Source organism: Microbispora catharanthi (assembly GCF_006334915.2).
GTDB lineage: Bacteria > Actinomycetota > Actinomycetes > Streptosporangiales > Streptosporangiaceae > Microbispora > Microbispora catharanthi.
In genome coordinates this window covers 56,377-168,203 of sequence record NZ_VDMA02000017.1, presented here as the reverse complement: position 1 = coordinate 168,203, position 111,827 = coordinate 56,377, and the positions used below count along the sequence as shown (strand labels likewise).

Annotated in this window: 111 protein-coding genes (2 of these 111 only partly in view); 49 read left to right on the top strand and 62 right to left on the bottom strand. The window is 71.9% G+C overall.

What is annotated here, in order from left to right:
- Window positions 1-1,564: the 5' portion of an aa3-type cytochrome oxidase subunit I gene (gene ctaD / locus FH610_RS29035; RefSeq protein WP_240809256.1), read on the bottom strand. Its footprint begins 101 nt before the window's first position; only the first 1,564 of its 1,665 coding nucleotides appear in the window; the start codon lies at window positions 1,562-1,564; its stop codon lies off the left edge, out of view.
- Complete coding sequence (ctaC, locus tag FH610_RS29030) at window positions 1,561-2,391, bottom strand: aa3-type cytochrome oxidase subunit II (RefSeq protein WP_139578197.1); 831 nt, start codon at window positions 2,389-2,391, stop codon at window positions 1,561-1,563. The genes ctaD and ctaC overlap by 4 nt, the downstream gene beginning before the upstream one ends.
- A gap of 187 nt (window positions 2,392-2,578) precedes the next feature.
- On the opposite strand from ctaC, the gene FH610_RS29025 reads away from it, so the two are divergent.
- Window positions 2,579-3,712, top strand: a complete 1,134-nt coding sequence (locus tag FH610_RS29025; RefSeq protein ID WP_139578196.1) for a cysteine desulfurase family protein — start codon at window positions 2,579-2,581, stop codon at window positions 3,710-3,712.
- A 92-nt stretch (window positions 3,713-3,804) separates the two neighbouring features.
- Window positions 3,805-4,026 (top strand): sulfurtransferase TusA family protein, encoded by a 222-nt coding sequence (locus FH610_RS45330; protein ID WP_225898452.1) that lies wholly within the window; start codon window positions 3,805-3,807, stop codon window positions 4,024-4,026.
- A 10-nt stretch (window positions 4,027-4,036) separates the two neighbouring features.
- Here FH610_RS45330 and FH610_RS29015 read toward each other — a convergent pair whose 3' ends face one another.
- Together FH610_RS29015 and erpA are read right to left on the bottom strand one after the other, a co-directional pair.
- Window positions 4,037-5,023: a carbohydrate kinase family protein gene (locus FH610_RS29015; protein WP_139578194.1), complete on the bottom strand. Its 987-nt coding sequence runs from the start codon at window positions 5,021-5,023 to the stop codon at window positions 4,037-4,039.
- Window positions 5,024-5,222: 199 nt separating this feature from the next.
- Window positions 5,223-5,576 carry an iron-sulfur cluster insertion protein ErpA gene (erpA, locus tag FH610_RS29010; RefSeq protein ID WP_036321717.1) on the bottom strand — a complete coding sequence of 118 codons (354 nt, stop codon included), beginning with the start codon at window positions 5,574-5,576 and terminating at the stop codon, window positions 5,223-5,225.
- A gap of 195 nt (window positions 5,577-5,771) precedes the next feature.
- On the opposite strand from erpA, the gene nadA reads away from it, so the two are divergent.
- Window positions 5,772-6,926 (top strand): quinolinate synthase NadA, encoded by a 1,155-nt coding sequence (gene nadA, locus FH610_RS29005; RefSeq protein WP_205826147.1) that lies wholly within the window; start codon window positions 5,772-5,774, stop codon window positions 6,924-6,926.
- Window positions 6,927-7,003: 77 nt separating this feature from the next.
- Here nadA and FH610_RS29000 read toward each other — a convergent pair whose 3' ends face one another.
- Genes FH610_RS29000 through FH610_RS28980 form a run of 5 tightly spaced genes read right to left on the bottom strand, consistent with a single transcriptional unit; the run spans window position 7,004 to window position 10,294 of the window.
- Entirely contained in the window at window positions 7,004-7,750 is a 747-nt protein-coding gene (locus tag FH610_RS29000) for a maleylpyruvate isomerase N-terminal domain-containing protein (protein WP_139578192.1), read from the bottom strand.
- A 16-nt stretch (window positions 7,751-7,766) separates the two neighbouring features.
- Window positions 7,767-8,315 (bottom strand): PspA-associated protein PspAB, encoded by a 549-nt coding sequence (gene pspAB / locus FH610_RS28995; protein WP_139578191.1) that lies wholly within the window; start codon window positions 8,313-8,315, stop codon window positions 7,767-7,769.
- Between the two features lie 13 nt (window positions 8,316-8,328).
- Window positions 8,329-9,219 (bottom strand): zinc metalloprotease HtpX, encoded by an 891-nt coding sequence (gene htpX, locus FH610_RS28990; RefSeq protein ID WP_139578190.1) that lies wholly within the window; start codon window positions 9,217-9,219, stop codon window positions 8,329-8,331.
- The gene (pspAA, locus tag FH610_RS28985) at window positions 9,219-9,497 is read right to left on the bottom strand and encodes a PspA-associated protein PspAA (protein WP_030508884.1); all 279 of its coding nucleotides are present in this window, start codon (window positions 9,495-9,497) and stop codon (window positions 9,219-9,221) included. Before pspAA ends, htpX begins: the two co-directional genes overlap by 1 nt.
- Window positions 9,494-10,294, bottom strand: coding sequence for a PspA/IM30 family protein (locus FH610_RS28980; RefSeq protein ID WP_139578189.1), 801 nt, complete (start codon window positions 10,292-10,294; stop codon window positions 9,494-9,496). Before FH610_RS28980 ends, pspAA begins: the two co-directional genes overlap by 4 nt.
- Window positions 10,295-10,441: 147 nt before the next feature.
- Between FH610_RS28980 and FH610_RS28975 the strand changes: the two genes are divergently transcribed.
- Complete coding sequence (locus tag FH610_RS28975; RefSeq protein ID WP_139578188.1) at window positions 10,442-11,077, top strand: DUF3043 domain-containing protein; 636 nt, start codon at window positions 10,442-10,444, stop codon at window positions 11,075-11,077.
- A gap of 56 nt (window positions 11,078-11,133) precedes the next feature.
- Here the strand turns inward: FH610_RS28975 and FH610_RS28970 are convergent, their stop codons facing one another.
- Window positions 11,134-12,282 (bottom strand): hypothetical protein, encoded by a 1,149-nt coding sequence (locus FH610_RS28970; protein WP_139578187.1) that lies wholly within the window; start codon window positions 12,280-12,282, stop codon window positions 11,134-11,136.
- Window positions 12,283-12,346: 64 nt separating this feature from the next.
- On the opposite strand from FH610_RS28970, the gene FH610_RS28965 reads away from it, so the two are divergent.
- Complete coding sequence (locus FH610_RS28965; protein ID WP_139578186.1) at window positions 12,347-13,345, top strand: aldo/keto reductase family protein; 999 nt, start codon at window positions 12,347-12,349, stop codon at window positions 13,343-13,345.
- Window positions 13,346-13,423: 78 nt separating this feature from the next.
- Here FH610_RS28965 and FH610_RS28960 read toward each other — a convergent pair whose 3' ends face one another.
- The gene (locus FH610_RS28960) at window positions 13,424-13,630 is read right to left on the bottom strand and encodes a hypothetical protein (protein ID WP_139578251.1); all 207 of its coding nucleotides are present in this window, start codon (window positions 13,628-13,630) and stop codon (window positions 13,424-13,426) included.
- Window positions 13,631-13,797: 167 nt separating this feature from the next.
- Between FH610_RS28960 and FH610_RS28955 the strand changes: the two genes are divergently transcribed.
- Both FH610_RS28955 and FH610_RS28950 read left to right on the top strand, forming a co-directional pair.
- Window positions 13,798-14,844 carry a bifunctional adenosylcobinamide kinase/adenosylcobinamide-phosphate guanylyltransferase gene (locus FH610_RS28955; protein WP_139578185.1) on the top strand — a complete coding sequence of 349 codons (1,047 nt, stop codon included), beginning with the start codon at window positions 13,798-13,800 and terminating at the stop codon, window positions 14,842-14,844.
- Between the two features lie 110 nt (window positions 14,845-14,954).
- Window positions 14,955-15,887: an adenosylcobinamide-GDP ribazoletransferase gene (locus FH610_RS28950; protein ID WP_139578184.1), complete on the top strand. Its 933-nt coding sequence runs from the start codon at window positions 14,955-14,957 to the stop codon at window positions 15,885-15,887.
- An 18-nt stretch (window positions 15,888-15,905) separates the two neighbouring features.
- On the opposite strand, the gene FH610_RS28945 is transcribed toward FH610_RS28950, so the two are convergent.
- From FH610_RS28945 to FH610_RS28935, 3 genes are read right to left on the bottom strand one after another with little or no spacing between them, the layout of a single operon-like run.
- A complete protein-coding gene (locus FH610_RS28945; RefSeq protein WP_205826146.1) occupies window positions 15,906-16,829 on the bottom strand; it encodes a CPBP family intramembrane glutamic endopeptidase in 924 nt (307 codons plus the stop codon).
- A 5-nt stretch (window positions 16,830-16,834) separates the two neighbouring features.
- Window positions 16,835-17,848: a DUF1648 domain-containing protein gene (locus tag FH610_RS28940; RefSeq protein WP_139578183.1), complete on the bottom strand. Its 1,014-nt coding sequence runs from the start codon at window positions 17,846-17,848 to the stop codon at window positions 16,835-16,837.
- Entirely contained in the window at window positions 17,845-18,204 is a 360-nt protein-coding gene (locus FH610_RS28935; protein WP_139578182.1) for a GntR family transcriptional regulator, read from the bottom strand. Before FH610_RS28935 ends, FH610_RS28940 begins: the two co-directional genes overlap by 4 nt.
- 136 nt (window positions 18,205-18,340) lie before the next feature.
- Between FH610_RS28935 and FH610_RS28930 the strand changes: the two genes are divergently transcribed.
- From FH610_RS28930 to FH610_RS28910, 5 genes are all read left to right on the top strand, one after another.
- Window positions 18,341-19,873, top strand: a complete 1,533-nt coding sequence (locus FH610_RS28930) for a leucyl aminopeptidase (protein ID WP_139578181.1) — start codon at window positions 18,341-18,343, stop codon at window positions 19,871-19,873.
- A 154-nt stretch (window positions 19,874-20,027) separates the two neighbouring features.
- The gene (lpdA, locus tag FH610_RS28925) at window positions 20,028-21,407 is read left to right on the top strand and encodes a dihydrolipoyl dehydrogenase (protein WP_139578180.1); all 1,380 of its coding nucleotides are present in this window, start codon (window positions 20,028-20,030) and stop codon (window positions 21,405-21,407) included.
- 33 nt (window positions 21,408-21,440) lie between these two features.
- Window positions 21,441-22,937: a 2-oxoglutarate dehydrogenase, E2 component, dihydrolipoamide succinyltransferase gene (gene sucB / locus FH610_RS28920; RefSeq protein WP_139578179.1), complete on the top strand. Its 1,497-nt coding sequence runs from the start codon at window positions 21,441-21,443 to the stop codon at window positions 22,935-22,937.
- A gap of 111 nt (window positions 22,938-23,048) precedes the next feature.
- Complete coding sequence (locus tag FH610_RS28915; RefSeq protein WP_139578178.1) at window positions 23,049-23,939, top strand: TIGR01777 family oxidoreductase; 891 nt, start codon at window positions 23,049-23,051, stop codon at window positions 23,937-23,939.
- A 34-nt stretch (window positions 23,940-23,973) separates the two neighbouring features.
- Window positions 23,974-24,729 carry a Type 1 glutamine amidotransferase-like domain-containing protein gene (locus FH610_RS28910; RefSeq protein ID WP_139578177.1) on the top strand — a complete coding sequence of 252 codons (756 nt, stop codon included), beginning with the start codon at window positions 23,974-23,976 and terminating at the stop codon, window positions 24,727-24,729.
- Between the two features lie 43 nt (window positions 24,730-24,772).
- Here FH610_RS28910 and FH610_RS28905 read toward each other — a convergent pair whose 3' ends face one another.
- Window positions 24,773-25,831: an RNA-guided endonuclease InsQ/TnpB family protein gene (locus FH610_RS28905; protein WP_240809264.1), complete on the bottom strand. Its 1,059-nt coding sequence runs from the start codon at window positions 25,829-25,831 to the stop codon at window positions 24,773-24,775.
- Window positions 25,832-25,986: 155 nt separating this feature from the next.
- Here FH610_RS28905 and lipB point away from each other — a divergent pair, with 155 nt between their 5' ends.
- The gene (gene lipB, locus FH610_RS28900; RefSeq protein WP_139578248.1) at window positions 25,987-26,640 is read left to right on the top strand and encodes a lipoyl(octanoyl) transferase LipB; all 654 of its coding nucleotides are present in this window, start codon (window positions 25,987-25,989) and stop codon (window positions 26,638-26,640) included.
- A 3-nt stretch (window positions 26,641-26,643) separates the two neighbouring features.
- On the opposite strand, the gene FH610_RS28895 is transcribed toward lipB, so the two are convergent.
- Window positions 26,644-26,931 (bottom strand): DUF6204 family protein, encoded by a 288-nt coding sequence (locus FH610_RS28895; protein ID WP_240809253.1) that lies wholly within the window; start codon window positions 26,929-26,931, stop codon window positions 26,644-26,646.
- Complete coding sequence (locus FH610_RS28890) at window positions 26,928-27,581, bottom strand: TetR/AcrR family transcriptional regulator (RefSeq protein WP_139578175.1); 654 nt, start codon at window positions 27,579-27,581, stop codon at window positions 26,928-26,930. The genes FH610_RS28895 and FH610_RS28890 overlap by 4 nt, the downstream gene beginning before the upstream one ends.
- A gap of 82 nt (window positions 27,582-27,663) precedes the next feature.
- Between FH610_RS28890 and FH610_RS28885 the strand changes: the two genes are divergently transcribed.
- From FH610_RS28885 to FH610_RS28870, 4 genes are all read left to right on the top strand, one after another.
- Window positions 27,664-28,839, top strand: coding sequence for a M48 family metalloprotease (locus tag FH610_RS28885; RefSeq protein WP_139578174.1), 1,176 nt, complete (start codon window positions 27,664-27,666; stop codon window positions 28,837-28,839).
- Window positions 28,840-28,974: 135 nt separating this feature from the next.
- A complete protein-coding gene (lipA, locus tag FH610_RS28880; RefSeq protein WP_139578173.1) occupies window positions 28,975-29,916 on the top strand; it encodes a lipoyl synthase in 942 nt (313 codons plus the stop codon).
- Window positions 29,917-29,945: 29 nt separating this feature from the next.
- Window positions 29,946-30,617, top strand: a complete 672-nt coding sequence (locus FH610_RS28875; RefSeq protein ID WP_139578172.1) for a DUF4191 domain-containing protein — start codon at window positions 29,946-29,948, stop codon at window positions 30,615-30,617.
- A gap of 5 nt (window positions 30,618-30,622) precedes the next feature.
- Entirely contained in the window at window positions 30,623-31,411 is a 789-nt protein-coding gene (locus tag FH610_RS28870; protein WP_139578171.1) for a class I SAM-dependent methyltransferase, read from the top strand.
- Between the two features lie 6 nt (window positions 31,412-31,417).
- Here FH610_RS28870 and FH610_RS28865 read toward each other — a convergent pair whose 3' ends face one another.
- Window positions 31,418-31,879, bottom strand: coding sequence for an RDD family protein (locus tag FH610_RS28865; RefSeq protein ID WP_139578170.1), 462 nt, complete (start codon window positions 31,877-31,879; stop codon window positions 31,418-31,420).
- A 130-nt stretch (window positions 31,880-32,009) separates the two neighbouring features.
- Between FH610_RS28865 and FH610_RS28860 the strand changes: the two genes are divergently transcribed.
- Window positions 32,010-33,044: a hypothetical protein gene (locus FH610_RS28860; protein WP_139578169.1), complete on the top strand. Its 1,035-nt coding sequence runs from the start codon at window positions 32,010-32,012 to the stop codon at window positions 33,042-33,044.
- Window positions 33,045-33,212: 168 nt separating this feature from the next.
- Window positions 33,213-34,637, top strand: a complete 1,425-nt coding sequence (gene glnA / locus FH610_RS28855; protein WP_139578168.1) for a type I glutamate--ammonia ligase — start codon at window positions 33,213-33,215, stop codon at window positions 34,635-34,637.
- Window positions 34,638-34,824: 187 nt separating this feature from the next.
- On the opposite strand, the gene FH610_RS28850 is transcribed toward glnA (FH610_RS28855), so the two are convergent.
- Window positions 34,825-35,196, bottom strand: coding sequence for a nuclear transport factor 2 family protein (locus FH610_RS28850; protein WP_205826145.1), 372 nt, complete (start codon window positions 35,194-35,196; stop codon window positions 34,825-34,827).
- A gap of 119 nt (window positions 35,197-35,315) precedes the next feature.
- Window positions 35,316-36,080, bottom strand: coding sequence for an SDR family NAD(P)-dependent oxidoreductase (locus FH610_RS28845; RefSeq protein WP_139578167.1), 765 nt, complete (start codon window positions 36,078-36,080; stop codon window positions 35,316-35,318).
- A gap of 265 nt (window positions 36,081-36,345) precedes the next feature.
- Here FH610_RS28845 and FH610_RS28840 point away from each other — a divergent pair, with 265 nt between their 5' ends.
- The 3 genes from FH610_RS28840 (at window position 36,346) to FH610_RS28830 (ending at window position 37,582) form a co-directional block, all read left to right on the top strand.
- Complete coding sequence (locus FH610_RS28840; protein WP_161628102.1) at window positions 36,346-36,708, top strand: MmcQ/YjbR family DNA-binding protein; 363 nt, start codon at window positions 36,346-36,348, stop codon at window positions 36,706-36,708.
- Between the two features lie 110 nt (window positions 36,709-36,818).
- Complete coding sequence (locus tag FH610_RS28835) at window positions 36,819-37,148, top strand: hypothetical protein (protein ID WP_139578165.1); 330 nt, start codon at window positions 36,819-36,821, stop codon at window positions 37,146-37,148.
- 32 nt (window positions 37,149-37,180) lie between these two features.
- Window positions 37,181-37,582 (top strand): hypothetical protein, encoded by a 402-nt coding sequence (locus tag FH610_RS28830; RefSeq protein ID WP_139578164.1) that lies wholly within the window; start codon window positions 37,181-37,183, stop codon window positions 37,580-37,582.
- Window positions 37,583-37,672: 90 nt separating this feature from the next.
- Here FH610_RS28830 and FH610_RS28825 read toward each other — a convergent pair whose 3' ends face one another.
- Together FH610_RS28825 and FH610_RS28820 are read right to left on the bottom strand one after the other, a co-directional pair.
- Window positions 37,673-38,242 (bottom strand): DUF3885 domain-containing protein, encoded by a 570-nt coding sequence (locus tag FH610_RS28825; RefSeq protein ID WP_139578163.1) that lies wholly within the window; start codon window positions 38,240-38,242, stop codon window positions 37,673-37,675.
- A gap of 29 nt (window positions 38,243-38,271) precedes the next feature.
- Window positions 38,272-39,513 (bottom strand): MFS transporter, encoded by a 1,242-nt coding sequence (locus tag FH610_RS28820; RefSeq protein ID WP_205826144.1) that lies wholly within the window; start codon window positions 39,511-39,513, stop codon window positions 38,272-38,274.
- 83 nt (window positions 39,514-39,596) lie between these two features.
- Between FH610_RS28820 and FH610_RS28815 the strand changes: the two genes are divergently transcribed.
- Both FH610_RS28815 and FH610_RS28810 read left to right on the top strand, forming a co-directional pair.
- Window positions 39,597-40,469, top strand: coding sequence for a LysR family transcriptional regulator (locus FH610_RS28815; protein ID WP_139578162.1), 873 nt, complete (start codon window positions 39,597-39,599; stop codon window positions 40,467-40,469).
- A gap of 4 nt (window positions 40,470-40,473) precedes the next feature.
- Complete coding sequence (locus tag FH610_RS28810) at window positions 40,474-41,088, top strand: class I SAM-dependent methyltransferase (protein WP_139578161.1); 615 nt, start codon at window positions 40,474-40,476, stop codon at window positions 41,086-41,088.
- Here FH610_RS28810 and FH610_RS28805 read toward each other — a convergent pair.
- Both FH610_RS28805 and FH610_RS28800 read right to left on the bottom strand, forming a co-directional pair.
- Window positions 41,085-41,306, bottom strand: a complete 222-nt coding sequence (locus FH610_RS28805; protein WP_205826143.1) for a hypothetical protein — start codon at window positions 41,304-41,306, stop codon at window positions 41,085-41,087. The genes FH610_RS28810 and FH610_RS28805 overlap by 4 nt on opposite strands.
- Window positions 41,307-41,404: 98 nt before the next feature.
- A complete protein-coding gene (locus tag FH610_RS28800) occupies window positions 41,405-41,926 on the bottom strand; it encodes a GNAT family N-acetyltransferase (RefSeq protein WP_205826142.1) in 522 nt (173 codons plus the stop codon).
- A 128-nt stretch (window positions 41,927-42,054) separates the two neighbouring features.
- On the opposite strand from FH610_RS28800, the gene FH610_RS28795 reads away from it, so the two are divergent.
- Complete coding sequence (locus tag FH610_RS28795; protein WP_161628101.1) at window positions 42,055-42,819, top strand: neutral zinc metallopeptidase; 765 nt, start codon at window positions 42,055-42,057, stop codon at window positions 42,817-42,819.
- 23 nt (window positions 42,820-42,842) lie between these two features.
- Here FH610_RS28795 and FH610_RS28790 read toward each other — a convergent pair whose 3' ends face one another.
- Together FH610_RS28790 and FH610_RS28785 are read right to left on the bottom strand one after the other, a co-directional pair.
- On the bottom strand, window positions 42,843-44,480 hold the full coding sequence (locus FH610_RS28790; protein ID WP_139578158.1) for a multicopper oxidase family protein: 1,638 nt from the start codon (window positions 44,478-44,480) through the stop codon (window positions 42,843-42,845).
- Window positions 44,473-44,880, bottom strand: coding sequence for a hypothetical protein (locus tag FH610_RS28785; protein ID WP_139578157.1), 408 nt, complete (start codon window positions 44,878-44,880; stop codon window positions 44,473-44,475). Before FH610_RS28785 ends, FH610_RS28790 begins: the two co-directional genes overlap by 8 nt.
- Window positions 44,881-44,988: 108 nt before the next feature.
- Here FH610_RS28785 and FH610_RS28780 point away from each other — a divergent pair, with 108 nt between their 5' ends.
- Both FH610_RS28780 and FH610_RS28775 read left to right on the top strand, forming a co-directional pair.
- Complete coding sequence (locus FH610_RS28780; protein WP_240809252.1) at window positions 44,989-45,942, top strand: LysR family transcriptional regulator; 954 nt, start codon at window positions 44,989-44,991, stop codon at window positions 45,940-45,942.
- A gap of 14 nt (window positions 45,943-45,956) precedes the next feature.
- Complete coding sequence (locus FH610_RS28775; protein WP_139578156.1) at window positions 45,957-46,397, top strand: YybH family protein; 441 nt, start codon at window positions 45,957-45,959, stop codon at window positions 46,395-46,397.
- 147 nt (window positions 46,398-46,544) lie between these two features.
- Here FH610_RS28775 and FH610_RS28770 read toward each other — a convergent pair whose 3' ends face one another.
- The 5 genes from FH610_RS28770 to FH610_RS28745 all read right to left on the bottom strand — a co-directional run bounded on the left by FH610_RS28770 (window position 46,545) and on the right by FH610_RS28745 (window position 53,722).
- On the bottom strand, window positions 46,545-46,907 hold the full coding sequence (locus FH610_RS28770) for an ester cyclase (protein ID WP_139578155.1): 363 nt from the start codon (window positions 46,905-46,907) through the stop codon (window positions 46,545-46,547).
- The gene (locus FH610_RS28765) at window positions 46,904-48,142 is read right to left on the bottom strand and encodes an MFS transporter (protein WP_139578154.1); all 1,239 of its coding nucleotides are present in this window, start codon (window positions 48,140-48,142) and stop codon (window positions 46,904-46,906) included. Before FH610_RS28765 ends, FH610_RS28770 begins: the two co-directional genes overlap by 4 nt.
- 78 nt (window positions 48,143-48,220) lie before the next feature.
- Window positions 48,221-49,609 carry a hypothetical protein gene (locus FH610_RS43925; RefSeq protein WP_205826141.1) on the bottom strand — a complete coding sequence of 463 codons (1,389 nt, stop codon included), beginning with the start codon at window positions 49,607-49,609 and terminating at the stop codon, window positions 48,221-48,223.
- Between the two features lie 122 nt (window positions 49,610-49,731).
- Window positions 49,732-52,740, bottom strand: coding sequence for a bifunctional [glutamine synthetase] adenylyltransferase/[glutamine synthetase]-adenylyl-L-tyrosine phosphorylase (locus FH610_RS28750; protein WP_240809251.1), 3,009 nt, complete (start codon window positions 52,738-52,740; stop codon window positions 49,732-49,734).
- Window positions 52,741-53,020: 280 nt separating this feature from the next.
- Complete coding sequence (locus FH610_RS28745; protein ID WP_139578152.1) at window positions 53,021-53,722, bottom strand: type 1 glutamine amidotransferase; 702 nt, start codon at window positions 53,720-53,722, stop codon at window positions 53,021-53,023.
- Between the two features lie 69 nt (window positions 53,723-53,791).
- On the opposite strand from FH610_RS28745, the gene FH610_RS28740 reads away from it, so the two are divergent.
- Entirely contained in the window at window positions 53,792-54,649 is an 858-nt protein-coding gene (locus FH610_RS28740) for an alpha/beta hydrolase (RefSeq protein ID WP_139578151.1), read from the top strand.
- Between the two features lie 4 nt (window positions 54,650-54,653).
- Here the strand turns inward: FH610_RS28740 and FH610_RS28735 are convergent, their stop codons facing one another.
- The gene (locus FH610_RS28735) at window positions 54,654-55,214 is read right to left on the bottom strand and encodes a CGNR zinc finger domain-containing protein (protein ID WP_139578150.1); all 561 of its coding nucleotides are present in this window, start codon (window positions 55,212-55,214) and stop codon (window positions 54,654-54,656) included.
- Between the two features lie 81 nt (window positions 55,215-55,295).
- Between FH610_RS28735 and FH610_RS28730 the strand changes: the two genes are divergently transcribed.
- Window positions 55,296-55,784, top strand: coding sequence for a DinB family protein (locus FH610_RS28730; protein WP_139578149.1), 489 nt, complete (start codon window positions 55,296-55,298; stop codon window positions 55,782-55,784).
- Window positions 55,781-56,971, top strand: coding sequence for a MalY/PatB family protein (locus tag FH610_RS28725; protein WP_139578148.1), 1,191 nt, complete (start codon window positions 55,781-55,783; stop codon window positions 56,969-56,971). Before FH610_RS28730 ends, FH610_RS28725 begins: the two co-directional genes overlap by 4 nt.
- Before the next feature lie 121 nt (window positions 56,972-57,092).
- Here the strand turns inward: FH610_RS28725 and FH610_RS28720 are convergent, their stop codons facing one another.
- Together FH610_RS28720 and glnA (FH610_RS28715) are read right to left on the bottom strand one after the other, a co-directional pair.
- Window positions 57,093-57,851 carry a hypothetical protein gene (locus FH610_RS28720; RefSeq protein ID WP_139578147.1) on the bottom strand — a complete coding sequence of 253 codons (759 nt, stop codon included), beginning with the start codon at window positions 57,849-57,851 and terminating at the stop codon, window positions 57,093-57,095.
- A 160-nt stretch (window positions 57,852-58,011) separates the two neighbouring features.
- The gene (gene glnA / locus FH610_RS28715) at window positions 58,012-59,373 is read right to left on the bottom strand and encodes a type I glutamate--ammonia ligase (protein WP_139578245.1); all 1,362 of its coding nucleotides are present in this window, start codon (window positions 59,371-59,373) and stop codon (window positions 58,012-58,014) included.
- A gap of 246 nt (window positions 59,374-59,619) precedes the next feature.
- Between glnA (FH610_RS28715) and FH610_RS28710 the strand changes: the two genes are divergently transcribed.
- Complete coding sequence (locus FH610_RS28710; protein ID WP_139578146.1) at window positions 59,620-61,707, top strand: sensor histidine kinase; 2,088 nt, start codon at window positions 59,620-59,622, stop codon at window positions 61,705-61,707.
- Here FH610_RS28710 and FH610_RS28705 read toward each other — a convergent pair whose 3' ends face one another.
- Window positions 61,708-62,670, bottom strand: coding sequence for an ArsR/SmtB family transcription factor (locus tag FH610_RS28705; protein WP_139578145.1), 963 nt, complete (start codon window positions 62,668-62,670; stop codon window positions 61,708-61,710). It lies immediately after the preceding gene.
- A 73-nt stretch (window positions 62,671-62,743) separates the two neighbouring features.
- On the opposite strand from FH610_RS28705, the gene FH610_RS28700 reads away from it, so the two are divergent.
- From FH610_RS28700 to FH610_RS28675, 5 genes are all read left to right on the top strand, one after another.
- On the top strand, window positions 62,744-63,922 hold the full coding sequence (locus FH610_RS28700; protein ID WP_240809250.1) for an MDR family MFS transporter: 1,179 nt from the start codon (window positions 62,744-62,746) through the stop codon (window positions 63,920-63,922).
- A gap of 71 nt (window positions 63,923-63,993) precedes the next feature.
- Window positions 63,994-66,018, top strand: a complete 2,025-nt coding sequence (locus FH610_RS28695; RefSeq protein ID WP_139578144.1) for a sensor histidine kinase — start codon at window positions 63,994-63,996, stop codon at window positions 66,016-66,018.
- Between the two features lie 81 nt (window positions 66,019-66,099).
- The gene (locus FH610_RS45505; RefSeq protein ID WP_139578143.1) at window positions 66,100-67,590 is read left to right on the top strand and encodes a BTAD domain-containing putative transcriptional regulator; all 1,491 of its coding nucleotides are present in this window, start codon (window positions 66,100-66,102) and stop codon (window positions 67,588-67,590) included.
- Window positions 67,591-67,640: 50 nt separating this feature from the next.
- Window positions 67,641-69,389 carry an NAD+ synthase gene (locus FH610_RS28685; protein WP_139578142.1) on the top strand — a complete coding sequence of 583 codons (1,749 nt, stop codon included), beginning with the start codon at window positions 67,641-67,643 and terminating at the stop codon, window positions 69,387-69,389.
- Between the two features lie 154 nt (window positions 69,390-69,543).
- Window positions 69,544-69,771 (top strand): hypothetical protein, encoded by a 228-nt coding sequence (locus FH610_RS28675; RefSeq protein ID WP_139578141.1) that lies wholly within the window; start codon window positions 69,544-69,546, stop codon window positions 69,769-69,771.
- A 286-nt stretch (window positions 69,772-70,057) separates the two neighbouring features.
- On the opposite strand, the gene FH610_RS28670 is transcribed toward FH610_RS28675, so the two are convergent.
- From FH610_RS28670 to FH610_RS28660, 3 genes are all read right to left on the bottom strand, one after another.
- Window positions 70,058-70,681, bottom strand: a complete 624-nt coding sequence (locus tag FH610_RS28670) for a TetR/AcrR family transcriptional regulator (RefSeq protein ID WP_139578140.1) — start codon at window positions 70,679-70,681, stop codon at window positions 70,058-70,060.
- A gap of 7 nt (window positions 70,682-70,688) precedes the next feature.
- Window positions 70,689-72,203 (bottom strand): MFS transporter, encoded by a 1,515-nt coding sequence (locus tag FH610_RS28665; protein WP_139578243.1) that lies wholly within the window; start codon window positions 72,201-72,203, stop codon window positions 70,689-70,691.
- Between the two features lie 414 nt (window positions 72,204-72,617).
- Complete coding sequence (locus tag FH610_RS28660) at window positions 72,618-73,952, bottom strand: MFS transporter (RefSeq protein WP_139578139.1); 1,335 nt, start codon at window positions 73,950-73,952, stop codon at window positions 72,618-72,620.
- Window positions 73,953-74,153: 201 nt separating this feature from the next.
- Between FH610_RS28660 and panB the strand changes: the two genes are divergently transcribed.
- Window positions 74,154-74,999: a 3-methyl-2-oxobutanoate hydroxymethyltransferase gene (gene panB / locus FH610_RS28655; RefSeq protein ID WP_139578138.1), complete on the top strand. Its 846-nt coding sequence runs from the start codon at window positions 74,154-74,156 to the stop codon at window positions 74,997-74,999.
- Window positions 75,000-75,054: 55 nt separating this feature from the next.
- On the opposite strand, the gene FH610_RS28650 is transcribed toward panB, so the two are convergent.
- Window positions 75,055-76,233 carry a trans-sulfuration enzyme family protein gene (locus FH610_RS28650; protein WP_139578137.1) on the bottom strand — a complete coding sequence of 393 codons (1,179 nt, stop codon included), beginning with the start codon at window positions 76,231-76,233 and terminating at the stop codon, window positions 75,055-75,057.
- A gap of 113 nt (window positions 76,234-76,346) precedes the next feature.
- On the opposite strand from FH610_RS28650, the gene FH610_RS28645 reads away from it, so the two are divergent.
- Window positions 76,347-77,027, top strand: coding sequence for an alpha/beta hydrolase (locus tag FH610_RS28645; protein ID WP_139578136.1), 681 nt, complete (start codon window positions 76,347-76,349; stop codon window positions 77,025-77,027).
- A 33-nt stretch (window positions 77,028-77,060) separates the two neighbouring features.
- Here the strand turns inward: FH610_RS28645 and FH610_RS28640 are convergent, their stop codons facing one another.
- The 5 genes from FH610_RS28640 to FH610_RS28620 form a co-directional block, all read right to left on the bottom strand.
- Window positions 77,061-78,356: an esterase-like activity of phytase family protein gene (locus FH610_RS28640; protein WP_240809249.1), complete on the bottom strand. Its 1,296-nt coding sequence runs from the start codon at window positions 78,354-78,356 to the stop codon at window positions 77,061-77,063.
- 86 nt (window positions 78,357-78,442) lie between these two features.
- On the bottom strand, window positions 78,443-79,114 hold the full coding sequence (gene npdG, locus FH610_RS28635; protein ID WP_139578135.1) for an NADPH-dependent F420 reductase: 672 nt from the start codon (window positions 79,112-79,114) through the stop codon (window positions 78,443-78,445).
- Window positions 79,115-79,189: 75 nt separating this feature from the next.
- Window positions 79,190-79,957 carry an ABC transporter permease gene (locus FH610_RS28630; RefSeq protein WP_139578134.1) on the bottom strand — a complete coding sequence of 256 codons (768 nt, stop codon included), beginning with the start codon at window positions 79,955-79,957 and terminating at the stop codon, window positions 79,190-79,192.
- Window positions 79,954-80,718, bottom strand: coding sequence for an ABC transporter permease (locus tag FH610_RS28625; RefSeq protein ID WP_139578133.1), 765 nt, complete (start codon window positions 80,716-80,718; stop codon window positions 79,954-79,956). Before FH610_RS28625 ends, FH610_RS28630 begins: the two co-directional genes overlap by 4 nt.
- On the bottom strand, window positions 80,715-81,419 hold the full coding sequence (locus FH610_RS28620; RefSeq protein ID WP_139578132.1) for an ABC transporter ATP-binding protein: 705 nt from the start codon (window positions 81,417-81,419) through the stop codon (window positions 80,715-80,717). Before FH610_RS28620 ends, FH610_RS28625 begins: the two co-directional genes overlap by 4 nt.
- 132 nt (window positions 81,420-81,551) lie before the next feature.
- Here FH610_RS28620 and FH610_RS28615 point away from each other — a divergent pair, with 132 nt between their 5' ends.
- Window positions 81,552-82,406, top strand: coding sequence for a sensor histidine kinase (locus FH610_RS28615; RefSeq protein ID WP_139578131.1), 855 nt, complete (start codon window positions 81,552-81,554; stop codon window positions 82,404-82,406).
- Window positions 82,403-83,077, top strand: a complete 675-nt coding sequence (locus FH610_RS28610) for a response regulator (RefSeq protein ID WP_139578130.1) — start codon at window positions 82,403-82,405, stop codon at window positions 83,075-83,077. The genes FH610_RS28615 and FH610_RS28610 overlap by 4 nt, the downstream gene beginning before the upstream one ends.
- A gap of 81 nt (window positions 83,078-83,158) precedes the next feature.
- On the opposite strand, the gene FH610_RS28605 is transcribed toward FH610_RS28610, so the two are convergent.
- The gene (locus tag FH610_RS28605; protein WP_205826138.1) at window positions 83,159-84,307 is read right to left on the bottom strand and encodes a lipase family protein; all 1,149 of its coding nucleotides are present in this window, start codon (window positions 84,305-84,307) and stop codon (window positions 83,159-83,161) included.
- Between the two features lie 131 nt (window positions 84,308-84,438).
- Here FH610_RS28605 and FH610_RS28600 point away from each other — a divergent pair, with 131 nt between their 5' ends.
- Window positions 84,439-85,017, top strand: a complete 579-nt coding sequence (locus FH610_RS28600) for a hypothetical protein (protein ID WP_182897376.1) — start codon at window positions 84,439-84,441, stop codon at window positions 85,015-85,017.
- A gap of 33 nt (window positions 85,018-85,050) precedes the next feature.
- Here FH610_RS28600 and FH610_RS28595 read toward each other — a convergent pair whose 3' ends face one another.
- On the bottom strand, window positions 85,051-86,433 hold the full coding sequence (locus tag FH610_RS28595) for an FAD-binding oxidoreductase (RefSeq protein ID WP_161628100.1): 1,383 nt from the start codon (window positions 86,431-86,433) through the stop codon (window positions 85,051-85,053).
- Between the two features lie 115 nt (window positions 86,434-86,548).
- Between FH610_RS28595 and FH610_RS28590 the strand changes: the two genes are divergently transcribed.
- A complete protein-coding gene (locus FH610_RS28590; RefSeq protein ID WP_161628099.1) occupies window positions 86,549-87,613 on the top strand; it encodes a helix-turn-helix transcriptional regulator in 1,065 nt (354 codons plus the stop codon).
- 39 nt (window positions 87,614-87,652) lie between these two features.
- Here the strand turns inward: FH610_RS28590 and FH610_RS28585 are convergent, their stop codons facing one another.
- A complete protein-coding gene (locus FH610_RS28585) occupies window positions 87,653-88,612 on the bottom strand; it encodes a LysR family transcriptional regulator (RefSeq protein ID WP_139578128.1) in 960 nt (319 codons plus the stop codon).
- A gap of 103 nt (window positions 88,613-88,715) precedes the next feature.
- On the opposite strand from FH610_RS28585, the gene FH610_RS28580 reads away from it, so the two are divergent.
- Window positions 88,716-89,006 carry a CBU_0592 family membrane protein gene (locus FH610_RS28580; protein ID WP_139578127.1) on the top strand — a complete coding sequence of 97 codons (291 nt, stop codon included), beginning with the start codon at window positions 88,716-88,718 and terminating at the stop codon, window positions 89,004-89,006.
- Window positions 89,007-89,074: 68 nt separating this feature from the next.
- On the opposite strand, the gene FH610_RS28575 is transcribed toward FH610_RS28580, so the two are convergent.
- The gene (locus FH610_RS28575; protein WP_225898484.1) at window positions 89,075-89,251 is read right to left on the bottom strand and encodes a hypothetical protein; all 177 of its coding nucleotides are present in this window, start codon (window positions 89,249-89,251) and stop codon (window positions 89,075-89,077) included.
- Between the two features lie 43 nt (window positions 89,252-89,294).
- On the opposite strand from FH610_RS28575, the gene map reads away from it, so the two are divergent.
- On the top strand, window positions 89,295-90,143 hold the full coding sequence (gene map / locus FH610_RS28570; RefSeq protein ID WP_139578126.1) for a type I methionyl aminopeptidase: 849 nt from the start codon (window positions 89,295-89,297) through the stop codon (window positions 90,141-90,143).
- 108 nt (window positions 90,144-90,251) lie between these two features.
- On the opposite strand, the gene FH610_RS28565 is transcribed toward map, so the two are convergent.
- The 4 genes from FH610_RS28565 to FH610_RS28550 form a co-directional block, all read right to left on the bottom strand.
- Window positions 90,252-92,246, bottom strand: a complete 1,995-nt coding sequence (locus FH610_RS28565; protein ID WP_240809248.1) for a bifunctional copper resistance protein CopD/cytochrome c oxidase assembly protein — start codon at window positions 92,244-92,246, stop codon at window positions 90,252-90,254.
- Window positions 92,243-92,812, bottom strand: a complete 570-nt coding sequence (locus tag FH610_RS28560; protein WP_161628098.1) for a copper resistance CopC family protein — start codon at window positions 92,810-92,812, stop codon at window positions 92,243-92,245. The genes FH610_RS28565 and FH610_RS28560 overlap by 4 nt, the downstream gene beginning before the upstream one ends.
- Before the next feature lie 120 nt (window positions 92,813-92,932).
- Entirely contained in the window at window positions 92,933-94,231 is a 1,299-nt protein-coding gene (locus tag FH610_RS28555; protein WP_139578124.1) for a helix-turn-helix domain-containing protein, read from the bottom strand.
- Between the two features lie 573 nt (window positions 94,232-94,804).
- Window positions 94,805-96,328, bottom strand: coding sequence for a PucR family transcriptional regulator (locus tag FH610_RS28550; protein WP_139578123.1), 1,524 nt, complete (start codon window positions 96,326-96,328; stop codon window positions 94,805-94,807).
- A gap of 119 nt (window positions 96,329-96,447) precedes the next feature.
- Here FH610_RS28550 and FH610_RS28545 point away from each other — a divergent pair, with 119 nt between their 5' ends.
- A complete protein-coding gene (locus FH610_RS28545) occupies window positions 96,448-98,733 on the top strand; it encodes a molybdopterin cofactor-binding domain-containing protein (RefSeq protein ID WP_139578122.1) in 2,286 nt (761 codons plus the stop codon).
- Between the two features lie 83 nt (window positions 98,734-98,816).
- On the opposite strand, the gene FH610_RS28540 is transcribed toward FH610_RS28545, so the two are convergent.
- The 3 genes from FH610_RS28540 to FH610_RS28530 all read right to left on the bottom strand — a co-directional run bounded on the left by FH610_RS28540 (window position 98,817) and on the right by FH610_RS28530 (window position 101,277).
- Window positions 98,817-99,812, bottom strand: a complete 996-nt coding sequence (locus tag FH610_RS28540) for a hypothetical protein (protein ID WP_139578121.1) — start codon at window positions 99,810-99,812, stop codon at window positions 98,817-98,819.
- A gap of 98 nt (window positions 99,813-99,910) precedes the next feature.
- Window positions 99,911-100,849: a SecDF P1 head subdomain-containing protein gene (locus FH610_RS28535; protein ID WP_139578120.1), complete on the bottom strand. Its 939-nt coding sequence runs from the start codon at window positions 100,847-100,849 to the stop codon at window positions 99,911-99,913.
- Window positions 100,850-101,055: 206 nt separating this feature from the next.
- Window positions 101,056-101,277: a hypothetical protein gene (locus tag FH610_RS28530; RefSeq protein ID WP_139578119.1), complete on the bottom strand. Its 222-nt coding sequence runs from the start codon at window positions 101,275-101,277 to the stop codon at window positions 101,056-101,058.
- A 436-nt stretch (window positions 101,278-101,713) separates the two neighbouring features.
- Between FH610_RS28530 and ald the strand changes: the two genes are divergently transcribed.
- Window positions 101,714-102,832 (top strand): alanine dehydrogenase, encoded by a 1,119-nt coding sequence (gene ald / locus FH610_RS28525; RefSeq protein ID WP_139578118.1) that lies wholly within the window; start codon window positions 101,714-101,716, stop codon window positions 102,830-102,832.
- Window positions 102,833-102,854: 22 nt separating this feature from the next.
- Here the strand turns inward: ald and FH610_RS28520 are convergent, their stop codons facing one another.
- Complete coding sequence (locus tag FH610_RS28520) at window positions 102,855-103,532, bottom strand: DUF3105 domain-containing protein (protein WP_139578117.1); 678 nt, start codon at window positions 103,530-103,532, stop codon at window positions 102,855-102,857.
- Between the two features lie 106 nt (window positions 103,533-103,638).
- Between FH610_RS28520 and FH610_RS28515 the strand changes: the two genes are divergently transcribed.
- Window positions 103,639-104,316, top strand: coding sequence for a DUF305 domain-containing protein (locus FH610_RS28515; RefSeq protein ID WP_139578116.1), 678 nt, complete (start codon window positions 103,639-103,641; stop codon window positions 104,314-104,316).
- A 49-nt stretch (window positions 104,317-104,365) separates the two neighbouring features.
- Here the strand turns inward: FH610_RS28515 and FH610_RS28510 are convergent, their stop codons facing one another.
- Complete coding sequence (locus FH610_RS28510) at window positions 104,366-105,214, bottom strand: alpha/beta fold hydrolase (RefSeq protein WP_139578115.1); 849 nt, start codon at window positions 105,212-105,214, stop codon at window positions 104,366-104,368.
- Between the two features lie 89 nt (window positions 105,215-105,303).
- Here FH610_RS28510 and FH610_RS28505 point away from each other — a divergent pair, with 89 nt between their 5' ends.
- Entirely contained in the window at window positions 105,304-106,182 is an 879-nt protein-coding gene (locus tag FH610_RS28505; protein WP_139578114.1) for an AraC family transcriptional regulator, read from the top strand.
- Between the two features lie 116 nt (window positions 106,183-106,298).
- Here the strand turns inward: FH610_RS28505 and FH610_RS28500 are convergent, their stop codons facing one another.
- From FH610_RS28500 to FH610_RS28490, 3 genes are all read right to left on the bottom strand, one after another.
- A complete protein-coding gene (locus FH610_RS28500; protein WP_139578113.1) occupies window positions 106,299-107,387 on the bottom strand; it encodes a threonine aldolase family protein in 1,089 nt (362 codons plus the stop codon).
- A 64-nt stretch (window positions 107,388-107,451) separates the two neighbouring features.
- Window positions 107,452-108,105, bottom strand: a complete 654-nt coding sequence (locus tag FH610_RS28495; RefSeq protein ID WP_139578112.1) for an SDR family NAD(P)-dependent oxidoreductase — start codon at window positions 108,103-108,105, stop codon at window positions 107,452-107,454.
- Window positions 108,106-108,128: 23 nt separating this feature from the next.
- Window positions 108,129-110,219, bottom strand: a complete 2,091-nt coding sequence (locus FH610_RS28490) for a DUF6421 family protein (RefSeq protein WP_139578111.1) — start codon at window positions 110,217-110,219, stop codon at window positions 108,129-108,131.
- 173 nt (window positions 110,220-110,392) lie between these two features.
- On the opposite strand from FH610_RS28490, the gene FH610_RS28485 reads away from it, so the two are divergent.
- Complete coding sequence (locus tag FH610_RS28485) at window positions 110,393-111,103, top strand: hypothetical protein (RefSeq protein WP_139578110.1); 711 nt, start codon at window positions 110,393-110,395, stop codon at window positions 111,101-111,103.
- Here FH610_RS28485 and FH610_RS28480 read toward each other — a convergent pair.
- Together FH610_RS28480 and FH610_RS28475 are read right to left on the bottom strand one after the other, a co-directional pair.
- Window positions 111,043-111,705 carry a response regulator gene (locus FH610_RS28480; RefSeq protein WP_079314277.1) on the bottom strand — a complete coding sequence of 221 codons (663 nt, stop codon included), beginning with the start codon at window positions 111,703-111,705 and terminating at the stop codon, window positions 111,043-111,045. The genes FH610_RS28485 and FH610_RS28480 overlap by 61 nt on opposite strands.
- Window positions 111,702-111,827, bottom strand: partial view of a sensor histidine kinase gene (locus tag FH610_RS28475; RefSeq protein ID WP_161628097.1) — the final stretch only. 1,056 nt of this gene lie beyond the right edge of the window; only the last 126 of its 1,182 coding nucleotides appear in the window; its start codon lies beyond the right edge, outside the window — the gene reads right to left on this strand; the stop codon is at window positions 111,702-111,704. Before FH610_RS28475 ends, FH610_RS28480 begins: the two co-directional genes overlap by 4 nt.

Genomic DNA, 111,827 nt, shown 5'->3' with positions numbered 1-111,827 from the left:
TGTGCCGCGGCGGCGGGCAGGAGGTCGCCCACTCGAGCGAGCCGCCGAAGCCCCACGGGTCGTCCACGGTGACCTTGGGAGCCTTACGCCACGTCACCCAGACGTTGTAGAAGAACGGCAGGGTGGACAGGCCCAGCAGGAGCGCGCCGGCCGAGGAGACCATGTTCAGGTCGGTGAAGCCGTCGGACGCCGAGTAGTCGGCGTAGCGGCGGGGGAAGCCGATGACGCCCAGCCAGTGCTGCACCAGGAAGGTCAGGTGGAAGCCGAAGAACAGCAGCCAGAAGTGGAGCTTGCCGATCTTGTCGTTCAGCATCTTGCCGGTGAACTTGGGCCACCAGAAGTAGAACCCGGCGAACATCGCGAACACCACGGTGCCGAAGACCACGTAGTGGAAGTGGGCCACGACGAAGTAGGTGTCGCTGATGTGGAAGTCGAGCGGGGGCGACGCCAGGATGACACCGGTCAGACCACCGAACAGGAAGGTCACCAGGAAGCCGACCGCGAACAGCATCGGCGCCTCGAACGACAGGTGTCCCCGCCACATTGTGCCGATCCAGTTGAAGAACTTCACACCGGTCGGTACGGCGATGAGGAACGTCATGAACGAGAAGAACGGCAGCAGCACCTGTCCGGTGACGAACATGTGGTGCGCCCACACGGTGACCGACAGGCCCGCGATGGCGATGGTCGCGCCGACCAGGCCGATGTACCCGAAGATCGGCTTACGGCTGAAGACCGGAAGGATCTCGGTGATGATGCCGAAGAACGGCAGCGCGATGATGTAGACCTCGGGGTGCCCGAAGAACCAGAACAGGTGCTGCCACAGCATCGCCCCGCCGGTGGGCGAGTCGAAGATGTGCGCGCCCAGCTTGCGGTCGGCCTCCAGGGCGAGCAGCGCGGCGGCCAGCACCGGGAAGGCCAGCAGTACCAGGATGCTGGTCAGCAGGATGTTCCAGGTGAAGATCGGCATCCGGAACATCGTCATGCCGGGGGCGCGCATGGTGAGGATCGTGGTGATGAAGTTCACCGCGCCGAGGATGGTGCCGAGACCGGACATCGCCAGGCCCAGGACCCAGAAGTCGCTGCCGAGGCCGGGCGAGGTGACCGCGTTCGACAGCGGCGCGTACGCGGTCCAGCCGAACGACGCGGACCCGTTCGGGGTGAAGAAGCCCAGCACGGCGATCGTGCTGCCGAACAGGTAGAGCCAGTAGCTCACCATGTTCAGCCGGGGGAAGGCCACGTCAGGGGCGCCGATCTGCAGCGGCATCAGCTCGTTGGCGAAGCCGGCGAACAGCGGCGTCGCGAACATGAGCAGCATGATCGTGCCGTGCATCGTGAACAGCTGGTTGAACTGCTCGTTCGACACGACCTGCAGCCCCGGCTGCGCGAGCTCGGCCCGCATCACCAGCGCCATGAGGCCGCCGATGAGGAAGAACACGAACGACGTGATCAGGTAGAGGTGCCCGATCACCTTGTGGTCGGTCGAGGACAGCCACTTGGCGATGACCGTGCCCTTGGTGTACGGCCGGGCGACGATGCCGGCCGGTTCCTGGATGGCGGTCACTGCGCACTCCCCGCCTGGCTCTTGATGTACTGGTCGAATTCGGCCTGCGGCACGAGCTTCACGGAGAACAGCATCTTGCTGTGGTCGGTGCCGCAGAGCTCGGCGCATCGGCCGACGAAGACGCCCGTCTTGTTGAGCGTCGTGATCTGGAAGTGGTTGTGCACGTTGCCCGGGAAGACGTCCTGCTTGAACAGGAACGCCGGCACCCAGAACGAGTGGATGACGTCGGGCGAGTGCAGGTCGAACTGCACCTGGGTGTTGACCGGCAGCACGAGCTGCGGACCCTGCGGGTTCTCCGCGCTCTGCTTGCTGAGGTCCACCGGCACGCCCGCGACCACGGCCTTCTGGCCCTGGTACTCGGTCGTGAAGCGCCAGCTCCACTGGTAGCCCTCGACCGCGACCTTGACCGGGGCGGCCTTGGTGATCCGCGTGATCTCGGTCTCGTCACGGGCCGTGAAGTAGAAGAAGACCGCGACCATGATGACCGGGACCACCGTGTAGAGGATCTCGATCGGCAGGTTGTAGCGCACCTGCGGAGGCAGCTGATCGGGGCTGTTCTTCTTCTTCCGATGGAAGATGCACGCCCACAGGATCAGTCCCCAGACGACCACGCCGGTGGCGAGAGCCGCGATCCAGCTCCCGTTCCAGAGCGTCTGGACGATGTCGGCCTGCTTGGTGACACCTTCCGGCATGCCCCCACGGGACCACTGATCGATCGCCTGGTTGCTACACGCCGTCCCGGACGCCACCAGCAGCGCCAGGGCGGCGGCTCCGGGCAACCGGCGGCGTGCCCACGGTCGCCGTGTCGTACGGCGGGTCGGACTCACGGATCGCCTACCCCACAGATGAAGCCCAAGAGTTCCTCTCCTGGGCGGTTTTTCCAATTGACCCTTGGGTGAGACCGGCACCAGCCTTGTGGCCGGTCTGCCCTTTACTTGGTTGAGTTCACGCTGGGGGACACATTAGCGCGGACCGGCGCCGCCCCTCTGAGCAGCCCCCGTTAATGTCCTAACTGTGGCCTACCTGGACGCGGCTTCGACCGAACCTCTCCATCCCGCGGCCCGTGACGCCTTGCTGGCGGCGATCGACGCCGGCTGGGCCGATCCCGCCCGCCTGTACGGCACGGCGCGCCGCGCCCAGATGTTACTGGAGCGCGCGAGGGCAGAGGTAGCCGAACTGATCGGCGCCCGGCCCGACGAGGTGTCGTTCACCTCGTCGGGGACGCAGGCCGTCCACCTGGGAGTGCTCGGCACGCTGGCCGGCCGCCGCCGGGCCGGCACCCGCCTGGTGGCGGGCGCCGTCGAGCACTCGAGCGTCCTGCACGCGGGCGAGGTCCACGAGCGCGCCGGCGGCGAGGTGGAGATCGTGGGCGTGAGCCGTACGGGCCGGGTGGACGCGGGCGCGTTCGCCGAGGCTGTCGCGCGGCCCGGTACGGCCCTGGCGTGCCTGCAGACGGCCAACCACGAGGTGGGGACCCTTCAGCCGGTGGAGGAGGCGGCGCGGGCGTGCCGGGAGGCGGGCGTGCCGCTGCTGGTCGACGCCGCGCAGTCGGCGGGCCGCCTGCCGGTCCCCGAGGGCTGGTCGGTCCTCACCGCGAGCGCGCACAAGTGGGGCGGCCCGGCCGGGGTGGGTGTGCTGGCGGTGCGCAAGGGCGTGCGCTGGCGCTCGCCGCTGCCCGAGGACGAGCGGGAGCGGCGGCGCGTGCCGGGGTTCGAGAACGTGCCCGCGATCGTGGCCGCCGCCGCGGCGCTGCGCGCCCGGGCCGAGGAGGCGGAGGCCGAGGGGCGGCGGCTGTCCGCCCTGGTCGACCGGATCCGCGCCGAGGTGCCCCGCCTGGTGCCCGATGTGGAGGTCGTCGGAGACCCGGTCCTGCGGCTGCCGCACGTCGTGACGTTCTCCTGTCTGTACGTCGAGGGCGAGGCGCTGCTGACCGAGCTCGACAAGGCCGGTTTCGCCGTCTCGTCCGGCAGCTCCTGCACGGCGAGTACGCTTCGTCCATCGCATGTTCTGGAGGCAATGGGCGTGCTTACGCATGGGAATGTGCGGGTATCGCTGCCCCGTGGCGCGTCCGAGGACGACATCGATCGTTTCCTCGCGGTGCTCCCGGACATCGTGCGGCGGATCCGGTCGAGCTTGGGGGTGCACTGATGTGGCGCAGACGGACGGGCGGCGCCCGGCGGTCTCCCGAGGCGGCTCAGGCCGAGCCCGCCGAGCCGGTCCAGCCGGCGGAGCCGCCCGCGCTGACGATCGACGCGCTGGGCCGCAAGTGCCCGATCCCGATCATCATGCTGGCCGAGCGGATCAACCAGGTGGCGACGGGCGGCGTGGTCGCCGTGCTGGCCGACGACCCCGCCGCGTTCACCGACGTCCCGGCCTGGTGCCGGTTGAAGTCACACGAGCACGTGGGAAGCTACGAGCTGCCGCAGGGCGGCTGGTCCATCCACGTGCGCCGCAACTACTGAGAGCCTGTTTTCAGGCGTAGTGGCAGCGGGCGTGCGCGCCCACCTCGTCGGCCGCCTCGGAGCCGTACGCCGCGGCGAAGCGCTCCAGGAAGACGCGCTGGCCCAGCTTGTACTCCTGGCAGCCGACCTGCTCGAGCACGTGGGTGGCGGTGAGGTTGCCGATCTGGCCGCAGCGCTCCAGCGGCAGTCCCCAGGCGACGCCCGCGAGGAAACCGGCGCGGAAGGCGTCGCCGACGCCGGTCGGGTCGGCCTTGCCCAGCTCCGGAGCCGGCGAGATGTGCAGTGACGGCTCGCCCTTCCGGTCGATCCTGGCGCCCTTGGGCCCGAGGGTGGTCACCCGGACGCCGACCCGGTCGAGGATCTCCTCGCCGGACCAGCCGGTCTTCTGCTCGATCAGCCCGAGCTCGTAGTCGTTGCTGAACAGGTACGCCGCGCCCTCCACGAGCTGGCGGATCTCCTCCCCCGGCATGCGGGCGAGCTGCTGCGACGGGTCGGCGGCGAACGGGATGCCCCGACGGCGCGCCTCGTCGGTGTGCCGCAGCATCGCCGCCGGGTCGTTGGGGCTGATCAGCACGAGGTCGAGCCCGCCGAGACGCTCGGCGATCGGGCCCAGCTCGATCTCCCTCGCCTCGGCCATCGCACCGGTGTAGAACGACGCGATCTGGTTGTGGTCCTCGTCCGTGGTGCACAGGAAGCGCGCCGTGTGGTGCAGCTCGGAGATGTGCACCGAGGCGCAGTCGACGCCGTGGCGCTCCAGCCAGGAGCGGTAGTCGGCGAAGTCGGTGCCGACGGCGCCGACGAGGACCGGGGTGAGCCCCAGGCAGCCCATGCCGAACGTGATGTTGGCCGCGCATCCGCCACGGCGGATCTGCAGATCGTCGACGAGGAACGACAACGACACCCGGTCGAGCTGCTCGGCGATGAGCTGGTCGCCGAAGCGGCCGGGGAACGTCATCAAGTGGTCGGTGGCGATGGAGCCGGTGACGGCGATGCGCACGGGGTCATTCTCCTCGTTGTCAGCATCAGAGAGACAGGGCGGGGACGTTGATCCCGCCGAACCTACTGAGCGTACCGTCTCGTGACATGACGACGCCCCGCACGGAACGATCCGTACGGGGCGCTCGACCCACGCTCCACCGCGGCACGAGCCCGGCGCCGCCGGGCGCGCGCTCGCCGTCAGTCGAACGACGCGCTCGTCAGTTGAACGAGTCGCCGCACGCGCACGACCCCGTCGCGTTGGGGTTGTCGATGGTGAAGCCCTGCTTCTCGATGGTGTCCACGAAGTCGACCGTGGCCCCGACGAGGTACGGCGCGCTCATCCGGTCGGTGACGACGTTCACGCCGCCGAAGGTGGAGACCACGTCGCCGTCCATCGAGCGGTCGTCGAAGAAGAGCTGGTAACGCAGGCCGGAACAGCCACCCGGCTGGACGGCCACCCGAAGCTGAAGCCCTTCCTCGCCCTGCTGCTCGAGCAGGCTCTTGACCTTGGCGGCGGCCGCGTCAGTCAGGATCAGGCCCTGCTGAGTGGTCTCGCTGCTCTCAACCGTCATGTGCTGACTCCCGCGTCTGCGCCAACCGCCCTTCGGGGCGGTCGATTGGTTCCGACGTCCTACCTAGACGCTACCAACACCCGTGAAGCCCTACACATTCCACGTGCATCACGGGCAACCGTGCGACGAACCAGGCGAGGTGATGTGTAATGATTAGTCGTCAGTTAGACGATAAGTCCCCGAGGGGGTGTGGTCGTGACGATCACCGAGACCGGCCTTCCGCTCTTCATCCTCGGCCAGGGCACCGACCCGCACAGCGAACGCGGCGTCGACTGCCCGGGCGAGCTGCCTCCCGCGTCCGATCCGACCCTCGTGGAGCGCGCCCGCGTGGCCAAGGAGCGGCTTGGCGACCGGTTGTTCGTGCTCGGTCACCACTACCAGCGTGACGAGGTCATCCAGTTCGCCGACGTGACCGGCGACTCGTTCAAGCTCGCCCGCGAGGCCGCCGCCCGGCCCGAGGCGGAGTACATCGTGTTCTGCGGTGTCCACTTCATGGCCGAGTCGGCCGACATCCTGACCGGTGACACGCAGAAGGTCGTGCTCCCCGACCTGGCCGCCGGCTGCTCGATGGCCGACATGGCGACCTTCACCCAGGTCGAGGACTGCTGGGACGCCCTGGAGGACGCCGGCATCGCCGACCGGGTGGTGCCGATCACCTACATGAACTCCAGCGCGGACATCAAGGCGTTCTGCGGACGGCACGGCGGCGCCGTGTGCACCTCCTCGAACGCGAAGCGCGCCCTCGACTGGGCCTTCGAGCAGGGCGAGAAGGTGCTGTTCCTGCCCGACCAGCACCTGGGCCGCAACACGGCCGTGCTGGAGATGGGGCTGTCGCTGGACGACTGCGTGGTCTACAACCCGCACCGCCCGAACGGCGGCCTCACCCGGGAGCAGCTGGAGAACGCGAAGATGATCCTGTGGAAGGGCCACTGCTCGGTCCACGGGCGCTTCTCCGCCGCGTGCGTGGACGAGGTGCGGGCCCGCATTCCCGGGGTGAACGTGCTCGTGCACCCCGAGTGCCGCCACGAGGTCGTGACCAAGGCCGACTTCGTCGGCTCGACCGAGTACATCATCCGCAAGCTGGAGGAGGCCCCGGCCGGGTCCTCCTGGGCCGTCGGAACGGAGCTGAACCTGGTGCGCCGCCTGGCCGACCGGTTCTCCGACAAGACCATCACGTTCCTCGACAGGACCGTGTGCTACTGCTCCACCATGAACCGCATCGACCTGCCGCACCTGGTCTGGGCGCTGGAGTCGCTGGCCGACGGCGAGGTCGTCAACCAGATCACCGTCGACGCGGACACCACCCACTGGGCCAAGGTCGCCCTCGACCGCATGCTGGCCCTGCCGTAGTCGTGGCCCTGCGACGCGGGCGCCCCGGATCTCCCGGGGGCGCCCGCGTCTTCAGACCCTGTCCTCAGGTCCCGGCTTCAGATCTTGGCGCGCTCGCGCCAGAATCGCAGCAGCTCGTCGTCGCCGTGGACCGCGTCGGGCTCGCGCCGGTTCCACAGCGTCAGCATCAGGTCCCCGGTCGTCGGCGCGTGTACGACGACGTCGGCCGGGGCGTCGGACCTCTCGTAGGTGAACCCCTCGGGGGTGAGCCGGACGAGCCAGGCCCAGCCCGTGTCGGTCCGCCAGGAGATCGCCTTCCCGTCGCTCCTGAGCTCGGCGACGAGCGGCCGCCACCGGGCGTGCGGAAGCAGGTCGAAGAACTCCTCGACACCGTCGAGCGCGACGTCCTCGTCCACGCCGGGGGTCAGGCCGAGGGCGATCTCGGCGTCGGCGCGGTGGACGACCGTCTCGTGGAGCTGACGGCGCGACCAGAACCGGGCGCTGCGGTCCCCCGTCCAGTCCCACACCTCGGTGTCCGGGTCGCAGCCCTTCAGCGCCTCGGTGAGCTCTACGGCTCCCGCCGCCAGCCAGTCGGCGTAGCCGGAGAAGTCCTCGGGCAGCCCGTGGTCCATGGCGTCGCGGTCGTACCGGCGCGGGGTGGCGTCCCGGACCATGGCCGCCGCCCACCGGTGGATGGCGCCGGTGTGCTCGACCAACTCCCTGAGGTCCCATCCCGGGCAGGTCGGCACGGGCGTGGCGCCGTCCCGTCCCCGTACGGCCTCGGCCATCCGGCCGATCTCCGCGGCCGCGGCCTCGGTGTGCCGCAGGTGGGTCCACTCGGTCATGAGGACTCCCGAAGGGTCAGAGGCCGGGGGCGCCCCAGACGGGAAACCAGCTCGCGAGCTCGGGCTCGATCGTGAGCTCGCGGTCCAGGACGCCGCGCACCTGCAGTTCCAGCGCGTTGTCGCGGCGCGGTTCGCCGATGGGGGCGAAGGGGTAGAACGTGCCGCGCTTGTAGAGATACACGATCGCCAGCCTCCTGTGCGAGGGGTCGGCGAAGGTGACGAGCGAGCACAGCAGCGACGGGCCGAACCCGGCCGACTCCAGAGACGAGTTGGCGGCGTGCAGATCGGTCACGAGCCCGGCCACGTCGGGGTTGCGCACCTGCAGCCAGGTGTAGCCGTAGGAGTCCCGGGAGACGTCGACCCTGCCCATCAGGGCCTCGATGTCCTGTTCGAGCCGGGCGAAGGCGCCGCCCTCCGCGGCGCGGAAGCACACCGAGCCGGTGCCCGCCGGGGCGAATCCGGTGGCGGCCTGCAGCGTGACGGCGGCCGACGGCAGGGCGAACAGCGCGTCCAGGTCGGGCCTGGCGGGCTTGGAGCGGCCGAGCAGGGCGTCGAACCAGCCCATCAGCGCCTCCTCATCAGCGGCCCAGTGCCGTGGAGATCCTGGCGAGCTGGTCCAGCCGGCGCTCCAGGGACGGGTGGGTCGACAGCAGCGAGGCGACGCTCTGGCCCGACAGGGCGGGCACGAAGAAGAAGGCGTTGAACGGCTGCGCCTCGCGCAAATCCCTGGTCGGGATCCTGCCGATGTCGCCGTTGATCTTGACCAGTGCGCTGGCCAGGGCGCTCGGCTGCTGCGTCAGCAGCGCGCCCGCGCGGTCGGCGGCCAGTTCGCGGTAGCGCGACAGCGCCCGCGTCAGCAGGAAGCTGACGGCGTAGACCAGGCCGGAGACCGCGAAGATGATCAGGCCGATCGGGGGTCCGTTGTCGTTCCTCCGGCCGCCCAGACCGGTGTAGAGCGCGAAGCGCGTCATCAGGCCGGCCACGACCCCCAGGAACGAGGCGATCGTCATCACCGCCACGTCCCGGTGGGCCACGTGGGACATCTCGTGGGCCAGCACCCCTTCGAGCTCCCGCGCGTCGAGCCTGCGCAGGATGCCGGTGGTCACGCAGACCACCGAGTTCTTCTGGTTGCGTCCGGTGGCGAACGCGTTCGGGATGTCCGAGTCGGCGATCGCCACCCGCGGCTTCGGCATCCCCGCCATCGCGCTCAGCCGGTCGATGATCCCGTGCAGCTCGGGGGCCTCCTGCGGGGAGACCTCCCGCCCGTGCATCGCGAACAGCGCGATCTTGTCGGACAGGAAGTACTGCGCCAGCAGGAGACCCCCGGCGATCACGAGCACGGTGACCGCACGTACGCCCACCGCGACCAGGACGGCCACGAACGCGACGTAGAGCAGCCCGAGCAGGAACATCGTCACGGTCATCCGGACGGTGAGGCCGCGATCAGGGGCGAACCGCGTGGAGGCCATCAGCCAGGGATGAGCCCGGTGTCCCCGAGCATCTCCCGCACTTCCTCGATCGAGGCGTCGGCCGGCGGCAGGATCAGCTCGGACGGCTCCAGCGAGTCGTCCGGCAGGGCCTTGCCGACGTGACGCACCTTGTCGAGGAGCGCGTGCAGCTTGGTGCGGAACTCGGTCTCGTCGTCCGACTCGATCGCGGCTTCCAGCTCGCTGTCGAGCTCGTTGAGGACGTCGATGTCGGCGGCGCCGATCTCGACCTGTCCCTCACCCATGATTCTGACGATCACAGTCCCTCCCCTGGCTGACGCAGCTGCTGAGTGTGCTGCGGGCTGGACGGGGCGGCCTGGCCCTGCTGGCCGGGCTCGATCGCGCTCCTGGGCGCCGGGCCCTGGCCGAGCTCGGCCTTCATCTTGGCGAGCTCCAGCTCGATGTCCGAGCCGGCGCCCATGCGGTCGAGCTCCGCCTGGATGTCGTCGCGCTGACCGGTGAAGTCGTCCAGCGCGCCGCTGGCCAGCAGCTCGTCGATGGCGCCCGCGCGCGCCTGCATCTGCGCGGTCTTGTCCTCGGCCCGCTGGATGGCCAGGCCGACGTCGCCCATCTCCTCGGAGATGCCGGAGAACGCCTCGTTGATCCGCGTCTGGGCCTCGGCCGCCGTGTAGGTGGCCTTGATGGTCTCCTTCTTCGTACGGAAGGAGTCGACCTTGGCCTGGAGCCGCTGGCTGGCGAGGGTGAGCTTCTCCTCCTCGCCCTGCAGGTTGCTGTACTGGATGCGCAGGTCGGCGATCTGGGCGTTGAGACCGTTGCGGCGGGTCAGCGCCTCGCGGGCCAGATCCTCGCGCCCGGCCGACAGGGCCTGCCTGCTCTGGTTCTCCAGCTTCGTGGCCTGCCCTTCGAGCTGGTTGATCTGCAACTCCACCCGCTTGCGGCTGGTGGCCACGTCGGCCACGCCCCGGCGGACCTTCTGCAGCAGCTCAAGCTGGCGCTGATAGGAATAGTCCAGCGTCTCCCGCGGATCCTCCATCTTGTCCAGGGCCTTGTTGGCCTTGGACTTGAAGATCATGGAAAGTCTCTTCATCACGCTCATGCGCGTCGGCCGTCCCCTTCTCCAAGGTTGTGCGTGGGTGACCCCAGCCGTCTCAAGCCCCTTGTCAGGCGGCGTAGCCGCCTGGGTTCACCCTACGCATAACGCGCGAGGGCGTCACTAAGTTGCACTCCCGGTAGGCTGGGCGACGTGTTCCGACGTCGCAGCCAGACCTCAGCGGAGGACTCCCCCGTCCCTGTAGAGGATCCTAAGCCCCACGGCACCCCGGGTAAGGGCCGTCCCACCCCGAAGAGGAGCGAGGCGCAGGGCCGCCGCCGCTCCCCGGTGACCGCTCCGGCCAACCGCAAGGAGGCCTACCGCCTGGCGCGCGAGCGCGACAAGGCGCTACGCGGCAAGCAGCGCGAAGCCCTGCTACGCGGCGACGAACGGGCGCTGCCGGCACGCGACCGCGGCCCGGTGCGCAAGTTCGCCCGCGACTGGGTGGACGCGCGGCGGCTGCCGGGGCAGTACTTCCTGCCCGTCGTGTTCGTCATCATGCTGCTGTCGATGGTGCCGTTCCCGATCCCGGTCCGCTCGGCCGTCATGCTGGTCTACACGCTGTCGCTGCCGGTCGTGATGGTGCTCGTGCTGGCGAGCTCGTTCTACGTGGCCACGAAGGTGAAGAAGGAGGCGGCGGCGAAGTTCCCGGGCGAGGACCTCAAGGGCGTGGGCTTCTACGCGGCGATGCGCTCGTCCCAGATGCGCCGCCTGCGCTTCCCCAAGCCGGCCGTCCTGCCCGGAGGCCTCCCGGTCGCCCTCAAGAACACGGCCGGCGCGAAGAAGTGACCCGCACGGCCGCCTGACCCCGGCCGCCTAGCCTCGGCCGCCTGACCTCGGCGGCCTCACCTCCACTCCAGGACGCCCTCGCGTACCACGGGGACCGACCCACCCACCGGGCCGCCCTCGGCGAGGGCGTCCGCTGTGGCCTTGAGCAGCGCGTAGTACGACGACCACTCGTCCTCGAAGTACGGCAGCTCCGAGTCCGCCGAGCCCACGCCGCCGGTGGCGGAGCTCGTCACGAGGTAGCCGCCGAAGTCGGAGTCGTAGGCGAAGGGGATGCCTCCGCCCATCTCGCAGGCGTCGGGCCAGGAGGAGACCAGCCCGCGCGCGCCCATGATCGCGTAATTCGACGAGAACCGGAACGCCGCCAGGCCGCGGGCGCCGTTGTGGCGCAGCAGCGAGGCCCTCAGCGAGTCGGGGATGCGCGTCCCCAGCCGCGCCTCGGCCGTCGCCACCAGCCGGCGGCCGGCCGGGCCGTTCAGCGAGGCGTACGTCCTTGGCGCGTGCGCCTTCAGCCATCTCTCTATCCGCCGCCACTGCCGGTTCACCGCGGCCGTCACGCGCCGGGAGACCGGCCGTACGACAGGAGCCGCGGCCTCCTTCCGGACCGCGCACGTGGGAGAGGGGGACGGCGCCGGCCCCTGTGGCGTGGCCTCCGCGCCCGCGGGCCCGGCGGACGGCGCGGAGTCCGGCACGGCGGCGCAACCGGGCGCTGGACAGGACTGGTCGGAAGGCGCTGAGCTCCCCGCCACCTGACAACCGGCCGCGAGACAGGGCTCGACGTCGTTTCCCGCGTACGCCGCCCGGCCGGACGGCGTCCCCGCCTCCGGGCGGAACACGGCGTTGTCCAGCATCTGCGCGCCGAGGGCCAGCAGGCCGAGCGCGACGAGCGCGGCCGTCCAGCGGCGCGCCTTCCTCCCGCGCGGCCGCTCGATCCGGGGGAGCCCGTCGAGGAGACGGGCGATCGGCGCGCCGGCCTCCGGCCGGTCGTACCTCTCGAGGTCCTCGCTCGTGGGCCATCCGAGCACCGGCTCGGGGCCGCGCCCGGCCGGGTCTCCCGCGTCCCGCGGCGGGGCAGGGCGCGGAGCGGCCGGTGCCGGCACTGCGGCACGGCGCCGGCGGGCGACGACGACCAGCCCGGCGGCGACACCGGCGACCAGCGCGACGGCCAGAGCCAGTCGTACGGGGCGAGAAGTGATCAACCGGCGCACGCCGGGCACCCTACCGCGAACCACGCGGAGGAGTGACGCGATGTCATGACCTAAGGTCGGACCCATGGAATACCGTCATCTTGGCCGCAGTGGCCTCATGGTCAGCGAGATCAGCTACGGCAACTGGATCACCCATGGGTCGCAGGTGGAGGAGGACGCCGCCGTCGAGTGCGTCCGCGCGGCTCTCGACGAGGGTGTCACGACCTTCGACACCGCCGACGTCTACGCCGGGACCAGGGCCGAGGAGGTCCTCGGCCGGGCGCTCAAGGGCGTGCGCCGCGAGTCGCTGGAGATCTTCACCAAGGTCTACTGGCCCACCGGGGAGGGCAAGAACGACCGGGGACTGTCCCGCAAGCACATCACCGAGTCGATCAACGGGTCGCTCCGCCGGCTGCAGACCGACTACGTCGACCTCTACCAGGCGCACCGCTACGACGTCGAGACGCCGCTGGAGGAGACCCTGCGGGCCTTCGACGACCTCGTACGGCAGGGCAAGGTGCTGTACGTCGGCGTCAGCGAGTGGTCGGCCGACCAGATCGCCCGGGCCTTGAAGATCGCCGACGACATGGGGTTCGACCGGCTGGTGTCCAACCAGCCGCAGTACTCGATGCTCTGGCGGGTCATCGAGGCCGAGGTCGTGCCGCTGTGCGAGAAGGAGGGCCTGGGCCAGATCGTCTGGTCGCCGATCGCGCAGGGCGTGCTCACCGGCAAGTACCTGCCCGGCCAGCCGCCGCCGGCCGGGTCCCGCGCCACCGACCCGTCCGGCTCGGGCTTCATCGGCCGATTGATGGACGACGACCTGCTGCGCCGGGTGCAGGACCTCAAGCCGATCGCGGCCGACCTCGGGCTCTCGATGGCCCAGCTCGCCGTGGCGTGGGTGCTGCAGAACCCGAACGTGTCGTCGGCCATCATCGGGGCCACCAAGCCCGAGCAGGTGCGCGACAACGTCAAGGCCTCGGGCGTGAAGCTCGACGCCGAGGTGCTCAAGAAGATCGACGACGTGCTCGGCCCGGTCGTCGAGCGTGACCCGGCCAAGACCGTCAGCCCGTCCGCTCGTCCCTGACGCCGTCTCCGGTCCTGCGGACCGGTGTCGTCGCGGGGGTCGCGACCGCGCCCGTCACGGTCCCGGCCCCCGCCCGGCTCACTCGGCGCGCAGGGACATCCCCGAATATTCGATCCGCTCGTCCTCCATGAGCGTCACCTGCTCGACGCCGGCCTCCAGCAGCTCGCGCCAGCTCTCCCCCAGCCACGACTCCGCGTCCGACTGGCTGGAGAAGATCTCCCGGGGCAGCGGCCGGTCCGTGACCTCGCCCCCGTTCGCGTCCTCGTAACGCCACCGCCAAATCATCCGCACCCGCTCCTTCGGTTCCTCGCCGCCCCCGCACCGGGACTTCACGCCGGGGCCGGTGCGGCACAAAGACCGTGCAGCCGGACCCTATCCTCTCTTCCCGGCGTCCACTCCCCCCGCCGACGACGCGGGGCCGCCCGGCGACACGGACGCGGAAAGGCAGCGGCATGAAGATCCGCCTGGAGGGAACCGGCGGCCCGGAGGGCTGGCCCGTTCCCGGCTGTCCCTGCGCGTCCTGCGGCCGGCTCGCCCCCGGCCACCGGCGTCCGGCCTCCATCGTGCTCGACGGCCGCGTACGGCTCACGGACGCCCGCCCGCCCGCGGGGTACGTGATCCGCAGGACGGCCGACGGGTGCGAGGTCACCGGGCCCGGCGGCGGTCGCCTGCTGTACGCCGTGGGGCCCGCCACCGGCTCCCCCGGGCGGGACGCGGACGCGCCCTTCGACGTGGTGCTCATGGACCTGCCCGACCGGCCGGAGCGGCTGGGCGACCTGCGCCGCCGCGGACGGGTCACGCCCGCGACGCGGATCGTCGCGGTGCACCTCGACCACCGCGTCCCCGCGGAGAGCGAACTGGCCCGCCGCCTCGCCCTGTGGGGCGCGACGGCCGTCCTCGACGGGACGGTCATGGACACGGCGAGCGCGGAGGCGGAGCCGTGGGCACGGCCACGCCGGACGCTGCTGCTGGGCGGGTCTCGGTCGGGCAAGTCCGAGGAGGCCGAACTCCGCCTGGCCGCCGAACCCGAGGTGACCTACGTCGCCACCGGGCCCTCGGGTGGTGACGACCCGGCCTGGCTCGCCCGTGTGCGCGCCCACCGTGAACGGCGCCCGGCGCACTGGCGGACCGTGGAGACGACCGACCTCGTGTCCGTCCTGTCCGGCGGTCCGGGGACGTTGCTCATCGACGGGATCGGCACCTGGCTCGCCGCCGCGTTCGACGAGTGCGCCGCCTGGCCGGACGGCACGCCCACGGCCGGCCACCGCGCCGCCCTCGACCGGGTGGCGGAGCGGTGCGACGCGCTGACGGCCGCCTGGCGCGGCACCCGCGCCCGGGTGGTGGCGGTGAGCGACGAGGTGGGCCTCGGGGTGATCCCGGCCACGCCCGCCGGACGGCTGTTCCGCGACGCGCTCGGCCGCCTCAACCAGGCCCTCGCCCGCGAGTCCGAGGACGTCGCCCTGGTGGTCTCCGGCCGGGTCGTCCCGCTGCCCCTGTGACAACTACGATCTGCCCTCGTGCCCGATGAACCCTCCCCCATGAGCGAGCGAACCGGCAAGCACAGTGTGGTTCGCTCATGCGACTCCGAGCCGCCAGGCGAGGCGGGGGCATGAGCGGCCCCGGCGCGGCCTGGCGGCTCGCGGTCGGGACCCTCACGGTCTTCCCCGTACGGCCGGTGGAGGTCGACCGCCGAGTGGCGGGACGCGCGATGTCGCTGGCGCCGTTCGTCGGCCTGCTGCTCGGCCTGGTCGCCGCCGTGGTGCTCGCGGTCGCCGGTGCGGCGTCGGGCTCGCAGCCGCTCGGCGCCGTCCTCGCGGTGGCGGCCCTGGCCTGGCTGACGCGGGCCCTGCATCTGGACGGCCTCGCGGACCTGGCCGACGGGCTCGGCAGCGGCAAGCCGGCCGACGGCGCGCTCGACGTGATGAAGCGCTCCGACATCGGCCCGTTCGGGGTCGTCACCGTCGTGATCGCCCTGCTCGTGCAGGTGGCCGTGCTGTCGCGGGACGGCACGGCCGCCTGGGTCGCGCTGGTGGCGGCCGCGGCGACCGGCAGGCTGGCCGTCACGTGGGCCTGCCGCGAGGGCGTGCCCGCCGCCCGGCCCACCGGCCTCGGCGCGCTCGTCGCCGGCACCGTGCGACGGGGCGCCGCTGTCGGGGCCACCCTCGCGACGGCCGCCGTGATCGCGGTGCTCGCCCTCATGGCGGCCGCCGGCCCGTCGCTGCTGGGCTACTGCTGGCCGTTCGATCTGTCGAACCCCTTCGGCCACGCCCATCCCGAGCTGATCCCCTATTCCGGGGTGACCTACGGGCACACCGTCTACACGGGCCTGCGGCCCGCCGGGTTGCTGCATAGCCTGTCGGACGATCCGTATCTGATCACGACGGCCGGGCTGCTGCCGGCGATGGCCGCCGGGCTGGGGGCCGCCGCGCTGCTGCGCCGCCGGGCCGTACGGCGGCTGGGCGGCGTCACGGGCGACGTGCTCGGCGCCCTGGTGGAGACGGCCACGACGGTCACGCTGCTGGCCGCCGCCCTGCTGGTGTGACGTTCGTGAGCGCGCACGTCAGCGCGGCGCGGTGACGGGACGCAGCCGGTAGACGACGAGGACGACGGCCGCGAGCGGCACCCAGCCGACGATCCCGCTGATCCCGGCGAGCGCCGGGTTCGGCGGAGCCGCCGCGTCGCCGAGGAGCAGCGCCAGGCCCGCCGTGGCGTTCACCGAGGCGTGCGCGATGACCGCGGGCCACACGCTGCGCGAGCGCAGCCGCATCCAGCCGAGCAGCGCCCCGAAGATGACGCAGAAGCCGATGAACAGCGCCGCCGCCCAGGCGCCGAGCTGCGGGTAGTTGTAGCCCTTCAGCGTGAGGGGTGCGTGCCAGAGACCCCAGATCACGCCGGACAGCACCAGCGCGGGCCACACGCGGCGCGCGCCCGGCGCGGACGAGACGGCCGGGTCGCCGAGCAGGCGCGGCAGCAGCCAGCCCCGCCAGCCCCACTCCTCCCCCAGCGCGGGGATCGCGTTGATGAACGGGGCGATCAGCACGGCCTGCACGGCCTGCACGGCGTACAGGATCCGCGGGTCCAGCGGCACCTTGTCGAGGGTCGCGCCCAGTTGCGCGCGATACAGGCTCAGGCCGGCGACGTCGAGGCTCACGACGCCGGCGGCGGCGCTGGCCAGGAGGGCGACGGCCACGAGAAGCGGCACGCCGAGCAGGGCCGTCACCAGGAGAGCGGCCGTCCTGCCCCGGTCCGGTCCGAGCGTGAGCCCGGTCGCCCGCGCCCATTCCTTCAGCGGCGTGCCGCGCCGCCGGGTGAGCCACACGGCCAGTACGCCCAGGGAGGGGGTGAACATGATCAGAACGCCGAGGAGCTGGAAGGCCGGCGGCCCCAGCGGTACGGCCCGCGTCCAGAGGGGCAGCGCGATCAGCCACGAGGCTCCGAACGCGACGAGAAGGAAGAGCCAGACATCGGCGTTGCGCCGGATCACGGTCGTCACCTTTCGACGGAGGGCTGCTGCCGGGCGATGAGGGCGTTGAGCAGGGCGGCGCCGGTCTCGGCGTCGTCCACGGTGATGGCGAGCCGCCCGCCGGAGGTGTACCGCACGACCAGGCACTCGCCGCCGCGGATCATGATCGTGGCCCGTCCCGGGAGGCCGCGGTAGCCCCATCCGCCCACCTGGGCCGGATACCGCTCCTCCACCCACGCCTGCTCGACGTGGTCCAGTCGCACCCTGCGAGAGGGCCACCGCAGCGGGCCGACCGACACGGTCAGCGCTTCGGGGACGACCCGCACCGAGACCGACGACACCGCCAGACCGACCACGCCCACCAGGGCGAGCGGCACCACGGCGCCCCAGCCTCCGCCGAACAGGCCGGACAGGGCCGCCCCCGCCAGCGCCACAGCGGTGGCGAGCGCCACGAGCGCGAGCCGGGTCGCCCACGGCGCGGTGGCGGTGGAGACCCACACCGGCCGCTTTCCGGGATCGAGGTCGATGAGCGGTCCCCTCTGCGGTGGCCCCGAGGGAACGTCCGGGCCGCGACGGCCGGCGAGCCAGCCCAGTGCCCCGAGCGCGATCGGCGCGGCGACGACCACCGCGACCTGCCAGCTCAGGCCCGCCGCGCGGGTCCAGTGGCCGCGGTCGAGGTTGGCGGCGATCGTGAAGGCCTGCGTGACGACCGTGAACGCGCCCGCCCAGGCCAGCCCGGCGCAGAACCAGGCGCGCGACGCCCGGCGGACCGGCGTGCGGCCCCGCGCCGCGACGCCCGCGCCGATCCCCGCGACGACGGCCCACAGCGCGACCGTGAAGAGCACGAAGGCCGCGAACGCCATGGAGCCGTCGGGCCGCCCGGACGGCCCCCAATGAGTGGCCAGCGGGTCGGGCAGGCGGCCGGCGAACGCCAGCGGCACCGCCACGAGCACGGCGGCGACCAGGACGGCCCAGGCCGCGGCGGCCAGCAGGAATCGGATACGGAAGCCGGTTACGGAGGTGTCCTGCGGGTCGGTCATGCCATTTCCTCGCTGAGGTCCTTGATGAGAGCGACGACGTCGTCGGCGGTGAGGCCATACCGGGCGGCCTCCTCGAGCAGGTCGCGCGCACGCGTCCTGAGCGCCGCGCGGCCGTCCGGCCGCCGCAGCACCGACACGCCGCGCCCGCGGCGGAACTCCAGCAGGCCCTCGTCCCGCAGGTCGCGCAGCGAGCGCAGCACCGTGTTCGCGTTGACGCCCAGCGCGTGGGCCAGGTCGCGGGCCGGCGGCAGCCGATCGCCGGGGGCGATGTCCCCGGCCCCGATCGCGCGCCTTATGGCGGCGGCCACCTGTTCGTGCAGCGGCCGCGGATCGTTGAGATCGAGCGTGAGCAACATAGTGCTATTTACATTAGCACCATACGTCCGAAAGATCGCGATGGTGCTAGTTTCACTGGCACCATCAAGATTACCGATAGGTAGGATGAACCCTCGTTTATGCGTAGCCGAGTAAGCCCAGCTAGCATCGGCTCACGTGACCACAGTGCGCATAAACGCATCTGACGCGGTCTCCATCGAGACCAGTGCTCTCATAATCGGCGTCCACACGACCCCGGAGGGTCCACGCCCGGCTCCCGGAGGCGAAGGCCTCGACCAGGCCCTGGACGGACGACTCGCCGAGATCCTCACCACCATGGGGTTCACCGGCAAGGCCGAAGAGGTCGTCAAGATCCCGACCCTCGGGGCGCTGCCCGCGCCCGTCGCCGTCGCCGTGGGCCTCGGCGACGCGCCGCAGGCCGCCCCCCAGGACGGCCCAGAGGACGGCTACGACCTGGAAACCCTGCGCCGCGCGGCCGGAGCGGCCGTCCGCTCACTCGCCGGCACGGCGTCCGCCGCGCTCGCTCTGCCCGCCCGTACGGCCGCCGAGGCGGAGGCCGTGGCGCTGGGCGGCCTGCTGGGCGCCTACGACTTCACGCGCTACCGCACCGGCGGTGACCGCAAGCCGCCGGTCGGCGAGCTGACCGTCCTGTCCGGCGCGGCCGGGGCCGAGGAGGCCGTCGCGCACGCGGCGACGCTCGCCGACGCCGTCACCCTCGTCCGCGACCTGGTGAACACGCCGCCGTCGGACCTGTGGCCCGCGCGCTTCGCCGAGATCGCCCAGGAGACCGGCGGCGAGGCCGGCCTGTCGGTCGAGGTTCTGGACGAGGTCAGGCTCAAGGAGGACGGCTACGGCGGCATCGTCGGCGTCGGCCAGGGCTCGGTCAACCCGCCGCGCCTGGTCCGCGTCGCCTACAGCCACCCCGAGGCCAGCCGGAAGGTCGCGTTCGTCGGCAAGGGCATCACCTTCGACTCCGGCGGCCTTTCGCTCAAGCCCTCCGCCTCCATGGACTGGATGAAGTCGGACATGGGCGGGGCGGGAGCCGTGTTCGGCGCGCTCCTCGCGATCGCCAGGCTGGGCCTGCGCGTCAACGCGGTCGGCTACCTCTGCCTCGCCGAGAACATGCCCTCGGGCAGCGCCCAGCGCCCCTCCGACGTCCTGCACACCTACAGCGGCAAGACCGTGGAGGTGCTCGACACCGACGCCGAGGGCCGCCTGGTGCTGATCGACGGCATCGCCCGTGCCACCGAGGACGAGCCCGACGTGATCATCGACGTCGCCACCCTGACCGGCGCCCAGATCGTGGCGCTCGGGTGGCGTACGGCCGGCGTGATGGCCAACGACGACGCCCTGCGCGAGGAGATCGTCCGCATCGCCGGCGAGCAGGGTGAGGGCGCCTGGGGCATGCCGCTGCCCGCCGAGCTGCGCAAGGGGCTCGACTCCGCGGTCGCCGACATCGCCAACCTCCAGCCCGAGCGGTGGGGCAGCATGCTCGCCGCGGGCATCTTCCTGCGGGAGTTCGTCCCCGCGGGCGTCCGCTGGGCGCACGTGGACATGGCCGGGCCGGCGTTCAACAAGGGCGAGCCGCACGGCTACACGCCCAAGGGCGGCACCGGCGCGCTGACCCGCACGCTCGTCGCCGTCGCCGAGCACTACGCGGGGAACGGCACGTCCCCGCAGGCTGTTTAAACAGAAAGAGCCTTCGCGGGCTGTTCGAAAACGGAAGACGGCTCCGTCGCGGCATGCCCGCGCGGGCCCGGGCCGGGGCCACGATCTTCCGGGACAAGTGAAAAGATGCTGCCGGGTCCACCCGGCGGTGTGAATACGACCAAGGAGCATTCCAGTGGCTGATGGCAGCGGCCCCTACGACATCGTCGTCCTAGGTGGCGGTAGCGGTGGTTACGCCTGTGCCCTGCGGGCGGCCGAGCTCGGCATGAACGTCGTCCTCATCGAGAAGGACAAGGTCGGGGGCACCTGCCTGCACCGCGGCTGCATCCCCACCAAGGCGCTGCTGCACGCGGCCGAGCTCGCCGACCAGGCCCGCGAGGGTGAGTCGTTCGGCGTCCGCACCCGGCTGGAGGGCATCGACGTCCCCGGCGTCCACGCGTACAAGGACAAGGTGATCGGGGGCCTCTACAAGGGCCTGGCCGGACTCATCAAGAGCAAGAAGATCACCGTGGTCGAGGGCGAGGGCCGCCTGGCGGGTCCCAACCGCGTCGTGGTCGGCGACCAGGTCTACGAGGGCCGCAACGTCGTGCTGGCGACCGGCTCTGTGCCGAAGTCGCTGCCCGGCCTCGACATCGACGGCGAGAAGGTGATCAGCAGCGACCACGCGCTGGTCCTCGACCGGATCCCGTCCTCGGTCGTCATCCTGGGCGGCGGCGTCATCGGCGTCGAGTTCGCCAGCGTGTGGCGCTCGTTCGGCGCCGAGGTCACGATCGTCGAGGCGCTGCCGCACCTGCTGCCGCTGGAGGACGAGTCCAGCTCCAAGCTGCTGGAGCGCGCGTTCCGCCGCCGGGGCATCAAGTACGAGCTGGGCGCCCGGTTCGAGAGCGTCAAGACCACCGACACCGGGGTCGTCGTCTCCCTGGAGAACGGCAAGACCCTCGACGCCGAGATCATGCTCGTCGCCGTCGGCCGCGGCCCGGTCTCGGCCGGCCTCGGCTTCGAGGAGAACGGCGTCGCGACGGAGCGCGGCTACGTGCTCGTCAACGAGTTCTGCCAGACCAGCGTGCCGGGCGTGTACGCCGTGGGCGACCTGATCCCCACGCTGCAGCTCGCCCACGTCGGCTTCGCCGAGGGCATCCTGGTCGCCGAGCACATCGCGGGGCTGAACCCGGTGCCGATCGACTACGACGGCGTGCCGCGCATCACCTACTCCGAGCCCGAGGTCGCGTCGGTGGGCGTCGCCACGTCGGTCGCCCGCGAGCGCGGTCACGACGTCGTCGAGCTGAACTACAACCTCGCCGGCAACGGCAGGAGCAAGATCCTGCAGACCCAGGGCGAGGTCAAGGTCGTCGCCGAGCGCGACGGCCGGGTGCTCGGCGTCCACATGGTCGGCAGCCGGGTGGGCGAGCTGATCGCGGAGGCTCAGCTGATCTTCAACTGGGAGGCCACGGCCACCGACGTCGCCCAGCTCATCCACCCGCACCCGACCCAGTCCGAGGCCCTCGGCGAGGCCATGCTGGCCCTGGCCGGCAAGCCGCTGCACGTCCACAACTGAAGCCCTCCTAGCGAACGCGAGAGAAGACACACCATGCCGGTCTCCGTAACCATGCCCCAGCTCGGCGAGAGCGTTACCGAGGGCACCGTCACCCGCTGGCTGAAGAAGGAAGGCGACCGCGTCGAGGCCGACGAGCCGCTCCTCGAGGTGTCGACCGACAAGGTCGACACCGAGATCCCTTCGCCGTCCGCCGGCTACCTGACCAAGATCATCGTTGCCGAGGACGAGACGGTCGAGGTCGGCGCCGAGCTCGCCCTGATCGACTCCGAGGCGGGCGCCGCTCCGGCCGCCGCCGAGCCCGCGGCGCCGGCTCCCGCCCCGCAGCCCGAGCCCGAGCCGGAGCCCGCTCCGGCCCCGCAGCAGGCGGCGGCGCCCGAGCCCGCACCCGCCGCGCCGATCTCGTCGATCCCGCAGCCCGCGCCCTCCGTGGTGACTCCGCAGCCGGCGCCCCCGGCGCCCGCTCCGGCTCCGCAGGCTCCGGCTCCGCAGCCGCAGGCGCCCGCCCCGGCCGCGCAGCCGAGCGAGCCGACCCCGCTGCCCACGTCCGGCGAGAGCCCGTACGTCACGCCGCTGGTCCGCAAGCTCGCCGCCGAGCACGGCGTCGACCTCGACGCGCTGAACGGCACCGGCGTCGGCGGCCGGATCCGCAAGCAGGACGTGATCGAGGCCGCCCGCGTCCAGCGTGAGCAGGCCGCCGCCGCTGCCGCCGCTCCCGCGGCCCCGCAGGCGGCGCCCGCCCCGGCCCAGGCTCCCGCCGCCCCGGCCGCCGCCGCGCCCGCCGCGTCGGAGGTGCGGGTGGACACCACGCTGCGCGGCCGTACGGAGAAGATGTCGCGCCTGCGGCAGACCATCGCCAAGCGCATGGTGGAGTCGCTGCAGGTCTCGGCCCAGCTCACCACCGTGGTCGAGGTCGACGTCACCCGCATCGCCCGCCTGCGCGACCGGGCCAAGGGCGAGTTCCTGCGGCGCGAGGGCGTGAAGCTGTCGTTCATGCCGTTCTTCGCGCTGGCCGCGGTCGAGGCGCTCAAGCAGCACCCGAAGCTGAACGCCACGATCAACAGCGAGACCAACGAGGTCACCTACTTCGACGTCGAGCACCTCGGCTTCGCGACCGACACCGAGCGCGGCCTGCTCGTCCCGGTGATCAAGAACGCGGGCGACCTCAACATCGCCGGGCTCGCCCGTAAGATCGCCGACCTCGCCGAGCGCACCCGCACCAACAAGGTGAGCCCGGACGAGATCACCGGCGGCACGTTCACGCTGACCAACACCGGCAGCCGGGGCGCGCTGTTCGACACGCCGATCCTCAACCAGCCGCAGGTCGGCATGCTGGGCACCGGCGCGGTCGTCAAGCGCCCGGTCGTCGTGGACACCCCGGAGGGCGAGGTCATCGCGGTCCGCTCGATGGTGTACCTCGCGCTCAGCTACGACCACCGACTGGTCGACGGCGCCGACGCGGCCCGCTTCCTCACGACGGTCAAGCACCGTCTCGAGGAGGGCCGCTTCGAGGCCCAGCTCGGCCTGGCGTAGCCGTACGCCCGGGGCCGGCGCGAGCCGTACAGCCCGGACGCGACTGGGGCCGTCCCGCGTTTCGCGGGGCGGCCCCCTTCGTTTCCGGGTAGTGATCGATGCGTGGAGACGATGACGACAGTGGTGACGGGCTCCTCGGGGCTGCTCGGGACGGCTCTGGTGCGCGCGCTGCGCGCCGACGGGCACGAGGTGCGCCGTCTCGTACGGCGCGCGCCCGCCGGGCCCGACGAGTGCTTCTGGGACCCTGCGGGCGGCGTGCTCGACCCCGGGGCGCTGGAGGGCGCGGACGCCGTCGTCCACCTGGCCGGCGCCGGGATCGGCGACCGCCGGTGGTCCGAGGCGTACAAGCGGGAGCTGGTGGAGAGCCGGGTCAGCGGCACGCGCACCCTCGCCGAGGCGCTGGCCCGCGCCGACGGCGGACCGCGGGTGCTGCTGTCCTCCTCCGCGATCGGCTTCTACGGCGACACCGGCGATCGCGCGGTGGACGAGTCCGCGCCGGCGGGCACGGGCTTCCTGGCCGATCTGGTGCGCCGCTGGGAGGCCGCCGCCGCACCTGCGGGGGAGGCGGGCGTGCGGGTGACGCCGCTGCGTACGGGTGTCGTGCTCAGCGGCCGCGGCGGCGCGCTCGCCCGGATGCTGCCGATCTTCAAGATGGGCGCGGGCGCCGTGCTCGGCAGCGGCAGGCAGTACGTCTCGTGGATCTCACTCCCCGACTGGGTGGACGCGGTCCGCTTCCTGCTCGCGCACGAGCTGGCCGGGCCGGTGAACCTCACGGCTCCGGAGCCGGTGACCAACGCCGAGTACACCGCCGCTCTCGCGAAGGCGCTGCGGCGCCCGACGATGCCGCTGCCTGCCCCGCGTCTCGCGCTGCGCCTGGCGCTCGGGGAGTTCGCGGAGGAGGCCCTGCTCGCCGGACAGCGGGTGCTCCCCCGGCGGCTGCTCGACGCGGGTCACCGGTTCGCCCATCCCACCGTCGGCGAGGCGCTGGCCGCCGTACTCTAAAGAGTCATTCGATCCGGGAACGGGAGTGGTGGGCATGAGCCGCATCGGGCAGTCGCACATCGTCGCCATCGGAGGCGGGTCGTTCCGGCAGACGGAGCGATACGGGTTCATCGAGCCGACCGCTCTGCTGCGTTACGTCCTCGACCTGACCGGTCAGGACCGGCCCAAGCTCGGCCTGCTCGCCACGGCCACGGGGGACGACGCCGACTGGCTGCTCAAGATGTACGGCGCGTTCGCCCGCTGGGACGTCGAGGTGAGCCACCTGACGGTCTTCCCGATGCCGAACGTCGAGGACCCCCGCGAGTGGATCCTGGAGCAGGACGCGATCTACGTGAGCGGCGGCAGCGTCGCCAACCTCGCCGCGCTGTGGCGGCTGCACGGCCTGGACGAGGCGTTCGCCGAGGCGTGGCGGGCGGGGATCGTGCTGTCCGGGCAGAGCGCCGGCGCGCTGTGCTGGCACGTCGGCGGCAACACCGACTCGTTCGGGCCGAGACTGCGGCCCTGGGCCGAGGGCCTGGGCCTGCTCCCCTACTCCTGCGGCGTCCACTACAACTCCGACCCTCAGCGGCGGGCGCTGCTGCACGAGTCGGTCGCGTCGGGCGAGCTGCCCGAGGGATACGCCGCCGACGAGGGCGTGGCGCTGCACTACGTGGGCACGGAGTTCATCCAGGCCGTGACCACCGACCCCGAGGGGTACGCCTACCGGATCGAGCGGGACGGGCCCGCCGTCAAGGAGCTGCGTATCGAGCCCCGGCTGCTGACCTCTACTCTGTCAGCTGCTCGTCCCTGAAGGGTCGAGCTTGCAGCTCCTCACCGTACATGGGGTGCACGGGTCAGGCCGCGTACGGCTGGCTGACGGCAGCCCGACGACCGATGTTGATCGCCGCGTTGTGGTCGGCCGGGCCAGCGAACCCGCACCTGACACACGAGAAGTCGTCCCGGGTGGGACGGTTGCGTTTGTCGCAGTGCCCGCATCGGTGACAGGTCCGCGAGGTGTTGCGCGGGTCCACCAGCCGGAGGGGGACTCCGGCGAGGGCGGCCTTGTAGGTGATGAACGTGCGGAGCTGACGGAAGCTCCACGAGTGGAGGTCGGCACGCTGAGCCTTGGTAACCGTGACCCGGTCGCGAATGCCTTCGAGGTCTTCGAGGGCGATCCCGGAACGGGTGTCTTGGGCTTTGCCGACCAGATGCTTGCTGATGCGGTGGTTGACGTCCCGGGCGAACCGGGTTTCCTTGCGGCGGCGCTTCCTCAGCAGCCGCTTGGCGCTCTTGGTCCTCTTCGTCTGAAGACGGGCACGAAGGCGGGCGTTGCGCCGCCGTACGGCTCGCACACCCTTGCCGCAATGGACTTCCCCGCTCGAGTCGGTGGCCAGGTTGACGATGCCGAGGTCCACACCCAGCCACTCGCTGGGTGCGCCCTCTCGTGGAGGTTCCGGGACCTCGATCACTACGGCAAGGTAGAACGCTCCATCGCGGTAGATGAGATCAGCCTGCCCCCGCATAGTCGCTCCCGCGGTCGCCGACCAGCGGCCTTGGTAGACCACAGGGATGATGATGCGCCCGCCCGTTGTAAGCAGGCTGACCTGGTCGCGGCCCTTCCACGACAGGATCCGTTGGTCATAAGCGACCGCGCCCAACTCCCTGACCATGGGCTTGATGGTCTTGTTCCGCTTGTAGGCCTCACACGCCTTTGCGATGGCACGGATGGCCATCTGTGCCGACAGGCCGAACTGGTGCCTCAGGTCGGTGTAAATGAGCTTTTGAACCGTCATCTTGTTGGCCGTGCGAAGGGCGAACGCGACCTCGGCAGCCCGGTTGGCAGCGGCGTTGCATGCCCGCATCGTCGCCAGCAGGCTCTCAGCCTGCTGCGCGCTGGGGGCAAGCTTCAGCATTTCCGTCACCAACACATCACTCAACGTAACAGTCTTTGATCGCGAAAGGATCACATGTGCAGGACCGCTCCGTGCCTCCTCCCAACTTCGAAGGACTGGCTTTCCACGCTGTAGGTTCCTCCGTGAACGAGAAGGGCGTGAAGGGGGCTGGGAACGTGAAGGGCGTGGCCATCGTCCGCCTGGGCGTCGACGTGCCGTACGAGCAGGCGTGGACCCTGCAGCGGCGGCTGCACGCGCGGCGGGCGGCCGACGAGATCTCCGACCTGTGCCTCATGCTGGAGCACGCCCCCGTCTACACGGCGGGCAAGCGGACGCTGCCGCACGAGCGGCCGGTCGACGGCACGCCGGTCATCGACGTCGACCGGGGCGGGAAGATCACCTGGCATGGCCCGGGGCAGCTCGTCTGCTACCCCATCATCCGCATCGGCGACGTGGTCTCCTACATCCGGTTGCTGGAAGAGGTGCTGATCCAGGTCTGCGCCGACTTCGGGCTGACGGCCCGGCGGGTCGAGGGCCGCGGCGGGGTCTGGGTGCCCGGCGACCCCGCGCACGGGCTGCCCGACCGCAGGCTCGGCACGATCGGCATCCGGGTCTCCGGCGGGGTCACCATGCACGGCTTCGCGCTCAACTGCGTCAACGACCTGAGCTGGTACACCCGCATCGCCGGTGACGACTCCGGGGTCACGTCGCTGGCGGCCGAGACCGGCCGGCGGATCATGGTCGACGAGGTCATCCCGTTCGCCGGCAAGCGCCTCGCCGAGGCTCTCGGCGAGGAGCCGTACGACCTGTACGAGGAGGATCTCGCCTGACGGCTACGCGCCGCGGCCCTTCCGGCGGATCTTGATCTGGCGCATGTCGGTCACCGCGACGTGCAGGATCTCGTACGGGTGCCCGTGCGCGTCCAGCGCGGCCATCGCTCCCAGCGCGGCCTCGTCCTCGCCGTCGTCCGGCCCCGCGGGCACCTGGCAGCGGAAGGTGAAGGCGGACACGCTCGCGTCGTGGGTGAACGTGCCGCCTTCGGTGTAGGCCGCGCCGCCCACCGCCGTCACGGCGGCCCGGCCGGCGTCGTCGAGGCCCTTGAACTTTCCTCTGATCGTCACTCTGAACACGGTCGTCCCTCTCGTACGGCATAGGCGCGGACCCGCTCGCCCAGGAGGCTCTCGGCGACGTCGAGCAACTCCAGCACGGCGGCCGCGATGGCGTCCGGGCTCTCCCCCGCCGTCGTACGCCGCCCGATCTCGGCGTACACCAGCGAGTGGAGGCAGCCGATGTGCCAGGCGACCACGCGCGGCAGCGGATCGCCGGCGTCCGCGCCGGTCTCCTCGGCCAGCGCGACCGCCAGGGCGTCGGTCATCCGGCGGCCGAGGTCCTCCAGCCGGGCGGTCAGCGTGGGGGCGGCCCGCATCATCTCCAGCACACGTCCGAATCCCGCGCTCAGCCCGACCGTGCGTTCGCGCCCGTGTATCTCCCGGCGCAGGCGCTCCAGCACCGCGACGGCCGCCGACTGGCCCGGCGGCCGCTCCCGCACGATGTCGGCCAGCCTCCGGGGCGAGGCCTCCTCGGGCGGGAGCACGAGGTCCTCCTTGGCCTGGAAGTAGTTGTAGACGGTGTTCACCGACACCTCGGCGGCCTGCGCGACCTCGGCCATCGTGACGTTGTCGAATCCGCGCTCCACGAACAGCCCGACCGCCACCTCGGCGATGCGCTGCCGGGTCTGCCGCTTCTTGCGCTCCCGCAGTCCCTCGGCCATTTCTGCACTCTACTGCAAAGTTCCAATCGATTTCACTTTTGTGGACCTCGCCCGGCGGGACGGCCTCGGACATACTCGCGGCATGAACCTCTCCTCACCCCCCGGCGAGGTCCGTGCCGATCTGCTCCCCAGTGACACCAGGAGGCGGTTCCTCCGGCTCCGGGGCCGGCGGCTGGACAGACCCGGCCGACCGGCCGCCAGGCTGGTCTCCTTCGCCCTGTCCGCCGTCGTCCACGCGGTGACCGCGGCCATCCTGGCCGGCGGCGTCCTCATCGTCGTCAACTGGCACGGCAACGTGCTCGGCTGGCTGTTCGGCGGCGTGCTCGCCGCCATCGCGATCTTGACCAGGCCCAGGACGGCCCGGCTCCCGGGCGGCGCCGAGGAGGTCACCAGGGCGGAGGCGCCGACCCTGTTCGAGGCCGCCGACCGGATCGCCGGGGCCGTCGGCGCCGCGCCCCCGGCCGCGATCCACCTGCACGACCGGCTCTTCCGGTGCGCCCACCTGCGCGTCGGGGTGCGGCGGCGGCCCGTGCTGCTCGTCGGCCTTCCGCTGCTGCTCACGCTGACGCCGCGCGAGCGGGCGGGCATGCTCGGAGCGGAGCTCGCGCGCGACGTCAGCGGCGACCCCGGCCGCGGCCTGCTCGTGCCGTCCGCGCTCGCCACCACAGGAGAGTGGCGGCACGCCCTGACGGGCATGCGGGTGGACCGCTATCACGACTTCGGCGACCCCGTGCTGGACGGGCACAGCACCGTTCCCGGGGGCAGGATGGCGTCGCAGGCGATCGGCAAGGTCACCGGCTGGGTGCTGGTGTGGCCGTTGTTCCTCGCCGAGTTCGCGCTGCGGCGGCTCGTCTCCGCCCAGTCGCAGCACGCCGTCTACTACGCCGACCAGGTCGCGGCCCGCGCCGTCTCGTCGAGGGCCGTCGTCGAGTACGTCGACGCGCTCACCATGGCGGAAGGCCGCCTCACCCCCGTGATGGCCGCGGCCAGGCGCGGGGAGACGGCCGAGGAGATCCGCCGGGCCGTGCTCTCCAGGGATACCGACCCCGGCCTGGTGGCCGCGCGCCGGGAGGACTCCCTCGCCGGACAGACCGCCTGGCAGGCGGAGCCGCCGACGGCGCTGCGGGCCGTCCTCCTCGAATCGGCCGGCGTCGACGAGGGCTCGGTGGGCCTCGGCTCCGGCGAGTCCGACCGGATCGACGCCGAGCTGTCGCGCCACCTCGCGCGGACGGTCCGGGAGCTGTCCCGGATCACCTGAAGGCAGGTAATAAGCTGGGCTCGTGAACGAGCGTTCCGACAGGCACGCAGGCCCGCGTACGGCGCAGGGCCGCGTGCTCCCGCTCGGACCCCGGGCCCGCGGACCGCTGCCGCGGAGTGCTGCGAAGGAAGTCGCATGACCGTCGCTCCTGAAGGCCGAAAGCTCCTCCGCCTGGAGGTGCGCAACAGCCAGACCCCCATCGAGAAGAAGCCGCCGTGGATCAAGACGCGGCTGCGCAACGGCCCCAACTTCAACGAGATCAAGTCGTTGGTGAAGGGCGCGGGGCTGCACACGGTGTGCCAGGAAGCGGGCTGTCCCAACATCTCCGAATGCTGGGAGGACCGCGAGGCCACCTTCCTCATCGGCGGCGACCAGTGCACCCGGCGCTGCGACTTCTGCCAGATCGACACCGGCAAGCCGGCCGAGTACGACAGGGACGAGCCGCGCCGCGTCGCCGAGTCGGTGCACCAGATGGGCCTGCGCTACGCCACGGTGACCGGCGTCGCCCGTGACGACCTGCCCGACGGCGGCTCCTGGCTGTACGCGGAGACCGCCCGGCAGATCCACGAGATGGTGCCCGGCTGCGGCGTCGAACTGCTGGTGCCGGACTTCAACGGCGACCGCGGCCAGCTCGAGGAGGTCTTCTCCAGCAGGCCCGAGGTCTTCGCGCACAACATCGAGACCGTGCCCCGGATCTTCAAGCGGATCCGGCCCGCGTTCCGCTACGAGCGCTCGCTGGCGGTCATCGGCATGGCCCGCGAGGCGGGGCTGGTCACCAAGTCGAACCTCATCCTCGGCATGGGCGAGGAGCGCGAGGAGATCACCCAGGCGCTGCGCGACCTCCACGAGGCCGGGTGCGACCTGGTGACCATCACGCAGTACCTGCGCCCCACCCCGCGCCACCACCCGGTGGACCGCTGGGTCAAGCCCGAGGAGTTCGTGGAGCTCCAGCGGGAGGCCGAGGAGATCGGCTTCGCCGGCGTCATGTCCGGACCGCTCGTGCGCTCGTCCTACCGGGCCGGCCGCCTGTACCAGCAGGCGATCGCCGCCCGTGTGGGCGAGTCTCGTTTTCATTAAGTCAGCTCGGCGTTTGTATCCTTCAGACCATGGCGAAAGACGCAGCGGCTCCGGGTCGCCTCAAGCAACTCCGGATGGTCGCACAGATCATTCAGCAGGCGAACCCCAAGGGAATGCCGATCGTCTACGCGTCGGCTCTGGGCACGCTCGTCCTGTTCGTCGTCATCGGCGTGATCTTCAGCTGGACGTGGATCGTGTTCGGCGTCTTCGCCGCCGTACTGGTGGGGATGGTCATCTTCAGCCGGTTGGCGCAGAAGGCGCAGTATTCGATGCTCTACGGCCAGCCGGGGGCGACGTACGCGATCCTGCAGAGCCTGCGCGGCACCTGGTACGTCGAGGAGAAGCCGGTCGCGGTCAACCGCGACCAGGACCTCGTCTTCCGGGTCGTCGGATTTCCGGGGGTCATCCTGGTCTCCGAGGGCCCGCCGAACCGGGTGCAGCGCATGCTCGTCGCGGAGAAGAAGCGCGTGCAGCGCGTCGCGGTCGACGTACCCGTGTACGACATCCAGTGCGGTGACGCGGAGGGCCAGGTCCCGTTGGCCAAGCTCCAGCGGCACATGATGAAGCTGCCCCGCAACCTGAAGAAGGGCGCGGTGTCCGAGGTCAACAACCGGATGCGCGCCCTCACCCCGGCCATCCCGATGCCGAAGGGCCCCATCCCCAAGGGCGCCCGGATGCCGCGCGGCCCCAAGATGCGCTGATCGCGTTGGGTGTCGGAAGGCGGCCGGTCTCCCGGTCGCAGACCTCACGGGCCAACCGGGGCTGGTGGGACGGCGCGGCCGACGACTACCAGGCCGAGCACGGCGGCTTCCTGCGCGACGACGGCTTCGTGTGGTGCCCCGAGGGCCTGGACGAGGCCGACGCCCGGCTGCTCGGCGACGTGGCGGGGCGCCGGATATTGGAGATCGGGTGCGGCGCGGGCCAGTGCGGCCGGTGGCTGCTGGGACAAGGGGCGACGGTTGTCGGCGTCGACCTGTCCTACCGGCAGTTGCAGCACTCCCGGCGAATCGACATGTCCGCCGGGATGCGACTGCCCGTCGTCCAGGCCGACGCCGAGACGCTGCCGTTCGCGGACGAGTCGTTCGACCTGGCGTGCTCGGCCTATGGGGCGCTGCCGTTCGTCGCGGACGCCGGGGCGGTGCTGGCCGAGCTGCGCCGGGTGCTGCGGCCGGGCGGCCGGTTCGTGTTCTCCGTCAGCCACCCCGTGCGGTGGGCCTTCCCCGACGATCCGGGCCCGCGCGGCCTGACCGCCGACCGGCCCTACTTCGACCGGTCGCCGTACGTCGAGTTCGGCGAGGACGGCGAGCCGTCGTACGTGGAGCACCACCGGACGATGGGCGACTGGGTGGGCCTGATCGCCGCCTCCGGCCTCGTCCTGACCGGCCTGACCGAGCCGGAGTGGCCGCCGGGCCACGACCGCACGTGGGGCGGCTGGAGCCCGCTGCGCGGCCGCCTGCTCCCCGGTACGGCGATCTTCCAGTGCGTCAGGAACTGAACCCGGCTAGAGGTTGACGACGACCGTGCCGCCCGCGCGGTCGTGCAGGCCGCGCCGGTCGCGGTCCCAGATGAGCGCGGGCACGGCGAGGCACAGCAGCAGCGTGCGCACCAGCACGCCGAGGAAGGGCGGCCGCCCGCCGTCGAGCCCGGCCACGCGGATGCCGAACAGGCGCATCCCCAGCGTCATGCCGATCGTGCCGACCAGCAGGACGTACTCCGCGGCGAAGACCCCGAGGCCGACGGCCCCGACGTCGTTGCCCTGGAGGCGCAGCAGGCCGCCGGCGACGGCCCAGGTGCACAGCAGCCAGTCGACGGCGACGGCGCCGATCCTGCGCCCCCACCCCGCGACCGCCCCGGGGCCCTGCTCGGGCAGGCCGAGGCGCTGCCCCGGATAGCCCAGGTCCACCCCGGCTGCCCGCGGGCCCCCGAGCCAGGTCTGCGTCCAACGCGGCTGCCGGTCACTCATGGTTTCCCAGCGTATCGGGGAGGGTCACCGGTCTGGCGTCCGGCCGCGAAGCCGTACATCATGGGCAGGCTTATCGCATTAAATCCCGGTATCGTGAATCGTTTCCGACCTGAGCGCTTTGGAGGGAACCGTGCGGCCGGCGGACCCCGATGACATCGACGCGCGCTTCGAGGCGCTGGTCGCGCAGTTCGACGAGGACGAGATCCGGCGGATGACCTCGGCGGCCGGGTCGGCCGAGTCGCCGCCGGGACGGCGGCGCCGTCCGGCCGTGCTGGTGGTGATCGCCGGCCTGGTCGTGCTCGTGGGGCTCGTCGTCGTCCTGCGGCCCGACGTCCTGGAGAGGCTCGGCATCGTCCGCCCGGCCACGGGCGGCGAGGACCTGATGATCTCCGGCCCCGTGGTCGCCCGGCCCGGGCCCGTGCTGACGCCGATCCCCGACGGCGAGGAGGGCCTGTTCGACCACGGCCCCGTCCCGGCGCCGTCCACCGGTCCGTTCGCCGGCACTCCCGCCGTTGATTACGCCGACGGGGAGCAGGGGCTGGCCATGCCCGCGGCACGCGCGCTCGGCGGGCTCACGGAGAAGGAGGTCGGCCAGGCCCTGCAGCGCGTACGGCGACTGCTGTCGGCCGCGCACCTCGACCCGGCCACCGTGCGGGGCGGCCGCCCGGAGGAGTTCGTCCGCCTGCTGCACCCCCGGCAGCGCGAGACGTTCCTGCGCCGCCTGGACGACAGCGGCCCCTCAGGCACCCGGTCGTGGCTGTTCAGCCTCGCCCCGGACGCGGCCGAGCCGGTCGGCGACGTCGTGAAGGTCTCCGGCGAGACGACGATCTCCGAAAGGGCCGGCGGAGGCGTCACGATCGAGACGGACTATCTGTTCGTCCACCCGGTCAGCCGCCCCGGCACGCCCCTGATCGTGACGAGGGTCGTCGAGCACCACAGGAGCGAGTTCTCCGCCTACCATGAGGACGGGAAGCTCATCGTCTGGCTGAACACGGACAGATCAACCCTCTTCGGTGCGAATTGCGCCCCGGATAACGGATTCGTTCACCCGCGATTCCCTGGCGACCCGCAGGGAGCGCGGCCCTCCGGCGAGCCCGTCGACCCCTACGACCGCGTCTCAGGCATTTCCGGCGGGCCCCGCTGCCCGGCCGCGTTGGGCACCTGACCTGCGAGAAGGCCGTACGATGGAGCTGGGGAACGGCGGGCCGACGTTATCGCCGCGACCGCCCGGGTAGCGCTTTCCCTTAACACGCGCGAAACAATCGAGACATGGGGCGGAAACGGCATCGGCCTATTTTCGGGTTGCTAGCCCATGCCCCTGGGAGGTTCGAGAGTGTTCAACTCCGCCGATGACGTCCTCAAGTTCATCCGGGACGAGGGTGTGCAGTTCGTTGACGTCAGGTTCACGGACCTGCCGGGGACGACGCACCACTTCACCTTCCCGTCTGAGAACTTCGGCCCGAACGTCTTCACCGACGGCCTCATGTTCGACGGCTCGTCGATCCGCGGGTTCCAGGCCATCCACGAGTCGGACATGCTCCTGCTGCCCGACCCGTCCACGGCCGTGCTCGACCCGTTCCGTCAGCACAAGACGCTGAACATCAACTTCTTCGTGCACGACCCGCTGACCGGCGAGGCCTACAGCCGCGACCCGCGCAACGTCGCGCGCAAGGCCGAGGAGTACCTCAAGGGCACCGGCATCGCGGACACCGTGTTCTTCGGCCCCGAGGCCGAGTTCTACATCTTCGACGACGTCCGCTTCGAGACGAGGCAGAACGCCGGCTACTACTACATCGACTCCATCGAGGGCGCCTGGAACACCGGCAAGGCCTCCGAGGGCGGCAACCTGGGTTACAAGCCCCGCTACAAGGGCGGCTACTTCCCGGTCCCGCCGATGGACCACTTCACCGACCTGCGCTCGGAGATGGTGCGCAACCTCATCGAGGCCGGCATCGAGACCGAGATGCAGCACCACGAGGTGGGCACCGCCGGCCAGGCGGAGATCGACTTCAGGTTCGGCACGCTCCTCGAGACGGCCGACAAGCTGATGCTGTACAAGTACATCATCAAGAGCACGGCCATCCAGGCGGGCCGTACGGTCACGTTCATGCCCAAGCCGATCTTCGGTGACAACGGCTCCGGCATGCACTGCCACCAGTCCCTCTGGAAGGACGGCGAGCCGCTGTTCTACGACGAGGTCGGCTACGCCGGTCTGTCGGACATGGCGCGCTACTACATCGGCGGCCTGCTCAAGCACGCCCCGTCGCTGCTGGCCTTCACCAACCCGACGGTGAACTCCTACCACCGCCTGGTGCCCGGCTACGAGGCCCCGGTCAACCTGGTCTACTCGCAGCGCAACCGCTCGGCCTGCGTCCGCATCCCGATCACGGGCTCGAACCCGAAGGCCAAGCGCATCGAGTTCCGCGTGCCGGACCCGTCCTGCAACCCGTACTTCGCCTTCGCCGCCATGCTCATGGCCGGCATCGACGGCATCCGCAACAAGATCGAGCCGCCGGAGCCGGTCGACAAGGACCTGTACGAACTGCCGCCGGAGGAGGCCCGCAACATCCCGCAGGTGCCGGGCTCGCTGGAGAAGGTGCTCGACGCGCTCGAGGCCGACCACGACTACCTGCTGGAGGGCGGCGTGTTCACGCCGGACCTCATCGAGACCTGGATCTCCTACAAGCGCGAGAACGAGGTCGACCCGATCCGTCTCCGCCCGCACCCGCACGAGTTCGAGCTGTACTACGACGTGTGACCGGCGACCGCGCGGTGACGTGCATGTTCATCGCGCGGTGTCCGGCTGGTTCATGGGAAGCCCGTGGGAAGGTCCTGCACCTTGCCGCGGGCTTTCCGCATCGCGCGCTCAAGCGTGCGGGGATCGGCCTGCGCGCCGTTGTCGCCGGTCGGAAGAGCCGGGAGTGCACCTCCGTCACCGGCCGTTCTCATCTCCCGGTCGCGAGCATAGCGGCGTACCCGCTCCCGGTTCGCCAGGTATTGCGCAGTGACAGTTCACCGAAGCGCCATCCCCGACCGGTGCTCACCACGACAGCGTGGAGTACCCCGCCGGCTAGGAAGTGCGTGTGCAGCGTATTGGGATCTCGTTCCTGGTCGGCCCACAGGTGCATGGCGATCAGGTTGGCTCGGAGCCGGGCGCTGTCTCCGTCGAGGTCGATGACGTGGTCGGAGCTGACGTGATGGGTTGCCCGGAAGCGGGCGAAGCTCTCGCTCTGCCCGGCGGCGATGGCCTCGGGCCCGACAAGTGACGCACCGTTGGGCCGCGTCAGGCGGCCGCTGACGGTGAACACCGCCTCCATGGACGCGCGAGGAAACGTGAGGGCCGCGACGTGATGTACCGCTCAAGGTGGCCCTGACGGCACCGCATGCGCGGCCGTCACGGCGCACACCGTGACGGCGGGCGTAGCGATGCGCTGCGTCATCCGGCGATGACGGCCGTGGTCGTACGGCCGCCGTCCACGTCCAGCACGATGCCGTGGACGAACGCGGCCTCCTCGCTGGCGAGGTAGACCGCGGCATGCGCGATGGCCTGCGGCTTGCCCATGCCCCCCGCCGGAGTGCCGTTCATCATGACCTCACCCGCGCGCGCCGCCCCCGACGCGGGCTCCAGAATCACGCCCGGAGAGATCGCGTTCACGCGTACGCCGCGAGGGCCGAATTCGGCGGCCCAGGATCGCGTGAGGGTCTCCACCGCGCCCTTGGTGGAGCTGTAGAGCGCGCCCTGGGGAACGCCCAAGCGTGCGATCCACGAGCCCAGGTTGATGATCGCCCCGCCCCCGGCCTCGACCATAGCGGGAGCGATCGCGGCGGTCAGGAAGAACGGCGCCTTCACGTTGACGGCGTAGACCTGGTCGAAGGTCTTCTCGTCGGTGTCCACCGTGCTGTCGCCGGGGTAGATCCCGGCGTTGTTGACCAGGATCTCGATGCCCCCGCCGAGAACGGACGTCGCCTCACGCGCCAGGGCGTACGAGGCCTCGGCGCTTCCGTCCAGATCCGCCTTCACGAAGTCGGCCCGGCCACCGCGTGCCCGGATGCCGTCGACGACTCTCCCGCCCCGCTCGGCGCTGCGGCCGGACACGATCACGTGCGCGCCCTCCGCCGAGAACGCCTCCGCGATCGCCCGCCCGATGTTGCTCGTCGATCCGGTCACCAGCGCCCGCTTGCCTTGCAGCCGTCCGCTCATCACGCGCTCCTTTCATGCTCGTCTGCCTGTGCCCGCACCGGAACCTGCTCCGGTCACCCGCGCGGCACTGCCACTGTGCGAGGTAAGAATTGGACCCGCAAGTCCAATCCCGCGGCGGCCGTAGGCACCCGGCTGATCGCAGACGGACGACCGGCGTGGAGGTGCCAGAGGGGTGGATCTTTCCGCTGGGAAGGCCGGCGTCCGGTCGCGGTCACCGAGGCCCTGTGGGACGGCTGCCGCGGGGGCACGCGGATATAGTCCCTTCGTGACCACTACTGACGACATCCGGCGCTGGGCCACGGCACTGCCCGAGGTCGAAGAGGTCAGTCACTTCCGGTTCAAGGTTCCCGTCTTCAAGGTGCGGGGCCGGACCTTCCTCGGCATGGGCAGGGACGAGACGACGGCAGTGTTCTGCGTCGCCGAGCAGCAGGCCGCCGATGCAGCGCAGGCCGACCCGTCCGCCTACGAGTCCGTACGCCGCCCCGATGCGCGGAAGAGCTTCCTCGGGCTGCAGGTCGAGCTCGGCAGAGTCCCGGCGGAACGCGTCAGGAATCTCGTGGAAGAGGCATGGCGTCAGCAGGCGCCGAAGCGGCTGGCAGCCGAGTATGACCGGCACAAGCCGGTGTGAGATCGCGAGAAGACGGGCGAGACGGCGAGATTGTTCCGCGTTCGCCACTGCGGGTCCCCGCTCGCTGCCGCTGCGGAGACGCACGAGCCGCAGCATGTCTAGAAGTCGGCTTGTCGCGCGGAGAGGTCGCCGGTGGAGTGCGGTACTTCCGGCGAGGGTGGGACGAAGATCGCGGGGATGAGTACGCGCACTGGGGCACCTGCACGTTCTATTTGGCGCTCGACCCCGAGGGGTACGCCCACGTGCAGGTCGAGGCCTACGCCGGCGGCACCGTGATCGCCTACGACGCGGATCACGACGAGGACGAGTACGGGGGCTTGACCTACGACCAGCTGGATCTCGACGAGTTCGCTCCGTACGAGATCGGCGAGCGGGAGTTCCACGAGGCACTGAGCCGGTTGCGACCGATGAACAGGCGGGTTCATGAGGCGCCAGACTGATCACAGACGGACGACCCGTGCGGAGGTGGTGAGTGACGGATCTTTCCGATCTGGAGGGCCGCCGCCTGGTCGCGGTCACCGCGGCCCTGTTCGCCCACGAGTCCGACGCCCCCGAACTCCTGCACGTGTGGCTCCATCTGGAGACGACAACCGTCGTGGTCCGCGACACCGCCGACTGGGCTCTGCGCATCACGCTGGACGAACCAGGAGAGAGCTACGTGATGGATGAGCTCGGCAGCCGTGTGGATATCGTGCCCGCCCCCGCCGAGGTGCCCTTCGTACGACATGTCGGCGAGCGGCTTGTCCGCGTGACCAAGGGATTCGACGCCGAGGACCCCGCCCATTGGGTGGAGGCGGAGTTCGTCTTCGAGACGGGACGCGTGATCGCGGAGGCCTTCGGAGGCGACCTCCGCCTGCGCCGCGGGCTGTGGTGACGACGAGATCCGGCTGGCACGAGCCGACCTGAGAGCGAGCGTCCCTGCCGGCGTGGTCGCCGGGCAGAGAGCCCGTGGCAGCCGTGACAGCTACAGGCCCAAGGGGTGCGCGGACAACCAGTCCCGATGCCGCTCCTTGAGCGCATCGCGTTCCGCGCGGGTGGGCGCGATCACGTCGGCGCCCCCGTCGTAGGGGTGATAGAGCCAGCGCAGGTCCGGGGGGCCGAGGATCACGCCGGCGATCTCGTCGTCCGCCACGGCCCGGAGCAGTTCGTCGACGACCCCGGGCCGCCAGGGTCGCGTCTCGGCGTAGAGCTGGGTGTGGCTGCGGTAGCGGGGATCATCGTCGGGATCCTCGAGGAGGGTCCGCCAGTGCCAGGCCGCCGGTGCGACCTCTGATCGCCGCGGCCACCGCTGAGGCGTTGTCGCGGGCGTGTCCGTCCACTCGGCCGTGACGACCAGAAGGCGTGGTCCGGGATCGAGTTCGGAGAGCACGGTGTGGTGACGGCCGAGCACGATGGCGTACTCCGCCTCGTCGTCCGGATAGCGCTTGGACTCCGGCAGGCTGTGAAATCTGACCCAGCGGTCCGGATAGTGGTCGCGAAGCCAGTGGGCGAACGGCGGGCACTCGGGCCACCGCCGGTCCCAGAGGTCGGTCATCGTCGCAGGGTCGAGCGCACTGCCGGGGGTCACCCTGATGTTCTATCCGGCGCAAGGGCGGGGGTCCTGCGCAGCAAGAGGGCGAGAGCGCCGGTGGCGGCAAGCAGGAGCACGGCGAGGGCGACCACGCCCGGCCATCCGGCGTCCGTCCAGGCGCGGCCCGCGAGGCTGCCGAAGACGGAGGACCCGAGGTAGTAGGTGAACAGGTAGAGCGAAGCGGCCTGGCCTGTGGACACTCCCCCCGCGTACGCCCGGGCCGGAACCCACCCGCTGGCCACGCCGTGGACGGCGAAGAACCCCGCGGTGAGGAGCGCGAGTCCGATGACCACGACCGGCAGCGAGGACGTCAGCGTGATCAGCGCGCCGACGACGGCCAGCAGACAGCCCAGCGGCGTCACGGTCCGGCGCCCGTACCCGTCCGCCAGCCGGCCGAACACCGCGGAGCTGACGGAGCCGATGGGATAGACGAGGAACATCAGGCCGGCGGCTCCGACACCGAGGTGGAACGGCGCGCCCGCGAGCCGGAAGCCCAGGGTGTTGAACACCGCGACCAGGGCTCCCATCGAGCAGCCGCCGATGCCGTACAGCGCGAGCAGTCCGCGGTCCGACACCGCGCGCAGGCTCCCGCGGAGCAGGGCACGGACGCTCGCCGGGGCGGCGGTGAAGCGCCGGGAGGCCGGAAGCAGCACGCGTACGGTCAGGGCGCACAGCAGGCCGAGTACGGCGGCCGCGGCCAGGGCCCAGCGCCAGCCGCCGGCCTGGGCGACCGCGCCGGTCAGGAGGCGACCGGCCATCCCGCCCAGCGCCGTGCCGCCCACGTACAGACCAGCGGCGCGGGCGTGCGTGGACGGGTGCAGTTCCTCGCGGAGGTAGGCGGTGGCCACCGCGGGGAGCCCGGCCAGCGTGATGCCCTGGAGCGACCGCAGGACCATGAGCGCCGGCCAACCGGGCGCCAGCGCGCACGCCGCCGCGACGACGGCGGACGCCGTCAGCGACAGGTGGATCAGCCGGGTGCGCCCGACGACGTCGGACAGGGGTCCGGCCACCAGCAGCGCGACGCCGAGTCCGAGCGTGGTGAGCGAGACGCTCAGCGTGCTCTCCGCGGTGGAGACCCCGAACTGCGCGGCGAGCTCGGGCAGGATCGCCTGGGTGCTGTACAGCAGCGCGAAGGTCGCCACCCCGGCGGCGAACAGGGCGACGACGACCCTCCGATATCCGGTGGTCCCCGGCAGGTGTCCTTCCACGGCAGAGGTCTCAAGAACAGCGGTCACCCCAACGACTGTGCGCTTCCTGCCGCTATGCGTCCAATGCGAGGACAAGCGGATTTCGATACGCGATGCGTATGATGGCGGGCATGCTGCTCCGGGACCTGTCCTGGCTGGTCGCCCTCGCCGACCACCAGCACGTGACCGACACCGCCGCCATCCTCCGCACCAGCCAGCCGACGCTCTCGCGCGCCCTCGCCCGCGTGGAGAACGAGCTCGGGACCCGGGTGTTCGAGCGCGCCCCGGACGGGGTCCACCTGACGCCCAACGGCAGACTCGTGGTGGCGGCCGCGCGCGACCTCACGGCACGTCACGAGCAGTTGCTGACCGATCTCCGCAGCCTGCTCGACCCGGACACCGGCGTGGTGCGCCTGGCCTTCCTCGACTCCATCGCCACCTCCCTCGTCCCGCGGCTGTTGCGCTCCTTCCACGAGCACGCCCCCCGGATGCGGATCCTGCTGCGCCAGGAACCGGCGCACGAGATCGTCCAGGACCTGCGCACCGGGGCCGCCGACCTCGCGATCACCTCCCCACGCCCACCCGGAGACTTCGGCTGGCACCCCCTGCAGGAGGAGCGGCTGGTGCTCGTCGTGCCGCCGAGCCACCGGCTGCGCGAGCGCGAGGAGGTGGAACTGCGGGAGCTGGCGGACGAGGAGCTCGTCACCACTCCGGTCGGCTTCGGCTACCGGGCCCTGGTCGACGCGCTGCTGCGCGACGCCGGGGTGTCCCCCGCCGTCTCCTTCGAGAGCCAGGACCTCGCGACCATCGAGGGCCTGGTCGCGGCCGGGCTCGGCGTGGCCATCGTGCCGGAGCCCTTCGCCGGCCAGTCCGGCACCGTCGGCGTCAGGATCGCGGCGGAGGCCGCCCGCCGCACCATCGGCCTCACCTGGCGTACGGACCATGCCCCGGCCGCCCCCGCCACCCGGTTCCGGGACTTCGTCATGACTCCCGCCCTAGGATGATCCGATGCGCCAGGCCGACTCGGATCCGTACTGGAACACCAACGTCGCCCGGCACCCGGGCATCCTCCGCGCCGTCCCCGAAGGGTGCGGCGACGCGCTGGACGTCGGCTGCGGGGACGGACTGCTCGCGCGGAAGCTGACCGGCCGGGCCAAGCGCGTCACCGGCGTCGACAGATCGCCCGAGATGATCGCGTGTGCCCGCGAGCTGTCTCCCGGCCGGCCGGAGCTCACCTTCGTCGAGGGCGACTTCCTCACCGCCGTCCTGCCCGTCGAGGAGTACGACTTCGTCTGCTCGGTGTCCACGATCCACCACATGGACTTCGACGCGGCCCTCACCCGGATGCGCGAACTGCTGCGCCCCGGCGGCACGCTGGTGGTGGTCGGCCTGGCCCGCGAGGCGTCCCCCGCGGAATGGGCGGCGATGATCGCGGCCGCTCCCGTCGTTCGCGTCACGAAGGTGCTGCGCCGCGCGCGGGGGCCCGAGGGGATGCCGGTGGCCGAACCGCGGATGAGCTACGGGCAGGTGCGGGCCGCGGCACGCCGCCTGCTGCCCGGCGTGCGCTACCGCCGGCACGTGCTCCGCCGATACTCCCTGACCTGGACGAAGCCCGGCCGCTAGCGCTCCTCGTCCGTACGCAGGAACTCGGGACGGGAGCGGTGCCAGCCCGGCGCGTCCAGCGCGTTGAGTGCCGAGACGATCCGCTTCTCCTCGTAGACGAAGTGCGTCTCCATCAGCGCGGCCAGGCTGTCCAGCTCACGGCGCACGTCGGCGGGGTCCGCCGCCCGGTCCAGGCGGCCGGAAAGATCCTGGAGCCGGCGGAGGGAGTCCTCCGTCAAGGTCATCCCTTGTACCGGCGCCTCCATGCCCTCGGCGGTCTCTTTGCCCGGTGCACCGCGACGCTGCCGAAGGATCTATCACCAGGCCGGCCGATGGGTCAACGGCGCAGGGCCCGGCGGTAGCGGACCTCGGTCAGCGGGAAGCCGTCCGACTCGTCCCGCTGTGCGGCGCCGTCGGGGCGCCAGCCGCCACGCTCGTAGAACCGCCGCGCGCGAGCGTTCCCGTCGACGACCCAGAGGGTGGCCTGCTCATACCCGGCGGTGGCGAGGCCGTCCAGCGCGGCCGCCATGAGACGCCCCCCGACCCCGGTGCCCCACACCTCGGGCATCAGGTAGATCGCCGAGATCTCCGCCACCGAGGCCGGATCGACGTCGTCGTCCCGGCCGGGGCCGAGCGCGGCGAACCCGGCGACGGAGCCGTCCGCCTCCGCAACGAGGACCTCCGTACGCGGCGGGGAGGACTCCCCCAGCAGCCGCTCCCAGACAGGCAGGCGCATGGCCGGGGTGAGCCCGTCGAGATAAGCCTCGGGCATGAGCCCCGGGTAGGCGGCCTGCCACGACCGGACGTGGACGGCGGCGATCGCCTCCGCGTCCGCCGGTTCGGCGCGTCTGATGACCAATGCACGCTCCATATCCGCTTTCGCTGCCGGCACCCCGGTATACACCCCACTGCCACGCGCGAACCAAGCGGATCGATATTCACAAAATGGCTTCCGGTGTACTTTTGAATGGCCTAGCCTCGTCGTCCGTGAAACTCGCCAAGATCGCGCTCGCCGGTTCGGTGGCGCTGGGGCTCGTCCCGGCCGTCTCCGGCACGGCCGCCGCCCATCCGATCAAGAACAGGACCCTCACGGAGAACCGCCTGTATGACGCGGGACCCTTGCCGGCCACCGACTGCCGGGAAAGACCGGTGAAGAAGGCGGACGTGAGGTCCGCCAAGGTCTATCTGAACGAGGTATTGAATTGCCTCAACCGCTCCTGGACCGCTGAATTGAAGCAGGCGGGTCTGAAGCAGTCCCGGGTGAAGCTCACGTACGCCACTAAGCCGCCGGCGAAGTTCTGCGGCTCGAAGTGGGGCGATTGGGACGCCTACTACTGCGACGCGTCCCGCACCATCCTGATCGTGCTCCGGAAGGACCTCTTGGAGGAGCCGGGGGATCTCTACCTGTTCAACCTGCTGGCGTCCAAGTACGGGGAGCACGTGCAGAACGTCACCGGCATCTACCGGGCCTGGTTCAACACCGACTACCGGAACAAGGCCGAACTCCACGAGCAGACACGGCGATACAGCCTGCAGAGCTACTGCTTCGCCGGAGCCTCCCTGCGAAGCTTCTGGAAGTCCTTCCGGCGTGACCGCGAGGACTGGGACGACCTGCTCTACTATCTGCGCGGCTGGGCGAGCAAGTACGACGGGAACAGGAAGTCGATCACCTACTGGGCCAACGAGGGATTCACGTCCGGCGACCCGGGGGCCTGCAACACGTGGACCGCCCCGTCCTCGAAGGTGGCCTGAATCGGCTGATGGGGCTGGGCGGCCTAGACGATCTCGAGGTTGGCCATCATGCCCATGTCCTCGTGTTCGGCGTTGTGGCAGTGGAAGAGGTAGCGGCCGCGATAGCCGTCGAACCGGGTGATGATCTCCACCGCTTCGCCCGGCCGTAACGAGACGGTGTCCTTGAGTCCCGCGTCGTGAGGGAGCGGCTGCCTGCCGCTGCGCGAGAGCACCCGGAAGCCGACCAGGTGCAGGTGGACGGGGTGGTGGACGTCGGCGACGAGCCGCCAGACCTCGACGTCGCCGAGCCGGGTGGTGACGTCGGTGCGGGCGGGGTCGAACGGCAGGCCGCCGATGAGCCAGCCGTGGCCCGCGTGCGTCTGCCCGGCGCGGAAGGCGAAATCGCGCACCCTCACGGCGTCCGAGCGCCGCCAGGCCGGCAGGTCGGCGGACAGGGCGCGAGGGATGCGGCTGTCGTCGGCGGCCTTGCGCGCGACCCGGAAGGCCATCACGTCGCGGGTACGGCCGGAGCCGAGCCGGTTGACCACCCTGACGAGGCCGCCGATCGGAACGCCGGAGAAGTCGACGACCACGTCGTAGCGTTCCGCGGGTGCGATCGGGAACAGCGTGTGGACGACCGGGGCGGCGAGGAGCCCCTGGTCGGCGCCGACCTGGACGAGATCGAGGCGGCGCCCGTCGCCGGTGACCGCTTCGAGTTCGTAGTGGCGGGCGTTGGACGCGTTGAGGATGCGCAGCCGATGGCGGGCCGCGTCGACCTCGTGCACGGGCCACGGCGCGCCGTTGACCAGGATGACGTCGCCGAGGACCCCGGCCAGGTACGGCTCGCGGACGCCGGGCCGTACGCGCAGGGTGGGATCGAGGGCGGGATAGGCGAGGCCGCCGTCGGCGGCGAACGCCCGGTCGGCGATCATGAGGGGCAGCTCGCGCGGCCCGGCGGGCAGGCCGAGGGCGTCCTCGGCGTCGTCGCGCACGATGTGCAGCCCGGCCAGGCCCCGCCAGATCGCGGGGGCGGTGAAGTCCATCCGGTGGTCGTGATACCACAGCAGCGCCGGCCGCTGGTCCAGCGGGAAGGTGTAGTCCCGCGTCAGCTCGGACACCACGGCCCTCGGGTCATGCATGCCGTGCCCGGAACCGTGCTCCATGTGCCCGGAGCCGCGCCCCATGTGCCCGGAGCCGTGCTCCACGTGCATGGAGTGCTCCTGCCGGCCCGCCGGCAGGAGCAGGTCGGTCGGATACCCGTCGGAGGCCGCCGGAGTCCGGCCGCCGTGCAGGTGCACGACCGTCGGGACGGGCAGCTCGTTGCGGTGTGACACGGTGACCGGCCGGCCGCGGCGCGACTCGATCGTCGGCCCCGGGAAGGTCCCGTCGTAGGTCCACATCGGCGTCGTGACACCGGGAAGGATCTCCACGCTCGCCTCGCGCTGGGTGATCTCGTAACGGTCGGCCCCGCCCGAGGTGCCGACCGGCGTCAGTACGGCGGGAACCGGCAGCGGCACCTGGAACGGGAGCGGGAGCGGGAGGTCGCTGCGCAACTGGGCACCGGTGAGCGACGGCCGGCGGGCCAGCGCGGCCGCGCTCGTCAGCCCGGTGGCCGCCATCAGCCCGAGCGCCCCGCCGATGCCCAGGGCCCGCCGCCTGGTCACGCCACGGCTGTTACGCATTGTCCGCCCCCTGACGCAGCAGAGGCCGCCGCCATACGTCGATGAACTGCACCACGACCGCGACGACGGTCATCACTCCCAACGGGAGGTGCAACCACAGCGCCCCGTCCAACCCGGCGAAGTACTGCACCGTCTCGGCCGCCACCACGGCCGCCGTGGCAAGAAACGGCCATGCCTGACGCAGCCGAATCCAGACCGCGATCGCGACGATCGCCTGCAGACACCCGATGGAGGTGACGGCGTCGGCGCCGGCCGCATGCAGGCGCAAACCGGCGTAGTCACCGGTCAGATACATCCCGGCGAACACCGGCTGGCCGGCGATCGCCACCGCGTGGGCGCTGACGACGGCGCGCAGCAGCCATCCCGTGGTTGTCGTCCGGGACGCGGCCACGGTGAGCATGCGCATCCCTCCTCACTCCGTCCTCGTTCCGTGGAGGGCTCCGACGCTATGGCCGCAGAGTTATCTTGTCTAAGATCAATATTGCTATGGAGTTATATCGACGGAGTCATGATGGACCTGAACTCGCTCAGGCAGTTCCTGGTGGTGGCACGGCTGGAGCACCTCAGCCGGGCGGCCGACGAGCTTCACACCGCCCAGCCGTCGCTGAGCCGCACCATCGCCCGGTTGGAGAGCGAACTGGGCACACCGCTGTTCGACCGGAGCGGCCGGCTCCGGCTCAACGACGCGGGCAGGCTCTTCCGCGATCACGTCGAACGCGCCCTGGGCGAGCTCGAGGCCGGACGGCGCGCCGTCGCCGAGGCCGCCGGCGAGGGCATGGGCACCGTGAGACTGGCGTCGGAAACCTTCCTCACCCTCACCGGCCCGCTGGCGGCCTACAAGCGGGCCCATCCCTCCATCGAGATCGAGCTCCACTGGTCCCTGGCCGAGGACATGGCCCGCCGCCTGCGCGCCCAGGACGTCGACCTGTGTGTGGCCTCTCAGCCGATCCACGCCGAAGGCCTGGAGTCGATGCGGCTGTTCGATGAGGCCGTGGGTGTGGGCATACCACTCGATCATCCGCTCGCGGGCCGCGCGTCCGTGAGCATCGACGAGCTCGCCGGGCAGTCCTTCGTCACCGCCCGCAAGGGGCACTGGCTACGCCGGCTGCTCGACCGGCTCTTCGCGGCACGAGGCCTCACCCCGAGGATCGTCTGCGAGAGCGACGAGCACAGCGCCATCGCGGATCTGATCAGCGCGGGACTCGGCATCGGCCTGATCCCCGGCTTCGCGCGCCGCGGCGACCCGCGTGCCCCCGTCGCCTGGATCGCCGTCGACAGCCCCGACTGCCGTCGCACGGTCACCCTCTACTGGGGCGCCGACAGCCACCTGTCGACCGCCGCCCGGCTGATGCGCACCACGATCGCCGACTGGAACTGGACCACCGGCGAAGAACAAGGACATTCGCAGGGCCTGACATTTCCGGGTGCTGTCCGGTCGAACCAGCGAGGAACACCGAAATGAAGGGATGGGTAGCGATGCCTACGCAACGCGAAGAAGACGAAGCCAGGATCAGGCGGCAGATCGGCAGAATCGTCGAAGGGATCCGGGCCAAGGATCTCGAAGGCCTGAGGCGGCTCTACGCGACGGACGTCGTGTCCTTCGACGTCGAGCCGCCGCTGCAGCATGTGGGGATCGACGCGAAATTGAAGAACTGGGAGAGGGCGTTCGCGTTCTTCCAGGATGTGGATTACGAGGTCCGCGACCTGACCCTCACCGTGGGCGACACGGTGGCGTTCGGTCACTGCTTCGGCCGGCTCAGCGGCACGCTGAGGAACGGGACCGCGACGAGCGGTATGTGGGTCCGGGGCACTTTCTGCTTGCGGAAGACCGACGGCGACTGGCTGATCGCGCACGACCAGGTCTCCGTGCCGCTCGACATGTCGAGCGGCAAGGGAGTGACCGACCTGGAGCCCTGACGGGTCGCGGAAGTCCGGGACGCCGCGGGCGGCGCCGCCCGCCGAGCCACCGACCTGGGTTCCCAGGCCGGCGGCGCGGCGGTGCCGCTGCGGTCGCGGCCCTCGATCGGCCACCCGCAGGGCAGCGGGATGCGGATGCGCCGGCGATCACCCGCCGATGTCGCGGTAGGTCCACATCTCGGCGAGAAGGCCGTCCTGTACGCGGATGAGCCAGACCAGAGGGGTGCCGTCCGCGTCCCGGCCGCGGCCGGCGTTCCCGACGACCGCCACCAGATCACCATCCCCGAGGACGGCGTCGATCCGGAACCGGAGGTCCGGCTGCGCGCCGCGGATCCGCTCGACCGCCTCTCGCACGCCCTGCGGCCCGGCCACCTCGGGATGCGCGTGATCGCCCCAGTCCGGGCTCAGGATCTCCTCGGCCGCCGAGGTGTCGCCGGTGTTCCACATCTCGAAATAGCGCGTCGCGAGCCGCCGGGGGGACCGCGGCTGGTCGTCGTCCATCGTGTTCATTTCACATCCACGGTGCGTACGGGTGACAGGAACAGCAGGAGCGGCCACAGCAGGGTCGCGCCGCCCAGGACGATCAGGGCGGGGCGCAGGCCGATCCAGGCGCCCAGGGCGCCGGCCAGGAGCGGCCCGAGCGGCAGCAGGCCCGCCTGCATGAACTGGGTGGAGCCGTTCATCCGGCCGAGCATGCCGGGCGGGCACAGCAGCTGGCGCGCGGTCTGGGCCGCGGTCGCCTGGACCATCCCGGCGGCCGTCAGGAAGGTGAAGACCAGCCCGACGGTCCACTGGCCGGCCAGGCCGGGCGGCACGAGGGGGGTGACCAGCTCGAAGGGGGCCGACAGCAGGGCGCCCAGGACGATCACGCGGCCCATGCCGAACCGGGCCGTCACCCGCCCGGCCACCATGCTCCCGGCGACCCCGCCGATCAGGCTCAGGCCGTAGACGAGCCCGGCAGCCCGGGCACTCCAGCCCAGCTCCCGCACGACGTAGAGCAGCCACATGGAGCTGATCCCGCGCAGCAGCACGGCGCTGACCGCCCCGGAGAGGGCGAGCACGCGCAGCACCGGCTGGGCGAGCACGAACCGCAGCCCCTCGGCGATCTCGCCGAGGAAGCGCCCGCGATGCGGGGTGCGCTCGGGCTTCGGCTCCCGCAGGCGCATCGACGCCAGGGCCGCGGCGCTCAGGGCGTACGAGAGGGCGTCCGCGGCGACCGCGCGGGCGGCGCCGACGAGACCCACCAGGAAGCCTCCGACGCTCGGCCCGGCCATTTCGGCCAGGCCGCGCGCGGTGTTCATCTTGGCGTTGGCGTCGGAGAGCCGGTTCCCGCCGAGCAGCACCGGCGTCAGGCTGCCGGCCGCGGTGCCGAAAACCACGCCGAGCGCGCCGACGACCAGGGTGACCGCGTAGAGCTGGGCCATCGTGACCCGGCCCGCCACGGCGGCGATCGGCACCGACGCCATGGCCAGCGCGGCTCCGGCATCGCAGGCGATCATGAGACGCCGCCTGCGGTGACGGTCGGCCAGCACGCCGGCCGGGAGCGAGACGACCAGCGCCGGCAGCGTGCTCACGGCCCCCAGCACCGCCACTTCGAACGTGGTGGCGCGCAGCCCGGCGACCGCGACCATCGGCAGGGCGATCCAGCTGATCTGCGAGCCGAACATGCTCACCGTGTGGCCGCTCCACAGCAGCATGAAGTCCCGGTGCCGCCACAGCGACCCGGCCGGCCCTCGCCCACGCACCCGGCCGACCGTACGCACGGGGATCGGCCGCCGCAACCGGATATCGCGGCCTCACACCGCGGCGTGCGGTGCCGCCGGTCAGGAGGGGGTGGAGCCGGAGGTGCGGGCGCGCAGGCCGCTCACGCGGCGCAGGATGTCCCACCAGAAGGGCGCGCCGAACAACAGGGCGATCAGCGTGATGAGGAACCCCGGCCAGTGGCCCGGCGACGTGAGGCGCTGCCACCAGTCCCCGCCGTGCCAGGCCCATGCCGGACCGTCGGCCGCGTCCATCGTGACGCTCACCGGGGCGTGCGTGAAGATCTTCACGAACGCCGGGGTGCTCAGCACGTCGGTGACGCACGCGTACGGGTCCTGGCCCGGCTCGCACTGCTCACGCAGCGGTTCCAGCGCCTGGGGGCCCGACTGGCCGAAGGCGGTCACCGCGCTGCGGTAGGCGTTGTCGCGCAGCAGGGTCTTGCCGTACTCCAGGGAGTCCATGCTGAACACCAGCGTCACGACGAGGCCGAGCGCGACGAGGACCCAGCGGACGTAGCGGCGGTAGAGCAGGCTGAGCCGCTCCATCTCGCCGTCGAACCAGTCCTCGACGCCGCGGCGGAACGCCTCCAGGTCGTGGCTCGCCCTGTCCCACACGGCCTTGAGCGGCCGGGAGAACGGGCTCTTCAGCGCGTCGAGGTCCCGCATGAGAGCCTCCACGCCGCCGTGCTCGGTGGCGATCTCCATCACGGCGACGGCGAAGCGCGCGGGCGGGATGTCGGCGATGCTCGTCCTCCCGCGCTTGGCGTGGTCGATCTCCTGCAGCCGTTCGTGGAGCAGTTCGGCCATCGACTTGCCCTGGTCCGGCGGCAGCACGCCGCCCGCCGCGCCGTCCGCCGCCGGGTCGACCGTGAGGGCGGCGGTCTCCTCGGGATCGGCCTGTCCGGCGGGGTGCGCGGGGTCCGCCGGCGCGCCCGCCGCGACCTCGGCCGAAGCCGTCGCCTGACCAGCCGTCGCCTCCCCGGCCGCCGTCTGCTCGGACGCCGTCTGCTCGGACGCCGTCTGCTCGGCGGCCATCTGCTCGGCGGCCACGGAGTCGGCCGCGGCGGCGAGCGGAGGGCTCTCCACGGGCGGCGGCTGCTGACTGAACGCGGGCCGCGGGTCGCGGCCGAACGGCAGCCGCGCGAACACCCCCAGCACGCTGGCGGGCAGGCGTGAGCGGCCCTCCTCCGGCGACGCCGCCTGCGTCAGCGGCGTGCGCGCCTTGCGGCCGAACCTCTTGAGCGCGTCCAGGATCCGGTCGAGCCGGGAGGTCCCGTCCGCCGTCTCCGCGCCGTCGAGGGTGTCGCGCAGGTATGCCCACAGGAACTTGCTGCGGATTCCGAGCAGCCTGACGATGCCCTCGTTGATGCCGCTGACGAGAAGCGACAGCAGCAGGAAGGCCAGGATCAGCCCGATGGCCAGGTCTGCGTAATACGAGATCAAAGAGATCACCCGCACCCGTTGATACACGTTACGGGCTGCGATGGCAACGCTCCGATCCGCATACATAAACGTCATACGGAACAAGCCGCGCGCCAAGGCGGCAACCACCCTTGATCGGCCGTTGGCCTGACTCAGTCCTCGTAGAAGACGCGCTCCACCACGGTCCTGGCCCTCCGCGTGGCGCGCCGGTAGTCCTCGACGAAGTCCTCGGTGCCCTCGGGCGGATAACCGAGCGCCCGCGCGAGCAGCACACGCTCCTTGACGGGAGTGGGGATGCTGTCGGCCGCCCGGCCGCGCACCAGCATGAGGGCGTCGCGGATGCGCGAGGCGAACAGCCACGCCTGCGCGAGCACCTCCTCGTCGGCCGGGTCGAGCAGGCCCTCCCCCGCCGCCGCGCGCAGCGCGTCCAGGGTGCGCGTCGTACGCAGCGCGGGTACGGCTCCCGCGTGCCGCAACTGGATGAGCTGGGCCACCCACTCCACGTCGCTCAGCCCGCCCCTGCCGAGCTTGGTGTGCAGGGCCGGGTCGGCCCCGCGCGGCAGCCGCTCGGCCTCCATGCGCGCCTTGAGCTTGCGGATCTCGCGTACGGCGTCGGCGGAGATGCCCTCGGCCGGGTAGCGCAGCGGCTCGACGAGCGCGATGAACTCGCGGCCGAGTTCGGCGTCGCCCGCGCAGAACCGGGCCCGCAGCAGCGCCTGGGCCTCCCAGTGCGAGGCCCAGCGGTCGTAGTAGGCGCGATAGGAGGCGATCGTGCGCACGAGCGGCCCCTGCCGCCCCTCCGGCCGCAGGCCCGCGTCGATCTGCAGCGGCGGGTCGGGGGCGGGCAGCGCGAGCAGCCTGCGCGTCTCCTCGGCCACCGCGTGGGCGGCGACGGCCGCGTCCCGCTCGGCCGCCCCGTGCAGTGGCGCGTGCACGAACATGACGTCGGCGTCGCTGGCGTAGGAGCTCTCCAGGCCGCCCAGGCGGCCCATGGCGATCACGGCCATCCGCGTCGGGAACGGGGCCCGCCGCTCCAGCGTGACCTTGTTGATCGCCGTGTCCAGCGCCGCCTGGATCGTGACGTCGTTCAGCGAGGAAAGGGCCTGGCCGACCTCCTCGATGTCGATCAGTTCCGACAGGTCGGCGCAGGCCGTGCGGAGCAGTTCCCTGCGGCGCAGCGCCCGGACGGCGGCGACGGCGGTCTCGGCGTCCTCCGCGTGGCGGCCCACCGCGGCGGCGGCCTCGGCGGCGAGCGTCGCGGCGGGCCGTACGGCCAGCTCGGCGGGCGAGCCCAGCATCGCGACGGCCTCGGGGGCGTGCAGCAGCAGCCCGGTGACGTACTTGCTGGTGCCGAGCAGGTGGGCGAGGCGGTCGGCCGCGGCGGTCTCGTCGCGCAGCAGGCGCAGATACCACGGCGTGGTGCCGAGCTTGTCGCTCACCTGGCGGAAGCCGAGCAGGCCGGCGTCGGGGTCGGGGGCGTCGGCGAACCAGCCGAGCATGACCGGCAGCAGCGTCCGCTGGATGGCCGCCCGGCGGGAGACCCCGCTGGTGAGCGCGGCGATATGACGCAGCGCGCCCTCGGGGTCGGCGTAGCCGAGCGCCTCCAGCCGCGCGGTGGCGGCGGCCGTGGACAGGCGGGCCTCGGTCTCCGGCAGCCGCGCGACGGCCTGCAGCAGCGGGCGGTAGAACAGCTTCTCGTGGAGCCGCCGCACCTCCAGCGCGTGCCGCTTCCAGGTGGTGGTGAACTCCCCCACCGGGTCGGTCGTCATGCCCAGCCCCCGGCCGAGCCGCCGCAGGTCGGCGGTGTCCGACGGCACCACGTGGGTGCGGCGCAGCCGGTGGAGCTGGAGCATGTGCTCGACCTGGCGCAGGAAGGTGTAGGCCTCGGCGAGCGCCTTGGCGTCGTCGCGCCCGACGTAGCCGCCCCTGGAGAGGGCGGCGAGGGCCGACAGCGTGGCCCTGCGGCGCAGCAGCGGGTCGGAGCGGCCGTGCACGAGCTGGAGGAGCTGGACGGCGAACTCGATGTCCCGCAGCCCGCCCGGCCCGAGCTTGATCTGCCGGTCGGCCTCGCCCGCGGGCACGTGCGCCTCCACCCGGCGGCGCATGGCCTGCACGTCCTCCACGAATTTGGGCCGGGCGGCGGCCTGCCAGACCAGCTCGTTGACCGCGGCGACGTACTCCTGGCCGAGCTCCAGGTCGCCCGCGACCGGGCGCGCCTTGAGCAGCGCCTGGAACTCCCAGGTCTTGGCCCACCTGCGGTAGTAGGCCAGGTGGCTTTCCACGCTGCGCACGAGCGGGCCCATCTTGCCCTCCGGGCGCAGGTTGGCGTCCACCTCCCACAGCGCACCCTCGGGGGTGCTCGCCGAGCAGGCCCGCATCATGCCCTGCGCGAGGCGCGTGGCGGCCTGCAGCGCCTTGGTCTCGTCCACGCCTTCCTTGGGCTCGGCCACGAAGACGACGTCGACGTCGGAGATGTAGTTCAGCTCGCGGGCCCCGCACTTGCCCATGCCGATGACGGCCAGCCGCACGTCGCCCGCGTCGGCCACCTCGGCCCTGGCGATGGCGAGGGCGGCCTCCAGCGCGGCCGAGGCGAGGTCGGCCAGTGCGGCGGCGGCCTCGGCGAGGGTGCACTCGCCGGTCACGTCCCGCGTGGCCAGGTGCAGCAGGCGGTTACGGTAGGCGACGCGCAGCGCCGCCATCGCCGGCCCGGACGTGCCCGGCCCGGCGGTGCCCCCTTCGGTCACGGGCTCGGCCACGGGCTCGGCCGCGTCCGGGTCCGCCCCGACCGCGAGCAGCATCTCCTCACGCAGGTCGCCGAGCGTGGGCCACCGCGTCCACTGGATCGACGGCAGGCACTCCGGGTGCCGTACGACGTGCTCGCCGAGCGCCGCACTGAGCCCGAACACGCCGAGCACCCTGCGGCGCAGGTCCGGGTCGGCGCGGAACGTCCCGAGCACGCTCGGGTCCCGCTCCACCAGACGGCTCAGCGTGGTGAGCGCCAGATCCGGGTCGGCGGCCCTGACGATGTCGTCGAGCAGCGCGAAGTCGCCGACCGCCTCGGGGCCGAGCTCATCGAGCAGCCGTTCGGCCCGCGCACCGTCGGCGAATCCGAGCGCCGCCAGGCGCCCTGCCGTCGTCTGTATCCGAGGCGCGGCGTTCACCGTTCCTTCCTCCACCCCGACGTCGATCACGTCGGCCCCCCCGAGACGAACCTTCCCAGTAACCGTACACATGGGTCGGAAGCCTCCTCGCAGAGATCGGCCCCCTGCCGCGGAACCGACCTTGGATGTCGCCGCCCGGCACCTGCCGGGCTCAGCGCACACGCTAACCCTCCGCGTTGTGCACGTCCTTAGCGGTTTCTCTGCGTAATCGGCCCATCACGGGTTTTCTCCGCGCGCCCCTCCGCCCATGTCGGCCCATGTCGGCCCGTGTCAGCCCGTGTCAGCCCCGGGCGAGCTGGGCCGCGAACGCCTCGGCCAGCGGCCTCCAGGTGCGCTCAAGCTCGTCTCCGGCCGCCTCGACCCGCGTGTTGAGCTCCTCGGCCCGCTCGGACGGCACTTCCCCGCCGCCGGTCCAGGAGGCGAAGATCGCGGGTGTGGCCTCGGGATGGAACTGCACGGCCCAGGCCCGGTCGCCGAGCCGGTATGCCTGGTTGGCATACCGCGCGCCGGTGGCCAGCCGTACGGCGCCCTCAGGCAGGGTGGTCATGGCGTCATAGTGGTACTGGATCGCCCGGACCGGGCCGGACGGCAGCGCCGACAGCAGCGGGTCGGCGGCGGCCTCGGGCAGCGTCTCGATCTCCCCCAGGCCGATCTCCAGGCCCGCGTCGCCGCGCTCGACGGTCCCGCCGCAGGCCATGGTCATGAGCTGGGCGCCGAGGCAGATGCCGAGCGTCGGCACGCCCTCGTCCACGGCGCGGGCGATCAGGTCCCTGGTGGCCGGCAGCCAGCCGTACCCCTCGTCGTCCCAGGCCGCCGCGGAGCCGCCGAGGACCAGCAGCCCGCCGGCGGCGCGTCCGGGCACCGGCTCCCCCTTGTACGGCCGGACGACCTCGGCCTCGACTCCGGCGGCCTCCAGCCACCCCGCGAAGAAGCCCAGGCCCGCGTCGGCCTCGTGCTCGATGACGATCAGACGTTCACCCATATGGGAGAGCTTAAAGACACATATCGGGACAGGCGATACCTGAGAGGGTCGTACCGTACAGTCCGAACCATGAACATCGATGAGGTCGCCGTCCCCGGCGGACGGCTGCGGATCGCCAGGTTCGGCGGCGGTCCCCGCCTGATCATCGCGGCGCACGGCATCACCGCCTCCCTCATGTCGTGGCGGGCGGTGGCCGAGGCGCTGCCGCCCGGCTGGTCGCTGGTCGCCGTCGACCTGCGCGGGCGCGGCCACAGCGCCGATCTGCCCGGCCCCTACGGCCTGGACCGGCACGCCGAGGACCTGGAACGGGTCGCCGACCACGTGGGCGCGGACGGCACGAGCGTGCTCACCGGGCACTCGATGGGCGCCTACGTCGCGGCGCTCCACGGCGCGCACCGGCGCTACGCCCGGGTGGTGCTCGTGGACGGCGGCCTGCCACTGCCGCTGCCGCCCGGCGCCGACCCCGACGAGGTGCTGGAGGCGACGCTCGGACCGGCCATCGTCAGGCTCTCCCAGACCTATCCGAACGTGGACGCCTACCTCGACTTCTTCCGCGCCCATCCCGCGCTCGCCGATGACTGGTCCCCGCTCATCGAGGAGTACGTCCGCTACGACGCCACCGGGCCGGACGGCGCCGTCCGCTCACGCGCCCGCGAGGACGCCGTACGGCAGGACGGCCGCTGGCTGCTCACCGAGCACGAGGCGATCGGGACGGCGCTGAAGGCCGTCGACCCGGCGCCGCTCCTTCTCCGCGCGCCGCGAGGGCTGCTGAACCAGGACGTCGGGATGCTCCCGGACGACCTCACCGCGCGCTGGGCGGCGGAACTGCCCGGCCTGCGCGACGAGGTCGTGCCGGACTGCAACCACTACACGATCCTGTTCGACCCCCGCTGCGCCGCGGTCGTGGCCGCCCGTCTCACCGGGTGAGTGCTCACCCCTTCTTACGGGAACGGTAGCTGGCGGCCTTGACCCGGTTGCCGCACTCCTCCATGCCGCACCAGTGCCGGGTGCCGCCCCGTGAGCGGTCGACGAACAGGCGGGTGCACTCGGTGCGGGCGCACTCCCGCACCCGCACCGCGGACACCCCCGCGGACATCCCGGCGGGCATTCGCGCCAGCAGCGTGGCGGCCGACCGGGCGACCTCCGCGCCGATCTCCGCCGCGCCTCCGTCCCGCGCCAGACCGCCGGGGCCGAGCGTCAGCCGCGGCGGCGCGGCGGAGGCCGCCCGGTTGAGCACGCCGAGATCCTCGCCGGGCCAGGGACGGCCGTCCAGCGCGGCGGCGACGAGCCTGTAGACCGCCTCGCGCAGGCCGCGCAGCGTGCGCAGGTCCTCGCCGTCGAGCGGCGGCTCCCCGGTGAGCACGCCCGCCTCCACCGACCATCGGGCCAGGTCGCCGGGCGTGCGCAACAGCTCCTCCGCACGGGTACGGCGCCACTTGAGCGTGCCGGCGAAGTCCAGGGCCAGATTCCCGCCGACGAAGACGAAATCCACGTCACCACCTTGGCAGGTGACATCGGGGTGCTGCAAGCACTATCGTCACCCCCTGAACCAGTGACGCCATCGGAGGTCGCGGTGATCGACGAAGACGACTACCTCTACTTCGCCTGCCGGGCCCTCGACGGGATGACCGGCATCGTCGCCGAACTGGGCGACGACCTCGCCAACGTCCGGCCGCCCTTCCCCGGCGCGAACTCTCCCCACGCCCTGCTCACCCACTGCCTCGGCGTGGTCTCGTACTGGGCGGGCGCGCTGGTGGCGGGCCGGGAGGTGGCCCGGGACCGCGATGCGGAGTTCGCCGCCGCTGGGCCGGTCGGGCCCCTGCTCGAACGGGCCGCCGCCGTACGCGACCGGCTGGCGGTGGACGTGCGGACCGCGCGGCCGGCCGAGCCGCTGCGGGGCACGCCGCCCGCCGCGTTCCTCGGGCCCGCTCGCGAGCTGACCCAGGGGGCCGCGCTCCTGCACGTGTACGAGGAGCTGGCCCAGCACCACGGCCAGATGGAGATCCTGCGCGACTGGATCGTCGCCTCCGCGGCCGGCTCCGGGACGAAAGGACGATCATGACCAGCGACCCCTTCGCCCACGTCGACGTCGACCGGCTGCGGTCCGGCTACGGCGTCAAGTGGGGCTCCCTGGCGCCCGGCGTCCTCGGCGCGTGGGTCGCCGACATGGACTTCGGCGTGCCGCCGGCCGTACGGGAGTGCGTGATCCGGCTGGCCGAGCGGGAGGACTTCGGCTACCCGTTCTGGCGGGGCGAGGATCCGGTGGCCGAGGCGTTCGCGGAGCGGATGGCCGCGCGGCACGGCTGGACGCCCCGGCCGGGGCGCGTCCGCGTGCTGACCGACCTGATCCAGATCCTCCAGGTGATGGTCGAGCACGCCACCCGGCCCGGCGACGGGGTGGCGATCCACGTGCCGTCCTATCCGCCGTTCCTGGCGAGCATCGCGCGGGCGGGGCGCCGGATCGTGCCGCTGCCCATGACGCGAACCGGGAACGGCTGGGGCTTCGCGGCCGAGGGGCTGGCCGACCGGCTGCGGGCGGCGGGCTGCCGGATGCTCGTGCTCGTCAACCCGCACAACCCGACCGGACGGGTCTTCACGCGGGAGGAGCTGGAAGCGCTCGCCGAAGCGGCCGAGGAGCTGGACCTGGTCGTCGTCTCGGACGAGATCCACGCCGACCTCGCCTACGCGCCGCACCGCCACGTCCCGTTCGCCTCGCTCGGGCCCGCGACGGCGGCACGGACCATCACCGCGACCTCCGCCACGAAGACGTTCAACATCGCCGGGCTGCGCTGCGCCGTCGCCCACGTCGGGCACGACGGCGTGTGGGAGGCGCTGTCGCGCATGTCGTACGACTACTTCGGCACGCCGGCCGTCGTCGGCCGGGCGGCCACGGTCGCGGCGTGGCGGGAGTCGGCGGACTGGCACGCCGACCTGATGCGGACGCTGGAGCGCAACCGGCGGACGGTCGAGCGGTGGGCCGCGGACCTGCCATGGGACCTCGGCTACCACTCGCCACAGGCCACCTACCTGAGCTGGTTCGACTTCACCGGCACGCCGCTCGGGGGCGTCGCCCCAGCCGAGCGCCTGGAACGCGAGGCGGGGGTCAAGCTGGCCGAGGGCGCCGAGTTCGCGCAGGAGACGCCGGTGGACACCGCCGGGTTCGCGCGGCTCAACTTCGCCACGAGCCCCACCGTCCTGGACGAGATCCTCGGCCGCATCACGGCGGCCGTGTCCTGCGGCTCGTCCTGAGCGAGGCTCCGCCGGCCGGTGGTCGAGAATCTCCGCGGCCATCCGGCCGGCGCCGCGTCAACCTCCGGGGCGTGTACCCCGGTGTCACGTGCGGCAGGGCGGCATCACCGGCAGGGCCGGGTCACTGGCGGGGCAGGATCCAGGTCGCCTTGGCGGCGGCGACGAGCGCGCCGTCCACCTCGTAGACCGCGCTCGTGCCGAACAGCTTGCGGCCGTCGCGGCCTTCCGCCCGGGCCACGACCGAGTATCGGCCCATCGGGTAGACCCGGCGGAACACCTGCCCGGTCAGCCGCCCGAGCAGCGGAGGCTGGATGGGCCGCCGGTCCGGGAAGCTGCGGTAGTGCGCCCATCCGGTGGCGCAGTCCAGCGCCGCCCAGACGATCGAGTCGGGGACCACGCCCTGCTCGTCGGTGACGTTGAACGGCACCCGCCAGCCGGCGGCCACGAGCTCGCCGCCCTCCGCGGGATCCTCCACCGGGCCGGGGAAGATGCGCAGCCCGTCGCCCGGCTCGCGCAGCCCGCAGGCGAAGCAGCCCGCGATCGCGTGGCCGTGCCTGCCGGGGAAGCCCGCCTCCGCGCGGGCCGCGTCGGTGAACCGCACGAACGGCGGCGGCGTCAGCGTCTCGGCGACGGGAATCGCCTCGACGAGGTGCTCGTCGCCCTGACTGAGGACGACGGCGTTGCCGACGTGCTCGACCGACAGGGCGGTCTCCAGCGGGACCGGTTTACGAAGGGTGACCTCCACCGGCGAGTCGTGACCGCCCCCGGTCAGCGTGCCGGCGAGGGTGCCCGCGATCCAGCCGCCGTTGGCGGTGCCCTCGGGTCCCCGGAAACGCTTCGGTACGGTCAGAACGGTCTGCAGCCCCGCAGCCGCCGTCATATGGCCCACGCCCTCCCTGAGTCACGTCTTGATACGGCTCACCCGTAAAAGTCGTAACAAGTGAACCGATTTTACTGTTCCGGCGTAGGGACCAGCCAAACAGACGGGAGTGTCAGAAAGATTTGCGGGCTGTAACACCGCGGTGACGGAGTGATCTCCGTCAGAGCACGGGCAGGTAGCGGCCGAGTTCGTACTCGGTCACCTGTCGGCGGTAATCCTGCCACTCCGCGCGCTTGTTGCGCAGGAAGTAGTCGAAGACGTGCTCGCCCAGCGTCTCGGCGACCAGCTCGCTGTGCTCCATCGCCGCGATCGCCTCGTCCAGCGACTGGGGCAGCGGCTGGATGCCGAGCGCCCGCCGCTCCGCGCTGGTCAGCGCCCACACGTCGTCCTCGGCGCCCGGCGGCATCTCGTACCCCTCCTCGATGCCCTTCAGCCCGGCGGCCAGGATGACGGCGAAGGCGAGGTAGGGGTTGCAGGAGGAGTCGACCGACCGGAACTCGATGCGGGTCGAGCCGCCCTTGTGCGGCTTGTACATGGGCACGCGCACGAGCGCGGAGCGGTTGTTGTGCCCCCAGCAGATGTACGCGGGGGCCTCGCCGCCGGCCCCGGCGATCGCCTCGGCGCCGCCCCACAGCCGCTTGTAGGAGTTGACCCACTGGTTGCACACGGCGGTGATCTCGGCCGCGTGCCGGAGCAGGCCGCCGATGAACGACCGGCCGATCTTGGAGAGCTGGTAGTCGGCGCCGGGCTCGTAGAAGGCGTTGCGGTCGCCCTCGAACAGCGACATGTGCGTGTGCATGCCGGACCCGGGGTAGTCCGTGAACGGCTTGGGCATGAACGAGGCCCACACGCCCTGCTCCAGCGCCACCTCCTTCATGACCAGCCGGAACGTCATGATGTTGTCGGCCGTGGTCAGCGCGTCGGCGTAGCGGAGGTCGATCTCCTGCTGGCCCGGCGCGCCCTCGTGGTGGCTGAACTCCACCGAGATGCCCATCGACTCCAGCATCATGATCGCGTTGCGGCGGAAGTCGTGGCCCGCGCTGTGCGGAGTGTGGTCGAAGTAGCCGCCCTCGTCGATGGGCTGGGGCCTGTCGCCCTTCTCCGGCCGGTTGCGCAGCAGGAAGAACTCCACCTCGGGGTGGGTGTAGAACGTGAAGCCCATGTCGGCCGCCTTGGCCAGCGTCCGCTTGAGCACGAAGCGCGGGTCGGCGTGCGACGGCGAGCCGTCCGGCATCAGGATGTCGCAGAACATGCGGGCGGCGCCCGGCGACTCACTGCGCCACGGCAGTATCTGGAACGTCGACGGGTCGGGCTTGGCCAGCATGTCCGACTCGTAGACCCGCGAGAAGCCCTCGATCGCCGAGCCGTCGAAGCCGATGCCCTCGGCGAAGGCGCCTTCCAGCTCGGCCGGCGCGATCGCCACCGACTTCAGGAAACCGAGCACGTCGGTGAACCACAGCCGGATGAACCGGATGTCTCGCTCTTCGAGCGTGCGGAGGACGAATTCCTGCTGGCGGTCCAAGGCGTACCTCACGGAGTTACAGGTCTGGTCGCCTACCAGTCTGCCTCCTGAGTGTTTCACAGGGGTTACGAGGGAGTGTGAGCCGGCTGTCCTGGGGATCACAGCGGACCTGGGACGGCTACGGCGCCCGGAGGGACGGGTGGATCAGGTGACGTAGATCACAGCGAACAAAACCCATGGCGGGGTCGTCGTTGCTGTTGATCCGGCGTTGATCGGGTGTCGACCCGCGCGCCCTACCCTCCCGGCATGCCGGTGCACAACCCGAAGGAGCCCACGTCCGTGGCACGACCGCTGCTCGACTCCGCGGAACCCCGGCTCCTGCGGCTGCGGGCGCTCGACTGGCCGGGCCGGGTGCGGGCGTTCGGGCCCGCCGTCGCGATGGCGATCGCGGGCGTGGCGATCTGCCTGGAGCTCGCCGACATCTGGGTGACCGCCCAGTTGCCCGACGCTCCCTACACGCCGCTGCCGTTCGCGCCCGAGGACGTGGCGGGCACCACGTTCCCGATCTTCGGCGCGCTGCTGGTGATCTCGCGGCCCCGGCTGCTGCTCGGCTGGCTGCTGTGCCTGGGCGGCCTGGGCTCGGCCGCCAACATCCTCGCCGCCAACACGGCGACCCTGCTCGTCCACAGCGGCGGCCATCCGCTGGTCCACCCGCTCTGGGTGTTCGCCGACGGCGTGTGGAACCTCACGACGTACGCGCTCGGCGTGCTGCTGCCGCTGCTCTACCCCACCGGGCGCATCCTGTCCAAGCGGTGGTGCGTGCCCGGGGGCGTGACCGCCACGGCCCTCGCCCTCGACTGGCTGTGCTCGCTGATCGCCCCGTCGAGCGTGCGCACCGGCTACAACGCGCTGGAGGTGGCGGCCTTCGCGCCGTACTACCAGGGCACCCGGCAGGTGATGCACACGGTCGTCGCGGTGGGCATGGCGCTGGCGTTCTCCTCGCTCGTCGTCCGCTTCAACCGGGCCGACGGGATCGAGCGCCGCCAGATCCTGTGGCCCCTGGTGGCCATGGCCGGGGTGGTGATCCCGTGGGTGATCGGCTATCCGGTCTGGTGGACCGCCTCGCTCACGCTCCCGCTGGTGCCGGCCGCGATCGCGGTCGCCGTGCTGCGCTACCGGCTGTACGGCATCGACACGCTGATCAGCAGGGCCCTCGTCGGGGCGGGCCTGGTCGGCGTCGTGGCCGCCGTCTACGTGCTCGTCGGGGCGGGCTCCAGCCTGATCCTGTCCGGCGTCGACCGGTTCGCCGGCCTGGCCGCGGCCCTGTTCGCCGGGGCGTTCTTCCATCCGATCCGGGGCGGCCTGCAGCGCCTCGTCGACCGCGCGCTGTACGGCAGGGGCGGCGACCCGTTCGCGCTCGCCGCCGGGCTGCGGCGGCGGCTGCAGCACGCCGACCCCGCGCACGCCCTGCTGGCCGCCCTGGAGGTGCTGCGCGAGGGCCTGTCGGTCACGGGCATAGCGGTGGAGATCGACGGGACGGTCACGGCGAGCGGGCGGCCCGGGCCCGTGGCGCGGGAGGTGCCCCTGGTCTGGCACGGCGAGCCGGTCGGCCGCCTGCTCATCGGCCCGCCGGGCGGACGCCGCTTCCCCGCCGCCCACGACGAGCGCGTGATCGCGGTGCTGGCGCCGTACGTCGCCGACGCCGCGCACACGGTGTCGCTGACCACCGCGCTGCAGCGCTCCCGCGAGCGCATCCTGACGGCCCGGGAGGAGGAGCGGCGGCGGCTGCGCCGCGACCTGCACGACGGGCTCGGGCAGACGCTGGCGTCGATGGCGATGACGATCAACATGGCGCGCCGCAGCCTGGAACGGTCCCCGGAGACGGCCGACACCCTGCTGCGGGACCTGCGCGAGGGCATGAACAGCGTCACCGCCGACGTCCGCCAGCTCGTGTACGGCCTGCGTCCGCCCGCGCTCGACGATCTGGGGCTGGCGGGAGCCGTACGGGCCCTGGCGGAGGAGGCGCGCCCCGGCCTGGCCGCCGGCGGGGAGTCGGTCGCGGAGGTCGAGGTGACCGGGGACATGACCGGGCTGCCCGCCGCCGTGGAGGTGGCGGCCTACCGGATCGTGCAGGAGGCGCTGACCAACGTACGCAAGCACGCGCGGGCCCGGCGGGTGCGGGTGGTCCTGCACAGGAACGGCGAGCTGCGGGTCGTCGTGACCGACGACGGCGTGGGACTGCCGCCGGGCCGCAGGTCGGGCGTGGGCATGAGCTCGATGGCCGAGCGGGCGGCCGAGCTGGGCGGCACCTGCGCCGTCACCTCCGAACCCGGCCGCGGCACGACGGTCACGGCCCGGCTGCCCGCCGTGCCCGCGCCACCCGACCTGGGGTGATCAGCAGACGGCGGCGAGCGACTCTCCGACGGGTGTCCGCCGGTAGAGCACCTCGCGGCCGAGCCGCCGCCGCGCCACCAGGCCCGCGTCGGACAGCACGGCGAGGTGCTGACTGACCGCGCCCGGCGTGAGGCCCAGCCGCCGGGCGAGCCCGGTGGTCGAGCCGGGCTCGGCCAGCGCGGTGAGCACCTGCGCCCGGGTGCGGCCGATGAGCGCGGCCAGCGCCTCCGGCGTGCAGGGCGTGCCGTCCGACCACAGCGTCCCGACGCCCCGCGCCGGGTAGCACAGCATCGGCAGGTACGGCTCGTACATCACCCAGACCTCCGGCCAGGAGAAGGCGCTCGGCACGAGGACGAGGCCGTCCCCGCCGAGGTCGCCGTCATAGTCGCAGCTCTTGGCCGTGACGAGCCGGTCGCCGTGCCAGGCGACGCCCGGATGCAGGTCGGCGAACAGCTCGCGCACTCCCCCGGCCGCCAGCGTGCGGGCCCGCCACATGACGTCGGCCTCCAGCAGCGCGCGGATCCCGGGCCAGAACTCCTCGAACGCGACCGTCCAGTACTCCCGCAGCTGGCCGGCCACCCGCCGCACGCCCTCCGCCGGGTCGTCGGCGAACCGCCGCAGCGCCGCGGGATCCGGCGTCTGCACCCACACCATCTCCTCGTACGCCGTGGAGGGCGGCGTGGCGCGCACCCGCTCCAGCTCGGCGGCGAAGTCCGGCAGCGGGGTGTCGGGCGGCGGGGTGAGGAAGTCGGGTATGTAGCCGCTCACCGGGACCAGCGCGAACAGATCCCTGAGATCCACCTCACGCAGGCGCGGCCGTACGGCCCGCAGCCACGGCAGGTGCAGCGAGTGACGGCCGGGGGCGCGCAGCACCCGGAGGCTGGCGACAAGCTCCCACATCGGGGAGAACGCGAAGCGCAGCCGCGCCACGTCCTCCGGCGTGAACCGCCACTCCACCGCCACGGCCGTCCCCCCATGTTTCAGCCAGGGCTAAAAGATTGGCATGGGACGTCCCCATTGTCCAAGGGTGGACGCCGTGACCACTGTGATCAGCAGGACCGGCTTCATCCAGTCGAAGGTCGGCGGCCTGCCCCGTCCGTTCTGGGTGCTGTTCGGCGGATCGTTCGTCAACCGGCTCGGCACGATGGTGGAGCCGTTCATCGGCATCTACCTCACGCAGGCGCGCGGCGTCTCCCTCGCCACCGCCGGGCTGGTCATGACGATGTTCGGCGTGGGATCGCTGCTGTCGCAGCCGGTCGCCGGATGGCTGGCCGACCGCCTCGGGCGCCGGGTCACGCTCACGGGCGGCATGGTCGCCACGGCCGTCACCATGATCGCGCTCGGCTACACGACCAGCGTGCCGGGGCTCGTCGTGGGCATGCTCGTGCTGGGCATCGTGGTGGACGCCTACCGGCCGGCGTCGCAGGCGATCGTCGCCGACCTGGTGGCGCCGGAGGACCGGCCCCGGGCGTTCGGGCTGCTGTTCTGGGCCATCAACCTCGGCTTCTCGGTCGCCATGGTGGCCGGCGGCTGGCTCGCCCGTTCGGGCTTCACGGTGCTGTTCTGGGTGGACGCCGTCACCTGCCTGATCTTCGGCCTCCTCGTGTGGCGGGCGATCCCGGAGACCCGCCCGGTCCGCGAGGACGCGCAGCCCGGCCGGTTCGCCGACGTCCTGCGCGACCGCCTCATGCTGGCCTTCGTGCTGGGCAACCTGGCATACGCGCTGGTCTACCTGCAGGCGTACAGCACGCTGCCGACGAGCGCGTACGGCATGGCGATGGCGGTCAACGGCCTGCTGATCGTGGTCGTCCAGCCGCTCACGAACTCGTGGCTGGCCAGGTTCGACCCGTCCAGGGTGCTCGCGGCCGGGTTCGCGCTCGTCGGGCTCGGGTTCGCGCTGACCTCGCTGGTGTCGTCGGCGGCCGGGCACGCGGCGGCCGTGGCCGTCTGGACGCTCGGCGAGGTGCTCACGGCCGGGATCCCCGGGGCGATCGTCGCGACGCTCGCGCCGCCCCACCTGCGCGGGCGCTACTCGGGCCTGTACGGCCTGGCCTGGTCGGCCGGCTCCCTGCTCGCTCCCCTGGTGGGCACCCGGCTGCTGGCCGCCGCCCCCGGGCTGGTGTGGCCCCTGTTCGGCGGCCTCGGCCTGCTCGCGGCGGCGGGCCAGCTCCTCATCGGCCGCGCCGTCCGCCGCCGCGCCGCCCAGACGGTCTAGGTCGGCAGGGACTCACGCGCTGGCCGTTTCCTGGTCAGGACGGAACGGGACAGGACATAATCCTTCGCAGGATGGACGAGAACCCCCCTGCCTTTCCCGTGCGGGCGGTGGCCTGGGCGATGGCGGCCGTGGCACTGGTCCTGACCCTCGTGGGGGTGCTGGTCCAGGTCCGGATCCCCGCGGAGTGGCAGCCGCACCCGCCGTTGACGCCGGACTTCGGCGTCGCGCTCACGTTCCCGCTCACGGGAGCGTTCCTGGTGTCCCAGCGGCCCCGGCTCAGCACGGCCTGGCTGATCTGCGTGGGCGGCCTGCTGGGGTCGGGCAACGTGGCCTTCACGGCGCTGATGTTCCACTGGGCTTCGCAGGGCGACATGGGAGCGGCCATCACGGCCCGGGCCATCCAGTTGATCTGCTGGGCGGTGTCGGGCCTGCTGCTGGCGGTCATGGTTCCGCTCTACTCTCCCACCGGGTCGCTCCCCTCCCGCGGCTGGCGCGTGGTCGTCGCCGCCGGCGCCGTCGCCACCCTCGCCGAGGTCGTCCTGGGCCTGCTGCGGCCCGACCCCGACCCTGCCGCGTACGACTGGCCGGAGGTGATCCACAACCCGCTGCAGGTCAGAGGCCTCGTCCCGTACTACGGCACGGCGTGGAACGTCCTGCAGTACGTGATCCAGGTCTGTGTGGTGGCGGCGCTGGCCTCGCTCGTGCTCCGGCTGCGGCGCGCCGATCCCGTGACGCGGCGGCAGATCGCCTGGCCGCTGTCCATCTTCGCCGTGTACGTGGCGCTGTACCTGCTCGGCCCCGCGATGTGGCTGCCCGCGACGCTGTGGACGGCGCTCATCCCGTTCGGAATCCTCTTCGCGGTGCTGCGCTACCGGCTGTACGGCATCGACACGGTGATCAGCCGGACGTTCGTCACCGCCGGGCTCCTGGGCACGATCAGCGCCGTCTACTTCGGGGCCGGGGCGGTCTCCAGCCTGGTCGTGTCCGGGTACCACCAGGTGGGCGGGCTCGCGGCGGCGCTGTTCGCCGGTGCGTTCTTCCAGCCGCTGCGCCGCGCCCTGCAGCGCGTGGTCGATCGCGCGCTCTACGGCAGGGTGGGCGATCCGGCGCTGCTCGCCGAGCGGCTGACGCAGGAGGTGCGGCGGGCCGACCCCGGCGAGGCGCTCGCGTCGGTCGTGACGGTCGTGCGCGAGGGCCTGGCCGTGGACGGGGTCGCCGTCGAGATCGCCGACGGCAGGCCGCGATACGTCGAGAGCGGCCAGGTCGGGCCGTCGCCGCGCGAGGTGCCGCTGGTCTGGCACGGCGAGCCGGTGGGCCGGCTGCTCGTCGGCCCGCCCGGAACACGGCGGTTCGCCCCCGCCCACGACGAGCGGGTGCTCTCCACGCTGCTCCCCTACGTGGCCGACGTGGCCCATGCCGTGCGGATGGCCGCCGACCTCCAGCGCTCGCGCGAGCGCATCCTCGCCGCCCGCGAGGAGGAGCGCCGGCGGCTGCGCCGCGACCTGCACGACGGGCTCGGCCAGACGCTCGGGGCGATGGCGATGACGATCAACTTGGCCAGGATCAGCCTGGCCAAGTCGCCGGACACCGCCGACGACCTGCTACGGGACCTGCGGGTCGGCATGGACGCGGTGGCCGGCGACATCCGCGAGCTCGTGTACGGCCTGCGGCCCCCGGCGCTCGACGACCTGGGGCTGGAGGGAGCCGTACGGGCGTTGGCGGAGGAGACGCTGCCCGCGGGGACGGACGGCGTCGAGGACGTCTCGGTGGGGGTGGACGGCGATCTCGCCGGGCTGCCCGCCGCCGTGGAGGTCGCGGTGTACCGCATCGTGCAGGAGGCGCTGAACAACGTGCGCCGTCACGCGCGGGCCACCCGCGTCGAGGTCCGCGTCACACGTCCCCCGGCCGGGGACGGCGGCGGCGAGCTACGGGTGACGGTCGCCGACGACGGCATCGGCCCGCCCGCCCGGCTGCGCGCGGGGGTCGGCATGTCCTCGATGCGCGAGCGGGCGGCCGAGCTGGGCGGAAGCTGCGTGGTCGCCGCCCCCGACACCGGCGGCACGGTCGTCGAGGCCCGGTTCCCGCTCACCGCCTGAGCGCCCGCCGCCCGCCTCGTGACCCAACCGAGAGGCGCTCGGCACGACCGGGAGTGCCACTGCCTCTACGCTTACCGTGCGATGGTGACTTTTCGTGCTCTTGGGCCGTTCGAAGCGATTACCGATGGCGAGACGCTCGACCTGGGCGGCCAGCGGCAACAGGCCGTGCTCGCCCGGTTGCTCGTGGCCGGAGGGCGCGCCGTACCGGTGAGCGTGCTGATCGACGAACTGTGGCCCGGCGAGCCGCCGGCCCAGGCGTTGTCCACGATCCAGGGGTACGTCTCCCGGCTGCGGCGGGCGCTCGAACCGAACCGCGCGCCGCGCGAGGAGGCCGGCGTCCTGGTGTCGGCCCCGCCCGGCTACGCGCTGCGGGCGGGCGTCGAGGACGTGGACTCCTGGCACTTCGAGCACCTGGTCAAGAGCGACCACGAGGGCCCGGCCGCGACGCTGGAGCGGATGGAGACGGCCCTCGCCCTGTGGCGCGGGCCCGCGCTCGCCGGGTTCCAGGAGCTGGCCTGGGCGCAGACCGAGGCCACGCGGCTGGACGAGCTTCGCCTGCTCGCCGTGGAGCGCCGCGCGGACGCCGCGCTGCGGCTGGGCCGCACCGGCCCGATGATCCCCGACCTGGAGGCGCACGCGTCGGCGCACCCGCTGCGGGAGGAGGCCTGGCGGCTGCTGGCGCTCGCGCTCTACCGCGCCGGGCGGCAGGGTGACGCCCTCGGCGCGCTGCGCCGGGCCCGGGAGGCGCTGCGCGACGAACTCGGGCTCGACCTCGGCCCCACCCTGCAGAGGCTGGAGCAGGACATCCTCGTGCAGGCCGAGCATCTGGACGCCCCCGATCCGGCCGCCGGCGGGCCGCTGAACGGGCCGCTGAGCGGGCACGGTGTGGAGCCGTCCACGCCGTCCGTGCCGGGGGTGGCGGCCCTGCGCGTGCTGATCGCCGACGACCAGGCGCTGGTGCGCACCGGTCTCAAGGTGATCCTCGACAGCGAGCCGGGGCTCGACCTCGTCGGGGAGGCGGAGAACGGCGAGCAGGCGATCGCGCTCGTCCAGGCGGCGCGGCCCGACGTGGTGCTCATGGACATCCAGATGCCGCGCCTGGACGGCCTGGCGGCGGCCCGGCGGATCCTCGCTGCGGAGGCGCCACCGAAGGTGATCATGATGACCACCTTCGGCACCGACGAGAACCTCTACGCCGCGCTGCGGGCCGGAGTGAGCGGCTTCGTGCTGAAGACCTCCGCACCCGAGCAGCTCATCGCGGCGGTCCGGGCGGCCGTCGCGGGTGACGCGCTGCTCGACCCCGCGGTCACCACGCACCTCATCGCGGCCTTCGCCGGGCGGCGGGACCCGGCGGCGCCGGAAGGCCTGTCCGACTCCGACATCGACCTGATCAAGCTCGTCGCCCGGGGCTTCACCAACCGGCAGATCGCGATGACGCTCGCCGTGCCGGAGCAGGAGGTCGCCGACGAGGTCACGGCGCTGCTGCGCGGCCTCGGCCTGGTCGACCGCGCCCAGCTCGTGGTCCTGGCGTACGAAAGAGGGCTGGTCAGCCCCGGGTCGCCCGGCGCCTGACCCTTATCGTCGCTTTGACGACAAAGAATCGGACGCCTTAGGGTGGGACCGTGGCTCAACTGCGTATCGCTCTCGCCCAGACCAATCCGGTCGTCGGTGACATCGCCGGCAACGCCGACATGCTCGTCGAGTGGACCCGCAGGGCCGCCGAGCGCGGCGCGCACCTCGTGGTGTTCCCCGAGATGTTCCTGACCGGCTACCCCGCCGAGGACCTGGTGCTCCGGTCGTCGTTCGTGGAGGCGTCGATCACGGCGCTGTCGAAGACGGCCACGCGACTCGCCGACGAGGGTCTCGGCGACCTCCCCGTCGTGGTGGGCTACCTCGACCGGGCCGACCTCGCCCCGCGCGTGGGACAGCCCAAGGGCGCCCCGCTCGACGCGGTCGCCCTGCTCCACGAGGGCCGCGTGGTGACGAAGTCGGCCAAGCACCACCTGCCGAACTACGGAGTGTTCGACGAGTACCGCTACTTCGTGCGCGGCGACCGCCTGCCGATCTTCCGCCTGCACGGCGTGGACGTCGCCGTGGCCGTGTGCGAGGACCTGTGGCAGGACGGCGGTCCCGTCTCGGTGGTCGCCGAGGCCGGCGCCGGCCTGCTCGTCGTCCCCAACGGCTCGCCGTACGAGACGAACAAGGACGACGTGCGGCTGGAGCTGTGCGCGCGGCGGGCCCGTGAGGCGGGCTGCGCGCTCGCGTACGTGAACATGGTCGGCGGCCAGGACGAGCTGGTCTTCGACGGCGACTCGCTCATCGTGGACGCCTCCGGGGAACTGGTCGCCCGCGCGCCGCAGTTCGAGGAGGACCTGTTCGTCACCGACCTGGAGCTCCCGGAGGGCACGGGCGAGCTCGGCGAGTCGCGCCACGACGCGCACGACGGCACGGTCATCACGGTCGAGCGGGTGCTGCTGTCGGCCGCGCCGGTCGAGCCGTACGAGCCGGAGGCGCCGGTCGTCGCCGAGCGGCTGGACGACCTGGCGGAGATCTACAAGGCGCTCGTGCTCGGCGTGCGCGACTACGTGCGCAAGAACGGCTTCCAGTCGGTCATCCTCGGCCTGTCCGGCGGCATCGACTCCGCCCTCGTCGCCACGATCGCCGCCGACGCCGTCGGGCCCGAGCGGGTCCATGTGGTGCTGATGCCCTCGCGCTACTCCTCGGACCACTCGATCACCGACGCGGAGGAGCTGGTGCGCCGCCAGGGGGTCGACTCCCAGGTCGTCCCGATCGCCGACATCGTCTCGGCGTTCGAGAAGGAGATCGAGCTGCACGGCCTCGCGGCCGAGAACCTGCAGGCCCGCGTGCGGGGCATGCTGCTGATGAGCCTGTCGAACGAGCACGGCCACCTGGTGCTGACCACCGGCAACAAGAGCGAGCTGGCCACCGGATACTCCACGCTGTACGGCGACTCGGCGGGCGGGTTCGCCCCGATCAAGGACGTGCTCAAGAGCGTGGTCTGGAAGCTCGCGGAGTGGCGCAACGCCCAGCCGGGACAGCCCCCGATCCCGGAGAACTCGATCACCAAGGAGCCGAGCGCGGAGCTGCGGCCCGACCAGCGCGACACCGACTCGCTCCCGCCGTACGAGGTGCTCGACCGGCTGCTGCGCGACTACGTCGAGCGGGACATGGGCCGCGACGAGCTGGTCGCGGCCGATCACGACCCCGAGCTGGTCACACAGATCATCCGCCTGGTCGACCTGGCCGAGTACAAGCGCCGTCAGTACCCGCCGGGTCCGAAGATCACGCCCAAGAACTTCGGCCGCGACCGCCGCCTGCCCATCACCACCCGCTGGCGCGAGCGCCTCTAAACGCGCACGTCCCGGGTGCGGACCAGCAACCAGGCGCCGAGCAGCGCGGCGGCGAGGCTGAGCAGAGCGATCAGCGCGAGGTAGAGCATCGTGTCCGCCGCCGCGCGCAACGTCGGGCCGTCGGCCAGGGACGGCGGCGAAGGCCACCGCGCCGATGATCAGGGTCTTGGCCGCGAACGCCCGGCGGGCCGCAGGCGAGGCCGCGGAGAACCTGGCCGCCCGGCAGGTCATCGCCGGCACCCTGCTGGAGCACGACGACGCCTGGTCGATCGGGCGCAAGGCCGCCTGGCTGCGGAGCAAGGGCCTGCTCGGGGCGATGATCTGGGAGATGTCCGGCGACACCGGCACACTGATGGGCGCGCTCGACGCGGGCCTGAGATAAGAATGCCGTGACCGGTGCCGGGCAGGCGTCCGGCACCGGTCACGGGGTCGTCGGAGGCGGCATCGTCGGCAGACGGCCGCCCGCCCTCGCGTCCATTCCCGCCAGTGGTACCCGGTTCACCCGAGAAGGCTCAGCGCGGTGCCTCGCTCCGCGCGCAGCGCATGACGGTGACGAGCGTGGTCCGTACGGCCGTCGGCCGCACGGACCGGGTCACGCCTCGGAGGTGAAGGGCCGCATCACGGCTCGGGTGGAGAGCCGGGTCACAGCTCGGGGGCGGAGGGACGGGTCACGGCTCGGAGGGGCGGGGACGGAAGCCCTTGAGCGCCTCGTCGACGATCCGCTCGGGAATGTCGGCGTGGGACTCGCCGGGGTGGGACCACTTCGTGAGCCAGATCACCGCCCCGCTGAGGAGCGCCAGCGCCATGTCGATGTCGAGGTCCGCGCGCAGTTCCCCGGTCTCCATGCCGCGCCGCAGAACCGCCGCCACCACCGCCCTGCGCGGCTCCACGGTCAGCTCGCGGAACCGCTCCGCCAGCCGGGGATGCCGCTCGGAGTCGCTCATGGCGATGTTCATGATGCAGCGGGTGCGGTGGTGGCTGGCCTCCTCCTGGATCACCCGGAGGTAGGTCACCAGGTCGTCTCGCACGGTTCCGCCCTGCGGCAGCGGGATCGGCGGTTTGAGCGTCGCCAGAGCGTCCACCACCAGGTCCTCCTTGTTGGACCACCTGCGGTAGATCGTGGTCTTCCCGACACCGGCGCGGCTGGCGATCGACTCGATGGACAGCTCCGACACCCCGATGCCCTCACCGAGCAGTTCGAGGGTGGCCTCGATGATCGACCGTTCCGCCTTCTCGCTGCGCGGGCGGCCCGCCGGGCGGGCCACCCCCTCAGCCGTCTGCTGCGTCTTCATGACGAGTTCACACTACCGCCGCTTCCTTTTCGGTCTCAGGCTTGGTGACCGCGGCCTGGACCGAAGCCTTGCCCGGCATCCAGCGGGCCACCACAAGAGTGCCGACGAGGGCGACGAAGGCCGATCCGAGGGCCGCCCAGTGGATGCCGGTGACGAACGCGGCGTTCGCGGCGTCGAGCAGCCTCGTGCCCTGCGGGCCCAGGTGTCCGGCGACACCGGCCGCGCCGGAGATGGACTCGGTCACGACGTGGCGGAGCTGCTCCGGCAGGGCCGTGACCTTGCTCTCCATGTCGCTGCGGTAGCTCGCGGACAGGACCGCGCCCAGGATGGCGATGCCCAGCGTGCCGCCGACCTGCCGGACGACGTTGCTCATCGAGGAGCCCACACCGGCCTTCTCGCGCGGCAGCGCGTTCATGATGGCCGTGGTCGCCGGGGGCATGATGTTGGCCATCGCGGCGCCCTGGACGAAGCCGAGGGCCAGCAGGATCCAAATCGGGGTGTCCACCTGCACGAAGGCGTAGCACGCCAGGGCCAGCGTGATGACGATCATGGCCACCGTGCCGACGGCGCGGGCGCCGTACTTCTGCACCATGCGCGCGCTCTGCGGCGCGAAGATCAGCTGAGCGGCCGCGAACGGCAGCACGAGCGCCCCCGACTGCAGCGGCGAGTAGTTCCGGACGATCTGCCAGTAGAAGGCCAGGAAGAACATCACGCCCATGGCCGCGAAGAACACGAGGCCGACGGTGGCGATGGCGGTGGAGAAGCCGGCGTTGCGGAAGTTGCGCACGTCGAACGCGGGGTGGTCGATCCGGCTCTCGTACCAGACGAACGCGGCGAGGATCGCGAGGCCCAGCAGCGACGGCACGATGACCGAGACGTCGGCGACGGTGCCGAGGTCGCTGATCCGGACGATGCCGTAGACGAGGCTGATCAGGCCGAGGATGGACAGCAGCACGCCGACCGGGTCGAGACCGGACTTGTTCGGGTCCTTGGAGTCGGGCACGATCCCGGCGATCAGCGCGAGGCCGATGAGCACGATGGGCACGTTGACGAGGAAGACCGAGCCCCACCAGAAGTGCTCCAGCAGCACGCCCCCCGTGATCGGGCCGATCGCCACGGCGATGCCGACGCCGCCGGCCCAGATGCCGATCGCCTTGCCCCGCTCGTGGATCGGGAAGACGTTGGAGATGATCGCCAGCGTGGCCGGCATGATGGCGGCGCCGCCGAGGCCCATCAGGGCCCTCGCCGCGATGAGCTGCATCGGGTCCTGCGCGTACGCGCTGGCCAGCGAGGCCAGGCCGAACAGGACCATGCCGACCATGAGCATCCGCTTACGCCCGTAGCGATCGCCCAGCACCCCGAAGGTGAACAGCAGGCCGGCGAACACCAGGGTGTAGGAGTTCATCGCCCATTCGAGCTCGCTCTGCGTCGCGCCCAGGCCGTGGACGGGATCGGCGATCGTCTTGATCGCCACGTTGAGGATGGTGTTGTCGAGGACGACGGCCAGCAGGCTGAACACCATCACGCCGAGGACCTGCCATCGGCGTGGGTGACCTGTATGGGCTTCTGTCTGAGCTTCCACGGATTCCCCCATGATTTCGATACGGCCGAGTTTCGCAACGCAAGCGTAGCGTTGGTCATTCCGATACGCAACGGGACCGTTTCATAATCCTGGGCGGTGCCGCCGTATCCACTGGTCAATCGGGCAAAAGACGCTCGGCCGAGGCACCGGCCCGCGCACTGCTCGTCCCCGGCACCCGCGCCTTCCGGCGTGCGGGGACGTCGCGGCGTCTCGCACGCCACCCGGGAGCCGGCGGCGGCGGACACTCTTCGCACGGCGGCCCCGAGGGACAGCCGCGCGCCCCTTGTACATCCGCGCGGGGGCCGGTTCTATTCCCGCTCCGGGGCGGGATTCAATCCCGCGTGTGGCCCGGTTTCAGTCCGCGGCGGGGGCGGGCAGGGGCGTCGCGGCGTCCAGACCGGCCGCGACGTCCGAGCGTGCCGCCGGGCCGAGACCGCTCACGCCCCCCGAGCCGGCCGCCGCGGCGAAGCCGCTCGCGCCCTCCGAGCCGGCCGCCGTGCTCGATCCGGCCGGGGCGAGGGCCGCGGCCGGAGCATCCCGCATGACCAGGGCGGCGAGCAGGGCCAGCGCGACGCCGACCGCTCCGGACACGGCGAAGGCCCAGGCGGGGCCGTGGGCGTCCAGGAGCCCGCCGGCGAGGGGCCCGGCCAGCGCTCCTCCGATCGTCAGCGACGTGCCGTGCAGGCCCATCGCCTCACCCCGCGCCGCCGCCGGGACGCGCCGGTTGACGGCGTCCACGGTGGACGACAGCGCCGGGGCGCACAGCAGCCCGGCCGGCACCAGCGCCAGGCACAGCCAGCCCCAGCCCCCGCCGACCAGGCCCACGGGCGCGGTCAGCACCGCCAGGCCGCCCGCGAGCACCACGGGCGGCAGCCCCCGGGAGAGCCCGCCGTACACGAACCCGCCGACGAGCGAGAACGCGCACCACAGCGCGATGACCAGCCCGGTCCAGGCGGTCGCGCCGTCCGCCTTGAGCATCGCCACGACGCTCAACTCGGTCGTGGTGAGCACGAAGGTGAGCCCGGACACCAGGCAGAGCAGGGCGAGCAGGCCCGGCCGCAGCCACTGCCGCCGGGAGACGGCCCCCCCGTGCCCCGCGTCCTCCTCGGCCGACCGTGTGGGCGGGTTGAGCAGGTACAGCGCCACTCCCGAGCCGGCCAGACCGGCGGCCACGCCGTACATCGTCGCGGTGCCGCCGAACGCCGTCACGCTCGCGACGGCGAGAGCCGGGCCGACCATGTACGACAACTCCACGCCCATCGAGTCGAGGGCGAAGCCGGTCTGATGGTTCTCCACCGGCACCATCGCGGCCACGCACTGCCGGATGGTCCCGAACACCGGCTGGCTGAACAGCCCGCCGATCAGCGCGCCCGGCAGCAGCACGGCGTACGGCATCGCCGGCGCGGCGCACCACAGGCACAGTTGCACGATGGTCGTCACGGCCAGCACCGGCCGCAGCCCGCGCCGGTCGACGAACCGGCCGACGAGCGGCGAGCCGATCGCGGCGCCCGCCATGGAGGCGGTGCCGACCAGACCCGCCTGGAGGAAACCCAGCTTCTGGTCGTTCACCACGTGCAGGGTCAGCGTCATGCCGGTGCCGGTGAGGGGAATTCTCGCGATCATGCCGACCAGCAGCAACGTCCGCACGCCCGGCAGGGCGAGCACCCGCCGGTAACGATCAAAAGCCATTGTGGTTCCTTACCTCCGCACGGCATTGTGCCGGGTGCCTCCGACATTCCTGCGGCCGGGTCGCCTCATTCGTCCCTTTAGTCCCACTCGTCGCAGGCCAGGATTACGGTGCCCGTATGGGGGTGTTCCAGCCCATGGCGGCATGCAATGATCTGACTGTCCGGGGACGCCACAGGGGCGCCACGAGGCCTGGAGGTAGCCATGTCCTCTGTTTCCGTTGTGTCCAAGCCCGCCCTCTACGGCGGGGCCGCGGGACGCAGGGTCACCGTCCGCGACATCGCGGCGGCCAAGGAGCGCCACGAGAAGTGGCCCATGGTGACGGCGTACGACGCGATGACCGCGAGGGTGTTCGACGAGGCGGGCATCCCGGTGATGCTCGTGGGCGACTCGGCCGCCATGGTCGTCTACGGCTACGACTCGACGCTGCCCGTCACGGTCGACGACCTCATCCCGCTCACCGCCGCGGTCGTACGCGGCTCGTCGCGGGCGATGGTCGTGGCCGACCTGCCGTTCGGCTCCTACCAGGCCTCACCCCAGCAGGCCCTGGAGACCGCGGCCCGCTTCATGAAGGAGGCCGGCGCGCACGCCGTCAAGCTGGAGGGCGGCCACCGGGTCCTCCCGCAGGTGGAGATGCTCGTGTCGGCCGGAATCCCGGTCATGGCCCACCTCGGCCTGACCCCGCAGTCGGTCAACGCCTTCGGCGGCTACCGGGTGCAGGGCCGCGGCCAGGCGGGTGACGAGCTCATGTCCGACGCCAAGGCGCTGGAGCACGCGGGCGCCTTCGCCGTCGTGCTCGAATGCGTTCCCGCCGACCTCGCCCAGCGGGTCACCACGTCGCTGAGCGTCCCCACGATCGGGATCGGGGCCGGGCCCCACACCGACGCGCAGGTCCTCGTCTGGCAGGACCTGATGGGCCTGACCCCGCAGCCCGCGAAGTTCGTGAAGAAGTACTTCGACCTGGCCGGAGAGATGGACCGGGCGATCCGCGCGTACGCCGACGAGGTCGTCTCCGGCGCCTTCCCCAGGCCCGAGCACAGCTACCGCTGACGCCCCGCCGGGCGGCCGCGGCACACGCCGTGGCCGCCCTTCGCGTGAGGGCGCATCAGATCGCGTCGAGCGCCTGGGCGAAGTCGGCCCACAGGTCCTCGGCGTGCTCGATGCCCACCGCCACCCGGACCGTCCCCTCGCCGATGCCCGCCGCGGCCAGGCCCGCGGCGCTCACCGTACGGTGCGACGTCGTGGCCGGGTGGAGGATCAGCGTCTCCACGCCGCCGAGCGAGGGCGCGAGCAGCGCGAGCCGCACGTTGCGCATGAACGCCTCGCCGGCGGGACGCCCTCCGGCGAGGTCGAAGGAGAACACGCCGCCGAAGTCGGGCAGGAGCTTCGCCGCGAGTTCGTGCGACGGATGGGAGGGCAGGCCCGGCCAGTGGACCGCGGCCACGGCCGGATGCCCGGCGAGCCGCGTCGCGAGCACGCGGGCGTTGGCGCAATGGCGCTCCATCCGCAGGGGCAGCGTCTGCATCCCCCGCAGGGTCAGCCACGCGGCGAACGGGTCGGCCGTCGCGCCGAGCTCCACCGCGTACGACCACACCCTGCGGTACACGTCCTCAGAGGCGAACACCGCGATCCCGCCGACGACGTCGGTGTGCCCGGACAGATACTTGGTGACGGAGTGCACCACGATGTCCGCGCCGTGCTCGATGGGGCGGCACAGGACCGGCGAGGCGAAGGTGTTGTCGACCACGGTGAGGATCCCGGCCTCCCGCGCCGCCGCGCACATCCCCGGCAGGTCGGCCACCTGCGTCATCGGGTTGGCGATGGTCTCCAGATACAGCAGCTTCGTCGTGGGCCGCACGGCGGCGCGTACGGCCGCGGGGTCGTCCTCCGGCACGCGGGTGACCTCGACGCCGAAGCGCTCCGCCAGGTCGGCCAGCGTCTGCGCGGTGGCGCCGTACAGCGCCGACTGGGCGATCACGTGGTCGCCCGACTTCAGCAGGCCGAGCAGCACGGCGTTGATCGCGCCCATGCCCGAGCCGGCGGCCACGGCGGCCACGCCGCCCTCCAGGCCGGCGACCGCCTCCTCCAGCGCGCGCACGGTGGGGTTGGAGAGCCGGCCGTAGACGTACGCCCCGTCGGGCCGCCCCATGCCGTCGGCGAAGACGGCCGGATCGTCGAAGACGAATCCCGAGGTCTGGTAGATCGGCATGGAGATCGGCGTGCTGGCCTCAGGCATGGGCCGGGGCAGATGGACGACGCGCGTTTCCGGATGCAGGGAGCTCATGCCGTCCAGAATTACCCAGAAAAGCCGTTCTTGTCAGGTTGGCCACCCGACGACCGGTTACGCGGCGAGCGGAGAAGGCGTCCGGCGCCGCCGCACATGGTGAGGATGAGGGGATGGACGTCAGCTTCCTCCTCGTGCACAGCCCCTCCGTCGGTCCCTCGACCTGGACCCCCGTCGCCGAGATCCTGCGGGCGCGCGGGCACACCGCCGTGGTGCCGCGGTTGACCGACGTGACGGCCGGTCCGCCGCCCTACTGGCCGAGGGTGGTGAGCGAGGTGGCGGCGAGCGCGCCGCGCGGGCCGCTGGCCGTCGTGGCGCACAGCAACGCCGGACTGTTCGTGCCGCTGATCGCGCAGGCCCTCGCCGGGCAGGTCGCCGCATGCCTGTTCGTCGACGCCGCCCTGCCGCCGCGCAGGGGCGTGTGCCAGGCGGCGGAGCCGGAGCACCTCGCCTTCCTGCGCTCGCTCGCCGACGAGGCGGGCGTCCTGCCCCGCTGGACCGACTGGTGGCCCGAGGACGACGTCGCCGCCCTCCTGCCCGACCCGGTGGTCCGCCAGGTGGTCGTGGCCGAGCAGGCGCGGCTGCCCCTCGCGTACTACCTGGAGGAGATCCCGGTGCCCGCCCGCTGGGACCACCTCAGGAGCGGCTACCTGTGGTTCGCGGACATGTACGCCGCCCTCGCCCACGAGGCCGGGGAGCGCGGCTGGCCGGTCGCCCGCATCCCCGGCGAGCACCTGCACCAGCTCGTCGCGCCGGAGGCGGTGGCCGACTGGCTGCTCGCCAGCGTCACGTAGCCGCCCTGTGAGCGGGCGCCTCAGCAGGCGCGCTCAGCGGGCGCCGAGTGCGCGAGCGAGCCGGACGACGACGAGACGGTTCGGCACGCCGCTGTCCACCAGCCTGCCGTCGGGGCCGAAGTCGCCGAGGCCGAAGTCGTTGTCGTTGGCCAGCGCGATCGTGCGCGGGCCGAGCACCGCCAGCCCCTCGATCTTGCCGGGCAGCGACGGCACCAGCGCGTTCGGCTCCAGCACGAGCGACTTGGCGGGCAGCCCGAGGCCGGACGCGCCGGTCAGCGCCTCCAGGGACGGAGTGGTCTTCGGGTCGTCGTACGGCCCGCCGAGCAGGTTCGTCGCCTTCGCCAGGTCGATCGAGTACACCCGCGCGACGTTGTCCGTGCGCTCGTCCACGAGCAGGCGGTCCCGGCCGGCGTACGCCAGGCCGGAGATCTTCATCTCGCTCTGGTCGCCGTTCACCTTCGGATCGAAGGTCGTGGCGTCCTCGAACTGGTACGGATACTCCCCGGTCACCTTCCGGCCGCGCAGGTCGAAGGTGAGGATGCGCCCGAACCGCGACTTCTTCGCGGCTTTCTTGTCGGGGTTGGCCAGCGGGCTCTGCACGGCCAGGTACAGCGTGCGCTGGTCGGACGAGATCGCGAGGCCCTCGAAGCCGCGGTTCTGCTGGCGGCTCGCCAGGATCGCGGGCAGCGTCTCCTTCACCGGGTAGTCCGCGCCCGTCAGCCCGAGCCCCGCGGGGACGTGCCGCTCCAGCACCCGGCCGTCCGGCGACACCCGCACCAGCGACGGGCCGTACTCGTCGACCAGCCAGAAGTCGCCGTCGCGGGTGCGCACGAGGTCCTCGACGTCCAGCCCGCTCGGGTTGTACGGCAGAACCGTGCGGCCGTCCCAGGTGTAGGGCGTCTCGTCGTGCCCCGCCTGGTTCGACAGGCCGGTCACGGGCTTGCCGGAGGCGCCGACGATCGGGATGTACTGCTTGATCTCCGCCGTGCCGCCCGCGAGGGCGACCCGGACGATCGCCGGAGCGAACTCGGGCACCGGGAAGGTCCGGCGCTTCTCCCCGTCCACGGTCGGCTGGCCGTTCGGGCCGCGGTCGGTGACGAGCCAGAACTCCCCGGCCCGGCCGGCCGGGAACAGGCCGCTGCCGACGCCGCCGAGCCGCACGCCGCGGTCGTCCGCGATGGACGGCTGCACCTGCTTCAGCGCGGGGGCGGGGAGCGTGACGTCGGCGACGACGACGGGGCCCTTGGCCGGATCGGCGGCGGCCGTGCCGGTGGTGGTGAGGGTGAGCGCGGCGGCGATCGCCAGACCGGCGGAGACGTGACGTAGCACTGGAGACCTTTCAGACAGCGACGACAGCGCCCGAAGGTAGTGAACGACCACGTCTCCGACGTGACGATCAGATGAAGCGCGGATGGCTAGACGTCGGTCACCCGGATGCCGGCGTGGGCCTTGTATCGGCGGTTGATCGAGATCAGGTTCGCCGTGAACGCCTCGACCTGGTGGGCGCTGCGCAGCCGGCCCGCGTAGACGCCGCGCGCGCCGGGGATGCGGCCGGCGAGCGCGCGTACGACGTCGGTGGCCTCGCGGTCGTCGCCGAGCACGAGCACGTCGAGATCGATCTCTTCCACCGACGGGTCGAGCAGCAGCACCGCCGACACGTGGTGGAAGGCCGCGACCACCCGGCTGCCGGTCAGCACCGCCGCCGCCTGCTGCGCCGCGCTGCCCTCCTCAACGGGCAGCGCGTACGCCCCCTGCTTGTCGAAGCCGAGCGGGTTGACGCAGTCCACCACGATCTTCCCGGCGAGCGGTTCGCGCAGAGACTCCAGCAGTGCCTTGTGCCCCTCCCAGGGCACGGCGACGATCACGACGTCCGCCTCGGCCGCCACCTCGGCGTTCGCGGCCCCGCGAACGCCGATCTCGCGTGCCGCCTCCTGGGCGCGCTCGGCGCTGCGCGAGCCGATCAGCACGGTGTGCCCGGCCAGCGAGAACCGGCGGGCCAGTCCCTTGCCCTGGTCTCCGGTCCCGCCCAGGATGCCGATGGTCAGCGCGGAGACGTCGGGCAGATCTACGGAGGTGTGCTCAACCATGGGTCAGATCATGCCAGCAGGCGAGCGCCGCGACCTCTCCGGGGCGTCCCCGCCACGATGTCCGGTGATCGCGTTTCACATGTCCCATCGGCGATATCCGAGCACGACAACGGCCATGAGGGCGGCGGTCCAGGCCATGAGGAGCAGCGCACCGCGCACCGGTGTCACCGCGCCCGCGTCGCCGGCCGGCGGGAACCACATGGCGACTCCGGCACTGTCCGGGAGGTATTTCGCCGCGGAGACATGGTCGCGCAGGAGCGGCCCGGCGATGAAGAGATACCCCAGCAGGACGACGACCGCCGCGAGCGTCTGACGCGCGAGGGCGCCGACGGCCGCGCTGATCAGCGTCGTGAGCGCGAGATACGCGGTCACACCGCTCAGCGCCCCCGCGACACGACCCGAGGTCACGGGCGCGGCCGCGTCGCCGAGCACACCGGCCGCGAGCACGACCCCGGACGCAGCCGTGATCGCCGCCGCGGGGAGCACGACGATCGCCAGCGCGACGTGCTTGGCGGTGAACTGGAGGGCGCGACGGGGCATCGCGGTCAGCGTGGTGCGAATTTGCCCGCCGGTGTACTCGGAGCAGGCGGCCAGGACGCCGAGGACGACGAAACCGGCCTGCGCGTAGCCGATCGAGGCCAGTCCGATGTCAGGAGCGCTCCCGGTTCCGGTCGAACCCCGCAGACCGGCGATCGTGAACGCGATCGCGAGGATCAGATTCACTACGAGAGTGCCTCCGAGCGTGAGCCAGGTCGCCGGAAGAGACACGAGCTTCGACAGCTCCGCCGCGAGCGCGCGGGCTCCTTCCTGGCCACGGGTGCGAGTTGTCTGGGGGACCGTCATGCGTCCCTCCGCGTGAACGAGATCACGGCGATCACGAGCAGCACCGTCACCCAGATGGTCATCACCAGGCATCCGGTGAGCGGGCTGATCTCGGCGGTGCTGTCGGCGAGCTGCCGGATGAACATGCGGACTCCGGCCATGTCGGGTAGGTAATTCGCCAGGGGTGTGATCTTGGTCAGCAGGTAGGTGACGGAGACGACCGAGGTGTTCGCGATGAGCACCGCGAGCGGAACGACCCCGTGGCGGGTGAGCACGGTGATCGCGGAGGCGAGGAGCGCGGTGTACGCCCAGTAACAGACCACACCGGCCAGCCGTGGAACGTCGTCCGCTCCCCATGCAGGGGCGTGCTCGCCGAGCACCACCCGGACGACGCCCATGGTGGTCACCGTCGCGGTGATCGCGAGCAACGCGCCGCTGACTGCGATCGCGGACATCTTCGCAAGCAGGAATCGGAGGCGGGAGGGAACGACGGTCAGGCTGGTGGTGATCTGACGCCCGCCTCCGGATTCCGCGCTCTCGGTGACGTACTCGCCGCTGACACCGACGACGCCGAGAATGATCGCTCCGGCCACGCCGAAAGCCAGCTCCTGATAGCCGGTGTCGATCGCGGCATTCGCCTCGGTGCCTCGGGTGATCGCGCCGAGGGCCGAGGAGGCGGTGATCGCGGCGATCACGCCCGGCACGAGCACCCCGGCCGCCGCCGCGATCCACACCGCCGGCGACGAGGCGAGCTTCGAGGCCTCCGCCGCGAGCGCCTTCATGGGGCACCACCGGTGGTGAGGGCGAAGAACGCGTCCTCAAGGGTGCCGTAGGGGCCGGTGACCTCGTCGAGGGTGCCGTCCGCCACGACCTTGCCCTCGTTGACGACCACGACGTCGTCCACTGTCGCCGCGAGCTCCCCCATCAGATGGCTGGACAGCAGCACGGTCCGGCCGGACGCGGCGCGTTCGCGCAGGAGGGTCCTGATCCACCGGATGCCGTCCGGGTCAAGCCCGTTCACCGGCTCGTCCAGGACCAGAATCTCCGGGTCGCCGAGCAGCGCCGTCGCCAGCCCGAGGCGACGCCCCATGCCCAGGGAGTAACCGCCGACCCGCTTCGACGCGGCGTTCGTCAGGCCCACGATCTCGAGCACCTCGTCGACGCGCGCACGCGGCAATCCGGCGGAGCGGGCCACCCACCGCAGGTGCGCCCGGCCCGTCCGCGCCCGATGCGCGCCGGAGCCGTCCAACATGGCCCCGACCGTGGCGAGCGGGTCACGAAGTTTCACGAACGGGACGGAACCGATGAGCGCCGTGCCGGAGGTCGCCCGATCCAGGCCCAGCAGAATGCGCAGTGTGGAGCTTTTGCCCGCGCCGTTCGGGCCGAGGAGCCCGGTCACTCTTCCGGGGCGGGCCCGGAAGCTGACGCCGCTCAGAATCTTTGCGGAACCGCGCCGCTTGACGAGGTTGTCGATCGTAATCATGTCCACATGTGAACGCGGAGCATCACCTCCGGTCATCGGACCGACGACCGGACTCGGTTTCGCGGCTCAGACCCGGATCTCTCGGACCCTGGTCCGATGCGCCGTTGGGGGGCGCGTCCGTAGATTTGGAGCATGGGGGCCGACCAAGCACTTCCGAGACGCGGGCGGCGAGTCTGGCCACTGGCCATCGCCGCTCACGTCGTGCTGTTGCTCGTCCTTCTCACGGTCAGCCGCGGAGGTCTCGCCGCGGTCGTTCTCCCCGTCGTCATCGCCGCGCTGGCGTTGGCGGTCACCGTGTGGGCGGCGTTCCACGCGCGCCGGCAGCGGATCGCGTACGAAGCGCGGCTCACAGCGTGGGCCGGCGAACGCGCGGCGCAGGCCGAACGGCTCCGAATCGCGCGCGAGCTGCACGACATCGTCTCCCACGGCCTTGGTCTGATCACTGTACGGGCGAGCGCGGCACGCTATCCCGGCGCGGGGGACGACACCTCTGCGGCGCTGTCGGACATCGAGCGCATCGGGCGGCAGACCACGACGGAGCTACGCCGCATGCTCAAGGTGCTGCGTGATTCGACCGCTGTGGCCGTGCCTCTGCGGCCCGCCGAGTCCTTCCACGACCTGCCGGCCATCATCGAGGATGCCGAAAGGGCGGGCCCGGCCGTCACTCTCACGCTCGGCGAGATCGACGACGTCAGCTCCGGGGCACAACTCGCGGTCTGCTCCATCGTGCGCGAAGCCCTCACGAACACCGCTCGGCACGCAGGACCCACCAGCGCGAACGTGTACGTCCGTCGCGACGGCGACTGGATCGTCACAAGCGTCTGGGACGAGGGCCCCGTGGACGGATGGACCCCGCATCCGGGAGCCGGGCACGGAATCGAGGGGCTGAGGGAACGTGTCACCGCGATCGGCGGAACCTTCGACGCCGAGCACGTCGAGAACGGCTTTCGCGTCACCGCCCGTATCCCTGAGGCTGGAATGTCATGAATGACGGCGGAACCTCGATTCGCGTCGTCATCGCCGACGACCAGCCCTTGCTGCGCCACAGCCTCGCCGTCGTCATCAACGCCAATCACGACATGACGGTGGTCGGCGAGGCGGGCACCGGCGATGAGGTCGTCAGGCTCTGCGCCGAGCTGCGCCCCGACGTCGTGCTCATGGACATTCGGATGCCGGGCACCGACGGAATCGCGGCCACCCGCCGTGTCACGGCCGCCGCGGGAATCGGATCCGTGAAGGTCATCGTGCTCACGATGTTCGAGCTCGACGAGTACGTCCGCGCCGCCCTCCACGCCGGCGCCAGCGGCTTCCTCCTCAAGGATTCCCACCCCGACACGCTCCTTGACGCGATCCGCCGGACTCATCGGGGCGAATCGCCGTTCGCCCCGAAAGTCCTCACCCGCATGATCGAGGCCTACGTCGCCCAGCCACCACGCGCGAAGCCGGCGAGCCTGGACGCTCTCACCGCGCGGGAGACCGAGGTCCTCACCCTGGTCGGTCGCGGTCTCTCCAACGACGAGATCGCGGCGAGACTCACGATCTCGATCAAGACCGTCAAGACCCATATCGGCAACCTGCTGAGCAAACTCCAGGCACGAGATCGCGCACACCTCGTCATCGCGGCCTACGAGGGCGACCTCGTCCACTCGACTCGCTGAAGCGCGCGGGCGATCTTCTTCACGGCCACCGCCCGGCGGTTCCGCGGTCGCGGAGACCGCCGGCGGTGGTTTCCGGGGCGCTCAGCAGTTCGGGATCGCGGGGAGACCGGCGACGCGGGTGGCCAGCCACGCGACCGCCAGCGGGCCGCCCTCGACCGCGCCGAGCACGTGGCTGCCGGCCGGCAGGCTGGTCCACAGGACGTTCACGCCCTGAGCGCAGTACTCCTTCCGCAGGGTTCCGCCCACCTCGTAGGGGATGATCTCGTCGCCCTTGGCGTGGTAGAGGAACAACGGCACCCGCGGCGCGGACGCGCCGAGGCGGTTCTCGGCGAGGCGGGCCCGCCAGTCCGGCAGGTTCAGCACGTCGGCGGTGGTGAACTCCGCCAGCCGCCGCCCGCCGAATTCGGCCCGCAGGTCGCTCACGCAGTCGTCGCGGGCGTCGCCGAACAGCGCCGCGCCCTCGGGGGTCAGGTAGCTCTCCAGGTGCAGCTCGGGATAGGCGGCGTCCAGCCCGATGCCGGCGGCCGCGGCGAGCCCGAAGTCGCCGGTGCCGTCCAGGTGGTCGGCCACGGCCCGCAGGTCGGCCGGCACCCCGCCCGCCGCGACGCCCTTGAGCCGCAGCTCGGGCGCGTACGACGGCTGGAGCTGGGCCGCCCAGGCCGCCGACGACCCGCCCTGCGAGTAGCCCATGACCACGATGGGAGCGCTGCCGGACAGGTTCGCGCCCGGCACCCGCGTCGCCGCCCTGATCGAGTCGAGCACGGCGTGCCCCTGCGACAGGCCCGCCATGTAGGTGTGGTCGCCCGGCGTGCCGAGACCCTCGTAGTCGGTCACCGCGACGGCCCAGCCCTTGAGCAGCATCAGGCTCATGATGGCGAGCTCGGCCTCGGTGCCGCCCGCCATGGCGGCCGACGGGGCGCACTGGTCGCCCATGCCGTGCGTGCCTACGGCATACCCGGCGATGGGCCGCCTGCCGAGGGGATACGGGGAGTCGGGCACGAGCAGGGTGCCCGAGACGACGTTCGGCTCTCCGGTGGCGGAGGTGGACCGGTAGCGGAGGTGCCAGGCCTTCACCGGCACCTCCAGCAGCTTGCCGGGCACGAGGTAGACCGTCGTACGGCTCGCTTCGACGACGTCCCCGGCGGAGGTCGCGCGTGCGGTGCCGCCCAGTGCGGGCAGCAGGAGGAAAGCCCCGATCATGGACAGGGTGGCACGAACGCGAAGGTTCATGAAGCCGCCTTCCGGCTGTTGGATCACGTTCCAGGATCGGCGCCGTGGGCTGATCGTTACCTGACGGTAACGGTGTGTCAAGGACCCAATTGGCGGGACTTCACGCGCTCATGTCAGGCACCATGACGGTCATGGACGCCGCATCGGTGAACCTGTTGCGCGAGGTGCTCGCCTCCACCGGATGGCTCGAACGCACCCGGGAGCTCGGCCTGGCCCTGCGGGCCACCCGGTCGCCCGGGGGGCTCCTCGTCGTCGGCACCCCCGAGGACGAGCCGTGGCATGTCACCGCCCACCTCACGGACGAGGCCCGGCTGTCGGGGCTCGCCCAGCTCTCCCCCACGCTCGTCCGCTGGGCGCCGCCGCCGGGCGCGCCCGCCCATCTGCGGGTCGGGATGGAGCGCCTGCGAAGCGCCGGCAGGGGCGAGACGCTGTTCGTGGTCGCCGAGCAACGGGCCCCCGTGCCCCTGCTCGAGCGCGTGGACGACGCCCGCCGCACCGGCGCCACGATCCTCGCCATCGACGGCGGCGACCCCGAGCTGGAGTCCCTGGCCCACGACGCGATCGCCGTGCCGGCCGAGGGGGCCGTCCTGAGCTTCGACGCGGCGCAGCACCTGGTGAGCAGCGCGGCCGGGGAGGTGCGGCGGCTCGGCCTGCGAGAACGCCTCGCCCGCCTGGCCGAACGGATCACCGGCCCCCACGTGAGCGACTGAGGTCGGGCCGGGTTCCCGGTCCCTCAGCGCGTCTCAGGCGCCTGCGGGTGGGATGTTCTGGTTCAACGCGAAGACGTTGTCCGGATCCATACGCGCCTTGAGCCGGGTCAGACGGCTCCAGCTGCCGGGCAGATACGCCTCTCGGATCCGGCCGCCGCCCTCGTCGCCCAGGTGGTTGACGTAAGTGCCGTGGGCCCACGGCCGGGTGGAGTTCCACGTCTCGCTCACCCAATGGCGGTGCCGCTCGGGGTCCTCGGCCGGGTCCTCCCACGTGGCCGCGATCATCGTCATGTAGTCCGCCGACCGGTGACCGAAGGCCGTCGCCCCCGGGTCCCTGTCGGCGATGGCGCCCCCGAGACGGCGGAGCAGCACCTGGTTCAGGGGCGACGACGGGTGGGTGCCGTGGTGGGCGAGCGCGGCGACGGCCTCGTCCGGCAGGCCGTGGAGGAAGTCGGAACGCACGTACTGCTGCCGCCCGGGGACGTTCGCGTCGTCGAGCATCCGCTGCAGGCCGGCGTACCCGGTCACCCCGAAGGTGTCGACGAGCGGCCGTCCGAGGCCGCGCAGCGACGCGGTCAGCTCCTGACCTGTGCCGTGCGGGCCGAAGTAGGCGGCCGCGATGCCGACGACGGGCCTGCCGACGGCCTCGGCGGGCACGAAGGGCGCCGCAGGAGCGGACACCAGCGCCGCGACCAGGGACAGCTCGCGCGGCGCCCGCTCGCCGGCCTGATGGAAGGCGTGGAGGGCGTCGCGGGCGAGTTCTCCCGGATACATCACCATGCCCGCCCACGCGGGAGCGACCGGGTGAAGGCGGAAGGTGAACCGGGTGACGATGCCGAAGTTGCCGCCGCCGCCGCGCAGCCCCCACATCAGCTCGGGGTCGGTGTCGTCGTCGGCCGTCACGACGTCCCCGTCCGCGGTGACCAGCTCGACGCCGAGGAGGTTGTCCGCGGCGAGGCCGTGCAGCCGGGACAGCCAGCCGATGCCGCCGCCCAGCGTGAGGCCCGCCACTCCGGTGTCGGAGATCTCACCACCGGGTGTGGCGAGTCCCTCCGCCTGCGCCGCCGTGTCGAACTCCCGCCACAGGACCCCCGGGTCCACGTCCGCGAGGCGAGCCGCCGCGCGCACCGCGATGCCCTTCATCAGGCTGAGGTCGATCATCAGCCCGCCCTCGACCACCGAGTAGCCCGGAATGCTGTGGCCGCCGCCGCGCACCGCGATCGGGAGGTCGTGGCGGCGGGCGAAGACCACGGCGGCGGCCACGTCCGCCGTTGAGCGGCACCGGGCAATGAAGGCGGGCCTGCGGTCGATCGAGCCGTTCCAGATCCGCCGCACCGTGTCGTAGTCCGCGTGGCATGGGGTGAGCAGTTCGCCCTCGAAACCGTCGAGGGCGGGAGCGGGGACGCCGATGATCATGTCAGTTCTCCTGTCTGTCGCGGTGACGCGCCAAGACTGGAGCAGGGCGGTGCGCGGGCGGCATCCCTCAAGTGAGGGATGGTTCGGACGCGGCATCCGCGCCCATACTGGCGCCGTGAGAAGTGCGACAGTGCGGGACGTACGGGAGGCGGTGGCCGATCTGTCTCGCCGGGCGGACTCCCCGCTGGCGCTCGAGCGAGCGGTGGCCGCCCAGGTGACTCGAGTGGTTCCGGCCGATCTGTGGTGTGCGCTGACCATCGACCCGGACACGCACAACATCAGCGGCGGCTTCCACGACGAAGGACTGCCGTTCCGGTTGCTCGGCCGGTTGACCGAGATCGAGCAGCAGGAGACGGACCCGGACGTCCTGACCATGCGCGAGCTGGTCCGCAGCGGCGTGGTCGCACGCACCCTGACGCAGGCGACGGGTGGCGACCTCGAGCGCAGCCACCGCTTCCGCGACGTGCTGAGCCCGTCCGGCGTCAGGCACGAGGTCCGCATCGCCTTCCGGGCGCAGGACGGCCGGGTGTGGGGTGCGATGGTCCTGATGCGGGGCAGCGACGTCCCCGATTTCACGGCGCGGGAGCTCGGCGTCCTGCGCGGGATCAGCCACGTCGTCGCCGACGGGCTGCGCCGGGCCACCATGCTTTCCGAACGGCCGACGGCCGACCATGGCGGGCCCGGCCTGCTGCTGTGCAGGGTGGCGGCCACCGTCGTGGTCGATCACGTGTCGGCGTCCGCCCGGCGGCTGCTCGACGAGATCGACGACGGCCGCCTCGGCGATCTCCCGTACACGCTGGCGTCGCTGGTGCACGCGGCGCACCGGCGCAGCGTTTCCGGCGCCCCGCATCGCGTCCGGATGCGCGTCCGGACCGGACGGTGGCTGACCGCGCACGCCGAGCGTCTCGGAGAGGATTCGGTCTCCGTCATCCTGGAGGCCACGCGCCCGCACGAGATCATGGAGCTGCTCGCCGACGCCTACCGGCTCACCGCCAGGGAACGGCAGATCGCCGCGCTGGCCGGGCGGGGGCTCACCAACAAGGAGATCGGCTCGATCCTCTTCCTGTCGGCGTTCACCGTGCAGGACCACCTCAAGGCCGTCTTCACCAAGACCGGCGCCCGGAGCCGGTCCGAACTCGCCGCCCTCCTGCACGGGCACCCTGCGACGCCACCGGAGTGACCGACGCGCCTCCGCCATGCGGGTGCGGCCGGCGGCGGGTCAGGGCGTGGGCGAGCCGAGCGGGGCGCGGCTGAGCTCGCGCACCCGCCGGTCCACCGCCTCGGCCGCATCGCCCAGCACCTCGATCACCACGGCCTGCATCGGGTCGGGCTCCCCCGACGTCGTACGGCTCACCCTGGTCAGCGCCTCGATCCTGCGGCTGCCCACGCCGCGGATGCCGGTGACGACCACCTCGCCCGGCGGCACGTCGAGCAGCGCCAGCGACGGCACGATCGCCACTCCGTGCCCCGCCGACACCAGCCCGAGCACGGGCGGGAACTCCGCGATCAGGTGCACCCGACGCGGGACGAACCCGTGGAGCTGGGCGAGCCGTTCGAGCGCCTGCCCGCACGCCTGGTCAGGCACTCCGGCCACCCACGGCAGGTCCACGAGGTCGGCGACGGTGGCCGGCACCTCGTCCCACGACGGCGGGGCGACGATGCGGTACTCGTCGTCGTAGAGGCGGTGCCGGGACATCGACGGCAGCGACGCGGCCGGCTGGCTCATGTCCCGTTCCGTCACGACCAGGTCCACGCCGCCGAGGCGCAGCTCCTGCACCGCGCCCGGCCCGAACAGCTCGTGGATCACGGGCGTGATCCGCGGGTGCCGTACGGCCAGCTCGCGCAGCGCGGGCACGAGCAGATGCCGGATCACGGTGGGGAACGCCGCGATCGTGACCGGCCCGGACAGCCGCTCGGCGAAGCGGTTGAGCTCGTGCCTCGCCTCGGCGAGCTGCTCCTCGATGCGCTCGGCGTACGCGGCCAGGACCCGCCCGGCCGGGGTCAGCGTGACCCTGCGCTGCGACCGGTCGAACAGCGCGAGGCCGACCTCCCGCTCGAGCTGGGCGAGCTGCTGGGAGACGGCCGAGGGCGTGAGGTGCAACGCCTGCGCGGCCTTCATGACGCCGCCTCTGCGGGACACCTCGTGCAGGATCCGCAGCCGCCGCGGGTCGATTTCCATGCAGCAGATCTTACGGTCGAATTAAGAATCCTTCACTTGCTCTTCACTCTCCACAGGCAGATCATCATGTCATGAGCATTGCCGTGGACGGCGACCTGTCCTGATGTCCACCTTCATCGCGATCATCGGCACCGCGGGCGCCGTCGTCCTCCTGTTCGCGTACGCGATGGTGTCGTCCGGCAGGATGTCCGCGAACGGGCTGCCCTACCAGCTGCTCAACTTCGGCGGGGCGGCCACCTTGATGATCAACAGCGCGTACCACTCGGCCTGGCCCTCGGCGATCCTCAACCTGGTGTGGAGCGGCATCGGCGTGTGGACGCTCGGCCGGCTCGTCGCCCGCCGCGCCACGGCCCGGCGGCACGCGGCCGAGCCCGCCCCGGCCCCGGGCCCCTGAGACAGGGCACGGTGAGACCCGGGGCGGGTGAACCGGGGAGAACCGGGCCAGGGGAAGGGGTCAGGGGATCAGTCGTCCCATTCCTTGTCCTGCTCGGTCCAGCGTTTGTTGCGCTCGGCCGCCGTCTGCAGGGCGTGGGCGGCGGTGTCGCGGGAGTCGTAGGGACCGAGCCGGTCCTTGTTCGGGCAGCCCTTCTCGGGCTCGACGCTCATGTGCTTCAGGCAGAACCACCATTGATCGCTCACGTCCTTAATCGTGCCCCCTTGACGCGCAACTAGACTTGGCCGCATGACCACGCTGCTCCGCCCCGGGCGAATCTCGCCCATCCGTAAGGTTCCCGCCCACATCCCCCGGCCCGAGTACGTGGGGAAGGCCGAGCCCAAGAAGGGCGACAGCGACATCCAGACCTCCGAGACCATCGAGAAGATGCGGATCGCGGGCCGGATCGCCGCGCAGGCGCTCGAGGAGGTCGGCAAGCACGCCGCCCCCGGCGTGACGACCGACGAACTCGACCGCATCGGGCACGAGTTCCTCTGCGACCACGGCGCCTACCCCTCGACGCTCGGCTACCGCGGCTACCCGAAGTCGCTGTGCACCTCGATCAACGAGGTGATCTGCCACGGCATCCCGGACGACACCGTGCTGCGCGACGGCGACATCGTGAACGTGGACATCACCGCCTACATCGGCGGCGTGCACGGCGACACCGACGCCACCTTCCTGGTCGGGGAGGTCGACGAGGAGTCCCGTCTGCTGGTCGAGCGGACCCGCGAGGCGATGATGCGGGCGATCAAGGCGGTCGCGCCGGGCCGCCAGCTCAACATCGTCGGCCGGGTGATCGAGGCGTACGCCAAGCGCTTCGGCTACGGCGTCGTCCGCGACTTCACCGGGCACGGCATCGCGACCTCGTTCCACTCCGGGCTCATCGTCCCCCACTACGACGACCCCGCGCTGTCGGTGACCCTGGTGCCGGGGATGACGTTCACGATCGAGCCGATGCTCACGCTCGGCACGATCGACTACGAGATCTGGCCCGACAAGTGGACCGCGGTGACCAAGGACCGCAAGCGGACCGCGCAGTTCGAGCACACGATCGTGGTGACCGAGACGGGTCACGAGATCCTCACCCTGCCGTAGCAGCTCCGGAGCGGTGCCGCGGCGCCTCGCCGGTGCTCCGGCGGAGGCGCCGCGTGGTTTCGGCGGGCGGACGGTCACCTGCGGGCACAGCCCGCCGAGGCGGGCGGCCTAGTCGGCGGCCCTGTCCCGCCTGTTCAGCCTCGCCAGGTAGTCGTTGTAGGCGTCCAGCTCCGCGTCCCCGGTGCCACCGGACTTGGCCGCCGCGGCGTCGGCCCGGCGGTCGGCCCGGCGCGCGACGCGTTCGTCGTCGCGCCACCACTGGAAGCCGAGCGCGAGCAGCACGATCAGCGTGGGGATCTCGCCGAAGGCCCAGGCGATTCCGCCGCCGGCCTGCTGGTCGGTCAGCGAGGAGACGCCCCAGGTGCGCCCGAGCTGGTCGTAGTAACCGGACGCGAGCACCGTGCCCATGCTCATCAGGGCGATCCCGAAGAACGCGTGGAACGGCATGGTCACCATGAGCAGCAGCAGCCGCCCGACGTGGGGCAGCTTGTGCGGCGCCGGATCCACGCCGATGATCACCCAGAAGAACAGCGAGCCGCTCAGCAGGAAATGCACGGTCATCGCGATGTGACCGAGGTGCTCCTCCATCGCGGCGGCGAACAGCGGGGTGAAGTACAGGGCGAACGTCGACACCACGAAGATCGCGGTCGCGATGGCGGGGTGGCTGACGAACTTCAGGACCCTGCTGTGCAGGATCACCGTGAGCCACTCGCGTGGTCCCCGGTCGCCCCGGCGGGCGGCGGGCTTGAGCGCGCGCAGCGCCAGCGTGACCGGCGCGCCGAGCACCAGGAAGATCGGGACCAGCATCGACAGGATCATGTGCTCGGTCATGTGCACGCTGAACAGCACGGGCGAGTAACGCGCCACGCCGCTCTGCGTGCTGAGGACGAGGATGACGACGCCGAGGTACCAGCTGACCGTGCGGCCCTGCGGCCACCGGTCGCCCCGGCGGGCCAGCCGTACGACGCCCGCGCCGTACAGACCGGCCATGACGACGGCGAGCACGGCGAAGAACAGGTCGAACCACCACAGCGTCACCAGGTTGGCGAGCGTCATCGGCGGCGGTACCAGGTAGCCGAGCAGCTCGTAGGCCCGGTCGACCGGCGTGTCGACGGGCGGCGGGGCGGTCCGCGACAGCGCCACGGCCAGGCCGATCGTCGCCCCCATCAGCAGGACCTCGCCGAGGGCGAGGCGGAGGAAGGCGTGCGGCTCCCCCGCCGACAGCCTCGGCAGCGTACGGCCGCGGTGGCGCCAGCCGACGAACCCGAGCACGGCGAACGCGACGATCTTGGCGAGCAGGAGCAGGCCGTAGTTCGAGGTGAACAGCTCGCCGACCGAGGTGAGGCGCGACGCGGCGGCGGCGAGCCCGGAGACGCCGACCCCGGCGAAGCACCACAGCGCCATCCGGGAGAAGCGCGCAGCGGCGACGTCCAGGAGCGGCTGCCCGCGCAGCGCGTGCACGCAGACCACTCCGAGACCGCCCACCCACAGGGCCAGGAAGAGCAGGTGCATGGCCACCGAGGTGGTGGCCAGCCCGTGGTTGGGCGAGGAGGAGGAGTGCCCCGTGAGCGCGGGCGGCAGCAGCGTCACGAGCGCGAAGACCAGCAGCCCTCCGGCGGCGCCCGCCGTGATCGCGCCCCGGGCGAACAGCGCGATGGCGACGGCGAACAGCACGACCAGGGTCAGCGCGATGCCCTGCGGCACCTGGCTGGCGTAGCTGGTGAGCTCGTTGCCGGCGAGGATCTGCCCCACCGGCGCGCCGAGGGTCTCCGACAGGCTGAAGACCAGCGCCACTGCCGCGGCGACCGCCCAGGCCAGCGCGGACCACGACGCGCCCTTCACGTAACGTTGCGCCTGCTTGCCGAGCAGACCCTTGTCGTTGGGCAGGAACGCCGCGGCCGCCGCCAGCAGGCCGACGGTCAGGACGCCGGAGACGTCCATCGCGAGCTTCGACAGCGGCAGCATCCAGCGGGTCAGCGTGCCCTCGTCGGGCAGACCGGGGATGATCCGGGGCGTCGCGGCGCCGCCGAGCACCATCGCGATGACGAGTGCGCCGACGGCCGCGCAGAGCGCCGCGGCGGTCAGGCGCACCGCCCTGTTCACGGCTTCTTCCGCAGGCTCAGGAACATCCCGATGCCGACGCCGGCGATCCCGAAGATCACCGCCCAGATCCACCCCGGAACGCCCCTCTGCCCTCCGTCGTCGGCCCGCGCCGCAGGTGCCGTCGCGGGCGCGGCGGCCGCCGGCGCGGACGCGGAGGACGTGTCGGGAGCGGCCGCCGAGGTCGCCGCCCCCACCGACTGGTCGCCGACCACGGTGAACGGGATCTCCCCTTCGAGGGGATGCCCGTCGGGAGAGACCACCCGCCAGGCGATCGTGTAACGGCCCGGGGGAACCGGCTCGGTCACCGCCTCGGTGACCTTGGGCCCGTCGACGACCGGGTCGCCTTTCTCGTAGCGCTTGCCGTCCTCGCCGCGGACGATCACGACTGGGAACTGAACGGAGTCCGCGAACTCGAGCGTGACCTTTTGCAAGGTCTTGACCTGGGCGTTCTTCTGCGGGTCGCTACTCTTGAGCGAGGTGTGCGCCTGGGCCGGCAGGGCCGGCGCGGCACACAGCAGGAGAGCCGCCACGAGCGCGGCGAAGGCGGCGAGGAAGGGTCTCTTCATGGCACCTCCCAGGCTACCGACGCGGGGGTCCGGTCCATACCTCGCATCGGAAGACTGGGGATAACCCGAGGACATCCCTGGTGCGGGCCCCGCCGGGGAGGCCCGCCATCGGGGTGGGCGTCAGAGCCCGGCGCAGGCGAGCGCCTGCTGGTAACTGGACATGCTGGGCTCGTGCTCGCCCAGCCGGGCCTGCATCTCGGCGACCGACTGCCACCGCTCGGCGATCGTGCGGGTCACCGGCAGACGGCGCAGCCGCTCGGCCGCGGCCTGCAGCTCCGCCAGCGCCTCCTGGTCCAGCCGCTGCATCCAGTACGCCTGTCCCAGCACGAGACAGGCGTCCGCGGCCACAGCAAGGCTGCTGCCGTCCGCCAGCAGCGACTGCGCCTGCCGCGCGTGCTCGACGGCTTCGACCGGACGCCCCAGCGCCATCTGCGCACGGGCGATGTTCAGCTCACAGCGGGCGATCGCCGTCTTGCCCGCCGACGACTCCTTCAGCTCACGCAGCGCGCGCTCCGACAGCTCCTTGGCCATGAGGGCCTCGGCGGGGCGCACCTGGAGGAGAAGCATCGCGAACTGCGAGCGGAGCCGGGCGAGGTTGCGGGGCTCCCCGTTCTCCGACTGCACCGCGAGGGCGCGCTCGACCAGGGACATGGCCTCGTCTCCGTTGCCGGACGCCTGGGCGGTGAGAGCCGCGTTCCAGCACGCGGCCACCATGGACGTGGGCGTCCCCAGGAGCTCGGCCGCGGCGAGGAGCTCGGCGGCGAACTGCCGGGCGCGGAGGAGATCGCCGCGCTCGACGTACACGAACAGAAGGGTCGAGCCGAGCTCCACCGTGACGTCCGTCCACTGGGGGCGGGAGGTGGCCAGCCCGAGCGTTGACTCGCCGACGCGGACGGCGGCCTGGAGGTCGCCGAGCTCCCGGTAGCACCGGCACAGCGCGATGGCCACCTGGACCCGCCGCTCGAGCGACTGTCCGTCCGCCTCCTCGCCGCTGAGGGACTCGAGCACGGTGATGGCCTCGGGGAAGTTCCCGCAGGCCTCCGTCGCCAGGGCGTACCCGTACTGGGCGTCCCTGCGCAGCGACGCCAGCCCGGCCAGGTTCTTGTCGGCGAGCAACTCCGCGTAGCGCGACCTGGCCTCCGTCAGGTCGCCGTTCTCCAGGGCCAGCTGGGCGAAGCGGAGGCCCAGCTCGATCTCCTCCATCTGCTCGGCGGTGACGCCGTTGACCAGATAGGTGAGCGAACAGTCGAGTTTCTGGGCGAGAAGCTCCAGGACCGCGGGGGTGGGCGTGCGCTTGCCGCTCTCGATCAACGAGACGTAGCTGTCGGACAATTCAGGATGAGCGAGCTGCGCCTGTGAGAGACCCCGCTGCCGACGAATGGCCTTGATCCGCTCGCCGACCATGCCTTGACTAGTCACACGCACCCCTTGAGAAGATGAAGGCCGGACAGTCGTCCCCCATGAAGGAGATCCTCATGCGCCGCCTTTCACTGTTCACCCTGGCTGCTCTCATATCGCTCAGCCTGGCACCTGCCGCTCATGCTACGGCCGCAACCGGCTCCGCGTCAGTAGCAGTCTTGTCCGCGGAGCCCTGCTGCTGATCCCCCACCATCGAGCCTGTTGAGGCACCGCCTCCAACGGCCTGTCCGGTCCCGAGCCCGCACGATTTCCGCTTCCGCATTGGCGGCCTGACCAGGCGGGCTCTCGCCTGCCTCGATGCATGCGGGATCAGGCACCCCCCACCGTGAGGCGGCGAGAACGGCGACGGCCTGTCGTGCCCCCATAAGCTCTGTGGTGCCCCCATAGCACGGCATCGCGCCGTAGGCCGCGACGATGTCGGGCCTACGGCGCCCGGCCGTTCGGGCCGGGGCCGGGTCGTTTTCAGCGTAATCAGTGATCGCGGAAAACATAAGAGGCGGATCTGAATCCAGAGCGAACGCCCCGCCTTGACCTGCTCTCTCCCGGCGATCTTCGTCCCATCCGGCCCGGAGACTAGCCGGCGCGGAGGGCGAGGAAGAGGTCGACGCGGTCTGCCATGGACGACAGATCCTTGCCGGTCAGCTCCTCGACCCGCCTGATCCGGTAGCGCACCGTGTTGACGTGCACGTGCAGCCGCTCGGCACAGGCGTTCCACGATCCCGTGCAGTCGAGGAACGCGCCGAGCGTGCGCACCAGTTCGGCCCCGTGCCGCCGGTCGTAGTCGAACAACGGCCCGAGCAGCCGTCCGGCGAACGAGGACCGCACGTCGCCGGGCACGGTCGCCAGCAGCAGGGCGTGGGTGTAGATCTCGTCGCTGGTGACCACTCCCCCGCCGCGCGCCTCGGCCATCCGCCGGGCGTGGCCCGCCTCCTCCACCCCTCCGCGGATGGCCTGCGGCCCGGTCAGCGCGCCGCTCAGCCCGGCCGACACCGTGATCGAGGGCAGCCCGCCGGCGAGCACCGCCGTACGGGCGCGCAGCCACGCCGCGAGTGCCTCGCGATCACCCCAGGGGGTGTCGTGGCGCAGGGGGACCAGCGCCACCGACGCGTCGGCGCCCGCGGCGGCCACCACCCCGCGGTCCAGCAACTCCTCCACCACCTGACCGCCCAGCAGGGCGCGGTCGGGGCCGTCCGTCGCCCCATGCCTGCTCGCCGTCGCGGTGACCACCGCGTACGGCTCGGCCGGGTCGATGCCGCACGTCCGCAGCCGGGCCGACAGCTCCGCGAGGTCGCCGCCCGCGCAGGCCAGGGCGATGAGCTGCTCGGCCAGCCGGCGCTCCACCCGGCGGCCCTCCTCCGCCCGGGTCCGCTCCATCGCGACGCACGCCGCCAGCTCGTAGCCGATCTCCACGTCGACCTCGCCCCGGCAGACCAGGGCCCAGCCGGCGGCCCGGTGCGATCGGCCCACGGCGAACAGCGTGAACGGCCCGCCGCGGCCCACGACGACCGGCAGGCGGACGGCGGAGAGATAGTCGCGGGCCAGCCGTACGGCCTGCTCCTCGGGCAGCGCGCCCGCGACGACCGCGCCGCAGGCGGACACGACCGCGGCCGTGACACCGAGCTCGGCCTCGACCAGGGCGAACAGCTCGCCGAGCCCGGCCCCTTCGGCCACCGCCGCGACGATCCTGCGGTGCCGCCCGAGGGCGCCGCGCAGGTCGCCCACCTGGGCGGCGGCGACGCGCCTGCCGACGAGTTCGGTGACCGCTCCGAACGACACCTCGACGGGCACTTCGAGCAGCGGCAGCCCGCGTGCCCGGCACGCCTCCACCAGGTCGTCAGGGACCGTGCCGAGCCGCGCGTCGCCCGCGCCGAGCGCGGCCACGCCCGCCTCGGCCAGGGCGTCGACGAACCGGGCGGAGTCCTCGGGCGACTGGCGCCACATCAGGCCGGTCAGCACCAGTTCGCCGCCCGACAGGTACCGCCGGGGATCGGGCAGGTCGGTGATGAGCACGCCCTTGATCTCGCGGTCCAGCCGCTCGTCGCCCGTGAGCAGGGTGAGCCGCAGTTCCGGGACGGCGAGCAGATCATGCAACAGCACGACAGACAGCGTATTTGGAGATATCTACAAGCATCGACTACGCCCGTCCCCGGGTTTCATGGCCGCGCCGATAGGCCCCGCCCCCGCCCGGTTGCTGTACTACGACGGTGGAGCGGCGGATGGCGACTGAGACGGCGGCGGGGACGGCGGCGGGGACGGCGACCGGAACGGGGCGGCGTTCGGGCCTCGGCGAGAGCGCGCCGCGCCCCGACGGCACCCTGAAGGTGACCGGAGAGTTCGCGTACTCCTCGGACCTGTGGCTTGAGGGCATGCTCTGGGGCGCCACGCTGCGCAGCCCGCACCCGTCCGCGTGGATCCGCTCGATCGACATCGGCCCCGCGCTCGCGATGCCCGGCGTGTTCGCCGTGCTGACCCATGAGGACGTGCCCGGGGAGAAGTTCTACGGGCTGGATCGCCGCGACCAGCCGGTGCTCGCCGTCGACCAGGTCCGCTACCAGGGCGAGCCCGTGGCGATCGTGGCCGCCGACCATCCGGAGACCGCGCGCCGTGCCGCCGCCGCGATCGTCGTGCGCTACGAGGAGCGCGAGGCGGTGACCGATCTCCGCCGGGCCGCCTTCGACCCGTCCTGTCCCGCCGTCCACCCCGCCGTCCACCCTGGGAGCGATCGGGGCAACCTCGTACGGCACCAGCCGGTGAGGGTGGGCCGGGTCTTCGAGGCCGAGGTGGTCGTCACAGGCGAGTACGAGGTCGGCATGCAGGACCAGGCGTTCCTCGGGCCGGAGTCGGGCCTTGCCGTGCCCGCCGAGGACGGCGGGGTGGACCTGTTCGTCGCCACCCAGTGGCTGCACGTCGACCAGGACCAGGTGGCGCCGTGCCTGGGCCTGCCGAAGGAGAAGGTGCGGCTGACGCTCGCCGGGGTCGGCGGCGCGTTCGGCGCCAGGGAGGACCTGTCGATGCAGGTCCACGCCTCGATGCTGGCGCTGCGAACGGGCCGCCCGGTGAAGATGGTCTACGGCAGGGAGGAGTCGTTCTTCGGCCACGTCCACCGGCATCCGGCGCGGATGCGCTACGAGCACGGCGCGACGGCCGACGGGCGGCTCGTCTACGTCAAGGCGGAGATCCTCCTCGACGGCGGCGCCTACTGCTCGTCCACCCCCGCCGTGGTGGGCAACGCCGCATCGCTCGGCGTCGGTCCGTACGAGGTGGGCAACGTCTGGATCGACGCGTACGGCGTCTACACGAACAACCCGCCCTGCGGCGCGATGCGCGGGTTCGGGGCGGTCCAGGCGTGCTACGCGTACGAGTCGCAGATGGACCGGCTCGCGGCGGCCTGTGGGCTGTCACCGGTCGAGATCCGCGTCCGCAACGCGGTGTCGCAGGGGTCGCGCCTGGCCACCGGGCAGCTGATCGACAGCCCCGCGCCGCTCGCGGACATGCTCGGTGAGCTGGCCGCGATGCCGCTGCCGTCGGAACCGGCGGATGAGCCCGACCTGCGCCTCCTGCCGGGCGGCGTCGCGCAGACGACGCACGGCGAGGGCGTGCGTCGCGGCGTGGGCTACGGCGTCGGCATCAAGAACATCTGCTTCTCCGAGGGCTTCGACGACTACTCGACCGCCCGCGTGCGGGTCGAGCTCGCCGGCGACGAGCCGCACGTGCTCGTGCACACCGCCGCCGCCGAGGTGGGCCAGGGGCTCGTCACCGTCCAGGCCCAGATCGCGCGTACGGAGCTCGGGATCGCCAGGGTGACGGTCGCCCCGGCGGACACCGCGGTCGGCTCGGCCGGGTCCTCCTCGGCCTCCCGCCAGTCGTACGTCACCGGTGGGGCGGTCAAAACGGCCTGCGAGGCGGTGCGGGCGCGCCTCGACGCGCTGCGGGCGGCGCATCCGGAGTTGTCGCTGGAGGAGGTGCTTGAGCGGTTCGGGCCGGTCGAGGAGACGCGGGAGTATCGCCACCGGCCCACGTTCCCCATGGACCCCGTCACCGGCCGGGGCGACTCCCACACGCAGCTCGCGTTGTGCGTCCACCGGGCCGTGGTCGACGTGGACGTCGAGCTCGGCCTGGTCAAGGTCGTCGAACTGGCCGCCGTGCAGGACGTCGGGAAGATCCTCAATCCGCTGGCCCTGGAAGGGCAGATCCACGGCGGCTCCGCGCAGGGCCTGGGCCTGGCGCTGATGGAGGAGATCCAGGTCAGGGACGGCCGGGTGCTCAACCCCTCGTTCACCGACTACCTGATCCCCACCATCCTCGACATGCCGCCGATGCGGTTGTCGGTGCTGGAGAACCCCGACCCCCACGCGCCGTACGGCCTGCGGGGTGCGGGCGAGCCGCCCACGCTGTCGTCGACCCCGGCGGTGGCCGCGGCGGTCAGGGCCGCGACCGGGCTGGATCTCTCCCGTGTCCCGATCCGGCCCGAGGACATCGCGCTCTCGCCCGTCGCCGGCTGAGCCCCGCCGTCGTACTCGGCGCGGCTGAGGTCAGTCGGCTGGGTTGGTCGGCTGGGTTGGTCGGCTGGGGTTGGTGGCTCGGATCAGTCGGCGATGTAGCCGATGGAGGTCACCTCGTAGCCGCGGCTCTTCGAGCCCCGCACGTGCATGAACATGCCGCCGCCCTCGTAGGAGTAGGCGCAGCTGTAGCCCTTGGGCTCGGAGCTGCAGCCCTGGAAGAAGTACTTCACACCCTTCGGGTCGTACTTCGTCCGGAACAGCGTCTTGACCGCCGTGGTCGTGGCGATCTCCAGGCCCCGGTTGCGGTCGCCCGCGCGCCAGGCGTCGAACAGGTACTTGGCCGCGGCGGACGGCTTGGCGATGTGGCGGGACTCGTACACCTTCGTGACCTTGGCGCCCGACACGACCATCAGGACCCCGTCGAGCCCGCCCGGCACGCGCACGCTGGTGTGGACGAACCGGCAGGCGTTGCCCGAGCAGCCCGCGAACTCGTCCGGGGCCCGGAAGGGGTAGGAGAAGAGCGTGGAGACCGCGCCCGCGGTGGCGACCCGGGATGCCGCGTGGCGGTCCGCGCGCAGCCAGGCGCCGAACAGCTTCTTGGCGACGGCCGCCGGTGCGGCCGTGCCGTGCGCGGATGCCTGGGCGGGGGCGTGCACAGGGGCGTGCACAGGGGCGTGCACAGGGGCTTGCGCGGTGTGCGCGAGAGCCGGGGCGGCGGCGAGCGGGGAGGCGGGGACCAGAAACGCGGCGGTCGCGGCCGTGGCGGCCGCGCCTCGCAACCATCGTGCTGACACGCGCCGTACGCTACCGGGATCTCCTTGCACCCGGATTGACCCCGGCTTGCACCGGCCGCTGCCGCCCTCGCGACGGCCCGCCCGGGGCCGTCGCCGGTGTCCGCCGGAGGCGAGGGACGGCCGGGCGGCCAGGCCGCGCCCTGCGACGGCCAGGCATCCGGCCGGCGGCGTCACACCGGACAGCACCCCGCCGGCCGCGGGCACCCACGCCACGGCCGAGGTGGCGGTCATGACGGTGGACGCGGCGTCATGCCCGACGGCGAGGAACCACCGGGCGACGATCAAGACCTGACGGCCCAGACCGGACGACCGGGACGAGCGCGCCCCGGCCGCCGGCCGGCCGGTTCAGGTCCGGGAGCGCCCGCACGGGCCGTGATGCGCGCTCACTGGAAGCCCTCAGGGGTGGACTGCGTGCCTCCCGGTTGCCCCGCGCCGCCTGGTTGTGTCCCACCCTGCTGGGTGCCACCGCCCTGCTGGGTGCCACCGCCTGGTTGTGTCCCACCCTGCTGGGTGCCGCCGCCCTGCTGCGACCCTCCCGGCTGACTGCCGTCCTGCACCGTCCCGCCCGGCTGCGTGCCATCGGTCTGGGTCCCGCCCGGCTGCGTTCCGCCGGGCTGGCCGACGCCGGTAGCGGCGGGCGAGGCGCCCGGGTTCGGCTGGCCCGCCGGGGCGGATCCGGTCAGCAGCGCCATGATCGCGTCGGCCTGGGCCTTGTCGAAGCCCGCGACGCCGAGGCTGTCCTGGGTGATCTCCTGGGCCACCCGCGGGGCGGCCACCACCTTCTCCCCCACCACCATCGCGAGCTGCTGTTTGACCGTCTCGCGGGTGAGCGCGGCGATCTGCTCCTGGCTGGAGGGGGACAGCACGAGCCTGATCGAGTAGGTGCCGTCGTTCTCCGGCACCTCCTCGATCTTCTGCACCGTCGTGACCGTGACCCCCGGGTCGAGCTGGTAGCAGGAGGTGCCCTTGTCGTCCGGGATCGCGTCCGTTCCGCTGCAGGGCGCCGGCCCCACTCCGGTGACCGGGGCGAAGTGCACGGGCGTCAGCAGGGTGCGTACGGGCGTCTGCTTGAGCGGCGGGGCGTCCGGGTTGCGGGTCATCACCACGGCGACGGCGCCGAGGACGCCGGACATGACGACCACCAGCACGAGGGCCACGACGAGGGCGATCGTCGTCCCCCTGGCCGCCCTCGGCTCCGTGGGGCCGGCGGGGGCGGGCGGCGCGTCACCCGGCCCTGCGGCCCCACCTGGGGGCGCGCCATCGGGCGCGACGGGCTCCACCGGCTCACCGGGCAGGGCGGGAGCGTCGGCGACACCGGGCACGCCACCGAGTTCGCCGGGTGCCCCAAGCGGATCACCAGGCCCACCGGGCACGCCGAGGAGGTCACCCGGTCCACCAGGTTCACCCGGCATCCCGAGGGGATCATCCGGTCCGCCGAATCCGCCCGGCATGCCGAGGGGATCTCCACGTCCGGCAGGCTCACCCGGCACACCGACCGGGCCACTGAGCGTGTCACCGAGCGGATCTCCTAGCGGATCTCCCAGCCCGCCCGGCGGCTCACCGCGCACACCGAGCGGGTCGTCGAACCCGCCGAGCCCGCCACGCTCACCCCGTGCGCCACCCGGGCCACCGAGTGGATCGGCCAGTGGATCGGCGAGCCCTCCGCGCGCACCGGACACGCCGGGCACTTCGGGCACGCCGGTTGGCCCGCCCAACGGGTCACCGTGTCCGCCGGGGTCACCGGGATCACCGGGCCCGCTCATGGGCCCGCCGTACGTGTCACCCGCACCGCCGGCAGCGGCGGGCAGGACAGCCGTCTCTCCCGTGGCGCCGGACGCGCCGGACATGTCGCCGAACCAGCCGCCCCACCCGCCGGACGCATCGGCGGGCACGCCGCCGCGGTCCTCGGAGCCGACCGGCTTCGGCATGGGCGCCGTCTCGGCTCCCGATGTCAGGCCGCCGGGCCGCGGGCCGGGCTCCTCGTCTCCCGGCACGGGCGCGTTGTGCATTCCCACCTCGATCCCTTACACCGCTCGCAGAGCCTACCGAGGTCTGCCAACCGCGGGTAACCGGCCGACCATGGAACGCTCAACACGCTCTTCTCTTGACAATTTGTCATGAATATCCGCCAAATGGTTGCCCGTTGCCCGATGTCCACACAGGCGTTGGGAGCCGACAGTGAAAACATGAAGGTGGGAGTTCCCCGAGAGATCAAGACGCACGAGTACCGGGTCGCGCTCACACCCGCGGGGGTCAACGAGTTCGTACGCAAAGGTCATCGGGTCCTCGTCGAGAAGGACGCGGGACTGGGGTCCGCGATCCCGGACGAGGACTTCGCCGCGGCGGGGGCCGTCATCCTCGGCACGGCGGACGAGGTGTGGGCCGAGGGCGACCTGATCCTGAAGGTCAAGGAACCGGTGCCGGACGAGTACCACCGGATGCGCAAGGGCCAGGTGCTGTTCACCTATCTCCACCTCGCCGCCTCGGAGTCCTGCACCCGGGCCATGCTGGAGTCGGGCGTGACCGGCATCGCGTACGAGACCGTGCAGAAACCCGACCGTACGCTGCCGCTGCTCGCGCCCATGTCCGAGGTCGCCGGACGGCTGGCGCCGCAGGTGGGCGCCTACCATCTCATGCGCCAGGGCGGCGGGCGCGGAGTGCTGATGAGCGGCGTCCCCGGCACCTACCCGGCCAAGGTGGCGGTGATCGGCGCGGGGGTGTCGGGCATGAACGCCGCCGCGGTCGCCGTGGGCCTGCGGGCCCAGGTGCTGCTGCTCGACCGCGACGTCGACCGGTTACGCCACGCCGACCTCGTGTTCCGGGGAGGCTGCCAGACGGTGGCGTCCAACGCGTACGAGGTCGAGCGGGCGGTGGTGGACGCGGACCTGGTGATCGGCGCGGTGCTCGTGCCGGGCGCCAAGGCGCCGACCCTGGTGAGCAACGACCTCGTCTCACGGATGAAGCCGGGGTCGGTGCTGGTGGACATCTCCATCGACCAGGGCGGCTGTTTCGAGGACTCGCGGCCGACCACCCACGCCGACCCGGTCTACCGGGTGCACGGCTCGGTGTTCTACTGCGTGGCCAACATGCCGGGGGCGGTGCCGCACACCTCGACGTACGCGCTGACCAACGTCACGCTGCCGTACGCGCTGGCGATCGCCGACCTGGGCTGGCGCGAGGCGCTGACCGCCGACCCCGCGCTCGCCCTCGGCCTGAGCACCCACCAGGGCCACCTCACGAGCCGCCCGGTGGCCGAGGCCCACGGGCTGGAGGCCATGCCCGTGGACCGCGTGCTGGTTCCCTGAACCCGGCCAGGGGACGTCCGGATCAGGAGGACGGGGCCGCGCTCGGCATCGGCTCCTGCGTGGTCTCCGCCTGCGGCGGCGGGAGCGGCTTCTCGTCGGTGGTGCCGATGCCGCCCGAGCAGGAGGCGCCGTACTCGGGGGTGTTCGTCGGGTTCTGCTTGTACTTCTTGACGAACTCCGGCAGGCGGGGGTCGTCCGCGGAGTCCAGCGCGATCTGGTGGTTCCAGGCGCTGGCAACGATCTTGGACGGCAGGTTCGGGTAGGGGCTCAGCAGCATGTAGTCGGCGGAGGCGATGCTCTTCAGCTTGTCCACCTCGGCCTTGGGCAGGTCGGGCCGGTAGGTGATCCACACCGCGCCGTGCTCCAGCGAGTGGACGCCGTGCTCGTTGTGGATGGGCTTGTCGTAGATGCCGCAGTTCTGCCAGTAGAAGTTGTGCTGGCCACCGACGGGCGGGGTCTCCTTGTAGGACACCTTCGTCCAGGAGTGGTCGGAGCCCTTGTAGGTGAAGGTCTTGACGGCGCTGAGCGACTTGGCCGAGCGGTCGTTGACCACGTAGACGGCGACGAGGGCGACCAGGACGACGATCACGAGGCCGCCTATCCCCCACATGAGAAGCGCGGCGCGCCGCTCCTTGCGCTTCTGCTCGGCGCGCATGCGGGCGAGGTGCTCACGCCTCGCCTGCGACTTCTCCTTGGTCATCGCTCCTCCAACCGCTGATCACTGACACCCCCGCTGCGTATGGAGAATAGTGGCTAAAGGTATTGCTTCGGGCAGAGCGACGGCCGTGGCGAGTAGCCTGTGGGCGATGAGCACTGACATCGACGCCGCAGGGGACAACGCGGTCGAGACCGCTCCCCCGGCCCGGCGCCGCCTCCCCGTCCTCGGGCTGGTCGTCGTCCTCCTCGCGGCGGCGGCGCTCGTACTGTTCTTCACCAGGCAGGCGACGCCCGGGGACACCTCCCCCGAGGCCGGCTTCGCCAGGGACATGGGGGTCCACCACGCGCAGGCGGTGGAGATGTCCTTCATCCTCAGGGACAAGACCTCCGACCAGGCGCTGCGCAGTCTGGCGTACGACATCATCACGACGCAGAGCACCCAGCGTGGAATTTTCATGGGCTGGCTGCAGCAGTGGGGCCTCGACCAGAGCTCAAGCCGCCCGGCGATGGCCTGGATGTCCGGGCACGGGCACGGAGGGGCGGCCGCGACCGCCCCGACGCCCGGCACGATGCCCGGCATGGCCACGGAGGAGGAGATGAACCGGCTCCGCCAGGCCACCGGCAGGGACGCCGAGATCCTCTTCCTCCAGCTCATGATCCGCCATCACCAGGGCGGCGTGGAGATGGCCGAGGGCCTGCTCAGGCTGTCGGACCGCGACGAGGTGCGCGCCCTGGCCCAGCACATCGTGGACGGCCAGAACGCAGAGATCCGCACGATGAAGGAACTGCTGGCCACACGGGGAGCACAGGCGCTCCCCGCACCGTGACCCTCCCCGGCCGGTCCGCCGTCGGCTGCGGGTGACGGCGGCCGGGCCTTCAGCCCCGTGCGGCGTGGATCGCGGTGAAGGCCAGCAGGGAGCCGGCGGTCCGCACCGGGTCCTCGAGTATGGGCGAGTGCCCGAGACCGGGCAGCAACTCGACCTTCGCGCCCGGAACCGTCCGGTAGTCGGCGGCGGATGAGGATCGCCATCTGCGGTCGTCCTCGCCGAAGATCACCAACAGCGGCTTGCCGATGGCCGTCAGTCGCTCAGGGAGCGCCTGTTGCTCCAGGTAGGCGCGGGTGGCCCCCATCGTCGTGGTGAGCGTGTGGTAGGTCATCATGCGCACCTCGTCGAGAAGCTCCTGCGGGATCTGATAGCCCGCTCGGCTGAAACCGGTGCTCGCGAACTGGCGGATCTGCTCGTCGGTCGGCGGCCACTGCGACGGTGCGATCGCGGCGGACTCGGTTGCGATGAAGGCGGCCATGCCCGGTCCGGTGTTGATGAGCGCGAGCGCGATCACCAGGTCGGGCCGTTGCTCGGCGAGAGCGGTGGCGACCGCGCCGCCGCTGGAATGACCGACCACGATCGCGCGCTCGACGCCGAGCCGGTCCAGTGCCACGCCGACCCGGCGTCCCTGGTCCGGGGTCGCGTAGCTCGGGCCGGCCGGTTTGGCCGACCGCCCGTGCCCGAGCAGGTCGATCCGGATGACGCGATGCGATCCGGTCAGCAGCGGAACCAGACAGTCCCACGAGCGGGTCGAGGAGGCGGACCCGTGGATCAGCAGGAGTGCCGGGGCGTCGCGGGGGCCGTCCTGGCACACGTGGATGTCGCCGTCGTCCAGGGACAGCGTCGAACTCTCTGTGGCCTCGGCTTCCGCATGCCGATTGCCGTCGGAAACAGTCATGCGCCCACTGTCGCCGCCGGTGCGCGCCGGCGTCTTGGACGAATGTTCCCTTCGGTTGTCCCCCTCGGTGCTCGCATAGCCTGGCGGCTGTGTCGACATTCGTGCACGGTGAGGCGGTGTGGGACGTCGCCTCCCCGCGGCGGCCCGTCCGGGTGGCCGGGGTCACCATGGCCGGGTTCCGCGTCGGTGACCTGGACGCGCTCCGGATGGTCCCGCACCCGGCCGTGACGCTGCTGCTGGAATTCGGCGCAGGTTCGCCCGTCGTGGACTACGCCGACGGGCGGCAGGAGCGCGGAAGTCTCGTCGCGGGGCCCGGACTCGGATCCGGAGGCGCGGCCTGGGCACGGGGGGAGAACGTCGAGTGCGTGCAGGTGCGCCTGTCCCCGGTCGTCGCACGCGCAATTCTGGGCGTCTCCCCCGCCGACCTCGACGGCGCCGTGGTGGCCCTCGACGACCTGTGGGGCCGGGAGGCGTCACAGATCCGTGAACGGCTGGCAGACGTCTCCTCCTGGGAGGATCGCTTCGCGTTGACCGGCGCGCTGCTCGCCCACCGGCATGAGGCGGGGCCGCCGGTGGACCCGGAGGTGGCCTGGGCCTGGCGCCGGATCGTCGGAGGCCGCGGCCTGGTCCGGGTCGATCGGCTGGCTGCCGAGCTCGGATGGAGCCGTAAGCGCCTGTGGTCCCGATTCCACTCGCAGATCGGCCTGCCGCCCAAGCGCGCTGCGAAGCTGGTCCGCTTCGATCACGCCGCCCACCGCCTGGTCGCGGGCGGCAGCGCGGCCCGAGTCGCGGTGGAGGCCGGCTACGCCGACCAGTCCCATCTGCATCGAGACGTCATGGAGTTCATCGGAGTGACCCCGGCGAACGTGGCGGGCGAGCCGTTTCTGGCGGTCGACGACATCGCATGGCCCAGCCGGGAGGCTCCCGCCGAGCCGGACCCCTCATCGGCCGGCAGTCCGGGTCCCTGATCCCGAGGAGACGCGGCCGGGGACGACGTCCTCGGCCGGGGCGCCACAGGGTGCGGCCGCCGTCGATCACCGTGAGCTGTCGGGACCGACGATGGGACGACGGCCGCGGGTCACGGCTAGGCGCGCAGCTCCTCGGCAAGCGCCGCGGCGAACGCGTCCACGTCGGCCTCGGTGGTGTCGAAGGCGCACATCCACCGCACCTCGACCATGCCTCCGCCGATCTGCTCGTTCCAGTTGTAGAACCGGAACCGCTTGCGCAGCCGGTCGGCCACGTCGGCCGGCAGGATCGCGAAGACCGCGTTGGCCTCGACAGGGCGCGGCACGCTCACCCCGGGCAGGTCACGTACGGCGTCCGCGAGCCGCCGGGCCATCGCGTTGGCCTGACGGGCGTTGCGCAGCCACAGGTCGCCCCCGAGCAGGGCCTCGAACTGCACCGACACGAAGCGCATCTTCGAGGCGAGCTGCATGCTCGTCTTGCGCAGGTACGGCAGGCCGCGCGACGCCTCCGGGTTCAGCACGACGACGGTCTCGCCCAGCAGCAGACCGATCTTGGTGCCGCCGAAGGACAGCACGTCGACCCCCGCGTCCGTGGTCAGGGCGCGCAGCGGCACGTCCAGGGCGGCGGCGGCGTTGGTGATCCGCGACCCGTCGAGGTGGACGAACATCCCCAGCTCGTGGGCGTGGTCGCAGATCGCCTTGATCTCGGCCGGGGTGTAGAGCGTGCCCAGCTCGGTCGCGTTGGAGATCGACACGACCCGGGGCTGCGCCCGGTGCACGTCACCGAACCCCCACGCCTGCCGATCGATCAGGCCGGGCGTGAGCTTGCCGTCCGGGGTCGGCACGGTCAGCAGCTTCAGCCCGCCGGTGACCTCGGGCGCGCCGCCCTCGTCGGTGTTGATGTGCGCGGTCTCGGGGCAGACCACGGCCTCCCAGTGAGCGCACATCGAGCGCAGCGACACGACGTTGGCCGCCGTGCCGTTGAACACCGGGAACACCTCGGCCTGCTCGCCGAAGTGCCTGCGGAAGACGCCCCGGACCGCCTCGGTGTAGACGTCGTCGCCGTAGGAGATCTGGTGTCCCCCGTTGGCGAGGGCGATCGCCTCCAGGACCTCGGGGTGCACCCCCGCGTAGTTGTCGCTGGCGAACGTCCGGCTCGCCGGGTCGTGCCGGCGTACGGCATCGGTTGTCACGAGATGTCTCCCCATCGCGGTTTCGGGCCCGCGGCCGGCCCGTCCAGGCCGGGCCGCGGGTCCGGATCAGCAGCGTAGATCAGGGCGTGAGGTCGATCCTGCGGCCGTTGACCGCGGCCGGCTCCTCGTCCCACAGGCCCGCGACCGCCGCGGCCAGATCCTTCACATCAGTGAAGGTCCGATACGGCTTGTCCGGGTTCGCGGCCCTCATCTCATCGTGCACCAACGCGTTGACCACCAGGACCACCGCGGCGGCTGAGGTGTCCTTCAGCGCGTCGGCCAGCGACAGCGTCCACGCCTCGGCCGCGGCCTTCGCGGCGGCGTACGCCGCGCCGCCCTGCGTCGGCTTCTGGGCGGCCCGGGCCGACACGATCGCGAAACGGCCGTTCCCGCTCGCCCGCAGCAGCGGCTCGAACTCCAGCGACACGTTCTGCAGGGTCCTGATCAGCAGGTCGTGCAGCAGGTCCCAGTCGTCGAGCGAGGTGTCGGCGAAGGTCTTCGACCCGCGCCAGCCGCCGACCAGATGGACGACGCCGTCCACCCGGCCGTGCTCGGCCCGCACCCGCTCGGCCAGAGCGCGTACGGCGGCCCGGTCGAGCAGGTCGACGGCCAGACAGCCCTCGGCGCCGGACTTGTCCACGCCGACGACCGTGTCCCCGAGCTCGGCGAACTTCCCGGCGACGGCGCGGCCGGCCGGGCCGCCCGCCCCCATGACCACGATCACCCTGCTCATCGCGCGTTCCTCCCCGGCCCCGTTCACGCCCGGATGCCCCGGGTCGACTCCACCACGTCGGTGAGCTTACGGCGCAGGGCCTCGTAGAACATGCTCAGGGGGAACTCGTCGGGCAGCACGGCGTCGACCATGGCCTTCTGCTCGGTGGGCAGCGCCTGCACGCCCTGCTTCCACGCGGATGCCGGGTCGGGCTCGACGTACGTCGCGACCAGCTCGTGCGCGGCGAGCCAGTGCGCGCGCTTGGACCGGTCGATGCCGTCGCGGTAGAGCTTCTCCACCTCGCCGCGCAGATCGGCGACGCCGTCGGCGACCCGAGACCAGTCGATCGTGAGCCGGTTGTCGGTCCACCGCACGATGCCCTGCCGGTGCAGGTAGGCGAACAGCAGCTGGCCGCCGAGCCCGTCGTAGTTGCGCACCCGCTCGCCGGTGATGGGGAAGCGGAACAGCCGGTCGAACAGGATGGCGTACTGCACGTACCGCGCGTGCGGCACGCCCGCGGCCTCCAGCTTCACGGCCTCGCCGTACGCCGTGAGGTCGCAGCGCAGCTCCTCCAGGCTGTAGAGCCAGTACGGCATGCGCTGCTTGATCATGAACGGGTCGAACGGCAGGTCGCCGTGGCTGTGCGTGCGGTCGTGGACGAGGTCCCACAGGACGAACGTGTCCTGGGCGAGGTCCTGGGACGCCAGCAGCCGGGCGGCGTCCGGCGGCAGCTCCAGCTTCAGCGTGGCCGCGGCGGCCTCGCTGACCCGGCGGAACCGGGCCGCCTCGCGGTCGCAGAAGATGCCGCCCCAGGTGAAGCGCGGCGGGGTCTGGCGCACGACCACGGTCTCGGGGAACAGCACGGCCGAGTTGGTGTCGTAGCCGGAGGTGAAGTCGACGAACGTGATCGGCACGAACATCGGGTTGTCGTAGCCGCCCCGCTCCAGCTCGGCCAGCCACTCGGGCCACACGACCCGGATCCACACCGCCTCGACGTTGCGGTTGGGGTTGCCGTTCTGGGTGTACATCGGGAAGACGACCAGGTGCTCCAGCCCGTCGATCCGCTGGGCGTCGGGGTGGAAGACGTTCAGCGAGTCGAGGAAGTCCGGCACGCCGAGGCCGGCCGACACCCACGCCCGGAAGTCCTTCATCACCGCGTCGAGATACTCGGCGTCGTGCGGGAAGTGCGGCGCGAGCCGTCCGATGCCGTCGACGATCTCGCTGATGCACGCCACGGCCTCGTCGTGGTCGCCGGCGACCGAGCCGTCCTTGGCCTGGAGCGGGCGCAGCCGCTCCACGGCGGCCTTCAGCCGGGCGAAGTCCTCCGCCACCTCGGGGCGGGACACGCGGGCGGCGCCGGACGCCTCGGGCACGCGGGCGGCCCAGGTCACCAGGTTGCCCCACAGCTTCTCGTGGTCGTAGTCGCGGATCGAGTCGTCGCCGAACAGGTCGGAGTCGGCCAGGACGACCACCCGGCCGCGGCCGTGCCGTACGGCGGCGACGAGCGGGGCGTTCGCGGGGTCGGCGGACCCGGAGGTCGCGAACAGGACGCTCTCCCCGGCCGGCACGCCGAGCGTCCCGGCGCGGTAGAAGCAGGCCCGGCGCACCTCTGCCAGCAAATCCTGGGCCACGCCGCCCCGCTCGGTCACGGCCTGCGCGGAGGGGACGCCGAGGATCCAGGTGGCAACGGTGTTGTGGCAGTTGGCGGGGTCCTGCACGGTCGCGTGCTCGACCGTCACCCCGAACCGGGCGAGCAGCTCGCCCAGGTTGCTGCCGTACTTCTCCTGCTCGTGCTCGGCCAGCACGATGAGCCCGCCGCCGCCCGCGACGTACGCCTCGAGCGCGTCGATCTCCTCGGCGGAGAAGACGGGGCTGCCGACCCCGGTGGTGCGCTCCCAGCGCTCGGCCGAGGGGTGCGCGACCACGAAGACGTCACACCCGTCCAGCACGTCCCGCGTGATCGGGCCCTCGGTGTGCGCGCGCACCGTGTGGCCGAGCCGCCGCAGCGCCCCGGCGGCCTCGGCATAGCTGTTGTCGTCGGGGTGGGCGGGATTCATGGCCTCGGCGACCTCTCGCCGGATCGTCCATGCCTCGCTGTGCGCCTCGTCGAATATGACCGCCGGGAAAGCCTTCATGAAAAATCTCCCGTAGTGTGAGCCGTCTTCCGGAAAATATACACATAGCTAGCCTTGCGGCGATAAGTCGCTCTAGCGGATGAGGAGGCATCACCCGAGCGGCGGACGAGTCCCCGGGGGTCGCTCACCTACCGTCACCGGCCGTAGGGAGACAGACCCGAAGGGGAAGATCGATGTTCAAACTGTCCGACTCGGTGGCCTTCCGGCGCACCGTCACCGGCGTCCTGCTTTTCGTCGCGCCGCTGCTGCAGTTCGTCGCGCTCCTCGTCGACCCCGGCACCTGGGGCGACGACCGCGAGATGGTCAGCTACGGCGACAACCCGGCCCTGGCCCAGCTGGAGTCGTTGCTCTACCACTGGAGCTGGGTGCTCGTCCCGATCGCGGCCTTCGGCCTGCTGCACCTGGTACGCAAGAGGTCCGTCGTCTTCGGGCACATCGCCGGGGGCATGACGATCATCGGCTACATCAGCGTCTCGGCGCTGCTCCTCATGGACCCCGTGGAGTGGTGGTTCGGGCAGCACTACCCGGTCGAGCAGGGCCAGAAGATGTTCGACGAGGTGTTCAACCTGCCCGGCGTCATCTTCGGGTTCACGCTGCCGTGGATCTACCTCGGCATGCTCGGCCTGCCGCTGCTCCTGCTGGCCGTCTCGCGCACCGGCTTCGTCCACTGGTGGGTGCCGGCCGTCGTCGCGGTGGGCTACCTGGGCTCGATCCCGGTGCCGTACAGCCCGCTGACGATCCCGTTCTGGGGCGCCCCCGTCGTCGCCCTGGGCTACCTCGGGCTCAAGGTGCTGCGCATGACGAACGCCGAATGGGCGTCGTACTACCCGAGCGCCGACCCCGGCGTCACCACGCCCGACTCGTACGCGAACACGACCGCCTGAGCGCGGTCGCGCAGGTTCAGCTTCATGAGCACGCGGGCGACGTGGGTCTTGACCGTGGCCTCGCCGACGAAGAGCTCCTTGGCGATCTCGGCGTTGGTGAGGCCCCGGGCGAGCATCCGCAGCACCTCCAGCTCGCGCGGGGTGAGCTCGGCGAGCTGGGGCGGCCGGACCGGCTCGTGCCGGCCCGCGAAGGAGGCGATCACCCTCGTGGTGACGGCGGGGTCGAGCAGGCCGTCACCCGCGGCGACGACCCTGATGGCCTCCACGAGCTGCTCGGGCGGCGACACCTTCAGCAGGAAGCCGCTGGTGCCCGCGCGCAGCGCGGCGTACAGGTTCTCGTCCGTGTCGAACGTCGTCAGCATGATGACCTTGGGCGGCCGGGGCGCGTCGAGCAGCTGCCTGGCCGCGGTGAGCCCGTCCATGCGCGGCATCGAGATGTCCATGAGCACGACGTCGGGCTGCACCCGGCGGGCCAGGGCGACCGCCTCGGCGCCATCGGCGGCCTCACCCACGATCTCCATCCCCGGCTCGCTCTCGACCACCATGCGCAGGCCGGCCCGGATCATCGCCTGGTCGTCGGCGAGGACGATGCGGATGGTCAATTCGTGGCCTCGCTCATCGGCACTCCCTGGGAGATCGGCAGCGTCGCGCGGACGCGGTAGCCGCCCTGCGGCAGCGGCCCGGCGTCGAGGGAGCCGCCGAACAGCTCGGCCCGCTCGCGCAT

Excerpts from the sequence above, each read along its gene's own strand:
- erpA (WP_036321717.1), bottom strand. The coding sequence starts at position 5,576 with ATGACGGTTGAGAGCAGCGAGACCACTCAGCAGGGCCTGATCCTGACT.
- FH610_RS29000 (WP_139578192.1), bottom strand. The coding sequence starts at position 7,750 with ATGACCGAGTGGACCCACCTGCGGCACACCGAGGCCGCGGCCGCGGAG.
- pspAB (WP_139578191.1), bottom strand. The coding sequence starts at position 8,315 with ATGGGCTGGTTCGACGCCCTGCTCGGCCGCTCCAAGCCCGCCAGGCCC.
- htpX (WP_139578190.1), bottom strand. The coding sequence starts at position 9,219 with ATGGCCTCCACGCGGTTCGCCCCTGATCGCGGCCTCACCGTCCGGATG.
- FH610_RS28980 (WP_139578189.1), bottom strand. The coding sequence starts at position 10,294 with ATGAGCGTGATGAAGAGACTTTCCATGATCTTCAAGTCCAAGGCCAAC.
- FH610_RS28965 (WP_139578186.1), top strand. The coding sequence starts at position 12,347 with ATGGAATACCGTCATCTTGGCCGCAGTGGCCTCATGGTCAGCGAGATC.
- FH610_RS28960 (WP_139578251.1), bottom strand. The coding sequence starts at position 13,630 with ATGATTTGGCGGTGGCGTTACGAGGACGCGAACGGGGGCGAGGTCACG.
- FH610_RS28955 (WP_139578185.1), top strand. The coding sequence starts at position 13,798 with ATGAAGATCCGCCTGGAGGGAACCGGCGGCCCGGAGGGCTGGCCCGTT.
- FH610_RS28950 (WP_139578184.1), top strand. The coding sequence starts at position 14,955 with ATGAGCGGCCCCGGCGCGGCCTGGCGGCTCGCGGTCGGGACCCTCACG.
- FH610_RS28940 (WP_139578183.1), bottom strand. The coding sequence starts at position 17,848 with ATGACCGACCCGCAGGACACCTCCGTAACCGGCTTCCGTATCCGATTC.
- FH610_RS28935 (WP_139578182.1), bottom strand. The coding sequence starts at position 18,204 with ATGTTGCTCACGCTCGATCTCAACGATCCGCGGCCGCTGCACGAACAG.
- sucB (WP_139578179.1), top strand. The coding sequence starts at position 21,441 with ATGCCGGTCTCCGTAACCATGCCCCAGCTCGGCGAGAGCGTTACCGAG.
- FH610_RS28915 (WP_139578178.1), top strand. The coding sequence starts at position 23,049 with ATGACGACAGTGGTGACGGGCTCCTCGGGGCTGCTCGGGACGGCTCTG.
- FH610_RS28910 (WP_139578177.1), top strand. The coding sequence starts at position 23,974 with ATGAGCCGCATCGGGCAGTCGCACATCGTCGCCATCGGAGGCGGGTCG.
- FH610_RS28905 (WP_240809264.1), bottom strand. The coding sequence starts at position 25,831 with ATGCTGAAGCTTGCCCCCAGCGCGCAGCAGGCTGAGAGCCTGCTGGCG.
- FH610_RS28890 (WP_139578175.1), bottom strand. The coding sequence starts at position 27,581 with ATGGCCGAGGGACTGCGGGAGCGCAAGAAGCGGCAGACCCGGCAGCGC.
- FH610_RS28885 (WP_139578174.1), top strand. The coding sequence starts at position 27,664 with ATGAACCTCTCCTCACCCCCCGGCGAGGTCCGTGCCGATCTGCTCCCC.
- lipA (WP_139578173.1), top strand. The coding sequence starts at position 28,975 with ATGACCGTCGCTCCTGAAGGCCGAAAGCTCCTCCGCCTGGAGGTGCGC.
- FH610_RS28875 (WP_139578172.1), top strand. The coding sequence starts at position 29,946 with ATGGCGAAAGACGCAGCGGCTCCGGGTCGCCTCAAGCAACTCCGGATG.
- FH610_RS28865 (WP_139578170.1), bottom strand. The coding sequence starts at position 31,879 with ATGAGTGACCGGCAGCCGCGTTGGACGCAGACCTGGCTCGGGGGCCCG.
- FH610_RS28850 (WP_205826145.1), bottom strand. The coding sequence starts at position 35,196 with ATGGAGGCGGTGTTCACCGTCAGCGGCCGCCTGACGCGGCCCAACGGT.
- FH610_RS28845 (WP_139578167.1), bottom strand. The coding sequence starts at position 36,080 with ATGAGCGGACGGCTGCAAGGCAAGCGGGCGCTGGTGACCGGATCGACG.
- FH610_RS28825 (WP_139578163.1), bottom strand. The coding sequence starts at position 38,242 with ATGACCGACCTCTGGGACCGGCGGTGGCCCGAGTGCCCGCCGTTCGCC.
- FH610_RS28815 (WP_139578162.1), top strand. The coding sequence starts at position 39,597 with ATGCTGCTCCGGGACCTGTCCTGGCTGGTCGCCCTCGCCGACCACCAG.
- FH610_RS28810 (WP_139578161.1), top strand. The coding sequence starts at position 40,474 with ATGCGCCAGGCCGACTCGGATCCGTACTGGAACACCAACGTCGCCCGG.
- FH610_RS28790 (WP_139578158.1), bottom strand. The coding sequence starts at position 44,480 with ATGCGTAACAGCCGTGGCGTGACCAGGCGGCGGGCCCTGGGCATCGGC.
- FH610_RS28785 (WP_139578157.1), bottom strand. The coding sequence starts at position 44,880 with ATGCTCACCGTGGCCGCGTCCCGGACGACAACCACGGGATGGCTGCTG.
- FH610_RS28780 (WP_240809252.1), top strand. The coding sequence starts at position 44,989 with ATGATGGACCTGAACTCGCTCAGGCAGTTCCTGGTGGTGGCACGGCTG.
- FH610_RS28775 (WP_139578156.1), top strand. The coding sequence starts at position 45,957 with ATGCCTACGCAACGCGAAGAAGACGAAGCCAGGATCAGGCGGCAGATC.
- FH610_RS28770 (WP_139578155.1), bottom strand. The coding sequence starts at position 46,907 with ATGAACACGATGGACGACGACCAGCCGCGGTCCCCCCGGCGGCTCGCG.
- FH610_RS28745 (WP_139578152.1), bottom strand. The coding sequence starts at position 53,722 with ATGGGTGAACGTCTGATCGTCATCGAGCACGAGGCCGACGCGGGCCTG.
- FH610_RS28740 (WP_139578151.1), top strand. The coding sequence starts at position 53,792 with ATGAACATCGATGAGGTCGCCGTCCCCGGCGGACGGCTGCGGATCGCC.
- FH610_RS28725 (WP_139578148.1), top strand. The coding sequence starts at position 55,781 with ATGACCAGCGACCCCTTCGCCCACGTCGACGTCGACCGGCTGCGGTCC.
- FH610_RS28720 (WP_139578147.1), bottom strand. The coding sequence starts at position 57,851 with ATGACGGCGGCTGCGGGGCTGCAGACCGTTCTGACCGTACCGAAGCGT.
- FH610_RS28710 (WP_139578146.1), top strand. The coding sequence starts at position 59,620 with ATGCCGGTGCACAACCCGAAGGAGCCCACGTCCGTGGCACGACCGCTG.
- FH610_RS28695 (WP_139578144.1), top strand. The coding sequence starts at position 63,994 with ATGGACGAGAACCCCCCTGCCTTTCCCGTGCGGGCGGTGGCCTGGGCG.
- FH610_RS45505 (WP_139578143.1), top strand. The coding sequence starts at position 66,100 with ATGGTGACTTTTCGTGCTCTTGGGCCGTTCGAAGCGATTACCGATGGC.
- FH610_RS28675 (WP_139578141.1), top strand. The coding sequence starts at position 69,544 with ATGATCAGGGTCTTGGCCGCGAACGCCCGGCGGGCCGCAGGCGAGGCC.
- FH610_RS28670 (WP_139578140.1), bottom strand. The coding sequence starts at position 70,681 with ATGAAGACGCAGCAGACGGCTGAGGGGGTGGCCCGCCCGGCGGGCCGC.
- FH610_RS28665 (WP_139578243.1), bottom strand. The coding sequence starts at position 72,203 with ATGGTGTTCAGCCTGCTGGCCGTCGTCCTCGACAACACCATCCTCAAC.
- FH610_RS28660 (WP_139578139.1), bottom strand. The coding sequence starts at position 73,952 with ATGGCTTTTGATCGTTACCGGCGGGTGCTCGCCCTGCCGGGCGTGCGG.
- panB (WP_139578138.1), top strand. The coding sequence starts at position 74,154 with ATGTCCTCTGTTTCCGTTGTGTCCAAGCCCGCCCTCTACGGCGGGGCC.
- FH610_RS28650 (WP_139578137.1), bottom strand. The coding sequence starts at position 76,233 with ATGAGCTCCCTGCATCCGGAAACGCGCGTCGTCCATCTGCCCCGGCCC.
- FH610_RS28645 (WP_139578136.1), top strand. The coding sequence starts at position 76,347 with ATGGACGTCAGCTTCCTCCTCGTGCACAGCCCCTCCGTCGGTCCCTCG.
- npdG (WP_139578135.1), bottom strand. The coding sequence starts at position 79,114 with ATGGTTGAGCACACCTCCGTAGATCTGCCCGACGTCTCCGCGCTGACC.
- FH610_RS28630 (WP_139578134.1), bottom strand. The coding sequence starts at position 79,957 with ATGACGGTCCCCCAGACAACTCGCACCCGTGGCCAGGAAGGAGCCCGC.
- FH610_RS28625 (WP_139578133.1), bottom strand. The coding sequence starts at position 80,718 with ATGAAGGCGCTCGCGGCGGAGGCCTCGAAGCTCGCCTCGTCGCCGGCG.
- FH610_RS28620 (WP_139578132.1), bottom strand. The coding sequence starts at position 81,419 with ATGATTACGATCGACAACCTCGTCAAGCGGCGCGGTTCCGCAAAGATT.
- FH610_RS28615 (WP_139578131.1), top strand. The coding sequence starts at position 81,552 with ATGGGGGCCGACCAAGCACTTCCGAGACGCGGGCGGCGAGTCTGGCCA.
- FH610_RS28610 (WP_139578130.1), top strand. The coding sequence starts at position 82,403 with ATGAATGACGGCGGAACCTCGATTCGCGTCGTCATCGCCGACGACCAG.
- FH610_RS28605 (WP_205826138.1), bottom strand. The coding sequence starts at position 84,307 with ATGAACCTTCGCGTTCGTGCCACCCTGTCCATGATCGGGGCTTTCCTC.
- FH610_RS28600 (WP_182897376.1), top strand. The coding sequence starts at position 84,439 with ATGGACGCCGCATCGGTGAACCTGTTGCGCGAGGTGCTCGCCTCCACC.
- FH610_RS28595 (WP_161628100.1), bottom strand. The coding sequence starts at position 86,433 with ATGATCATCGGCGTCCCCGCTCCCGCCCTCGACGGTTTCGAGGGCGAA.
- FH610_RS28585 (WP_139578128.1), bottom strand. The coding sequence starts at position 88,612 with ATGGAAATCGACCCGCGGCGGCTGCGGATCCTGCACGAGGTGTCCCGC.
- FH610_RS28580 (WP_139578127.1), top strand. The coding sequence starts at position 88,716 with ATGTCCACCTTCATCGCGATCATCGGCACCGCGGGCGCCGTCGTCCTC.
- map (WP_139578126.1), top strand. The coding sequence starts at position 89,295 with ATGACCACGCTGCTCCGCCCCGGGCGAATCTCGCCCATCCGTAAGGTT.
- FH610_RS28560 (WP_161628098.1), bottom strand. The coding sequence starts at position 92,812 with ATGAAGAGACCCTTCCTCGCCGCCTTCGCCGCGCTCGTGGCGGCTCTC.
- FH610_RS28545 (WP_139578122.1), top strand. The coding sequence starts at position 96,448 with ATGGCGACTGAGACGGCGGCGGGGACGGCGGCGGGGACGGCGACCGGA.
- ald (WP_139578118.1), top strand. The coding sequence starts at position 101,714 with ATGAAGGTGGGAGTTCCCCGAGAGATCAAGACGCACGAGTACCGGGTC.
- FH610_RS28520 (WP_139578117.1), bottom strand. The coding sequence starts at position 103,532 with ATGACCAAGGAGAAGTCGCAGGCGAGGCGTGAGCACCTCGCCCGCATG.
- FH610_RS28515 (WP_139578116.1), top strand. The coding sequence starts at position 103,639 with ATGAGCACTGACATCGACGCCGCAGGGGACAACGCGGTCGAGACCGCT.
- FH610_RS28510 (WP_139578115.1), bottom strand. The coding sequence starts at position 105,214 with ATGACTGTTTCCGACGGCAATCGGCATGCGGAAGCCGAGGCCACAGAG.
- FH610_RS28500 (WP_139578113.1), bottom strand. The coding sequence starts at position 107,387 with ATGGGGAGACATCTCGTGACAACCGATGCCGTACGCCGGCACGACCCG.
- FH610_RS28495 (WP_139578112.1), bottom strand. The coding sequence starts at position 108,105 with ATGAGCAGGGTGATCGTGGTCATGGGGGCGGGCGGCCCGGCCGGCCGC.
- FH610_RS28490 (WP_139578111.1), bottom strand. The coding sequence starts at position 110,219 with ATGAAGGCTTTCCCGGCGGTCATATTCGACGAGGCGCACAGCGAGGCA.
- FH610_RS28485 (WP_139578110.1), top strand. The coding sequence starts at position 110,393 with ATGTTCAAACTGTCCGACTCGGTGGCCTTCCGGCGCACCGTCACCGGC.